The following is a 113,214-nucleotide window of genomic DNA, read 5'->3' as shown; positions in this document are numbered from 1 at the left end:
GGCCACCTTGAGCGGCAGTTCGACGTTCTGCCATACGGTCCTGGCCGACATCAGGTTGAAGTGCTGAAAGATCATGCCAATGCGGCGGCGCAGCTCCACCAGCTTGTCTTCGTTGAACTCGGCAATGTCCACCTGATCGATCAGCACCCGGCCGCTGCTGGGTTGCTCCAGACGATTGATGGTGCGGATCAGCGAGGATTTTCCCGCGCCACTGCGACCGATGATGCCGAAGATCTCTCCGCGCTGGATCGCCAGGTCGATATTGCCCAGCGCTTGCACCGGACCCTGGCGGCCTTCGTAGGTTTTGCCCAGGCTGACGAAGCGCACGTGGGCACGGTTCAGGTCCGGATGCAGTTCGGTGTGCTGTGCCTCGATGCCGCTGCTCTGCGGTTCCAGCGGCAACTGCCGTTGCGCGGACGCGTTCATTGTTTCCAGCCTGCCTGGTAGAGGGTGCCGTTGACCTTGTCCAGCGAGGCGCGGACCACCGGCGAGTGCTGGTAGATATCGACGAATCTGGCCAGGCGCGGGTCGTTTTTCTTCTCGGGCTTGATCACGAACTGAATCACGTACTCAGGGTGGTCCAGGCCGTCGAACAGGATCGCCGACTCGGCGGGGAAAGTCTTGGCCAGGCGGATATAGGCCGGGTAGCCCTGCACCAGATCGGCATCATCATAGGCGCGCACCAGTTGCACCGCTTCCACCTGGATCAGCTTGAGTTTCTTGGGGTTGGCGGTGATGTCGTCTTCGGTCGCCTTGTAGCCCACGCCGTCCTTGAGCGTGATCAGTCCGGCCTTGGCGAGCAGTTGCAGGCCGCGACCGCTGTTGATCGGGTCGTTGGCGATGGCGACTGTGGCGCCGGTGGGCAGCTCGTCGAAGCTTTTGTACTTTTTGGAGTACAGCCCGACATTGTTGATGATGCCCGGCGCGTAAGGCACCAGCCCAAAACCGGCCGCTTCGTTGGCGTTGGTCAGGAACGGGATGTGCTGGAAGTAATTCACGTCGATGTCACCGGCGGCAAGGGTGACGTTCGGCGCGATCCAGTCGGTGAACTCCACCAGTTCGACTTTCAGGCCTTGCTTGCCGGCTTCTTCCACTGCTGCTTCAAGCGGAATGGCAAACGCCGCAGTGGTGCCGACCTTCAAGGGTGCGTCGGCGGCGTGGGCGGTGAGGGTCAACAGGCCGAGGGCCAGGGCAACGAGTGATTTGGTCATGATGGCGGTCCGTTATTGTCTGGCTGATGTTTTTTCTGTAGGCGTGTGTATTCGATAACTTGCACCGGCATGCTGCGGTGGCAGACGGTCGGTGCCTTCCGGGAACAGCTTGCTGCGCAACGTGCCCGGGTCATAAGCGGTCTTGTAGGAGCCACGGCGTTGCAGCTCCGGGACCACCAGATCGACGAAATCCTCATAGCTTTCCGGCGTCACGATGCGGGTCAGGTTGAAGCCGTCCAGGCCGGTTTCCTCGACCCAGGATTCCAGTTCGTCAGCGACCTGCTCCGGCGAGCCGATAATCGTCACGTAGCGACCGCCCAACGTGTGCTGCTCCAGCAGCTTGCGCCGTGTCCAGTCGTTGTTCTTCAGGTTGCGGGTGGCCGACTGGATGGCGTTGCTCTTGACGTACTGGATCGGTTCATCCAGTTCATAGTCGGCAAAGTCGATGCCTGTGGACGCCGCAAAATGCGCCAGGCCCGCTTCGGCGCTGGCGTGGCTGCAATAGTCGGCAAATTTCTCGCGAGCCTGCTCTTCAGTGGCTGCCACCACCACGCTCAGGCCCATGAACACCTTGATGTCTTGTGGATTGCGACCTGCCCGCACCGCGCTGGCGCGCACCTTGTCGACCTGTTCCCTGGTGGCGATCTTGTTCTGGCCGCTGATGAACACGCATTCAGCGTGCCGACCGGCAAACTCCAGTCCCCGGTCCGAGCTGCCTGCCTGAAACAGCACCGGCGTGCGCTGCGGCGACGGTTCGCACAGGTGATAACCCTCGACCTTATAGAACTCACCTTCGTGACGGACCTTGTGAACCTTCTCCGGCCGGGTGTACACCCGCTGTTCGCGGTCGTTGATCACCGCGTCGTCCTCCCAGCTGCCTTCCCAGAGTTTGTACAGCACCTCCAGATATTCGTCGGCCTGGTCATAACGCCGGTCGTGCTCGACCTGTTCGTTCAGGCCCATAGCTCGCGCAGCGCTGTCCAGGTAACCGGTGACGATGTTCCAGCCCACCCGGCCACGACTCAGATGATCGAGGGTCGACATGCGCCGGGCGAACAGATACGGCGCATCGTAGGTCAGGTTGGCGGTCAGGCCGAAACCCAGGTGGCGGGTCACGCCGGCCATGGCCGACACCAGCAACAGCGGGTCATTGACTGGCAGCTGGATCGCCTCCTTGAGCGTGACGTCTACCGAGTTTTGATAGATGTCGTAAACGCCTACGATGTCGGCGATGAACATGCCGTCGAACAGCCCACGCTCCAGCAGTTTCGCCAGATCGGTCCAGTATTCGAGGTTGTTGAACTGCGTGGAGTTATCCCGCGGATGGGTCCACAAACCATGATTGATATGGCCGATGCAGTTCATGTTGAACGCGTTGAGCAGGATCTTTTTCTTGGCCATCAGAGGGTGCCTCGCAATGGGGGCTTGGTGTCGTTGAGGTAGTAATTGCCGATGGCGTGGTATTTCCAGCGAACCGGGTCGTGCAAGGTGTGTACGCGGGCGTTGCGCCAGTGACGGTCAAGGCCGTGCTCGGCCAGCGTCGATTGACTGCCGGCCAGTTCGAACAACGTGCTGCCTGCGGCCAAGGAGATTTCCGTGCTGATGGCTCGCGCTTCGGCAATCGCGATGGACGCCTCGGCAACGGTTTGGGCCGTGCTGTCGGCCTGGGCAATATCGAGCAGCTCGCCGGCGCGTTCCAGCAACGCCTCTGCGGCGTACAGGCGAACGCTCAGCTTGCCGAAACCGTACAGGGTGAGCGGGTCATCGATGGCCTTTTCCTGGCCCGAGTCGATCCAGGGCCGGGTGCGGGTGCGCACGAATGTCAGCGCATCCTCAAAGGCTGCGCGGGCAATGCCGGTGTCGATGGCAGCGTGAAGAATCTGCGCCAGCGGGCCGACCGTGGTGGGCCGTTCGAACGCGCTCTGGAAGGGGATCACATCGTCGGCGCTGACATAGACGTTATCGAACACCACCGAGCCGCTGCCGGTGGTGCGCTGACCGAAGCCGCTCCAGTCGTCGATCACGCGCAGGCCGTCGCTGTCATGCGCCACGAACGCCAGATGCTGGACACCGTGCTCATCGACCACTGAGGTCGGAATACGCTGTGCATAAAGGGCGCCGGTGGAGTAGAACTTGCGGCCGTTGATGCGCAAGCCGTCGCCGTCGCGGCTCAGGCGGGTCGTGCGCTCGTGAGCGGTCTTGGTGCCCAGCTCGGCCAGTGCGTTGCCGAAGCGTTGCCCGGCCAGTACCTCGGCGTACAGGCGCGCTTGCTGGGCCTGGCTGCCGTTCACACGCAGCACTTCCAGTGCATAGAAATGATTTTGCGGAATCTGCCCCAGCGAGGCATCGGCCTCGGCGATCAAGGCGATGACCCTGGCCAGCGTGACGTTGGAAACGCCCGCGCCGCCGAAGGCTTTCGGCACGCTGATGCCCCACAGCCCGGATTGGCTGAACTGATCCAGCTCGGTATGCGGCAGACGCCGCTCGCGGTCGCGCTGCGCGCTGTCGGTCCTGAAACGGGCGGCCAGTTCGCCGGCGATCTGCAATGCCTGGGCGTCACTGGTGATGACGGCGGCGGTTGTCCGCGCCGGTGGGGGAAAACTCATGGGGTGTTTCTCCAGTGGTCCGGTTCAGATCCAGGAATGCCGCGCGGGATGCGTGCCGTTGAGGTGCCAGGCGCCGATGGCGTGATATTTCCAGCGCACCGGGTCGTGCAGGGTGTGCACCCGTGCATTGCGCCAGTGCCGGTCCAGATTGAATTCGGCCAGGGTGGCGCGGCTGCCGGCCAGCTCGAACAGCTTTTCGCTGGCTTGAAGAGAAATTTCGGTGGTCAGCACCTTGGCCCGAGCCACGGCGATGGAGGCGCGGGCGGCCGCGTCTTCGTCGACAGGGTGAGCGTTGATGTCATCCACCACTTGCGCAGCCTTGCGCAACAGCGCTTCGGCGGCGTGCAGATCGAGCTTGAGGCGGCCGATGTCGGCGATCACATAAGGATCGTCACCGGCGCGCTCGACCTTGGCGTCGATCCAGGGTCGCGAGCGCTCACGAACGAAAGTAATGGCGTCATCGATGGCCGCGCGGGCGATACCGGCGTCGATGGCGGCCTGAATCAGTTGCGACACGGCACCCTGAATATTGGGGGTCGAAGCCAGTCGCCAGTTGGCGATCACGTTCTGCGCATCGACGTGCACGTTATCGAGCAATACGGTGCCGCTGGCAGTGGTGCGCTGGCCGAAGCCGGACCAGTCGTCGACGATTCGCAAGCCAGGCGTGCCGCGTCTGACGAACGCCATGACCTGCCGACCCTGGTCGTCCAGCGCCTTGACCGCAACCCAATGGGCAAACAGCGCACCGGTGGAGTAGAACTTTTGGCCGCTCAGCAACAGGCGGTCGCCGTCTGCCACCAGCCGGGCCTTGAGTTCCAGGGTGTTGCGGGTCCCGCGTTCCGGGCCGGCGTTCCCGATGCGCCAACCTTGCAGAACGCTTTGCAGCAGGGCGATTTTCTGCGGCTCGTCGGCAGCTTCCAGGATCAGGTTGAGGATGCCGAACTGGTTCTGCGGGATCTGTCCAAGCGCCGGATCGGCAGCGGATATGATGCGAAACACCTCGGCCACGGTCGCGAACGATACGCCCGGTCCACCGTAGGCTTTGGGAATGGAAATGCTGCCCAGGCCGCTACGGGTGAACTGCTCGATTTCCGCCCATGGCAGCTGTCTTTGCTGATCGCGCTGAGCGGCGTTAATGCGGGCCGATGCGGCCAGTTTATGGGCGGCGGCGATGGCTTGAGCGTCGTTGTGCAACACCGTGGCCGGCAGCAAGGCTGGCGCGACGTCGTGCTCCGTCGAAGCCTGTGCAGACTCAGCGTGCAACGCCCTGGTGTTATCCACAGAGGTGGTTGAGTTGCGGACCATCTGAACCTCGTAACAATGGCAACTTGGGCCGCAAGCAGCGGCGTTGATCAGTACGGTGTCCGGTGGTCCGGTTCATATACCCTAAGCTTGTATAAATATTTTTTAAACGTGCTTTTTGGAATAAGCATAGATGGCATTTGCCGCTGCCAGGCAGAGAACCGGCTGGCCTGAACGGAGGGTTCGATGGGCGGAGTGAAGTGTCCACACGGGAGTGCGGCGTGCTGGGTGCATGGGAGGAGGGGCTAGCGCCCTGTCAGGCGGAAAGTGCCGGTATCCCCGACAGACCGGTCGAGCTGTATCCGGGCTACCGACACTTTATGAACGTCGACACCTGCAGTTATTGGGTCCATTCATCCAGCGCCTGGATGTGAATCTCTCGCGGCGGCGCCCAGAGTGAGTTATTGCCGACGCGATCGATGACGCAGTAGGTCGCTTCCAGGCGTTGCTCATCGCCCGCTTCCAGGATCAACGCGGGCGGTACCACCAGATCCACCGGCATGCCCACGTCTTCGGCGGTGAGCGGCGGCAGATCCATCCGCAGGTCTCCCCAGCGCACGGTAATTTCGTCGTGGGGCGCCATGTTCAGGTACGGCTCGATGCTCAAGGGCAAGCCGCCTGCCATGTGCTTGGAGGTCAGGCCACGCCGTACCACCGAGGGCGGTACCGTCAGCGGTGCGAGCCCCTGATTCTCTTCAGCGCTGGGGCTCAACAGCTCACCCCCCGGCGCGTTCAACTTGACCCACAGCTTCCGGCAGATTGACGTCACGGGTGTACCCCCGACCTTCATGACTCGGTAGTAAGTTCTTGCTTTGCCGTTTTGTAAGAAGCTTTCCGGAAGGCGTAGGACAATTGTTTTGCCGATGTCAGATGCCTTTAAAATTTTTGACGCAACGTAACAGCCGTCCCAAAACAATTCGATAAGATCGCCGCTTTCCATTTCATCGTAGGGTTCGACATGGATCATCAGGTGCGAAGCGACCTTCAGGCCGATGCCGTGCCGGGTTGCCTGCGGGATTTTCGGGGCCGGCAGCCTCGGAAGAGGGGTGTTGCTGGGTGTCTGGCTCATGTCCGAATTCTCGTGTTTAACCAAGATTGCAAGTAATGAGTGGTTATAAATGGTCTGCATGTAAGTGCTGAATAACCCTCAAATAAGCAGTGCCGATAATTACCTTATCGGTCGGAGTAGTAGCAAACATTACAAACTGTAGGTATTTGCCACTTGCATATTGGCGGGCGTCGTAGACCCCTTACTTCAGTTGAGCTAATTGGCTTTGTGGTTTGTTGTCAACACGTGTTTGGTATGAGTGCGTGGGTTTAATGAAATTTAGAAATTTCCTACATATTACGTTTGAATCACGACTTCCAACTAATCGAAGATCCTACTCGTAACTAAAACGGCGTATCGCCCAGCGCAGCGCCAGGTGAGGGCAGGGGCTTGACCAGTCGACGCCGGGGCACGAGTGGGCACTCGGCGCCGGCCCGTCGGGGCGCTGCTGCGGTTGAAATGACTCTATTAGTCGATAGGACAGGCCAGTTAGGCGGCGGCCTTTGCGCAAAGATTTTGATCGGTCTTTTGCGCCAGAAATGTAAGACAAAGTAATTGCGACGCCAAAGTGCGTCGCAATGTTGAGCACCTTTGTAGGATCAGGCTCGGCTTCTCTCCAGAAACTGTCTGGTGCGCTCGTGCTGCGGGTTGGCGAACAGCGCCTTGGCGTCGCCTTGTTCCACGATCACGCCCTTGTCGATGAAGATCACCCGGTTGGCAACGTCCCGCGCGAAGCTCATTTCATGAGTCACGATCACCATGGTGCGGTTCTCTTCGGCCAAGGCACGAATGGCCGTCAGCACTTCCCCGACCAGCTCTGGGTCCAGCGCGGAAGTGGGTTCGTCGAACAAAATCACCTCCGGCTCCATCGCCAGTGCCCTGGCAATGGCCACGCGCTGCTGCTGGCCACCGGAGAGCCTGCGCGGGTACGCATCCTCCTTGCCCGTGAGGCCGACTTTCGCCAGCAGTTTGCGTCCCAGCGCAACGGCGCTCTCGCGGGCCATCTTCTTGACCACCACCGGGCCTTCGATGACGTTCTCCAGCGCCGTGCGATGCGGAAACAGGTTGAAGTTCTGGAACACGAACCCGACCTGCTGCCGCAGCTGGCGGATCAAGCCTTGCTGCTGGCTCAACGGTCGGCTGCCGTCTATTTCAATATCACCGACCTTGATACGGCCGCTGGTGGGTTCTTCCAGCAGATTCAAGCAGCGCAGCAGCGTAGTCTTGCCCGATCCGCTGGGGCCGATGATGGCGACGACCTCGCCGGCCTCGATCCGCAGATCGATGCCCTTGAGCACTTCCTGGCCTTTGAACTGCTTGGTGAGCTTTTCAACCACAATCATGCTTCAGGACTCCAGATCATGCCGGTTGACCCTCGCTTCCAACCGGTTCTGCAGATGCGAAAGCGCAGTGGCCAATACCCAGTAGATCAGCGCGGCGGCCAGGTACATGGTGAAGATTTCGAAAGTGCGGGCGGTGATCAGCTGGGCCTGGCGGAACAGCTCCGGAACCTGGATGGTCGCGGCCAGGGCAGTGTCCTTGACCAGCGAAATGAAACTGTTGCCCAGCGGCGGCAGGGCGGTGCGGGCCGCTTGCGGCAGGATCGCCCGGCGCATGGTTTGCCAGCGGGTCATGCCGATGCTGGCCGCCGCCTCCCACTGACCGCGATCCACGGCGCCGATGGCAGCCCGCAGGATTTCGCAGGCATAGGCGGCCATGTTCAGGGAAAAACCGATCAGCGCTGCCGGCAACGGGTCCAGCTCGATCCCCAGTTGCGGCAGGCCGTAATAAATCATGAACAACTGCACCAGCAACGGCGTGCCCCGAAAAAAGGACACGTAGATGCGGGCGATCCAGCTCAGCAACTTGAAGCGCGACAGGCGCATCAGTGCCAGGCCGAAGCCCAGCACCAATCCGAAAAACATCCCGCCCAGGCTAAGGATGACGGTGTAATACGCGCCCTTCAGCAGAAAGGGCGCGGAGTCCATCGCGAGCTGTAGGCTCTCTTCGATCATTTGGTCACATCAGCGTTGAAGTACTTTTGCGACAGTTTGGTGAGCGTACCGTCGGCGCGCAGCTTGTCGATGGCCTTGTTGACGGCGTCCAGCAGCTCTGGCTCTCCCTTGCGCAGCGTGACACCCGATTCCTGGCGCGAGAAGGGTTCGCCGGAAACGGCCAGGGTGTCCTTGGTCTTGGCGATCAGCTCCAGCGCTGCAAGGCGGTCGACCAGAATGGCATCGATACGGCCGACGCGCAGGTCCTGATACTTGGTCGGATCATCGTCGTAGGTGCGAACCACGGCGCCGGGCACGTTTTCCTTGAGCCATTGCTCGTAATTGGTGCCAAGGCCCACGCCAACCTTCTTGCCGGTCAGGTCTTGAGCGGTCTTGAAAGCGCCTTCGTTCTTCTTCTGGGTCAGCGCTTGGAGACCGGAGACGGTATAGGGCTGGGAGAAGTCGTACTTCTTCTTGCGCTCTTCGGAAATCGTGACCTGATTGATGACCACGTCCAGACGCTTGGACTCCAGTGCTGCGAGGATGCCATCCCATTTGGTCGGCTGAACCTTGGCCTTGACGCCCAGCTCTTTGGCCAGAGCTTCGGAGAATTCGACCTCGAAGCCGGTCAGCTTGCCGTTCTCGTCCACGAAGCTGAAGGGTGGATAGGTGCCTTCCAGGCCGACACTGAGCGTGCCGCTGTCCTTGATTTTCTGTAGCTGCTCGCCCGCCATGGCTTGCCCGGCAAGTCCTGTACCGAGCACGACGCTCAGAGCCGACAGAAGAAACGTACGACGAATAGCGGAAATGTTCATGCGAGCCTCTTTGTTATTCGAATACCAGGGTGGGAATGCCAGCTGCCTGAAAGACCAGGCAAGTTTCAGACCGGACCAGCGCGAGTTGGTTGGGTCGTTTTGAGCGGCGAGACTATAAAGCTGAATTCTTATGAATAAAAATAACTAAAAGCGATTTTTATATCTACTTCGAGCATAAGCCGCCCCTACGCGCTCGACTTATCCGGCAAACACACCAGGGTAGGCGAACAAGGCTGGCGCGCCGCCGGTGTGCAGGAAAATCAGCGGCCCGTCGTTGAAACGCTGGCGGCCGATGCCATCGAGCAGCCCGGCCATTGCCTTGCCGGTGTACACCGGGTCGAGCAGCACGCCTTCATGACTGGCGACCAGCTTGATCGCAGCCAGGGTTCCGGCATTCGGTTCGCCGTAGCGCGGGCCGAAATACTCGTCCCACAGCTGCACGCGGAAAGCCTGCGGCAGTGGCACTTCAAGCAGCTCGGCCGTGCGCTCGGCCAGGCCCTGAACCTTGGGCAACTGGGCGTCTTCGCTGCGCGATACCGTAACGCCGACCACCGGCAATTCCGGCAGCATATGGGCAAGCGCCAGGGCCAGGCCACTGTGCGTGCCGGCGCTACCGGATGGCAATATCACGGCGGCGAAGTCCAGGCCGGTCTGTTTGATCTGCTCGACCAATTCCAGCCCGCACCGCACGTAACCCAGGGCGCCCACCGGGCTGGAGCCGCCAATCGGCACCAGGTACGGCTTCTTGCCGCTGGCACGCAGGCGAGCGGCGAGAGCGTGCAGCTGTTCGTCGGCGTTATCGAGGTTTTCAACCAATTCGACCCTGGCGTCGAACAGGTCCAGCAACAGACGGTTGCCGTTGTGCAGGTAGTTGGGGTCTTCGGTGCCGATGGGGTTTTCCAGCAGCGCCGCGCAGCCCAGCCCCAGGCGTGCGGCCACTGCGGCGGTCTGGCGCACATGGTTGGACTGGATGGCACCGGCGGTGATCAAGGTATCGGCGCCCTGCGCGAGGGCGTCGGCGGCCAGGTACTCAAGCTTGCGGACCTTGTTGCCGCCCATCGCCAGCGCGGTGGTGTCGTCGCGCTTGATGTAGATGTCGCGGCCTGCCCAGTTCGACAGCCGTTCGAGCTTTTCCAGGGCGGTAGGCGCGCTGATCAGGTCCAGGCGATTGAAGCGGGCAAGCTGTTTTTCGATCATGGTGATAAATGAGCCGTGTAGAGAGTCCCCGGACTATAGGCAGACGATTCCTACACGGCAACCTGTGCCTGTTCATGGATCAGGCGGTATAGCCGTCAGAAAATAGTTATTTTTTCCGCAGGAATCTTTGCCGTAGAGTGGTGCAACGGTGGCCGGCAGCGTCCAGGCCGCGCTTTTTCTGACAGCAAGGAGAGTTCAGCGTGAGCGATATTCCAGAAGCTTGTGCCGAAGGTCGTTCCAGCCATTGGCAGTTGCAGCGAATCGTCAGCCAATTGCGCGATGCCCGCGACGACTGGCGCACCCGCAACCGGCGAGTGAGCGGCGAGCACGGCGGCCGAGAGCTGCCTTCCCGTGCAGCAATGAGCGAGATCCTTGAAGCGCTGAGCGGCGCACTGTTCCCGATGCGACTCGGCCCGGTCGATCTGCGTGAGGAGAGCGAAGACTTCTACGTCGGGCACACCCTGGACGTTTCGCTCAATGCACTGCTGGCTCAGGCCCGACTTGAATTGCGCTACGTCGCGCATCAGCAAGGGCAGGACCTCAAGAGCATTGATGAAAAAGCGTTGGCGCTGATCCAGGATTTCGCGACGGCGTTGCCTGGCATTCGCCGTCTGCTGGATACCGATGTGCTGGCCGCCTATCACGGCGATCCGGCGGCGCGCAGCGTCGATGAAGTCTTGCTGTGCTATCCGGGCATTCTGGCTGTGATCCATCATCGTCTGGCGCATCATCTGTACCGCGCCGGCTTGCCGCTGCTGGCGCGCATCAGTTCGGAAATCGCCCATTCGGCCACCGGCATCGACATCCACCCCGGCGCCCAGATCGGCCCGAGTTTCTTCATCGACCACGGCACAGGTGTGGTGATTGGCGAAACGGCAATCATCGGCGAGCGGGTGCGGATCTATCAGGCCGTGACACTGGGCGCCAAACGCTTTCCGGCGGATGAAGACGGGCAGTTGCAAAAAGGCCACGCGCGCCATCCTATCGTCGAGGATGACGTGGTCATCTATGCCGGCGCGACCATTCTGGGGCGCATCACCATCGGCAAGGGGTCGACCATCGGCGGCAATGTCTGGCTGACCCGCAGCGTTCCGGCCGGCTGCAACCTGACCCAGGCCAACCTGTTGCAACAGCAGGACGACGGCACGCAGAAGTGAATGACCTGCACAACGCTGCGGACGCGGCCCGGCGGGAGACAGCTGGCTGGCGACTGCAGTGTGTCAGTCATCGTTGACGGCGCGGGTCTATCGCGGTCGCGAGCAAGCTCCTCCCACCCACAATCCTCGTGTACGCCATTCCTCGCTGACTCATACAAAAAATTGCGTTTCAGTCCCTCCCCGACAAGCGGAACGAACCCCGTAGACCGTGCGTCATAGCGTGGTCCTAGCGCGCGGCCACCGGGCTGCGATTAGTCATTTCAAGACTATTCATGTTTTAATTGAACGCTCGTTCAATTAAAACCGGTGGTTCGCTGCCCGCTCACAACAGGAGGCTGACCTTTGCCACATCCGTTTTTCGCAGTGCCTTTGCCAGCAATACAGGTGCACATTTCATGAGTGCATCAAGCTCCCCATCCAGCGGCCTGGTGCGCATGAATGCGCCGGTTTTCTACTTCGCCGCCAGTTTCATCCTGATCTTCGGTGTCATCGTCATCGCCTTTCCGCAGGCCAGCGGCCAGTGGCTGCTGGCGGCGCAGAACTGGGCGGCCAATACGGTCGGCTGGTACTACATGCTGGTCATGACGCTGTATCTGGTCTTCGTGGTGGTCACCGCCGTATCCGGCTACGGCAAGATCAAGCTCGGTGCCGACCACGACGAGCCCGAATTCAGCTATCTCTCCTGGGCCGGCATGCTGTTCGCCGCGGGGATCAGCATCACGCTGTTCTTCTTCTGCGTTTCCGAGCCTTTGACCCACCTGCTGCAACCGCCGCAAGGCGAGGCCGGTAGCACCGAAGCGGCGCGGCAGGGCATGCAACTGCTTTTTCTGCACTGGGGCTTGCATGGCTGGGGCGTGTTCGCATTTGTCGGCATGGCGCTGGCGTACTTCGCCTATCGGCATAACCTGCCGCTGGCCTTGCGGTCTGCGCTGTACCCGCTGATTGGCAAGCGCATCAACGGCCCCATCGGCTATGCCGTGGATGGCTTCGGCATCATCGCGACCATCTTCGGCCTGGGTGCGGACATGGGCTTTGGGGTGCTGCACCTCAACTCCGGCCTTGATTACCTGTTCGGCGTCGCCCATACCCACTGGATTCAGGTCGGCCTGATCACATTGATGATGGGCGCGGCGATTCTGGTGGCCGTTGCGGGCGTCGACAAGGGCGTGCGGGTCATGTCCGACATCAATATGCTGTTGGCCTGTGCGCTGCTGTTGTTCGTGTTGTTCGCCGGCCCCACGCAGCACCTGCTCAACACCCTGGTACAGAACATCGGCGACTACCTCGGCGCGCTGCCGGTCAAGAGTTTCGACGTCTACGCCTACGACAAACCCAGTGACTGGCTGGGCGGCTGGACGGTGTTCTATTGGGCCTGGTGGATCGCATGGTCGCCGTTCGTGGGCCTGTTCATCGCCCGCATTTCCCGCGGCCGCACCATCCGCGAATTCGTGTTCGGCGTGCTATTGATTCCGCTGGGTTTCACCCTGGCGTGGATGTCGATCTTCGGTAACAGCGCCATCGATCAAGTGCTCAACCACGGCATGACCGCGCTGGGGCAATCGGCAATCGATGACCCGTCGATGACCCTGTACCTGCTGCTGGAGACCTATCCGTGGAGCAAGACGGTCATTGCCGTGACGGTCTTCATCAGCTTCGTGTTCTTCGTGACTTCGGCGGATTCCGGCACCGTGGTGCTTTCGACCCTGTCCGCCAAAGGCGGCAACCCGGACGAAGACGGCCCGAAATGGCTGCGCGTGTTCTGGGGCGTGGCGACCGCGCTGATCACCAGCGGCCTGCTGTTCTCCGGAAGCATCGATGCCCTCAAGTCAGCGGTGGTGCTCACTTCGCTACCGTTCTCGCTGATCCTGCTGTTGATGATGTGGGGCCTGCACAAAGCCTTCTTCATGGAATCCCAACGGCAGATCGCCCAGCTGTATTCGCTCGCTCCGGTTTCCGGCGCGCGACGCGGCGGCTGGCGCCAGCGCTTGAGTCAGGCGGTGCATTACCCGTCCCGCGACGAGGTCTATCGCTTCCTCGACCAGACCGTGCGTCCGGCCATCGAAGAAGTGACCGCGGTATTTCTTGAGAAAGGCTTGAGCGTCGACACCTTGCCCGACCCGGCCCACGACTCGGTCAGCCTGGAAATCGGCCATGGCGAGGAGCGCCCGTTCATCTATCAAGTCCAGATGAAAGGTTTCTTCACGCCGTCCTTCGCCCGCGGCGGCATGGGCTCCAAGCAACTGAACAACCGCCGCTATTACCGCGCTGAGGTTCATTTGAGCGAAGGCAGCCAGGATTACGATCTGGTGGGCTACAGCAAGGAACAGGTCATCAACGACGTGCTCGACCAGTACGAACGACACATGCAGTTTTTGCATTTGGTGCGTTGACAGGGCAGCTGCAAGCCCCAAGTTGCAAGCTACAGGTCAAAAGCTTGTAGCTTGCAGCCAGGTCTCAAGCACTTTCCCGTTCAATCAAACTGCAACCCAGCAGGTTCAGCCGCTGGATTTCCCCTTCGACCGGCAATACACCGAGGCTTTCCAGAACCCGGCGGGCGGCCAGTACGCCGATTTCCAGCGCAGGTGGTTTGATGGTGGTCAGGCTTGGCAGCAGCATGTGTGCGAAGGCGTAATCGCCGAAACCCATGATGGCGCAGTCTTGCGGAATACGCAGGCCGGCGCGTTGGCTTGCCAAAAGTCCGCCCGCTGCAAGGTTGTCATTGGCGAAGAACACCGCGTCGGGCCGTTCGGGGCTGCTCATCAGTGTTTCCATGGCCTGCTTGCCGGCTTCGAAGGGCGTGAGTCCGGCCTCGGGTACGAACACCCGCGGTTCCAGACCGATGGCTTCGAGCGTTGCGATGTAACCGTCGCGGCGTTCCAGAGCGCTCAAGTCGCCAGCCATGCTGTTCTGCACGAAGGCGATGCGGCGGTAGCCTTTGTCGTGCAGGTAACGGGTGGCAGTGATGCCCACTTCAACGTGTGAAAACCCGATCTGGATGGGCGCGCGTTCCGGCTGGTAATCCCAGGTTTCGATGATCGGGATATCGGCCTGGTGGATCATGGCTTCCGTCGCCGCGCTGTGGAAACGGCTGGTCAATACCAGTGCGGCAGGTGACCAGCCGAGAAAGGCGCGCACCGCGCTCTCTTCTTGATCGGCCGAGAAGTAACTCGACGCCAGCAACAGCTGGAAACCGTGCGCGCTCAGGGTATCGCTGAAACCTTGAATGGTATCGGCGAAGATCGGCCCGGAGATATTCGGGATCACCATCGCCACCACTCGACTGCGCGCCGACGCCAGGCCGCCAGCGACCAGGTTCGGCACATAGCCAAGCCCGCTGACTGCCGCCCCGATACGCTCGCGCAACTCTGGCGATACCTGATCAGGTTGATTGAAAAAACGCGACACGCTGATCGCCGACACGCCGGCCTGGCGGGCGACGTCATTGATGGTGACTCGCCCCGCGCCTCGACGTTTGCGGGTTGCCGGGATTTCTTCAGCCATGGGCTATCACTTCGTATAAAAGAAAAAGGAATATAAAAGTAATTTTTCAGTATTGGACGATCTAGCTGCCGGGTCCTGATACTTGTGATGTTAGCGCTAACAACAAAGGTTGTGCTACTCGCCACCGCGAATGCCTGAAGCCTCTAGCGCGCAAGCAACAAAAGGCACCAGTGCCCGGCACTGGTCGATCTGGGCATAGTCAGGCAGGCACGCAGATGCACACAACACGTGGGGATTTGGGCAAACAACATCTTCTGGCGCAGGCCGTTCAGCAGGCGGGCCAGGCGCGGGGGCGTCATTATGGCTGGCTGTTGCTGGGGCTTGCGGCAATGCCGATGGCGCACGCGCTGGCGGACACCGCTGCGGTGCAGGGAGCGGCCGCTCAGGAAACGACACTCAAATCGGTGACGGTCACCGCTACGCGCCGCGAAGAGTCGCTGCAAAAGGTGCCGGTCGCCGTCTCGGTGGTCGAAGGCGAGCAACTGGAGCGCGATAACCGCAACGGCGTGGCGAGCATCGTCCAGCAGATTCCCACTTTGAATTTCCGGACCGGCGCTTCCAACAAAGACACCTCGCTGTTCATTCGCGGCGTGGGTACCATTTCCACCTCACCGGGCGTCGAGCCGACCGTGGCCACTGTGATCGACGGCGTGGTCTACGGCCGTCCGGGCCAGGCCACCCTGGATCTGCTCGACCTGGAACGCATCGAAGTGCTGCGCGGTCCGCAAGGCACACTGTTCGGCAAGAACGCGTCGGCGGGTGTGCTCAACGTGGTTACCAAAGCGCCCACCGAGCAGACCCACGGCTATATCGACCAGTCCTATTACAGCGGCAATGAAAGCCGTACCCGTTTTGGCATCGGCGGCAGCCTGATTCCCGACAGGCTGAAAGGCTCGATCACCACCCTGTTCGGCAGCTACGACGGCAACGTCGATAACCAGCTCAACGGTCATGAGGTCAATGGTTACAACCGCAAGGGCGCACGCGGCAAGCTGGAGTTCACGCCCAGTGACGACGTAACGTTCACTCTGGCGGCGGATTACATGCAATCCCATGACGACGCGCCCAATGGCGTGGTGACCCAAGCGCTGACCCCCGCATTTGCCGGTGCGTTGGCGCCGGTGCGGGCCGACAGTGACAATCGCGACGTGAACAGCGATTTCCGCAGCCATGTGGACGACGTCAACAAGGGCTTGTCCGGGCAACTGGACTGGCAACTGGGCGATTACACCCTGACATCGATTACCGCCTGGCGCGGTTGGGACAACACCCAGTATCAGGACGGCGACCGCCTCGGCACCATTACTGCCGCGTTCCCCGGCACTGAAGACAAGGGCGAGCTGGAGTACAACCAGTATTCCCAGGAACTGCGGCTGGCCTCGCCCAAAGGCGAATTTCTCGAATACGTCGGCGGCCTGTTCTATATGCATGGCAAGAGTGACGAAACCTATCAGCGCACCCTGATCACACCGACCAGCCAGAGCCGCGGTATAGCCGACTACAGCACCACCAGCGACAGCTACTCGGTGTTCGGCGAAAGCACTTTCAACTTCACGCCGGATTTCCGTGCGATTGCCGGGCTGCGCTGGACCCACGACAGGCTGGAATACGACCACCGCCGCGTTTCGACCTCGGCCACCACCGTCAGCGGCATCCAGCCGGCCACCAGCAGTTCCGGCTCGGTGGACGAGGACGGCAAGTCTGGTCGCCTGGGTCTGCAGTACGATTTGAGCGACGACGTCACCACCTACGTCACCTACTCGCGAGGCTACAAAGGACCGGCCTACAACGTGTTCTTCAACATGCAGCCGCGGGATACCGATGCGCTCAAACCGGAAACCTCTAACACTTGGGAAGTCGGCATCAAGGCTTCTTCCTGGAACAATCGCCTGACCACCAATCTGGCGGTGTTCCATAGCGACTACGACAACTATCAGGCCAACTTCTACGACAGCGTGGCCGGCCAGGTGGTAACCCGGTTGATCAACGCCGGCAGTGTCAGCACCGAAGGCGTCGAGCTGGATTACGCCTTGCAGGCCGCCCACAACCTGAAGATTTCCGGAGCGCTGGCCTATACCAAGGCGCGCATCGACACCTTCGCTTGCCCGGCCGGTGCGGCAGCGTCCTGCAATGTCGATGGCAAGACGCTGCCCTACAGCCCGGACTGGAAAAGCTACGTTCGTGCCGACTACACCATCGCGCTGGATAACGGCCTGGATATCGAACTGGGCACCGATTACAGCTGGCAGAGCGAAGTGCAGTACGACATCAGCCAGAACCCCGACACCAGGCAGGGCGCCTACGGTCTCTGGAATGCCAGCGTCGCCCTGGCCGATTACAACGAAGGCTGGCGCGTCGCGTTGCTGGGCAAAAACCTCGCCGACAAGTCCTATGCACCGATGCTCGCCACCGGCGGCAGCTACATCTATCGCTCAGTGCCGCGTGATGATGAGCGTTACTTCGGTGTGCAATTGCGTAAGGACTTTTGAGCCGTTGCGTGCGACAACCCTCAATCAATTCCAAGGAGTCTGATATGAGCAAGTCTGCTCGTCAGTTGAAGCTGGGCGCGTTCCTGATGGCCACCGGTCACCACGTCGCGGCCTGGCGCCATCCGGAGGTACCAGCCGACGCAGGTCTGGATTTCAAGCAGTACCGGCATCTGGCGCAAGTGGCGGAGGCGGCGAAGTTCGATGCGCTGTTCGTGGCCGACAGCGTGGCGGCGGCAACCGGAGACATCGCCAGCCATATGGCGCGCTCCGATCATTTCGAGCCGCTGACCCTGCTTTCGGCCCTGAGCGCGGTGACCGATCGCATCGGGCTGATCGCTACCGCGACCACCACCTATAACGAGCCGTACCACGTGGCGCGCAAGTTTGCTTCCCTCGATCACCTGTCGGGTGGCCGCGCGGGGTGGAATCTGGTGACGTCGGACGCAGCGGCCGAAGCGCAGAACTTCGGCCGTGAGCAGCACGTCGGGCATGCCGAGCGTTACAGTCGGGCGCGAGAATTTCATCAGGTGGTGACGGGTTTGTGGGACAGCTGGGCCGATGACGCTTTCACCCGAGACAAGGCCGGCGGGCAGTATTACGACCCGGCCAGGCTGCATGTGCTGAATCACGAGGGCGAGCATTTCAAGGTCAAAGGGCCGCTGAACGTGGCGCGTTCTCCGCAAGGCCAGCCGGTGGTGGTGCAGGCCGGCTCGTCCGAAGTGGGTCGCGATCTGGCCGCGCAGACCGCTGAAGTGGTGTTCACGGCGCAGACTTCGCTGGCCAATGCCCAAGCCTTTTACGCAGACCTCAAGGGACGGCTGGCGATCTATGGACGCAGCCCGGAGTCGCTGAAGATCATGCCCGGCGTGTTCATCGTGGTAGCGGAAACCCAAGCCTTGGCGCAGGAGAAATTCGAGTCGTTTCAGGATCTGGTCGAGCCGCAGGTGGGCGTCGCGCTGCTGGGTCGCATGCTGGGCAACTTCGATCTGTCGGGCTATCCACTGGACGGCCCGCTCCCGGAACTGCCGCTGACCGACAGCGGCCAGCGCAGTCGCCAGAAATTGCTGACGGATCTGGCGGCCGACGAAAATCTCAACCTGACACAGTTGGGCAGACGCATTGCCGGTGGGCGAGGGCATTACAACCTGATTGGTACACCGACGCAGATTGCCGACGAGTTGCAGGTCTGGTTTGAACAGGGCGCAGCCGATGGCTTCAACGTGCTGGTGCCGCATCTGCCCGGCGGCCTGGAAGACGTCGCCCGACTGCTGGTTCCCGAACTGCAACGTCGCGGGCTGTTCCGCACCGAATACGAAGGCACGACCCTGCGGGAAAACCTGGGATTGCCCAGGCCGTCGAACCGGTTTGAGTGAGCCCTATGCGTTCCCACACCAGTAGACCTCAGGACAATGAACACCCCAAGGAAAGCAGTTATGAAACCACTGGCACTCTTTACCGCAGCGCTCGCATTCTGCGGGCTGATCAACAGTGTTCAGGCTGCCGAGCCGGACACGCTACGCATCGGCTACCAGAAAGGCTCGATCACGCTGGTGCTGGCCAAGGAGCATGGCCTGCTGGAGAAGCGGTTCGCGGATACACACGTCAAGTGGATCGAGTTTCCGGCCGGGCCGCAAATGCTTGAAGCCTTGAATATCGGCAGCCTGGACATCGCCTCGACGGGCGATATCCCGCCGATCTTCGCTCAGGTGGCCGGTGCCGATCTGGTCTACGTCGGCGCCGAGCCGGCCAAGCCTTCGGCGGAAAGCATTCTGGTGCGCAACGAAAGCTCGCTCAACAACGTGGCCGACCTCAAAGGCCGCAAGGTTGCGCTGCAAAAGGGTTCGAGCGCCCACAACCTGGTCTTGCGCGCCTTGAACAAAGCCGGGTTGACGTTCAAGGACATCCAGCCGATCTATCTGAGCCCGGCCGACGCGCGGGCCGCGTTCGAGAACGGTAGCGTCGATGCCTGGGCGATCTGGGACCCGTACTATTCCATCGCGCTGGTCGAGGGTCATAGCCGACTGCTGGCCGATGGCGAAGGGCTGGGCTTGTCCGGGCCGTTCTACACCGCTCGGCGCAGCTTTGCCGAGCAGTACCCGCTGTTTGTCCGGCACGTGCTCGATGAACTGACACGGGCTGATGACCTGACCCGCGACCAGCGTGCCGACAGCATTGCCACTCTGACCCGCAGCATGGGGCTGCCTGAAGCGGTGATCACGCGCTACATTGACCACCGTCCTGCGTCGCCGACGCTGCCGATCAGCCCGGAGATCATCAAGGCGCAACAGGCCACCGCCGATCTGTTCTATGAGAACCGACTGATTCCCAAGCGAGTCGATATCCAGCAGGCCGTCTGGCAAAGACAGTGATGCGCCACCTACAGCCCGCCGACATCCACAAGAGAGGCTTCAATGACTTATATCGCCGCCGAAAACCGCTATGAAGACATGCCCTACCGCCGCACCGGACGCAGTGGGCTGGTACTGCCTGCGCTGTCCTTGGGCCTGTGGCACAACTTCGGCGATAGCACGCCCATCGACACCCAGCGTGCGATGCTGCGCACGGCATTCGATCTGGGCATCAACCATTTCGACCTGGCTAACAACTACGGCCCACCGTACGGCAGTGCGGAAATCAACTTCGGCCGTCTGCTGCGGGAGGATTTTCAGGCCTACCGCGACGAGTTGATCATCTCCAGCAAGGCCGGTTGGGACATGTGGCCCGGACCATACGGCCAGGGCGGCGGATCGCGCAAATACGTGCTCGCCAGCCTGGACCAAAGCCTGCAACGCATGGGGCTGGATTATGTGGATATCTTCTATTCGCACCGTTTCGATCCCGACACTCCGCTGGAAGAGACCGCGAGCGCGCTGGCCACAGCCGTTCAGCAGGGCAAGGCGCTGTACATCGGGATCTCGTCTTATTCCGGCGCCAAGACCCGGGAAATCGCCGCGCTATTGAAAGAGTGGAAAGTGCCGCTGCTGATCCATCAGCCGGCCTACAACCTGCTCAACCGCTGGGTGGAAAAGGATCTGTTGGATGCGACCGAAGAGTTGGGCGCTGGCGTAATCGCCTTTACAGCACTCGCCCAAGGCCTGCTATCCAACAAGTACCTCAATGGTGTGCCTGACGATGCGCGGGTCAATCGTCCCGGTGGCGGTTCACTGCAGGCGGCGCACTTGTCCGAGCAGAACCTCGCTCATGTACGTGCGCTTAATGAAATCGCCCAGCGCCGTGGACAAAGCCTGGCGCAAATGGCCCTGGCCTGGACCCTGCGCGACCCGCGCGTAACCTCTGCCCTGATTGGCGCGAGCCGTCCGGAGCAGATCGTGGAAAACGTGGGTGCCTTGCAGAACCTGACCTTCAGCAGCGAAGAACTGGCCGAAATCGACCGTTTCGCTGTAGAGGGTGGAATCAATCTGTGGGAAAAGCCTTCGCTGGCTGAGTGATGTTCGTGGGGCCGGATCTGTCCGCCTTCGCCAGCAAGGCGGCGATCCGTCTTGCTGGCGAAAGCAAATCATCTATGCCGCCTAGCCTTCGTCTGTCTCGTCATCATCCCCGCCATCGACCTTCATGCCCAGCTCCTTGATCTTGCGGGTCAAGGTGTTGCGACCCCAGCCCAGCAGCACGGCGGCGTCGCGGCGGCGGCCGGCGGTGTGCTTGAGGGCGGTTTCGATCATGATTCGCTCGAAGGTCGGCACGGCGCTGTCCAACAGGCTCGACTGGCCGCGTGCCAGGGCCTGATCGGCCCACTGGCGCAAGGCCTGTTCCCAGTTGGTCACCGGTGCTGCGTCCTGCGGCAGGCTCAGCAGCTCCGGCGGCAGGTCACTGATGTGAACCTCGCGACCCGAGGCCATGACCGTGATCCAGCGGCAGGTGTTTTCCAACTGACGCACGTTCCCCGGCCATGGCAGATGCTTGAGGTATTCCTCGGTCTCGGCCTTGAGCAGTTTCGGCTCCACGGCCAGTTCCTGCGCGGCGCGGCTCAGGAAGTGCTTGGCCAGGGTCGGGATGTCTTCACGGCGGTCCGACATGCGCGGGATGTGAATCCGGATCACGTTCAAACGGTGGAACAAGTCCTCGCGGAACTTGCCGGCCTGCACCAGCGTTTCCAGATTCTGGTGGGTTGCCGCGATGATGCGTACATCGACCTTGACCGGCGTATGACCGCCAACCCGGTAGAATTCGCCGTCTGCCAGCACGCGCAGCAAGCGGGTCTGGGTGTCGGCCGGCATGTCACCGATTTCGTCGAGGAACAGCGTACCGCCGTCCGCCTGTTCGAAACGGCCGCGTCGCAGGTTGGCCGCGCCGGTGAAGGCGCCTTTTTCATGGCCGAACAGCTCCGACTCCATCAAGTCCTTGGGGATCGCCGCCATGTTCAAGGCGATGAAAGGTGATGCCGAACGCGGGCTGTGGCGATGCAGCGCATGGGCGACCAGCTCTTTACCTGTACCCGATTCGCCGTTGATCAGCACGGTGATGTTGGAGTGGCTCAGACGCCCGATGGCGCGAAACACTTCCTGCATCGCCGGTGCTTCGCCGATGATTTCCGGGGTGCGGGTCAGCGTGGGCGGCACGTCCAGGCCTTGTTGTTCCTGGGCATGCTGATTGGCGCGCTTGACCAAAGAAACGGCTTCGTCCACGTCGAACGGCTTGGGCAGGTATTCGAACGCGCCGCCCTGGTACGACGCGACGGCGCTGTCCAGGTCCGAATGAGCGGTCATGATGATCACCGGCAGGCGAGGGTGCTGTTCGCGAATCTTCGCCAGCAAGTCCAGGCCGCTGGCGCCGGGCATGCGAATGTCGGAGATGATCACGTCCGGCTGCTGACGGGCCAGGCGGCTCATGACCCCATCGGCGCTGTCGAAGCTTTGCGTGGTCATGCCTTCCTGTTGCAGGGCCTTTTCCAGTACCCAGCGGATGGAACGATCGTCATCTACGATCCAGACAGTTTCACTACGGCTCATGTCGAAGCTGCTCCTTGTTCCAGCGGCAGGAAGATCGAGAATGTGGTGTGGCCGGGATGGCTTTCACACTCGATCAAGCCCTGGTGCTGGCTAATGATGTTCTGGGTGATGGCGAGTCCCAGCCCTGTTCCGTCCGGGCGTCCGCTGACCATGGGATAAAAGATGGTTTCCTGAAGCTCGGCCGGAATACCGGGGCCGTTGTCGATAATTTCGATCTTGCTGACCAGCCGATGACGGATATGGCCAATGGTGAACTGACGCATTGCGCGGGTGCGCAAGGTGATGCGACCCAGGCGCAACCCGTTCTGGCCGCCGATGGCCTGCATTGCGTTACGCACGATATTGAGCACGGCCTGGATCATCTGTTCCCGATCGATCAGGACGTCCGGAATGCTCGGGTCGTAGTCGCGCACCAACGTGATGCAACCCTGGCTTTCTGCCTCCACCAGACTGGAAACGCGTTCCAGCACTTCGTGGACGTTGGTCATCGCCAGCGATGGCAGCTTGTTGGAGCCGAGCATGCGGTCCACCAGATTACGCAGGCGGTCGGCTTCCTCGATGATGACGTTGGTATAGTCCTTGAGACTTTCCTCCGGCAGCTCGCGGGCCAGCAGCTGTGCTGCGCCACGGATGCCGCCCAGTGGATTCTTGATTTCGTGGGCAAGGCCGCGCACCAGCATCTTGGTGGTTTCCTGCTTGGAAAGCTGGGCCTCTTCCTTGGTGATGCGCAGCAGGCGGTCGCGAGGATGAACCTCAAGCAACAGCAACGTCTCGCCTTTATTGAGGATCGGCGTCACGGCATAGTCGACTGTCAGCGTCTGCCCGGTGAGCGCGGTGAGCATGGCTTCGCGCTTGGTGAACGGGTGAGCCTGTTCCACTGCCTGGCGCAGGGAACTCAGTGCCTCGGCAGACTCGGTGAACAGTTCACTGATGAATTGCCCATGGCTGCGCTGACCGCTGATGGCCAGCAACATCTCGGCCGCCGGGTTCATGTACTCAAGGCGCAGGTCTGCGTTGAGCAGAATGGTGGCAGTGGTCAGGTTATCCAGTAACAGTCGGTGCAGCGCGTCGCTGATAGTCATGAATCGTGTCGACCTCTCTTGGCACATTGCAGGCGCGCAGTGCTGGCGCTGGCTGGTCCTCACAAGCATGGGCCAAGCCGTTTGCACGGCGTTCATCGGCATGCTGTTTCAGAGAAGTTGCAAAAACCAAACCAAGGCTCCGAAAAGAAGCGTTTTACCTAAACAAATGGACCTTTTTTTGCGCGGATGCTCGCATAAGGCGCCGCTTGCCCCACGCGTACGAACCAAATTGGGCTGTCTTGAGGCGCAATGACGCTTATCATGCACCAATACGGTGCCTGTCATGAAGGGTAATTCAGTGGCGGATTCCGGTTAGAAGAAGGGCAGGATGCTGCTCTCTTCCTCGGGCTTGTCCTTGAGAGGACATTCGGGTCGCACGCCGTACTCTTCCTTCTTGCAGGGGTTGGTCTTGCGCTTTTGCGCCAGGGTGATGCGCTGCAAGTGGAACGGCTGGTTGGGCGTCTTCTCCAGAACACGGCCCCATTTATCGAAGATTTCCACCGACACCTGATGGGTACCGCGGTCGATGTTGTGCAGCGCGAACACCGGGCTTCGGCTCGGCTCGCCGATGGGTTGGCCGTCCAGCAGCAGCCGGTAGAGGTGATCGGCTTCCAGTGCTGGTTCGCTGCTGACGGTCACGATCAGGTTGCCGCTGGGGCTGCTGAGCGTCGCGTCCGGTTCCGGTGCCAGAATCCGCAGCAGTTGGTAGTGAAATATCGGGTCGACAGCGGGTGCCACCGGCCTGGCCTGTACCGTTCGGGCAGGTGGCGCACCGTTCATACTGTTGCTGGGCTTGATGTCCAGGCGCTTGGCGTTCTTGTGCGGCTGGTCGGTGAAGACCCGGTTGCCGTTGGCGTCGATATAGGTATAGACATCCGCCAGCACCGGCAGGCTCGTCAGCGCCAGCAGGCACGCCAGCAGGCGAGCTTCAAGGCCGATTGACATGGACTCTCTGCACCGTAAGCGTCATGGTCGGGCTTTGCTGAAGAATGCCCTGAGCATCCTGCACCACGACCGCGAAGCTGTGTTCACCCCGATCGATATTCATCACCTGGAAGCGCGGGATGTTGGACGGCTGACCGTAAGGGGCGCCATCGACCAGCAATTGCATCAGGTGGCCCGACCTCAGACGCGGCTCGATCTTCACCCCGATGATGAAGGTGCCGTTGTTGGCTCGAAGCGCCTCGTCAGTGGGCAGGTCGGTCAGCTCGAGTGTGGTGTAGGCAGCTTGCGGCTGTGCGGTGTCTCCGGCTGGCGCCGGCGGCGGATCGTAACGCCGGGCCGAGGGCTCGACGCTATTGAGTGGCGGCAGCTCGACGGCTTCTGCCTTGGTGCCGTCCGGCGGCTGATTGCTGTAGGCCGTATTGCCGTTGGCGTCCGTGTACTTATAGATCTGCGCGGCCACGGGCAGGCTGATCAACAGCAACAGACAGGCAAGGGATCGACGCATGATGGCTCCGAATGCAGAGGCTGGATGCCGGCTCACTGCGACAGTGGCGTTCCGGGAGTGCCAGCATAAAACACAATCAGCTCGACCGGTTCGCTGCCGGTCACGCCGCGGTGCATGATATCGACCATTTCCGCGAGTGTATCGCCTGCCTTGAGCTGGATCTTTCGCGAGGAGCCCTTGGCCTGCACCGTGATCTGCCCGGAAACGACGTAGGCGGCATTGGGGATCGGGTGCTTGTGCCATTTCATCCTGGTGTTGGCCGGGATGTTGATTTTCAGGATCGTCAGCTCCGGTTGGCCCTTCGGATAGCTGCGGTAAGGCGTGCCATCCCAGGACGACGTGCTTTTCAGCAGGACCTGGGGCGCCACGGAAGGCCGCTTTTTGTCGGTAACGGCGCAGCCGGCCATTATCAGCAGGGTGAAGATGACAACGAGTGCTCTGGACATGCTCGAAACTCACGGGTAGTGGGACGAGCCGCAAGCATGACCGGGAGTCGGACCGCGATGGCGGTAAACATATACCGCACCACAAACGGTCTCGGGCATTGGCATCCTTGGCGCGTTATTGCCTGGCCGCACATAGATCTGCGGTGGCCAGAACCAGCGCCTGATCGTGGATCGGATCGCTCAAATGCTGCTTGAGCCCGGCGTTGAGCACGGCGCCGCACTCAGATGATTCTCGAAGTGGCTGAAAGTCGGCGTAAGCCTGAAGCAGTCGGCCTTGAAGGCGGTCGAGCCGCGGGCGAATGTCCTGCGCCAGATTCGGCCGGGCCATGTCCGGCGCCCGGCCGTCCGCCCGCCACTCGCTCAGCAATGCGTTCTGCACCCGCTTGTTGGCCTCGATCTGCGCGTGAAACAGGCGCTGGACGTCATCGGGTTCCAGCTTGAATTCCACCGCTCGTGCCCGGGCTGCGTCGATCACTTGCTGTTCGCGCGGCGCATCTTCCACCGCCTGGCCGCTGTCCCATTTGCTCAGCGCGACCTGATCGGCGATGGTCAGGCGTTCGCTGATGGCCGCAAGCAGCGGTTCCAGAGTGGTGTGTTCAGGCGGTTGTGCATGGGCAAGGGTGAATGGCAGGCAGGCGAATGTCAGCAGTGAAGCAATAGAAGAAAGGCGCACAGGCGTAATCTCGAATCGGGCTTGTGATGGCTTTGGAGTCGGGCCTGGATGTACAGCCCGGCTCGGTTGTCCTGGACCGCTGGAATGCCGAAAACATAGATGCGTCTGCGTTAATTGTCTACCGCAGCCCGTGGCGCCCTGTGCCGGGCGCAGAAACGAAAAGACCTCCCGAAGGAGGTCTTTCTTACGCCGCTAGAGCGGACGCGACTGGATTAGCAGCTGTAGTACAGCTCGTATTCCAGTGGGTGCACGAAGGTGCGCACGCGGATTTCTTCTTCGCTCTTCAGTTCGATGTAGGAATCGATGAAGTCGTCGCTGAAAACGCCGCCTTTGGTCAGGAACGCACGACCCTTGTCCAGCTCTTCCAGGGCTTCTTTCAGGCTGCCGCAAACTTGTGGGATCTCTTTGGCCTCTTCAGGCGGCAGATCGTACAGGTTCTTGTCGGCCGCATCGCCAGGGTGGATCTTGTTCTGGATGCCGTCCAGGCCAGCCATCAACAGAGCGGCGAACGCCAGGTACGGGTTGGCCGATGGGTCCGGGAAGCGCGCTTCGATACGACGGCCGCGTGGGCTGGAGACGTAAGGAATACGGATCGAGGCGGAACGGTTACGAGCCGAATAGGCCAGCATGACCGGTGCTTCGAACCCTGGGACCAGACGCTTGTAGGAGTTGGTCGACGGGTTGGTGAAGCCGTTCAGCGCCTTGCCGTGCTTGATGATGCCGCCGATGAAGTACAGGGCGGTATCGGACAGGCCGGCATAGCCTTCGCCGGCGAAGGTGTTCTTGCCATCTTTGGCGATGGACATGTGAACGTGCATACCCGAACCGTTATCGCCGTACAGAGGCTTGGGCATGAAGGTCGCGGTGCGGCCGTAAGCGTCGGCAACGTTGTGTACGCAATACTTGAGGGTCTGAACTTCGTCAGCCTTCTTGACCAGCGTGTTGAATTTCACGCCGATTTCGTTCTGGCCGGCGGTCGCCACTTCGTGGTGGTGAACTTCCACGACCTGGCCCATTTCTTCCAGAGCGTTGCACATTGCGGTGCGGATTTCGTGGTCATGGTCGAACGGCGGAACCGGGAAGTAGCCGCCTTTCACGCCTGGGCGGTGGCCTTTGTTGCCGCCTTCCACGTCCTGGTCGGACATCCAAGAGCCTTGCTCGGAGAAGATCTTGAACATGGAACCGGAGATGTCGGACTTGAACTTCACTTCGTCGAAGATGAAGAACTCAGGCTCGGGGCCTGCGAACACGGTGTCGCCGATACCGGTGGACTTCAGGTATTCCTCGGCACGGTGGGCGATGGCGCGCGGGTCGCGATCGTAGCCCTGCATGGTCGACGGTTCGATGATGTCGCAGACCAGGATCAGCGTCGGCTCTTCGGTGAACGGGTCCAAAACGGCGGTTTCGTCGTCCGGCAGCAGGATCATGTCGGAAGCTTCGATGCCTTTCCAGCCGGAGATGGAGGAGCCGTCGAACATCTTGCCGACTTCGAAGAAGTCGTCTTCCAGCGCATCGCGAGCCGGCATGGTCACGTGGTGCTGAGTACCTTTGGTGTCCGTGAAGCGCAGATCAATCCATTTAACGTCATGATCTTTGATGAGTTGAACCGACTTCGACATGGTGTCCTCCGGGTGGCTAAGAGCCCATTTGTATTTTTGGCCCTTTAAAATTTGGTGCTGCCGGCGCGAATACTCTGCCAAGGCAACCTGCCTCACAAGGGAGCAATTTGCATGCCAGTGCCCCGTGTTGGGTTTAATGCCTCAAAGGCAGGCATTTCAGGGATAAAAACGGCTTTTACGGAAAATATGCGCACCTTAATGGCGCCTTGAAATGTTTGAGTGATCCGTTTTGGTGCGCTGATGATCGGCAGTACGATAACTGGTTAAACCTTGAGCAATTTCCGCTATAATCCGCGCCCCCCTTTTTCGACCGGCACCTCACGCACTGTTTCCATGAAACTAATCGTCAAAGTTTTCCCAGAAATCACCATCAAGAGCCCGCCGGTTCGCAAGAAATTCATCCGGCAACTGGGCAAGAACATTCGTACCGTGCTCCGGGAACTGGACGCGGACATTGTCGTGGGTGGCGTGTGGGACAATCTCGAGGTGGAAACCCGGTCTGACGATCCGAAGGTGCTGCAGGGCATTACCGAGCGCCTGAGCTGCATGCCGGGCATCGCCAACTTCCTGCAGGTGGCCGAGTATCCACTGGGCGACATGGACGATATCGTCGCGAAGTGCAAGGAACACTACGGCGATCTGTTGCCGGGCAAGATGTTCGCCGTGCGTTGCAAGCGCGCGGGCAAGCACAGTTTCAGTTCGATGGACGTCGAAAAATACGTCGGCAGCCAGTTGCGCAAGCAGTGTGGCGCTGCCGGAATCGAGCTGAGAAAGCCCGAACTCGTCGTGCGCATGGAAATTCGCGACCAACGGTTGTTCGTGATTCATGACCAGCACAGAGGTCTGGGCGGTTACCCGCTCGGCGCGCTGGAACAGACGCTGGTGCTGATGTCCGGCGGTTTCGATTCCACCGTCGCGGCCTACCAGATCATGCGCCGCGGGCTGATGGCGCACTTCTGCTTCTTTAATCTGGGCGGTCGCGCCCATGAACTGGGCGTCATGGAAGTCGCGCATTTCATCTGGAAAAAGTACGGCAGCTCCCAGCGCGTGCTGTTCGTCAGCGTGCCGTTCGAGGAAGTTCTCGGAGAAATCCTGCAAAAAGTCGATAACAGTCATATGGGTGTAGTTTTGAAGCGTATGATGTTACGCGCTGCATCCGCTGTGGCCGACCGTCTGGAGATCGATGTACTGGTCACCGGCGAAGCGATCTCCCAGGTTTCCAGCCAGACGCTGCCCAACCTGTCGCTGATCGACTCGGCGACCGACAAACTGGTTCTGCGCCCTCTGGTGGCCAGCCACAAGCAGGATATCGTCGACCAGGCGACTGAAATCGGCACCGCCGACTTCGCCCGGCACATGCCTGAGTATTGCGGGGTGATCTCGGTCAACCCAAAGACCAACGCCAAGCGCGACCGCGTTGAGTACGAAGAAAAACAGTTCGACATGGCGATTCTCGAGCAAGCGCTCGAACGCGCCAGGCTGGTCCCGATCGACAAGGTGATCGAGGATCTGAGCCGCAGTGTCGAGATCGAAGAAGTCAGCCAGGCGCTGGCCGGTCAGGTCATCATCGACATCCGTCATCCGGATGCCCAGGACGACCAGCCGTTGCAAGTGCCGGGAATCGAGATACAGACCGTGCCGTTCTATGCATTGAACAGCCGTTTCAAGGAACTGGATAACACGCGCCAGTACCTGTTGTATTGCGACAAAGGCGTCATGAGCCGCCTGCATGCTCATCATTTGCTCAGTGAGGGGCATGCCAATGTGCGCGTATATCGACCGAGCTAAGTGCCCGGGGCTGTTTGCCTGTGGCCTGCGTCACCGGCCCCCCGACACCAGTCGCCAAGCCGTAGCGGCTTTCGCCGACTCTTAACTGTTAATGGCTGTCTGTTTTCAGTCAGCAGACCGAATCCTCTGATCGAGATACACAAGTGATCGAAAATCTACGCAACATCGCCATCATTGCTCACGTTGACCATGGTAAAACCACCCTGGTCGACAAACTCCTGCGTCAGTCCGGCACTCTTGAGCGCAACGAGCTCAACGACGAGCGCGTCATGGACTCCAACGACCAGGAAAAAGAGCGCGGCATTACCATTCTCGCGAAGAACACCGCGATCAACTGGAACGGCTACCACATCAACATCGTGGACACCCCGGGCCACGCCGACTTCGGTGGTGAAGTCGAGCGCGTAATGTCGATGGTCGACTCCGTTCTGCTGCTGGTCGACGCTCAAGACGGCCCAATGCCGCAAACCCGTTTCGTGACCAAGAAGGCTTTCGAAGCCGGCCTGCGTCCAATCGTGGTCATCAACAAGGTTGACCGTCCGGGCGCGCGTCCTGATTGGGTTCTGGACCAGATCTTCGATCTGTTCGACAACCTGGGCGCTACCGAAGAACAGCTGGACTTCAAAGTCGTCTACGCCTCGGCCCTGAACGGTATTGCCGGTCTGGACCACACCGAAATGGCTGAAGACATGACCCCGCTGTACCAGTCGATCGTCGACAACGTACCTGCGCCGTCGGTTGACCGTGACGGTCCGTTCCAGATGCAGATCTCCGCACTGGACTACAACAGCTTCCTGGGTGTTATCGGCGTTGGCCGTATCGCTCGTGGCCGCGTCAAGCCGAACACTCCGGTTGTGGCTATCGACGCTGATGGCAAGAAGCGCAACGGCCGTATCCTGAAGCTGATGGGCCACCACGGTCTGCACCGTGTGGACGTTGAAGAAGCAGCAGCGGGCGACATCGTCTGCATCAGCGGTTTCGAAGAGCTGTTCATCTCCGACACCCTGTGCGATCCAGCCAACGTTGAAGCGATGAAGCCGCTGACCGTTGACGAGCCGACCGTTTCCATGACCTTCCAGGTCAACGACTCGCCGTTCTGCGGTAAAGAAGGCAAGTTCGTCACCAGCCGTAACATCAAGGAACGTCTGGACAAGGAGCTGCTGTACAACGTTGCTCTGCGCGTTGAAGAAGGCGACTCGGCCGACAAGTTCAAGGTTTCCGGCCGTGGTGAGCTGCACCTCTCGGTTCTGATCGAAACCATGCGTCGCGAAGGCTTCGAAATGGCTGTAGGCCGTCCGGAAGTGATCATCCGTCGCGTAGGCGACGTGAAGCACGAACCGTACGAGAACGTGACCATCGACCTGCCGGAAGAATCGCAGGGCGCAATCATGGAACAGATGGGTCTGCGTAAAGGCGACCTGACCAACATGGTTCCGGATGGCAAGGGCCGTGTTCGCCTCGAGTACAACATCCCGGCTCGCGGCCTGATCGGTTTCCGTAACGAGTTCCTGACCCTGACCTCCGGCGCAGGCATCCTGACCTCGATCTTCGACCGTTACGATGTGATGAAGTCCGGCGACATGTCCGGCCGTCAGAACGGCGTTCTGGTTTCGGTTGAAACGGGCAAGGCGCTGACCTATTCCCTGGAAACCCTGCAGGCTCGCGGCAAGCTGTTCGTTGAGCACGGTCAGGAAATCTACGGTGGTCAGATCGTTGGTCTGAACAGCCGCGACAACGACCTGGGTGTGAACCCGACCAAAGGCAAGAAGCTCGACAACATGCGTGCTTCGGGTAAAGACGAAACCATCGCCCTGGTTCCACCTGTCAAGTTCACTCTGGAACAGGCTCTGGAATTCATCCAGGACGACGAGCTGTGCGAAGTGACTCCTAAGTCCATCCGTCTTCGCAAGAAGATCCTGGACGAAAGCGAGCGTACCCGCGCTGCCAAGAAAGCCAAGGCGTGATTTAAGCCTGGCTGAATGAAAACGCCCCCGGTCGAAAGGCCGGGGGCGTTTTTTTATGCCTGCTGAAATTGCTTTTCGTAGGAGCGGCTTTAGCCGCGAAGGCGTCGTTGAGCCTGCCGCCAACCGGCCTCTTCGCGGCTAAAGCCGCTCCCGCACGAAATTGTGGGAAGTCAGAACTTCAGCGGCACGCGGCCGGAATTGGAGTTCAGCGTGCCGCTGCTCTGGCGCTCGACGGCCTTGGGCTTGTAGGCGCAGTAACCTGGGCGCGGCCCGACTTTCGGGTGGTTGCGGCAGGTGTCCGGGCGTTTTTCGTAGATGGTGCACAGGCGACTCTTGCGATCCAGATACAGGCAGTCGTTGTTGCTCATGCGCTGCAACGTGAAGATCTCGGTCTTCTGGTTGTAACGCTCGACAATACCTTCCTTCTGCAAGCGCTTGGCGATGTTCTTTGCCGGTTCACCACGCTCGAATTCATCCACGATCCCGATACGGATCAGGTCCTTGATCTTCACTTCGACAGGCAACGTGCAGCAGCTGGAGATGCAGCCCCCGCACATGTGGCTGGAGTATTTGGCCCAGGTGTCGATGCGATCGAGTTCTGCGGCGGCGATCAGGGTGGATTTCATTTGCGTTCAGCTTCCGGGTGAATCGGGCGCGCGATCATACAGTGTAGGAGCGGACTTGTCCGCGAACCGCGTATCGGGTGGACAGGCGGAGTGCCGGCTTGAGTGGCGAGAGCCTCCACTGAAGACCGGTCCGTTCGCCGGCAAGACGGATCGCCGCCCCGGTGGCCCTACGGCTACGCGGTGATCGTAGCGGCCAGCTCATCGATCGCTTCCTGCCGCTCAGCCTGATTGAGCTTGGGATGCGGGTTGAGCGAAGACCACTGCGGATAGGCACGCGCCTTGTTCAGCGCAGGAGGAAGCTTGCCTTGGCGCCAGGTCTGGTCATCCGGCGCGCTCAATTCCAGGCTATGCACCGCCGCGTGACCACGAACGCCCAGCGCGAACAGCAGGTGCCCCTGACGCAAGGCGAGCAGGCGCAAGACGCCTTCATCCACCGTCAGCTCGCGATGGCCCTTGATCTTGCCCAGCAATCGCCCGCCGTAACTGCGAGCGGTCTGCAAGGCGCCGCCGGCGATAGCGCCAACCAAGGCGGCGGCGCCCAGCGTGACACCGCCAACCATCAGATCGACCCCGGCACCTGCGGCGGCACCTGCCGCGACGCCGCTGCCCACGCGTATGCCCAATTGCTTGAGCGTCTCGGGATTGAACAGGTCATCGCCCCAACGGCCGTCCATTAACGGCAGATCGCTGGTGGTCACGTCATCCTTGCGAAACGCGTACAGCTTGAGCAGCGCTTCCACACAGCGTTGTTCACGTTGCCGAATGGCCTGGCGCAGCGCTTCGACAGCCAGCGCTTCCTTATCGGCACTGGTTTCCACGCTGCGGCGACAGGCTGCGCAGTCGATCAGCATTTCCGCGATCAGCCGTGCCGCGCCATGCCGCCGGGCTTCGCGCTGCGCCTGCTGATCCTTGATCAGGCGCTCCATCTGCGGACGCGCGCTTTCCAGCATCAGTGCCAGGCTTTCATACAAGCGGCGGCCGCCATCCTCGGGCGGCGCGACGCTGTCGAAACGCACCAGCGCGTGCAGGCCAAGCCGCGACAATGCCTCGCGCCAGTCGGCTTCGCGGTGATCGCGGCTGCTGACGAAATTTAGCACCGGCAACAGCGGCCTGCCGCAGCTGGCCAGCACTGCCAGCTCGTCACGGTATTTGGACAGCACCGGTTCGCGGGCATCGATCACGTACAGACCGGCGTCGGAATCCAGCAACTGACGCAGGACTTTGGCTTCCTGCTCGAAGCGCTGTCGGGCTTCGCTGCTGTCCAGGAAGCGATCGAGCCGCGCCGGGCCGTCGAGACGTTCGCCGGGTCGGTCCAGGCGTTCCAGGTAATCGAGCAGGGCGATGGCGTCTTCCAGGCCAGGTGTGTCGTACAGCTCCAGCACCGGCTGGCCGTCTACCGAGAGTCTCGCGCCTTCCACATGACGGGTGGTGCTTGGTCGATGAGAAACCTCACCAAAATGCACATCGCCGGTCAGGGTGCGTAATAGCGAAGTCTTGCCCACATTGGTGTGGCCGACCACCGCCAGCTTGATTGCACGTAACTTGCCGGTGGGCTCATTCATGGCCGGTCTCCAGCCAACCCAGCTGTGCATCGCTGGACCAACTCAGATCAAGTTTTTGCAGGGCAACTTGCCAATCTTCAACGCGCTCCATGTCCAGCGATTGCCCGGCAGGCGCCGGTAGCAGCCAGATCCGGGTCGCCCCGGCGCAGCGCGACAGCTCTGCGATCAATGCCAGGCTGCCACGATCCGGCGAGCGGCGCGGGTCACAGGCGATCAGCAAGCGAGCCGGCGGGTAGAGCGTCAACTGTTCCAGCAAACGGTGGCGGGACTCACGGCTGTCGAGAATGCCTGCGTCTGCCACGCCTGACGGCAGATGCGGCGGCCATTCATGTTGGCCGTCCAGTTCGATGGCGACCAGTAACGCACCGTCGCTATTGGCCGAGCCTGAATGTGACTGGATCTGGTGCAGCTCGGCGGGCGCGGCGTCATTCACGCCCAGCCTTTCGCTACTGGGCATCAGGTGGTCACGAAGTGCCTGATAGTCCGGCAGCTCCAGATCCAGCCTCAGGCTTGCACGGCCACGTTTCCAGCGCCACAGGCAGAACAGCGCCAGAGCCAGTCGCGGCAGGATGCCGTAGATCAGCAGAACGCCGACCAGCCAGGCCGCCCAAGCCTGCCGGGCATTCTCTATGCCCAGCGCACCGTTGCCGCTGGCGCGGATCATGACTTCGTCCGGAATGCTGAAGCCGAGCAGCGCGGGCAGGGCGCCCAGCGTTTGAGTGAGGGTGACAAAGGTGTCGCTGCCCAGAATGGTGGTTTCCCAGACAAACCCATAACGCCGGGTCGCCATCAACATCAGCAGCAATACCAGTGCGCTGACTAAAGCGACCAGCCACAAGCCGTGGACCACCAGGCCCAGCAGCCAGCGATTGAGTCGCCGCCGTTGCAGCAGCAGAATCAACGCGGGTGCCAGCTGTGCTGCCTGTGCGTCGCGGGCCAGCTTTTCGCTGAGCCACAACCACAGGCGGCCCAGTCCGGTATTGCCGCGCCCGGCGAAGATCAGGCCCAACGCCCAGCTGATCAACAGGATCAGGTTCAAGCCAAGCAGACTGCCCAGCGCCCAGAACACGTTGACCGGCACTTGCCCGTCGCCCATGGCCGCAAAGGCCAGACCCGAGCCGCTGACGATGGCCAGGACCACCAAGGCGATCAAGGCCAGCCGCGCGCCCTGCTTCCAGCGGCGCAGCGCATCGAGCATGCCGTCGCGCCGGGCCAGCCACAGGGCACGGTGAGTGATGCGGGCAGTCAGGTCGCCCTCGGCGGCACGGGCGCGGCGGTTGGCTTCCTGGTCATCGAGCGAACCGGCGTGCTGTTCACGCAAGCGCACCGCTTCGGTCAACCAGAGCGTATCGAGTGGAGTCAGGGCAGTCACACAGCGTCTCTTCATCAAATTCAGCGGTGAGCATAACCGCTGTGTTGGGACTGAGCATCGCGTATCTCAGTTCAGTCTTATCCTCGCTCCGGCTCTGATATCCTTCGCGCCATGAAAAGACATCTTCCCCTCAGCCTGATTGCCGCGCTTGGTGAAAACCGGGTCATCGGCGTCGACAATTCCATGCCCTGGCACTTGCCGGGGGATTTCAAGTATTTCAAGGCCACGACACTGGGCAAGCCGATCATCATGGGTCGCAAGACCTGGGATTCATTGGGTCGTCCGCTGCCGGGCCGGTTGAATCTGGTGGTCAGTCGCCAGGTTGATCTGCAACTCGAAGGTGCCGAAGTGTTTTCGTCCCTGGGCGCCGCCGTAGAACGCGCTGAACAATGGGCGACCGAGCAAGGCGCCGATGAAGTCATGCTGATAGGTGGGGCTCAGCTTTATACCCAGGCACTGCCGCAAGCTGATCGCCTGTACCTGACCCGCGTCGCACTCAGCCCTGAAGGCGATGCGTGGTTTCCGGAGTTCGATGCGCAGCAATGGACCAAGGTGTCCGACACCGAAAATCCGGCACTCGACGGCAAGCCGGCGTACAGCTTTGAAGTCTGGGAACGTCAGCGGTAGAGCTTGCCGAAAGCGGATGCAGACTTTGTGGGATGCGTTGAGATATCAACAAAAAGCCCGGCATTTGCCGGGCTTTTGCGTATCAGTCATCAGCGATCAAGGCACCAGCTTGTCCAGCAATGCCTTATCGCGCACCGCGCCTTTGTCGGCGCTGGTGGCCAGCAGAGCGTAAGCCTTGAGGGCGGTGGTCACCTTGCGGGGACGCTTCTCGACCGGCTTCCAGCCTTTCTTGTCCTGCTCGGCACGACGTTCGGCCATTTCCCCGTCGTCGATCAACAGATTGATCGAGCGGTTCGGGATGTCGATCAGCACCTTGTCGCCATCGCGAACCAGGCCAATCGCGCCGCCAGCCGCGGCTTCAGGCGAAGCGTGGCCGATGGACAGCCCGGATGTGCCGCCCGAGAAGCGACCGTCGGTCAGCAGCGCACAGGCTTTGCCCAGCCCTTTGGATTTCAGGTAAGAGGTCGGGTAGAGCATTTCCTGCATACCCGGACCGCCTTTCGGGCCTTCGTAGCGGATGATCACGATATCGCCGGCCTTGACCTCATCTGCAAGGATGCCGCGTACCGCACTGTCCTGGCTTTCGAAGATCTTGGCGTTGCCTTCGAACACGTGGATCGACTCGTCGACGCCTGCGGTTTTCACCACGCAGCCATCCAGCGCGATGTTGCCGTACAGCACGGCCAGGCCGCCTTCCTGCGAATACGCGTGCTCGACGCTACGGATGCAACCGTTCTCACGGTCGTCATCCAGGCTCTCCCAACGGGTCGACTGGCTGAAAGCAGTCTGGGTCGGAATCCCCGCAGGGCCTGCCCTGAAGAAGGTATGCACTGCTTCATCGTCAGTCTGGGTGATGTCCCACTTGGCGATGCCTTCGGCCATGGTCTTGCTATGGACGGTCGGCAGATCGGTATGCAGCAAGCCGCCACGGGCCAGTTCGCCGAGGATGCTGAAAATGCCGCCGGCGCGATGCACGTCTTCCATGTGGTACTTCTGGATGTTCGGCGCCACTTTGCACAGCTGAGGAACCTCGCGGGACAGGCGGTCGATATCGCGCAGGTCGAAATCGATCTCGGCTTCCTGGGCAGCGGCCAGCAGGTGCAGGATGGTGTTGGTCGAACCGCCCATGGCGATGTCCAGCGTCATGGCGTTCTCGAACGCTTTGAAGTTGGCGACATTGCGCGGCAGTACCGACTCGTCGTTCTCGGTGTAGTAGCGCTTGCACAGCTCGACGATGGTACGACCGGCGGTCAGGAACAGCTGTTCGCGATCACTGTGGGTCGCCAGTGTCGAGCCATTGCCCGGAAGGGCCAGGCCCAGGGCTTCGGTCAGGCAGTTCATGGAGTTGGCGGTGAACATACCGGAACACGAACCGCAGGTCGGGCAGGCACTGCGCTCGTACTCGGCGACTTTTTCATCGCTGGCGGTGCTGTCGGCGGCGATGACCATGGCGTCCACCAGGTCCAGCCCGTGGCTGGCGAGCTTGGTCTTGCCGGCTTCCATAGGTCCGCCGGATACGAAGATCACCGGAATGTTGAGGCGCAAGGCGGCCATCAGCATGCCGGGAGTGATCTTGTCGCAGTTGGAGATGCAGACGATGGCGTCGGCGCAATGGGCGTTGACCATATATTCCACGGAGTCGGCGATGATCTCGCGGCTCGGCAGCGAATACAGCATCCCGTCGTGGCCCATGGCGATGCCGTCATCCACCGCGATGGTATTGAACTCCTTCGCCACGCCACCGGCACGCTCCACTTCACGCGCAACCAGCTGGCCCATGTCCTTGAGGTGGACGTGGCCGGGTACGAACTGGGTGAAGGAGTTGGCGATCGCGATGATCGGCTTCTTGAAGTCTTCGTCCTTCATGCCCGTGGCGCGCCACAGTGCGCGGGCGCCGGCCATGTTGCGACCGTGGGTGGACGTTTTCGAGCGGTAATCAGGCATTGGAGCACTCCGGCAAAAAAGGCTAATCAGTGAAGGGAGTGAGCTTCTATGGACGTCCCACGCCAACGGCAGTGACCGCAAGCAGCGACGAAACCGAAAACCACGGGATCACCGTGCACTCGGCCTGAGCTCATAAACCCGCCGGGGGATGACTGGCGATGAATAGGGCTGATTCTACACGCCTGCCACGTGCTTGGCATGGGGCATGGAACAGGCGGGCACCCGGCTCAGCTGACTGTAGGTTGCATAGGGAGTCTGCATTACGGTTTTGTACGTGGGACTTTTCAGGAAGCAGGAGACCGGATTTCCCGGCGTCTGTGGCCGGTAGTCTCTTGTCCCGTGCCGTGGACGAGCGTCGCGGCTGCGAGCCGCTTTGGCCAGGAAATCGGATGAGTTCTCAATTTGTTCCTGGGTGTCCGCTTCATGTGTGCTCCGGTCCGCCGGGAGTTGTTCATGCCTGGCCTTCTTCGACCGGTCGAGCTGCATGCGTAACACGTGCAAGCGCCACTGCCACACCCGATAACAAAAGGAAGGACAACCCTAATCTGAATCCCGGAGCGACGCTGGCAAGACTCAGGAGCGCGCTGAATGCTCCGCCAGCCGTGAGCGTAAGAGTATTAAGTAGCGCGGACGCGGTCCCAGCCTGTTCGGGGAAAACCTCCATAGCCGCTGACGTGGCGGCGGGTCTGGTGATCGTGGTTCCAGTGGTGGCGACTACCATTGGGATCAGAATTCCGGCAACGGAGGCACCTTCGAACAGGTTAAACACCATCAAGCCAACGCCAGCCAGCCCGATGAGCAGCAGCCCCGCCGTTATCTGTTTATGGCGGGCGAGTCTAAAGCCCAGCGCCATAGCCAAAAAACCACCTCCAAGGTAAGCGGCGCCGTAAGCCAGCAATATCAGCGAATACTCAAATTGGGAAAGCCTTAGCAAGTCAAGAAAGATGACTGGAGAAATAACAACAAACGAAAAGTGGCATGAAAATGCGATCGCCACGACAACGGAGTTACCTAGGAAACTGGAACTCTTTATCAACGCGACATAGCGTCTCGTCACGTAAGAGGTTGCTTTGCGAGAGGGAGTGAGAGGCGGGATATCTTTAGTTTGAAATAGAACGAGCAGCGCAAGTGCTGAAAATACGTAAAAACTGCCCTGCCATTCCAGGGCGCGTTGCAGAAAAGTCCCTGCCAACGGCGATAATGAAATGAACACGCCGCTCGCTGTGCCGATAATGATCCTGACACGATCTCGTTCCGCATCGTTATAAATATCCTGCACCAAGGCATTCGCCAGAACGAAGCAACCGCACCCGATCGCCTGAATGGTTCTGCAAAACAGAAATACCGCGTAATCCTGCACGATTGTGCAGGCGAGCGCTCCTGACATTGCTAGAAGGATTCCGATGACCAGCAGTGGCTTTCTTCCTATGCGATCCGACAAAGGGCCGATGATCAATTGCGACATCGCGACAGTCATGGCGAAGAGGCTCAGTGAGAAGGCAATGCTCGATTGGGAAACCTGGAAACTGGAGGAGAGATCCGGAAACGACGGCAACACCACGTCCAGTGGAAAAACCCCCAGCAAGACCATGGTCAGAAGCAAGGCGAGAATCGAAGCCTTCTTTCTGGAGTGCCAGTGTGACGCATTAAAACTCATGCAGGCCCTCTTCGACGAATACGTCGCAGTATGGGCTCTCTAGGAGCATGCCTGAGCGGCGTAGGGTGGCGAAAGTGGCCTGTGCATTGAGTCTTATGCGTTCCCTGGTGGCCGAGGCATCGTTCATCGATTGGATAATTGTGGTGGTATCAACTGCGCCGACCCTCGCCTCCTTGAGTATCCCGCTCAGCCAGAGAGAATCGATGCTGACAAAGATATCCAGGACGCTCGGAAGAATATGTGCAATGTAAGCTTTGGCCTTAGGTTTGCAACGTTTCCATACATAAATGAATGCGCTGGAAAAAAAGCGTGAGTGATTGGCTTCATCTATCAGATGCTCCCGGAACATATTGCTCACGATGCCGACGAGTTTGTGTTGTGTAAGGTCTGCCAGCTCTTTTGCAATAAGAGTCTCGGAAACGAACCCGATGACGAAATGTGTCAGGTGTACTTGGGCGCTATTGGTGTTTCGCAGCAGCTTGTAAAGCTGGGTGATCCGATGGGGAGGTTTTGTGAAACCCTGGTATCCATAGATCGACGAAACCTTTTCGGCCAGTTGGTGAGAAAACAGAGCGTGATACCCCTCGTCTGTATAAAGCTGCAGCGCGGCCGTTTTCATGCTGCCGGGTATCCTTACTCCCAAAGCGTCGTACAGGATCGTCTCTACCGAGCGATTTACGATCAGGTGCTCCAGTTTGACCGTGTAGTCTAGAAAATAGATAAGGTGCTTCGCCGTCAGTTCGATGATCGTTTCACGGCTGACATTGGAAAAATGCGGATGTGACAGGTAAGGGAGCATATTCGGCGGGTACCAATAGCAGTCGCTTAATTCAGATTGCCAGGTGTCCGGATGATTGAGGGGGTTGGGTCGCGCACGCACAGAAGCGCGCTCGTCCCAGTTTCCGATGTCGAACGATGGGTGGTCAGCCATGTTGTTGGCGCTCCGTGTCAAGTGCCCGTCTGATTGATGAGGGAATCCCATCACCTTGCGTCTGCCCGGCTCCTACGAAGAACAGAACCTGCTCATGAGGCGAATACAACACGCCCATGCTTTCCAGAAGCGTTTCAGCGAGCGCCCCTGTCGGCCAAGTACCGAAACCGCGGTCGGTGCAAACCAGCTGGAGAGACTGGGCAACATGGCCTATTTCAATGAGCGCCATTCGGTAGGCTCTGGAGTGCTTGTATTTCCACCATAGTTTGTCCAGGCGGGCTGTCAGAAATACGCCGAAGGGAAGCTCGTCAGCGAAATGCTGACCGCTTACCAGTTCACCCAGCCGTGTCTGGACACCAATAGCTCTCGGCACCAGAGAGTGGTTTTTAGGATTGTAGTAATAAATGCCGGGTTCTAGACCCTGAACGTTTTTGGCATATAGATAACCTTCGGTAGCATTTAATCCACCTCCAGACGGGCTGCTTCTGCGGTGTCTGAATCTGGTCGGAACCAAGGGGTCTACTTGATCTTCCCGCTCTTTTAGATAGCCCAGCGAGAAATATAATATTGTGCTGATATCTGTGAGCTGGATAGAATTATCTTCAAATGCACGGCAAGTCTTTCTTTTGGTCAGGCTGTTGAATAGTGATTTCATTTCCTTGTCGGGTGGTGGTAACTTCAATTCCCTACCTTCAGTGGCTCCATGGTTCTCCACCGGCGGCGTATGCTTTAGCGTGTGTTGGCAATGCTCAAGGTATAGCTGTGCCCATCCCGATACATCGGAGGGTGTTGAATCATAAGGAATGTCTTTGGTGCCAAAGTGGTAAATTCTGGAAAGAATATCCCAGCCCCAGTTTACTTCGGCATCCGGGTGATTTTCAGTGCTCTGAACCAGTCCGTTTGCATAAAGGGTTCGGTCGATGTTGTTGCCAGTATCGAAGAGTTCCGGGTTCGCAGTAAGCGCCAGGAAACGATCCAGAAATTCTCTGGACAGCTGGAATTGCAGATGGCGCATGAAGTCCCAGGCGATAGTTCCATCCGGCCGCATAAGGAAAAACAGATCATGATTGGTTTTCATGGCATGTTTACTCAATAGACAGACGGAGGGCTTTCTCCTCCGTCTGTCTTGCCGCCGGCTATCGGGACTGAATCAGACACTGCAGATTAGCGATTTCTTTCGACTCCAGGGAGATGACTTTCATCGTTCCATTCCTCTTGGTTGTTAACCACTTTTATGCGTGGCCATCCAAGAATAGTCTCGGGAAATTCCAGGTCAATATATGGTTTCGTCAGAAATTTCGCTTTGCTAAGTAGGAAATTATGAGGTTAGTTGCGGAAGTGTCTTACAGATCCTTGTGGTTTCACAATATCCAATAAGCATTAGATGCGGTCCATTATAATGGCCTGTCCAATGTATATCGGTTGGATCTGGTTGGTTTAAGCCGCTACTGCCGCTATCAATGATTCAACCCGGGTCGATCTTTGAAAGCGGCAGTAGCATGGCTGACAGGCATTAGCTATTCGGCAACAACCGGCAGGTAATGCTCTTGATGTAACGAGTTTCGGCGATAGCCGGGTGGACCGGGTGGTCCGGACCTTGGCTGCCGCGTTCCAGCAGCTGGATGTTGCGGTCAAGGTGGCGGGCGCTGGTCAGCAGGATGTTCTGCAGGTCATCTTCCGGCAGGTGCATCGAGCACGAGGCGCTGACCAGAATGCCGTCCTTGGTGAGCAGGCGCATGGCCTGTTCGTTCAGGCGGCGGTAGGCGCCTTCGCCGTTTTTCATGTCTTTCTTGCGCTTGATGAAGGCGGGCGGGTCGGCAACGATGACGTCGAAACGTTCTTCGCTGGCCTTGAGTTCCTTGAGGGCTTCGAAGACGTCGCCTTCGATGCAGGTCAGCTTTTCAGCGAAGCCGTTCAGTGCCGCGTTGCGCTCCACGCCGTCAAGGGCGAAGGAGGACGCGTCGACACAGGTCACATCACTGGCGCCGAAGGCTGCGGCCTGAATGCCCCAGCCGCCGATGTAACTGTACAAGTCCAGTACGCGCTTGCCTTTGACGTAGGGAGCGAGGCGCGCGCGGTTCATGCGGTGGTCGTAGAACCACCCGGTTTTCTGCCCGGCCATGACCGGCGCTTCGAACTTCACGCCATTCTCTTCCAGCGCGACCCATTCCGGGACGACACCGAACGCGGTCTCAACGTAGCGATTCAGGCCCTCGGCATCCCGTGCGGCCGAATCGTTCTTGAACAGAATGCCGCTTGGCTTGAGCACTTGAACCAGCGCAGCCAGAACGTCTTCCTTGTGCTTTTCCATGGTGGCCGAAGCCAGCTGGACCACCAGGATGTCGCCAAACCGGTCCACGACCAGGCCCGGCAGCAGGTCCGAATCACCGTAGACCAGGCGATAGAAGGGTTTGTCGAACAGGCGGTCACGCAGCGACAGCGCCACATTCAGGCGATGCACCAGCAGCGACTTGTCCAGCGGCAGCTTGATGTCGCGTGACAGCAGGCGGGCGCAGATCAGGTTGTTGGGGCTCATGGCCACAATGCCCAGCGGCTTGCCGCCGGCAGCTTCGAGCAGCGCTTGATCGCCCGCCGCAAAACCGTGCAATGGGGTGGCAGCTACATCGATTTCATTGCTGTAAACCCACAGGTGACCGGCGCGCAGGCGACGGTCGGCGTTGGCTTTGAGGCGCAAGCTAGGCAGGGACATGACGTCGCTCCGGAAAAAAGAGCGGGATTATAGCGCGTCATCCCGACGCGCGCCGGGATGACATGAATAAACCGCAACGATGCGGTTCAGGCGCCCAGCGCTTCGATCAGGGCTTGATTGAAGGCGGGGATGTCGTCGGGCTGGCGGCTGCTGATCAGGTTGCCGTCGATGACCACCTGTTCATCGACCCAGGTGGCGCCGGCATTGACCAGGTCGTCCTTGAGGGTCTTGTAGCTGGTCATGGTCTTGCCCTGAACCAGCCCGGCCGATACCAGCAACCAGCCGCCGTGACAGATGACCGCCACCGGCTTGCCCTGAGCATTGATTGCCCTGACGATGTGCTGGGCGTCGCTGTCCAGGCGGATGGTGTCGGAATTCTGCACGCCGCCGGGCAGCACCACACCATCGTAGTCGCTGACCTCGGCGGCCTTGAACGTCAGGTCCACCGGGAAATCGTCAGCGGGTTTGTCGTGGTTCCAGCCTTTTACCTGGCCATCCTGACTGGAAAGGATATCTACCTTCGCACCGGCTTGTTCGAGCGCTTCTTTCGGTCCGGTGAGTTCGACCTGTTCGAAACCATCGGTTACAAGAAATGCGATGCGTTTGCCATTCAGAGCGTTAGACATGGAAACCTCCAGTTGTGAGCTTTGGTTTTGGTGTGAAACACCGGTCGAGACCGTGGTTTTCAACGCCGCTATCACTTAGTCCGAAGCTTGATGGCAGTCAAAGTTCAGGAAATGTCCGGCAATGGCGATAGACCGTCCGAGGTTAACGGGTCAGAATCGATGCCTGACTTCGAGTGAATGACCAATGTCCGAAGAGCTAACTTCCGAGCAGATTCATCAAGCCCTGCAGGGCATCAGCGTTCCGCCACAGCCCCAGATCATGGTGGATCTGCAGATGGAGCAGTACATGCCCGACCCGGATCTGGGGGTCATTGCCAAGTTGATCGCCCAGGACCCTGGGTTGTCAGGCGCGTTGCTCAAGATCGTCAATTCCGCTCATTACGGGCTGACCAACAAGATCGCTTCCATTCAGCGTGCGGTGAACCTGCTGGGCAGCCGTTCGATCATCAACCTGATCAACGCGCAGTCGATCAAAGGCGAAATGAGCGACGAGACGATCGTTACGCTGAACAGGTTCTGGGACACCGCCCAGGACGTGGCGATGACCAGTCTGACTCTCGCCAAGCGAATCGGCTCACAGACTGTGGACGAATCCTACGCGCTGGGCCTGTTCCATGACTGTGGCATTCCCTTGATGCTCAAGCGCTTCCCCAACTACATGGAAGTGCTGGAGGACGCCTACGCCAGGACCGGCCCCGACTGCCGTGTCGTGGACACGGAAAACAATGCGTTCCATACCAATCATTCAGTGGTCGGTTATTACACGGCCAAATCCTGGCGTCTGCCGGGGCATGTCAGCGAAGCGATTGCCAACCATCACAATGCGCTGGCCATTTTTCAGGACGATTCGAGTCGCAATGCGGCCCTCAAGAACCTGCTGGCCCCGTTGAAAATGGCCGAGCATATCTGTGAGTCATATCGGGTGCTGGGTAACCAGGCTGAAGATCACGAATGGGATCTGGTCGGTTCGCTGGTGCTGGAGTACGTTGGCCTGTCCGAATATGACTTCGAAAACCTGAAGGAAAGTATCCGGGAACTGGGCGTGCGCTGATCCGCGCCGCCGACCTGTTCGCGTCTTGTCGAGTTACCCATGCCTGAATTACCAGAAGTTGAAACCACCCGCCGAGGGATTGCGCCTCACCTGGAAGGGCAGCGCGTCAGTCGCGTGATCGTCCGTGACCGGCGCTTGCGCTGGCCCGTGCCCGAAGACCTGGACGTGCGGCTGTCCGGTCAGCGAATCGTCGAGGTCACCCGGCGGGCCAAGTATCTGCTGATCCAGGCCGAAGCTGGCACGCTTATCAGCCACCTGGGAATGTCCGGAAACCTGCGGCTGGTCGAAGCCGGGTTGCCCGCGCTCAAGCACGAGCACCTGGATATCGAGCTGGAATCGGGTCTGGCGCTGCGCTACACCGATCCACGGCGCTTCGGTGCGATGCTCTGGAGCCTGGACCCGCACAATCATGAGTTGTTGATTCGCCTCGGACCGGAGCCGTTGACCGATCTGTTCGACGGCGAACGGTTGTTCGAGCGCTCCCGCGGCAAGTCCATTGCGGTCAAACCGTTCATCATGGACAACGCCGTGGTGGTTGGGGTGGGCAATATCTATGCGACCGAAGCGCTGTTCGCTGCCGGCATCGATCCGCGGCGCGAAGCCAAAAGCATCTCCCGTCTGCGTTACCTGAAGCTGGCGGTGGAGATCAAGCGCATTCTGGCCTATGCCATCGAGCGCGGCGGCACCACCTTGCGCGACTTCATCGGCGGTGACGGCAAGCCGGGCTATTTTCAGCAGGAGCTGTTCGTTTACGGTCGCGGCGGGCAACCGTGCAAGGTGTGCGGCACGACGTTGCGGGAGATCAAGTTGGGGCAGCGGGCGAGCGTCTATTGCCCCAAATGCCAACGCTGAATGTGCGGCCTGCCCGTCGGCGTGACCCTGGCAACACTTGAAATACCTGGCGCCTTGCTTAATGCCGAACGCTGTTTATAGTGATCGGCATCCCAACTCGCTACGCCTGAAGGACCAAGCCATGAGCCTGTTTCGTATTCTCGCTGCCACCCTGGCGTTATTCATCGGCCTGCAGGCAGTGCCCGCCATGGCCAACGACATACCTGCCGGCAGCGGCGATCCGGTCTACACCATTGAAAATCCCCCGACCTACGCGATGATCGGCGATCTTCTGATTGCGCGGCCGTTGCTGATCGTCGCCACGGTCATCAGCACCGGACTGTTCGTGGTAGCGGCGCCTTTCGCGGCGGCAGGGGGCAATTTCAAGGCGGCGGCGAAAGCGATGGTGGTCGAGCCGGGCAAGGCGGCGTTCGTCCGTTGCCTGGGCTGCACCACCTCGGGTTACGGCAAGACTGACTGAGGTGATCAGGCCTTGGTCGTGATGAGCCGGTACTTTTCCATCAGCTGTTCCTTGCTCTCGACACGATTTTCATCCAGCGGGATGCAATCGACCGGGCAAACCTGCTGGCACTGCGGTTCGTCGTAGTGCCCAACGCACTCGGTACACAGGCTCGGATTGATCACGTAGATCTCTTCGCCTTGTGAAATCGCCTCGTTCGGGCACTCGGGTTCGCAGACGTCGCAGTTGATGCAATCGTCAGTGATGATAAGGGACATGAAACACTCCTGCCGTGGGTCTGGCCAGGGCATATGAAAACCAATGCGGCGAATTGTGCCGCATTAGGCTTCGGTATGCACCTGCACGTTTGTGCAGAAATGTTCAGCGCTTGAATCGTTCGGTCAGTGCGTCGGCGACCGCCGGGTGTACGAACTTGGTGATATCCCCGCCCAAAGCCGCAATTTCGCGCACCAGTGTCGAGGAAATGAACGAATAGCGCTCCGACGGCGTGAGGAACAGACTTTCCACATCCGGCGCCAGTTGGCGGTTCATATTGGCCAGCTGGAACTCGTATTCGAAGTCGGACACTGCCCGCAGGCCGCGCAGGAACACATTGGCGTTCTGCTCCTTGGCGAACTGCGCCAGCAGGGTCGAAAACCCCACCACTTCGACGTTGGGCAGGTGTCTGGTGACCTCACGTGCCAGTTCCACGCGCTGTTCCAGGGGAAACAGCGGGTTTTTCTTGGGGCTGGCTGCGACGGCAATGACCACTTGGTCGAACAGGCGCGAGGCGCGCTCGACCAGATCTCCATGGCCCTTGGTGATAGGGTCGAAGGTGCCTGGGTACAACACTCGGTTCATCGCGTCGTCCTGGTCGGAGTCCGTTGTGGGACTCGGATGGTATCGCAGCCTTCCCGGTGGGCCAAGCCGAAGCGGCTCAGGTAAAGGTCGTATTGTGCCGATTATCGGTCATGTTTCATCCATCCCGGCCTCTGGCCCCTGTTGCCGAACGGGCCTGTAGACCCTGTATAGTCGACTCCATTGCCCCAAGGAGTCCGCCATGTCCATCGCGCAACTGATCAGTCCTCAACAATTGGCCGCCCGTCAACGAGCACCGGGTGTGGTGATTCTCGATTGTCGTTTTGATCTGGGAGATCCGGACTACGGTCAGCGTAGTTATGCACTCGGACACATAGACGGCTCGTCGTTCGCCGATCTGGAGCGCGATCTCAGTGGGCCCGTCAGCAAGGGCAAGACCGGCCGTCATCCGCTGCCCGATCCGAAGCGTCTGGTGCAACGTCTTCAGGCCTGGGGCATCGATCAGGACAGCCAGGTCATCCTGTACGACGACGGTCCGGGTGCCTACGCTGCCCGGGCCTGGTGGTTGCTGGCCTGGCTGGGCAAGCGTGAAGGCGTGTATCTGCTGGATGGCGGATTGAAGGCCTGGCATGCCGCCGGCCTGCCCTTGAGCCTCGATCCCGCCGGCATTGAACCCGGAAACTTTGCAGGCGAGCCGGACATGTCGCTGGTGCTCAGTTCCAGCCGCCTGCAAGGGCGCTTGGGCCGAGCGCAGATGACTCTGCTCGATGCGCGCGCCGAGCCGCGTTTTCGTGGGGAGGTCGAGCCCATCGACCCGGTTGCCGGTCATATTCCCGGCGCCCAATGTGCCGCGTTCACCGACAATCTCGGCCCTGACGGGCGTTTTCTGGCACCGCAACAGCTCAGGCAGCGCTTCGCCGAAAAACTGCAAGGGCGTGCGCCGGAGCAATTGGTGGCGTATTGCGGTTCGGGCGTTACGGCGTGTCACAACCTGTTTGCGCTCTGCCTGGCAGGCTTTCCACTGGGAACGCTGTACGCAGGTTCCTGGAGCGAATGGATCACCGATCCTGCACGCGAAGTAGCGACCGGCGCTTAACCTGCATCGTTGGCGTAGGGATTGTCCCGTTCATGGGCAATCCCCAGCCACAGCGGAATGCGCCGTTCCAGATAGTACCCCGGCGTCTTGAGCGAGCCATCGACGAACCCGACATGTCCGCCCTTGGCATGCAGCTCGAACTCGGTGCTCGCCGACAGTTCGCCCGCCTCCGGCAGGCTGTGCGGGAAAACGAAAGGGTCGTCTGCGGCCTGGATGATCAGCGTCGGCGTTTGTATGCGGCTGAGGAAAAACCGACTCGATGCGCGCCGATAGTAATCCTGGGCATCGACATAGCCATGCAGCGGCGCGGTGACCCGGCCGTCGAACTCCCAGAACGTGCGCATGTTTTCCAGCGAACCCAGCGCCGCAAGTTCGGCAAGCCCCTCGCTAAGTCCTTCATGCTGGAAGCGGCGCTGTTTCTCACGGATGTACGAGAGCATCTCGCGCATGAAATGCCGCTGATAGATCCGGGAAAAGCCCTGGCCCATGCGGTTGGCGCTCTCGTCCAGACGAAACGGCACCGAAACTGCGACAGCGCCCAGCAACTCGCTGTCCGCTCCGACTTCCCCCAGATGTTTGAGCAGAACATTGCCACCGAGCGAATAGCCGACTGCATAGAGCGGGGCCAAAGGCCGTAACGCGCGCAGGTGTTCGATCACTTCGGCCAGGTCTTCACTGGCGCCTGAGTGATAGCTGCGCGACAGCAGGTTCGGCTCGCCGGAACAGCCTCGCCAGTTCAGCGCGACACTGGCCCAGCCTTGTGTCGCCATCGCCTTCTGCAGCCCGGCCACGTAAGGCGAGTTGGACGACCCCGTCAGACCGTGGAGTACCAGAACCAGTGGTGCGTCCGCCTCATGCGGGCCGTGCCAGTCGAGGTCGAGAAAGTCTCCGTCCTTGAGCCACATCCGCTCCCGCGTGCGCGCCAGCAAGGTTCGCTTGCGCCATAACGGCCCCCACAAGGTCTGCAGATGTGGATTGCCCAAGCCGCGCGCGGGTACGAACGGCGTCGTGAACGATAGATGGGAAGGCGTAGTAGGCACGGTCTTGCTCATCGAAAAAGGCGGTGGCCGGTAAAAGCTACGTTGCCACTAAGCGGGGCGGGATGTAAGAGGGTGAGCCCGACAGCGCGACTGAAGGTGTTCCAGTGCAACCATCGGGCTTTTGAGGCGCAGGATCAGCCGCGCTGCCAGAGCGCGTAATACACCTGACCAGCCTTCTTCTCGCGATGCAGGCGCCAGCTCCCCGGCAGGCCGGTGGTCGATGGCGCGTTTTCGCTTTCGGTGTAGATCCAGGCGTTTTCCGCCAGCCAGCCGCGGCTTTCCAGCAGAGCGCAGGCCGAAGCCAGCAGGCCCTGGTGGAATGGCGGGTCAAGGAAGACCACGTCGAATGCAGTCACTTCGGCGGTTTCCAGGTGGCGCAAGGCATCAGCCTGTGCGACTTGCCCGCTCGTGCAGTTCAGCGCCTTCAGGTTCTGGCGCAGGCTGGCGATGGCCGCCGGATTGCTGTCCAGCGCCAGACCCGCGCTGGCGCCGCGGGAAAGCGCTTCGAAGTACAGCGCGCCGCTACCAGCGAACACGTCGAGTACTTTGGCACCTGCGATGTAAGGTGCCAGCCAGTTGAACAGGGTTTCGCGGACCCGGTCGGGGGTAGGGCGCAGGCCCGGCGCGTCGGTGAAGGTCAGCTTGCGGCTGCCCCATTCCCCGCCAATGATGCGAAGTTGGCCCAGGCCGCTATGGCCTTTTGGACGTGGATTGGCCATCAGTGCTCCGGAACTCCAGTAGGTTGCTGGACGGGATGGGCGGTAGGTGCCGGCAGTTCTTTCTGCGCCACGGTCGGGCCAACGGTCACGACCACCATTTTGTCCGCATCCAGATGTTTGTTCATCGCCGCCTTGACCTGCTCGATCGTCACGCTTTGCGCCTGGTTCAGGTAGTCCTCCAGGTAGGTCAGCGGCAGATTGTAGAAACCGATGGCGCCCAGTTGGCCGACAATCGCCGAGTTGCTGGCGGCGGACAGCGGGAAACTGCCGGTCAGCTCGCGTTTGACGTCATCGAGTTCCTTCTGGGTCGGGCCATTGGCGAGGAAGTCGCGCACGATGTCCTGGACCAGCTTGAGCGTGTTCTGGCTCATGTCGGCACGGGTTTGCAGGCCGATCAGGAATGGCCCCTGAACCTGCATCGCGGTAAATCCGGAGGACACGCCGTAGGTCAGGCCGCGCTTTTCGCGCACTTCGGTCATCAGGCGGCTACCGAAGCCACCTCCGCCGAGCACGGAATTGCCGACGGTCAGCGCTGCATAATCCGGGTCGTTGCGGTCGATACCCAGCTGCGCCAGCATCAGGTGCGTCTGATTGGACGCGAACTCGATATGCGTCACGCCAGCCTTGGGCTCCACGGGCGCGGCGACCTTGGGAAGCGCCGGCCCTTTGGGCAGCGCCGACGACACCTGCGCGGCAATGGCTTGTGCTTCGTCGCGAGAGAGGTCACCCACCAGAGCGATCACTGCATTACCGGCTGCGTATGCCTTGGCATGGAAAGCCTTCAGTTGGGCGATATCGATGGCCTTGATGCTCTCGGCAGTGCCGTCGCTTGGATGAGCGTAGGGGTGGTCGCCGTAGACCTGCTTGAACAACGCTTTGCTGGCGATGGCGCCCGGATTCTGCTTCTGGTACTCGAAGCTGGCCAGCAGCTGGTTCTTGATGCGAGCCAGCGAGTCGGCCGGGAAGGTCGGTTTGCCCAGCACTTCGCTGAACAGCTTCAGGGCAGGCTCACGCTTGTCGGCAGCACTCAGGCTACGCAGCGAAGCGACCGCCATGTCGCGATAGGCACCGTTGCCGAAGTCCGCACCCAGCCCTTCGAAGCCCTGGGCGATGGCGGTGACGTCCTTGCCCTTGATGCCTTCGTTGAGCATGGCGTTGGTCAGAGTAGCAATGCCGGGGGCCTTCTGGTCCTGGCTGCTGCCGGCGGCAAAGGTCAGGCGCAGGTCGAACATCGGCAACTCGCGGGATTCGACGAACAGTACCTTGGCGCCTTCGGCGGTGTTCCAGCTCTGGATATCCAGGGTTCGGCGAGCCGGAGCCTGGCCGTTGAGTTGCTTGAGCGATTCCAGCTTGCTGCCCAGGGCCGGCGGCGTTTCGTCAGCCATGACCGGCTGTGCGACCAGCACGCCAAGCGAGGCTGCGAAAACCAGGCCGAACAGCGCGTGACGTGACGCATTGCGCTTGATCATTTGGCTTTCTCCTCAGGCAGAACATGCGCAACGCTGAGGCGCTCGCGGGTGAAATAAGTGTTGGCGGCTTTCTGGATATCTTCCGGGGACACGCTTTGCAGCGCCTGCACCTCGTTGTCCATCAGCCTCCAGGACAGGCCCACGGTTTCCAGTTCGCCGATCATGGTCGCCTGGCTGGTGATCGAATCGCGCTCGAAGACCACGCTTGCAATGACCTGCGCCCGCACCCGCTCCAGCTCCTCGGCCGACGGAGCCTTGGTTTTCAGCTCGTCGAGCAGTTTCCAGATGCCGGCTTCCACGTCCGCCAGGGTCTTTTTCTTCTGAAGGTTCGGCGTGGCGCTGATCATGAACAGGCTGTCGCCCCGGGCGTAGCCGTCGTAGTGCGCGGCGGCGCCGGACACCAGCTCCTGCTGGCGCTCCAGGCGTGTGGAGATGCGTGCGCTGTAGCCGCCGTCGAGAAGCGCCGCGATCAGGCGCAGGGCGTTGACCGAGCGCGGGTCTTCGGCGGTCGACTGACTCGGAACGTTGAAGCCGTACATCAGGCTGGGCAGCTGGGTCTGCACATGCAGGGTAATGCGCCGCTCACCGGGCTCGGCCAGCTCAAGAGGCTGTTTCGAAGGCGGCACATCACGGCGTGGAATCGCCCCGAAGAAGCGCTGCGCCAACGCCTTGACCTCGTCAGGCTTCACGTCGCCCACCACCACCAGCGTGGCGTTGTTCGGCGCGTACCAGGATTGGTACCAATGGCGCAGTTCCTCGACCTTCATCCGGTTAAGGTCGGCCATCCAGCCAATGGTGGGTGTGTGGTAGCCGCTGGCCGGATAGGCCATGGCCTTGAAACGCTCGAATGCCTTGCTGGCCGGCTTGTCATCGGTGCGCAGGCGGCGTTCTTCCTTGATGACTTCGATCTCGCGGCTGAATTCGTCCGCCGGCAGCTTCAAGGTCGCCATGCGGTCGGCTTCCAGCTCCAGGGCAACGCTCAGGCGGTCACGCGCCAGCACCTGGTAGTACGCGGTGTAGTCGTCGCTGGTGAAGGCGTTCTCTTCGGCACCCAGGTCACGCAGGATCAGTGAGGATTCGCCGGGGCCGGTCTTGCTGCTGCCCTTGAACATCATGTGTTCCAGGGCGTGGGACAGGCCGGTCTGGCCGGGCGTTTCATAGCTGGAGCCGACCTTGTACCAGATCTGTGACACCACGACCGGGGCTCGGTGGTCTTCGCGGACAATGACTTTCAGGCCGTTATCGAGCATGAATTCATGAGTAGGTTGCGGATCGGCGGCCAATGCTGTCAGGGGCAGACAAATCGTGCTGAGCAGCAGGCCTGCGGCGCGGCGGGCTAGAGCATTCATTCGTAGTTTGAACCTGTAGGACGGCCCGCTTGAACTTAGCGTCGGCGGGCGCGGGGGTGTTAGGATACTGATCCGTTTGCGACAGAAACAGCCTTCACTGGCCAAATCCAGATGAAACCTGTGTCAGGGCGCAGTGGAATGCTGCCCGCATAGTACGGTGGTGAGTGAACAAGCGGTCGTTAATGCAGTCTGTTTTTGATGCCAGAATTTTCCGAGACGCCCTCTGGCGTTTCGCTACTTTGAGATAGCCGTCCTCCATGTTTGGTTCCAACGACGACAAGAAGAACCCAGCCGCGGCTGGCGAGAAGAAAGGCCTGTTCGGGTGGCTGCGCAAAAAGCCGCAGCAAGCCGAGCCGCAGCCCGAAGAACTCCCTGTAACCGAGCCCGAAAAGGCCGAGCAGGCCCCGTTGCTCGCCGACACTGCGCGGGTCGAGCAACCGCGGGTTGATACGCCGGCCACGCCGCAGACAACCGAGGCGCCGGTTCAGCCGGGCGAGCCTTCGGCTCGGCCGTGGTTGACGCTGCCGGTGGCCGAAGAATCGGTGGCGCTGATCGACGAACTGGAACCGCACGTCACCCCGCCGATTCCAGAGCAGGGTCACGTCCGCTCGGTGCCCGAGCCGGTTCGCCAGCCCGCGTTCGAGCCGCAGTTTCCCATCCAGCCCGAACCTGCGGCTGCGCTGGACGTGATACCTGTCAGTGTGCCGGAGCCTGTGCTGGTGGCGCCTGAGCCTGAGCCGATTGCCGCTTCGCTCGTCGAGCAGCCTGCCGCTCTGGTGCAAGAGCCGGTCATCGAGCCCGTTCCGGCAGTGCCGACGGTCATCGCGCCTGCGGCACCTGAAGCCGAGTCGGCCAAGGTCGGGTTCTTTGCACGCCTGAAACAAGGTCTGTCGAAGACCAGCGCCAGCATCGGCGAAGGCATGGCCAGTCTGTTCCTGGGCAAGAAGGCCATCGATGACGACTTGCTCGAAGAAATCGAGACCCGCCTGCTCACCGCTGACGTCGGCGTCGAAGCTACATCGGTCATCATCCAGAGCCTGACCCAGAAAGTGGCACGCAAGCAGCTGACCGATGCCCAGGCGTTGTACACGTCTCTGCAGGGTGAGCTGGCAGCCATGCTCAAGCCGGTCGAGCAACCCTTGGTCATCAAGGCCGAGAAAAAGCCGTTCGTGATCCTGGTCGTGGGTGTCAACGGTGCGGGCAAGACCACCACCATCGGCAAGCTGGCCAAGAAGCTGCAACTGGAAGGCAAGAAAGTCATGCTCGCGGCGGGCGATACGTTCCGTGCCGCTGCCGTCGAGCAGTTGCAGGTCTGGGGTGAGCGTAACCAGATTCCGGTGATCGCCCAGCATACGGGCGCCGACTCGGCTTCGGTGATCTTCGACGCCGTGCAGGCAGCCAAGGCGCGTGGCATTGATGTGCTGATCGCCGACACGGCCGGTCGCCTGCACACCAAAGACAACCTGATGGAAGAGTTGAAGAAGGTTCGCCGCGTGATCGGCAAGCTGGATGTCGAAGCTCCGCATGAAGTCCTGCTGGTGCTGGACGCTGGTACTGGTCAGAACGCCATCAATCAGGCCAAGCAATTCAACCAGACGGTCACCCTCACCGGGCTGGCCCTGACTAAACTCGATGGCACGGCCAAGGGCGGCGTGATCTTCGCGCTGGCCAAGCAGTTCGGCCTGCCGATCCGTTATATCGGCGTCGGCGAAGGCATTGACGACCTGCGCACCTTCGAAGCCGAGCCTTTCGTGCAGGCGCTATTTGCGGAGCGGGAGCGTACATGATCCGGTTCGAGCAGGTCGGCAAGCGCTACCCGAATGGCCATGTAGGGTTGCATGAACTGAGCTTTCGAGTGCGTCGTGGCGAATTCCTGTTCGTTACCGGGCACTCGGGCGCAGGCAAAAGCACGTTGTTGCGCCTGCTGCTGGCAATGGAACGTCCGACCACCGGCAAACTGATGCTGGCCGGTCAGGACCTTGGCCAGATCAGCAATGCGCAGATTCCTTTTCTGCGTCGTCAGATCGGTGTGGTTTTCCAGAATCACCAGTTGCTGTTCGACCGAACGGTGTTCAACAACATCGCGTTGCCGTTGCAGATTCTCGGATTGTCCAAGGCTGAGATCCTCAAGCGTGTGGATTCGGCGCTGGAGCGCGTGGCGTTGTCCGACAAGGCCGACCTGTACCCTGGTGACCTGTCCACCGGGCAGCAACAGCGGGTCGGTATCGCACGGGCCATCGTGCATCGCCCGGCCTTGCTCCTGGCTGACGAGCCGACCGGCAACCTCGATCCACGTCTGGCGGCGGAAATCATGGGCGTGTTTGAAGACATCAACCGGCTGGGCACCAGCGTGCTGATTGCCAGCCACGACCTGGCGCTGATCGCCCGTATGCGCCATCGCATGCTGACTCTGCAACGCGGTCGTCTGATCGGTGACGGGGAGGCCGGGGTATGAGTGCTACGCGCAGTCCCAAGGTATCCGAACGCGTCGCCCCCAAGGCGGCGGACCCGGTTCCGGCAAAGAAAAAACAGCGCCACGACCACGATGATGACGGCCCGGACTTCAAGACGCTGCTGGCGGCGTGGCTGGAAAGTCACCGTTCCAGCCTCATGGACAGCCTGCGTCGCCTGGGCAAACAGCCGATCGGCAGCTTCTTTACCTGTCTGGTAATGGCGATTGCGTTGAGCCTGCCGATGGGGCTTTCGTTGCTGCTCAGCAACGTCGAGCGCCTGGGCGGTTCGTGGCAGCGTGCCGCGCAGATCTCGATCTATCTGAACCTGGATGCCAGCAGCGCCGACGGCACGCGTCTGCGCGACGAGATCCAGGCCATGCCGGGCGTGTCGCAGGCTGAATACATCAGCAGCGAACAGGCACTTACCGAGTTCCAACAGCAGTCCGGATTGGGCGAAGCGCTCAAGGAACTGCCGGAAAACCCGCTGCCCGGTGTGGTACTGGTGACGCCCAATGAAGTCGACAAACCGGCGCTTGAAGCATTGCGTACCCGGCTGGCCGAGCTGCCCAAGGTTCAGCAGGCCCAGCTGGACCTGGTGTGGGTCGAGCGTCTGGCGGCGATTCTCAAGTTGGGTGATCGTTTCGTCTTCGGCTTGACGGTTCTGCTGGTCTCGGCTTTGCTGTTGGTCATCGGCAACACCATCCGGCTGCATATCGAGAATCGCCGAACCGAAATCGAAGTCATCAAGCTGGTGGGCGGCACGGACAGCTACGTGCGCCGCCCTTTCCTTTATATGGGGGCGCTGTATGGCTTCGGCGCGGGGGTCCTGTCCTGGGGCGTGCTGGCCTATGGCCTGAACTGGCTCAACGGTGCGGTAACCGGCCTGGCCGGGCTTTATGGCAGCGACTTCGCACTGGACGGCGTTCCGGCGGGCGATGGTTTTTCGCTCTTGCTAGGGGCGGTGTTGTTAGGGTATATCGGTGCTTGGATTGCGGTCGCCCGCCATTTGCGAGAGCTGGCGCCAAGGTAAGCTAAATTTTGTTTCACCAATTGACTTCTTTTGTTGTGGGAACTTGTCTAGCGGTTCCCCAGTCAATTTGGCAGTGCTCAACTGCACGAGTCATGTGAGTCGGAGGTTTTTTCGTATGACCACTTCTTTGCAACCTGCTTATGCCTTAGTCCCGGGTGCGAACCTCGAGGCCTACGTGCATACGGTCAACAGCATTCCATTGCTGACGCCTGAGCAGGAGCGTGAACTGGCTGAGAGTCTCTATTATGAGCAGGATCTGGGGGCGGCTCGGCAGATGGTCCTCGCCCACCTGCGTTTTGTCGTGCATATCGCACGCAGCTATTCGGGGTACGGTCTGGCGCAGGCCGACCTGATCCAGGAAGGTAATGTCGGCCTGATGAAGGCTGTGAAGCGCTTCAACCCGGAAATGGGTGTGCGCCTGGTGTCCTTTGCCGTGCACTGGATCAAGGCCGAGATTCACGAATTCATCCTGCGTAACTGGCGGATCGTGAAGGTCGCGACCACCAAGGCGCAGCGCAAGCTGTTCTTCAACCTGCGCAGCCAGAAGAAGCGTCTGGCATGGCTGAACAACGACGAAGTACATCGCGTCGCGGAAAGCCTGGGTGTCGAGCCGCGCGAAGTGCGCGAGATGGAAAGCCGCCTGACCGGGCACGATATGGCGTTCGATCCGGCTTCCGAGGCCGATGACGACAGCGCGTTCCAGTCGCCGTCCAACTACCTGGAAGACCACCGCTACGATCCGGCCCGTCAGCTGGAAGATTCGGACTGGACCGACAGCTCCACCGCCAATCTGCATCAGGCGCTGGATGTGCTGGACGAACGCAGCCGTGACATTCTCTACCAGCGCTGGCTGGCGGAAGAAAAGGCCACGCTGCACGACCTGGCGCAGAAGTACAACGTTTCGGCCGAGCGTATTCGTCAGCTGGAAAAGAGCGCGATGAACAAGCTCAAGACGTCGATTGCCGCATAACGCGATGCTGCAAGACAAAACGCCCCGATCTGATCGGGGCGTTTTTGTTTGCCAGGCACATTCCTACAAAAATGCGGCCCGTATCAAAATCTGCGGCTGTGATTCAACCCCGCCAGATAACCTTCACCGCCCAGCTGCCGCATCTGCTGGCGTATCCAGCCTGCGCGGCGTGATACGTAACTGCCGGGGCGGCCGGCGCTCCATTGGCGAGGGTTGGGCAGCACGGCCGCGAGATAGCTCGACTGCTGCGTGCTCAGTGCGCTGGCATTGACCCGGAAATGATGCTGCGCCGCTGCCTGTGCGCCAAACACGCCTTCATCCCACTCGACGCTGTTGAGGTACACCTCAAGGATGCGCTCCTTGGACCACAGCAACTCGATCAGCAGGGTAAACCACGCTTCCAGCGCCTTGCGCACATAGCTGCGGCCTGACCACAGGAACAGATTCTTCGAGACCTGCTGGCTCAGCGTGCTGGCGCCGCGAATCGAGCCGCCGCGCTCGTTGTGCAGGATCGCGGCCTGTATCGCATCGACATCGAACCCCCAATGCTCGGCAAATTTCTGGTCTTCGCCAGCGATGACCGCCACCTTGAGGCTGTCGGCGATCTTTTCCCACGGCTGCCACGTGCGTTGCAGGTCGATAGGCTGCCCGTCGATCCACGATTCGATCTTGCGCTCGACCATCAGCGCCGTACCGGGCGGCGGTACCCAGCGCAGGGCCAGGACCAGAACGAAGCTGCCCGCTGCGAACCACAGCAGGACCTTGACGACACGTCGGAATAGAAACTGCAGCATAGAGATGGCTTGGCCGAACCCGTTGAGCGGGCCATTATACAGACCGTGCGCCTTTGGACGATTTTTCACGGGAGATCCTGATGCTTCGTAGCTTTTTGATGCTGGCCGCTTTTTTCGGCTTCACCGGAGTCGGTCTGGGAGCCTTTGCCGCCCACAGCCTGAAGAACCGACTGAGTCCGGAATACCTGGCGATATTTCACACCGGCGTGCTCTATCAACTGATTCACGCGCTGGCGTTGCTGGGCGTCGCGGTACTGGCGGCGCAACTGCCGGGCAGGCTGGTGACCTGGGCCGGGTTTTCCTTCGCGCTGGGCATCGTGTTGTTTTCCGGCAGCCTTTACGTGCTGACGCTCAGCGGTTTCAGCAAGCTGGGAATCATCACGCCGTTCGGCGGGCTGGCGTTTCTGGTGGGCTGGGCTCTGCTGGGGCTGGCAGCCTGGCGCCTGGGTGGTGCCGCAGGCTGAGAGCGGCCAAGACGAATGGCGCGGCTTTGCCTTGGTCATCAAGGCCGATCGGGCTAGAATGCTGGCCCCCTAAAAATGATGGCTGCTCTCGCATGCGCATTCAGTTGAACGGTGAATCCTTTGAGTTGGCCGACGGCGAAACCGTCTCGGCGTTACTGGCCCGCCTGGACCTCGTCGGGCGCCGGGTCGCGGTCGAGCTGAACCTGGATATCGTGCCGCGCAGCCAGCATGAGTCTACGATCCTGTCCGAAGGCGACCAGGTCGAAGTGGTTCATGCCATTGGCGGCGGTTAGATTCCGGCCCTGGCCTGGCAACGACTCCCATCTTGTAGAAGAGGAATTCCGATGAGCAATGCACGCAGCGACACGCCATTCGTTCTGGCCGGTCGGACCTTTGAATCGCGCCTGCTGGTAGGCACCGGCAAGTATGCCGACATGGAACAGACCCGGCTGGCCATCGAGGCCTCGGGTGCCGAAATCGTGACCGTTGCCGTGCGCCGCACCAACCTGGGCCAGAACCCGGGTGAGCCGAACCTGCTGGATGTCCTGCCGCCGGACCGCTACACCATCCTGCCCAACACTGCCGGCTGCTTCGACGCTACCGAAGCCGTGCGCACGTGCCGCCTGTCCCGCGAACTGCTCGACGGTCGCAATCTGGTGAAGCTGGAAGTCCTGGCTGACCAGAAAACCCTGTTTCCCAACGTGATCGAAACCCTCAAGGCGGCCGAAGTGCTGGTCAAGGATGGTTTCGACGTGATGGTGTACACCAGCGATGATCCGATCATCGCCCGCCAGCTGGCCGAAATCGGCTGCATCGCGATCATGCCGTTGGCCGGTCTGATCGGCAGTGGGCTGGGCATCTGCAATCCGTACAACCTGCAGATCATCCTTGAAGAAACCAAAGTCCCGGTGCTGGTGGATGCCGGTGTCGGCACCGCTTCCGACGCCACCATCGCCATGGAGCTGGGTTGTGAAGCCGTATTGATGAACTCGGCCATCGCCCATGCCCAGCAGCCGGTCATGATGGCGCAAGCCATGAAACACGCTGTAATTGCCGGACGCCTGGCGTACCTCGCCGGGCGCATGCCTCGAAAACTCTATGCCAGCGCATCCTCGCCGCTGGATGGCCTGATCAAGTAAGAGCCCGTTGATGACTGATTCGCACGTTCCGCACCCAGAGTCGCCTGCTACCGAACAAGGCGAAGAGCGCCAGCACCGCCGCATCAAGAGTTTCGTGATGCGCGCCGGTCGCATGACCGAAGGCCAGCAGCGCGGCCTGGATCAGGGGCGGCCGAAATTCGGTCTGTCACTGACGGACACGCCGGTGGACTTCGACCAGGTGTTCGGCCGCTCGGCACCGCGTACCCTGGAAATCGGCTTTGGCATGGGCCACTCGCTGCTGGAAATGGCGGCTGCGGCGCCCGAGCAGGACTTCATCGGCGTGGAAGTGCATTACCCCGGCGTTGGCGCGCTGCTCAATGGCGTGCTGACCCAAGGTCTGACCAACGTTCGTGTCTATGACTGCGATGCCATCGAGGTCTTGAACCGCTGCATCGCCGACAACAGCCTGGATCGCCTGATGCTGTTCTTCCCGGACCCGTGGCACAAGAGCCGTCATCACAAGCGTCGCATCGTCCAGCCGGAATTCGCGGCATTGGTGCGCAGCAAGCTGAAGACGGGCGGTGTGTTCCACATGGCGACCGATTGGGGGCCGTACGCTGAGTACATGCTGGAAGTGATGAGCGTAGCGCCGGGCTATCGCAACCAGGCGCAAGACAACCAGTACGTGCCACGCCCGGCCGAACGCCCGATCACCAAGTTCGAACGCCGCGGCGAGCGGCTGGGGCACGGGGTTTGGGACTTGAAGTTCGAGAAAGTTGACTGATCACACGATGTAGGAGCTTGCTCGCGAAGAGGCCGGTACAGCCGCAGCGGATGTTTCTGCATGAATACCGCTTTGGCGAGCAGCTCGCTCCTACAGGTTTGCGGCGCATTGTTTACTTTCTGTCCGCAATCACCCCGATCAGCACCAGCACGACCAGCAGCACCGGCGCCAGGCTGTAGTTGTTGAACTGGCTCAGGCCGCGTATCACCCACGGCGTGGCGTAAATCAGCGCCACGCCGCTGCCCAAAGTGCAGAGGATGGCCAGCAGCGGGATACGGATGGCGCCGGTCATGCTGCCGATGCGCTGTTCAAGCCAGCCTTTGACGTCCGAGCCGAACAGCACCAGCAGGCAGCCTACCAACGCCAAAGCGATTTCCGACAGGTTGCTGCGACTCCAGCGCGAGATGGTGGCAAGCAGGTCGAGTACGAGATCCATTCAGGGTCCTTAGATCAGAAAATATTGCAGCAGGTCGTTGAGGAACAACTGGCCTTGCGGCGTCGCGACCAGGCGATCCGGATCGGCTTTCAGCAGCCCGCGTTGCTCGGCTTGTCGGCGTGCCTCTGCGAGCGAGTCGACGCTTAGACCGGTCCTTTGCTGAAATAATGCAGCCGCGACGCCATCGGTCAGGCGCAGCGCGTTCATCAAAAACTCGAAAGGCAGCTCTTCGATGGTCAGCCGCTTCGAACCGGCCTGAAACGGCTTGGCCGGGTTCAGATAATCCTTGGGCAGCCGGGTTTTCCAGGTGCGGACGATGCGTCCGTCAGGATGGCTCAACTTGCCGTGAGCGCCGGCGCCAATGCCGATGAAGTCGCCGAAGGCCCAATAATTGAGATTGTGCCGCGCCGCCTTGCCCGGCTGCGCGTAAGCCGACACTTCGTATTGCGCATACCCGTTGTCAGCCAGCAGTTGCTGCCCGGTTTCCTGAATATCCCAAAGGATGTCGTCTTCGGGCAGTACCGGCGGCTGGTTCCAGAACACCGTGTTGGGCTCCAGTGTCAGCTGATACCACGACAGGTGTGTCGGTGCGAGGGCGATGGCCTGGCGCAGGTCGTCGAGCGCTTCGTCCTGGGACTGGTCCGGCAAGCCGTGCATCAGGTCCAGGTTGAAGTTATCGAAGCCTGCCTGACGGGCCATGTCAGCTGCGCGGATGGCTTCGTCGCCATTGTGAATACGGCCAAGCGCCTTGAGTTTGGCTTCCTGAAAGCTCTGGATGCCGATGGACAGGCGATTGATGCCCAGACCGCGATAGGCGCTGAACTTGACCTGCTCGAAGGTGCCCGGATTGGCTTCCAGGGTGATTTCGATGTCGCTGGCGAAGCGAATCCGCTGCTCGACACCCGCCAGCAACCGGCCCAGCGACTGGGCGCTGAACAGGCTGGGCGTACCACCGCCGAAAAAGATCGAACGCAACTCCCGGCCATGAACGTGGGCCAGGTCCTGATCGAGGTCCGCCAGCAGCGCGTCGACGTATTCTTCTTCGGGAAGCACCGGGCTGGCTGTATGGGAGTTGAAGTCGCAGTACGGGCATTTGCGCACGCACCACGGAATGTGGATGTACAGCGACAAAGGCGGCAGCTGTGGCAGCGCGATTCCGGGTGTAGCAGACGAAAAACCGCTCTGGCCCGGAAACAGCAGTTGAACGGGTGTGTCGTGGGTCATTGCAGACCCAGGCGTTGCCGCAGCAGAACCATGGCGCGGGCGCGATGGCTGAGCTGGTTCTTTTCGGTGGGACTCAGTTCAGCGCTGGAGCAATCGCGCTCCGGAACCCAGAACAGCGGGTCGTAGCCAAAGCCGTGCTCGCCACTGGCCGCGTGCAGGATACGCCCGTGCCACAGCCCTTCACAAAGGATCGGCAGCGGGTCATCGGCATGGCGCACCAAGGCCAGCACGCAGACGAACTGCGCACCGCGTTGCTCCTCGGGTACGTCCTTCAATGCGTCGAGCAGCTTGGCGTTGTTCGCCGCGTCGCCTTTGCCGTCGGCATAGCGGGCCGAATAGATGCCCGGCGCACCGCCAAGAAAGTCCACCGCCAGGCCCGAATCGTCGGCCAGCGCGGGGAGATTCGACAGACGTGATGCATTGCGCGCCTTGAGGATCGCGTTTTCGACGAAGGACAGGCCGGTTTCCTCCGGCTCGATCTGGCTGAATTCGCCCACCGAGCGCAGCTGCACGCTGTCGCCGAGCATGGCCTGGAGTTCTTTGAGCTTGCCAGCGTTATGGCTGGCCAGTACGAGTTGCGAAAGGTTCATCATTGGCCTGGGAACAGTTCCTGGTTGAAGCTGAAGCGGTTAGTGGCGCCGCCCGCCTGAACGGTGATATCGAAAATCCGGGTTTCCTGTTGCGGCACGGGGAACTGGGCGAGAAAGGAGACCGCGCCGCGCTCGGTCACCTGCCTGAAACGCAACGGCACCGGCTCGCCGGTCAGGTCCCGGATGGTTCCGGTGACGTTCGCCGGATATGGCTTGCCCGCCTTGAGGACCGAGACGTTGATCACGCCCTGGTCCTTGCTGCGGATCAGCTCGTAGCCCCTGGCGATCTCGGGTTGCAGGAAGGTCGAATTGAAGGTGTTGTAGTGGACGGTGATATCACCGAACGTCGTTTGCCGGGCACTGCTGATGGCGTCCGCTGCAATGGCCGTGGACCCGAGCAGCGCACTCAGCACAAATATCGCCAGACGCCTCATGTCGACTCTCCCGATGGCACTGGTTAAACGGCCACCTGATGGTCTGTCAGGCCCGGGCTGCTGACCCGATAGATGCCGATTTCACCCAACAGATTAGGCCAAAGTTTGCTGGCCCAGCCATGCCGATGCTGTTGATCGACGGCCAGCCGGTTGATGACTTGCGCCTGGCGCCCACGGCACAGCTCTTCGAAGTCTTCGAAGGTGCAGAAGTGGATGTTCGGCGTGTTGTACCAGGTATAGGGCAGGAATTCGGAAACCGGCATGCGGCCCTTGCTCGCCAGATACCAACGGCAGCGCCAGTGGCCGAAGTTGGGGAAGGTGATGATGCACTGACGGCCGACCCGCAGCATCTCGTCAAGAATGCGGTCGGGATAATGCACCGCCTGCAAAGCCTGGGTCATGACCACGATGTCGAAGCTGTTGCTGGCGAAGTTGCCCAGGCCCTTGTCCAGGTCCTGTTCGATGACATTGATGCCCTTGGCCACGCATTCGGCGATGTTGTGCGGGTCGTTTTCCAGGCCGTAGCCGGTGACCTGCTTGTTGTCGCGCAGCCAGGTCAGCAGCTCGCCATCGCCGCAGCCCAGGTCGAGCACGCGGCTGCCGGCGGGGATCCATTCCTGGATGATTTCTAGATCGGCTCTCATGGCATGCTCACAACGAAATTCGGTTCATGTAGTTACCGAAAGCCTGCAGGTAGCGCGGAATCGGGATCAGGAAAGCATCGTGGCCCTGCGGCGCGTCGATTTCCAGGTAGCAGACGTCCTTGCGCGCCGCCATCAGCGCGTCCACCAGTTCCCGCGAGCGGGCAGGGGAGAAGCGCCAGTCGGTGGTGAACGACATCACGCAGAACTTCGCCGTTGCATTGGCGAAGGTTTTGGCAAGGTTATCGTCGAAGTTGGCCGCCGGGTCGAAGTAGTCCAGCGCCTTGGTCATCAATAGATAAGTGTTGGCATCGAAGCGCCCGGAAAACTCTTCACCCTGATAGCGCAGGTAGCTCTCGACCTGGAATTCCACGCTGTGGAAGTCGTAGTTGAGCTTTTCGCTCTTGAGACCGCGGCCGAATTTTTCGCCCATCGAGTCATCGGACAGGTACGTGATGTGCCCGACCATGCGCGCCAGCATCAGCCCGCGCTTGGGAATTACGCCTTTTTCCTGGAAGGAGCCGCCATGGAATTCCGGATCGGTGAGAATCGCCTGGCGCGCCACTTCGTTGAAGGCGATGTTCTGTGCCGACAACTTGGGGGCCGAGGCGATTGCCAGGCAATGGCGCACGCGATCCGGGTAGCTGATGGTCCACTGCAGCGCCTGCATGCCGCCCAGGCTGCCGCCGACCACCGCCGCCCATTGCTCGATGCCCAGCCGGTCCGCCAGGCGTGCCTGGCTGTTGACCCAGTCTTCGACGGTAACCACCGGGAAGTTGGCGCCGAACGGCTTGTTGGTTTCCGGATCGTAGCTGCTCGGGCCGGTAGAGCCATTGCAGCCGCCCAGATTGTTGAGGCTGACGACGAAGAATTTGTTGGTGTCAATCGGTTTGCCCGGGCCAATGCAGCTGTCCCACCAACCCGGCTTGCGGTCGTCGGTGCTGTGGTAACCGGCTGCATGGTGGTGGCCTGACAGCGCATGGCAGATCAACACCGCATTGCTGCGCGCGGCATTGAGCTGGCCGTAGGTTTCGAAGATCAGATCATAGGCAGGCAAGGACCGGCCGCATGCCAGCGCCAGCGGTTCGCTGAAGTGCGCCAGTTGCGGGGTAACCAGGCCGACAGAGTCGTGGGGAAAGGCAGTGGGCATTGACCCTGTTCTCGCTTGAATGAGGCGTAAGTCTAAAGACCGCGAGGGGGAGCGGCAACAGAGGAATATTCAAGGCTGCAGGAGCGCAGCGGGCGGCGCTCCGCTTACCTGCGAAGAGGCCGTTACAGTCACAGCCTTTGCGCCGCCTGTACGACACTCTTCGCCGGCAAGCCGGCTCCTCCAGACAGTGTCAGATCAACATGCGCAAGACTTGAGGCATGCCGGTCATGGCCGCCAGGTTGTTGATGACCAGCATGTCCAGCAGCTTGAGCACCAGGAACGCCAGGATCGGCGAGATGTCCAGGCCGCCCAGGTTGGGCAGGACGCGGCGCAGCGGTGCCAGCAGCGGTTCGCAGATCTGGTTGACCAGTTCCGCGCCGGGATTGTGGCTGGCGGGCGCGACCCAGGACAGGATCACGCTGACGATCAGGGCGAAGAAGAAGATCTTCAGGAACAACGCGGTGACGCCAATGATTGCCCACACCAGCAGGCTCAGGGGATCGCCGGTGGTGCCATAGCTGAGCAGCAGGGTCAGCGCCATCAGGATGATCTGGATGATGATTGCCAGCACCAGCGACGACATGTCCAGCCCGAACAGGCTTGGAATGATCCGGCGCAGGGGCTTGAGCAGCGGCTGGGTGGCCTTGACCGTAAACTGGCTCAGCGGGTTATAGAAGTTGGCACGCACCAGTTGCAGCACGAAGCGCAACAGAATGATCAGCAGGTAAAGGCTGCCAAGAGTTTGCAGGATGTAAATTGCAGCGGTGTTCAGTCCGATCATCGATCTGCTCCGTCAAGAACCTGAAAAATTATTTGCCCAGCTGCTCGGCCATCTCGGCCGAACGGTGGTGGGCGGCGTCGAGCGCGGTCTGCACCTGTGCTTCGAAACCGCCATCCTGGAAAGCCTTGATGGCCGCTGCCGTAGTGCCGCCGGGCGAGGTGACGCGACGGCGCAGTTCACCGGCATCCACCTCGCTGCCGGTCGCCATCAGCGCAGCGCCCAGGGCGGTCTGTAGCGTGAGCTTCCGGGCGATCTCTTCCGGCAGGCCCAGTTTCACGCCTGCGGCGGTCATCGCCTCGATCATCAGGAAAAAATACGCCGGGCCGCTGCCGGAAACCGCCGTCACGGCATCCATCTGTTGTTCCTGCTCGACCCAGACAGCAATGCCCACGGCCGACAACAATTGCTCGGCCTGCTCGCGTTGCTTGTGGCTGACCTTGTCCGACGCGTACAAGCCGCTGGCACCCTGGCGCAGCAGGGACGGCGTGTTGGGCATGCAGCGCACGACCGGCTGTTCGCCCAGCCATTGGGTCAGGCTGGCGCAGGTAATGCCGGCAGCCACCGAAACCACCAGTTGCTCGGGTTTCAGGCTGGGCTTGAGCGCCTGGCAGACGGCTTTCATCATCTGCGGCTTGACCGCCAGTACCACGACCTGTGCGCCGTCGATGGCGTCGGCATTGTCAGCGAAGACCTTGATGCCGTGTTCGGTCGCGATGCGCTCGCGGGTTTCACTGCCCGGCGCACTGGCGCGGATCAGCGATGCGTCCACGCCTTGGGCACGCAGGCCGCCGATCAGACTGGCCGCCATGTTTCCTGCGCCAACGAAGGCGATACGAGTCTTGCTCATGAGCAGGTCCTTGAAGTGAAAAAGTTAGTTCTGGCCGTAGTCACGAGCACCAAACAGGGCGGTGCCGATCCGCACCCAGGTTGCGCCTTGGGCAATCGCGGCTTCCAGGTCGTGGCTCATGCCCATGGACAGTGTGTCGAGCGGCAGATTCAGGTTTTCCTGCAGGGTGCGTACCGCCGCGAACGCGGCGTTCTGGGCGTCGTGGTCGTCGGTGGGTTCCGGAATCGCCATGAGGCCACGCAGCTTCAGGCGCGGCAGGGTGTTGATGGCAGCCGCCAGCGCTGGCAGATCCCCGGGCGTACAGCCGGACTTGCTCGCCTCGCCACTGACATTGACCTGAATGCAGATGTTGAGCGGTTCCAGGCCTTCCGGCCGTTGTTCGGACAAGCGTTGGGCGATTTTCAGGCGATCCACGGAATGTACCCAGGCGAAGTTCTCGGCGATTGCGCGCGTCTTGTTCGACTGAATGGGGCCGATGAAATGCCAGCACAAGGGCAGGTCGGCCAATTGGGCCTGTTTACCCAGTGCTTCCTGCAAATAGTTTTCGCCAAAGTCACGCAGGCCGGCGGCAAACGCTTCGCGTATGGCGTCGGCGGGTTTGGTCTTGCTCACCGCCAGCAGGCCGACGGAACCGGGTGCGCGCTGCCCGGCGAGGGCCGCCGTGCGAATTCGCGATTCGAGCGTTGAAATGTTCGCTGCTATCGTGGACATTGATTTGTGCCAGCAGGGCTAAAGTCTGCGGCATTCTATGTGATTGAGGAGCTGTATGGATATTACCGAGCTGCTGGCGTTCAGCGCCAAACAGGGCGCGTCGGACTTACACCTCTCAGCGGGCCTGCCGCCGATGATCCGGGTTGATGGCGATGTGCGGCGCATCAACCTGCCGCCGCTGTACGCCAAGGAAGTCAAGGCGCTGATCTACGACATCATGAATGACAAGCAGCGTCAGGACTTCGAGGAACATCTTGAAACGGATTTCTCGTTCGAAGTGCCGGGCGTGGCGCGCTTCCGGGTCAACGCGTTCAACCAGAACCGCGGCGCCGGTGCGGTGTTCCGGACCATTCCGTCGAAGATTCTGAGCATGGAAGACTTGGGGATGGGCAGCGTATTCCGCAAGATCACCGATGTGCCGCGCGGCCTGATCCTGGTCACCGGGCCGACCGGCTCGGGCAAGTCGACGACGCTGGCGGCGATGATCGACTACCTGAACAGCAACAAGCATCACCATATCCTGACCATCGAAGACCCGATCGAATTCGTCCATGAGTCCAAGAAGTGCCTGGTCAATCAGCGTGAGGTTCACCGCGATACCCACGGTTTCGCCGAAGCGCTGCGCTCGGCACTGCGTGAAGACCCGGATGTGATTCTGGTGGGCGAGCTGCGGGACCTGGAAACCATTCGCCTGGCGTTGACCGCTGCGGAAACCGGTCACCTGGTGTTCGGCACCCTGCACACCACCTCGGCGGCCAAGACCATCGACCGGGTTGTCGACGTGTTCCCCGCGCAGGAAAAATCCATGATCCGCTCGATGCTGTCCGAATCGCTGCACGCAGTGGTGTCGCAGTCATTGCTCAAGAAAGTAGGCGGTGGCCGGGTGGCGGCCCATGAAATCATGATGGGAACACCGGCGATCCGGAACCTGATCCGCGAGGACAAAGTGGCGCAGATGTATTCGGCCATCCAGACCGGCGGCTCGACGGGAATGCAGACGCTGGACATGTGTCTGGCCGATCTGGTGAAGAAAGGCCTGATTACCCGCGAGAGCGCTCGGGAGAAGGCCAAGACGCCGGATAACTTCTGAACATGCAGGAGCGCGCCTGGCCGCGACCGGGACATAAAAGGCCTGCCGAGTGGCAGGCCTTTGTCATTAACGCTGAACGACCCGCAACTCGCCGCTCTGCTTGGGCAGCACGCGCTTGGCGATCTTGTAATGGCTGTTCCAGTACGGCTTCTTGAGCGTGTCGACAGTCACTTTCTTGCCACGGCGCGGTGCGTGGACGAAGCGGTCGTTGCCCAGATAGATGGCCACATGATTGATCCGGCGGCTCTTGATGTTGAAGAACAGCAGGTCGCCCGGTTTCAGATCCTTGCGATCGACCTTCTGCCCCTGGGCCTGAGCCATGGCGCTGGAGGTACGCGGCAGGTCGAGTTCACGCACGTCGTTGAAGGCGTATTTCACCAGGCCACTGCAATCCAGACCTTTGCCCGGCGTAGTGCCGCCCCAGCGATAAGGCGTGCCGACCGCTTGCAGCGCACGCTTGACCACAGCGTTGCCTTGCTTGGCGCTGCTCAGGGCCGCAGCCTTGGCAGTGGCAGACTTGACGGAATTCTTGCGCGAGAAAGGCATCTGAGCATCGCGATCGATCTTGATCTGCAATGGGAGGGTGCCCATGTTCACTGGCGTGGTACGTGTGGCGACAGTCGGGGAAAAATGACTTTTCGCGGTCAGGCCGGTAAAGCTCGCGGGTAATTGTTGCTCACGATTGGTGGCGTGGGCGGCCAGTGGCATCAACAGGCAGATGGTCAGCCATGTCTTGAAAAAAGGACGCATTGGATAGGCTCATGGTGGTCAGCGCGCAACTTTATAACAGCTTTTTCGACGATCCTGACCCCTTTTGTCGACTCGATCACACTCGCATCGTTGCGTTTTATGCGACACACTCTTTCTTTTTTCGACGTAATCCTTTTGGTAACAAGGGTTTGGGGCGTCGCGAGGCGCTTAGATGCCATACGTCGGAAGAGTTCCCTGAAGTCACACTATCTTCATCTATTTTTTTCTATCGAGTTAACGAGGTGATACATGAGCGACTATCGATCCGACACCCATAGCAAAGTGCTTGGTTACCTGCTGTGGATATTCGGCTTTCTGGGTGCGCACCGTTTCTACTACGGCAAACCGGTGACCGGGACCATCTGGTTCTTCACCTTCGGCCTGTTCGGGATCGGCTGGTTGATCGACCTGTTCCTCATACCGAGCATGGATCGCCAGGCCGACCTGCGCTTTACCCAGGGTTCCACCGACTACAGCGTGGCGTGGGTACTGCTGACGTTCCTGGGTTTGTTCGGTGTGCACCGCATGTATCAGGGCAAGTGGCTGACCGGAATCATCTACCTGCTGACCGGCGGCCTGTTTCTGGTCGGCGTGCTGTACGACTTCTGGACCATGAACGACCAGATCTCCATGAAGAACGCACGGCGCGGTTGAGGCTATAGCCCTACGCTGCCCGTTCGCCAGCAAGCTGGCTCCCACAGATGACGGTGACTGTGTAGGAGTGAGCTTGCTCGCGAAAGGGCATAACGCCGCTTAGGCGCTGTGGCAGATCCTTCCATCCACCAGCGTGTAACGCACCGCTCCAGGCAGGCAATGGCCGAGGAACGGGCAGTTGTCGCCCTTGGACAGCCAGGCTTCGCCTGCCACGGTCGAGGCCTTCGGGTCGAACAGCACCAGATCGGCAGGCGAGCCTGCGCTCAGCTCGCCGGCCGGCAGACGCAGGGCCGCAGCGGGGCCGCTGCTCAGGCGGGCGATCAGCGTAGGCAGGTCCAGCAAGCCGTCTTCCACCAGCGTCATTGCCAACGGCAGCAGCAGTTCGACACTGCTGATGCCCGGCTCGGTCGCGCCGAAAGGCGCCAGCTTGGCGTCACGCTCATGGGGCTGGTGATGGCTGGAGATGGCCTGGATCACCCCGGACTTCACCGCCTCGCGCAGGCCGTCACGGTCGGCACGGGTGCGCAGCGGCGGCTGCACGTGATAAAGGCTGGAAAAGTCGATCAACGCCTCGTCCGTCAATATCAGCTGATACAGCGCCACATCGGCGGTGACCGGCAGGCCGCGAGCCTGAGCCTGGGCGATCAGAGCCGCGCCGCGAGCGCTGGTCAGTTGGCTGAAGTGCGCGCGCACGCCGGTCTGTTCCACCAGCAGCAGGTCCCGGGCAAGGGCCACGGTTTCCGCCGTCTCCGGAATACCCGCAAGACCCAGGAAACTGGCGGTCGGGCCTTCGTGGGCCAGGCCGCCTTCGGCCAGATCGCGGTCCTGGGAAGTGAAAATCACCGTCAGGTCGAAGGTCGCGGCATATTCCAGCGCCCGGCACAGCGTGCGGGTATTGTGGAAGCTGCTCAGGCCGTTGCCGAACGCCACGCAGCCGGCGTCACGCAGCGCGATCAGCTCAGCCAGTTGCTCGCCTTCCAGGCCCTTGCTCAAGGCGCCGATGGGAAACACCTTGCTGAACCCGGCTTCGCGGGCGCGATCCAGAATCAGTTCGGCGACTGCCGAGGTGTCGAGTACCGGTTTGGTGCGTGGCGGGCAGCACAGGCTGGTCACGCCGCCTGCGGTGGCGGCGCGGGTTTCACTGGCGATGGTCCCCTTGCGGCTGTAACCCGGCTCGCGCAGTGAAACATTGAGATCCACCAGGCCGGGCGCAGCCACCAGGCCGGCGGCGTCGATGGTCTGGGCTGCTTCGAAACCGGCCGGCGCCGCGCCGATTGCGAGAATCCTGCAGGCTTCGATATGCAGGTCGGTGACCTTGTCCAGCCCACTGTTAGGATCGATGACGCGAGCGCCGAGAATGCTGAGCTTCACAGGGCGTTCTCCTGCTGGAATTGACGTTGCGCGGTCTGGCCGCTCATGGCCATGGACAGAACGGCCATGCGTACAGCGATGCCGTAGGTCACCTGGTTGAGAATCACCGAATGCGCGCCGTCGGCGACGGCTGATTCGATCTCCACGCCACGGTTGATCGGACCTGGGTGCATGACGATGGCATCCGGTCTGGCGGCGGCCAGTCGCGCGGTAGTCAGGCCGAACAGCCGATAGAACTCGCCTTCGCTGGGCAGCAGGCCGCCGGTCATGCGTTCACGTTGCAGGCGCAACATGATGACCACGTCGACATCCTTCAAGCCTTCGTTCAGGTCGGTGAAAACCTTCACCCCGTATTGTTCGATGCCGACGGGCAGCAGAGTCTTGGGGCCGATGACCCGGATGTCCGGGCAACCCAATGCCTTGAGCGCCAGCATGTTGGAGCGTGCCACCCGCGAGTGCAGGATATCGCCGACGATGGCCACCGACAGGTTCTCGAAGCCGCCCTTGTGCCGCCGAATGGTCAGCATGTCGAGCATGCCCTGGGTCGGATGCGCGTGCCGGCCGTCGCCACCGTTGATGATCGCCACGTCCGGGCACACGTGCTCGGCAATGAAGTGCGCCGCGCCGGAGTCTGCGTGACGGACCACAAACATGTCCGCCGCCATCGCCTCCAGGTTGCGCAGGGTGTCGAACAGCGTCTCGCCCTTGCTGGTCGAGGATGTCGAGACGTTCAGCGTGATCACATCCGCCGACAGGCGTTGGGCCGCCAGCTCGAAGGTGGTCCGGGTTCGGGTCGAGTTCTCGAAGAACACGTTGCACACCGTCTTGCCGCGCAATAACGGGACTTTTTTCACCGCCCGTGCGCCCACCTCAAGGAAGGAGTCGGCGGTGTCGAGAATTTCGGTGAGCAGCTCGCGGGGCAAGCCGTCCAGGGACAGGAAATGGCGCAGCTGGCCTTGATGGTTGAGCTGCAGCGGGCGCTTGGCGTCGAGAGGCGTCATCGCAAGGGACTCTTATAAGGCGGTGGCGGTGGAGAGGTCTTGTATTTCCAGCGTCAGCGGCGCGGGGCCACTGAGCTTGACGCGCTCGTTGGCGGCCAGGGTCAGCGTCGCGCCCACCACGTCTGGCTGGATCGGCAGTTCACCGGCGTCCAGATCCAGCAGGCAGACCAGTGTCACGCTGGCCGGGCGACCGTAATCGAACAGCTCGTTGAGCGCTGCACGGATGGTCCGGCCACTCATCAACACGTCGTCGATCAGCACCAGGTGCTGGCCTTCGATTTCGAACGGCAGCTCGGAAGGGCGAACTTGCGGGTGCAGGCCGTTCTGGCTGAAGTCGTCGCGGTAGAAAGACACGTCCAGCGTGCCGAGCGGAGCATCGCTGCCCAGGGTTTCCAGCATCGCCTGGGCGACCCATACGCCGCCGGTGCGAATGCCGATGAACCGGGGTTCCTGAATACTCCGTCGGTCGAGGTAGGCAGTCAGGTCAGAAGCCATCTGACAGATCAGTTCGGCGGGGTTGGGCAGACTCATGGTTGCTCCTTTGAGGCTCGAACGGCGCGCGTCTGGCGCGGCTCAAGCGGAAACTTGAAATCCGGTTATCTCGAAGCACTGAGGGGGCGGCAGGTCACACGTTCAGCAGCTCGGCGTTCGCTTCCAGCCAGCCTTGCAGCAACAATGCGGCGGCGATGGCGTCGACCGGGTTGTCGCGATAACTGCCGCGCTGGCCGCCACGGGCCATGCGTTCGCCCTTGGCTTCGAAGGTGGTCAGGCGTTCATCATGGGTATAGACCGGAATGTTGAAGCGGCCATTGAGCTTGCGGGAAAACTTCTCTGCCCGGGCGCTCATCTCGCTGGGCGTGCCGTCCATGTTGAGCGGCAGGCCCACGACGATGGCATCGGGTTTCCATTCGGTGATCAGGGCCTGGACCTTGTCCCAGTCGGGAACGCCGTTCTGTGCTTTCAATGTGCAAAGCTCGCGGGCCTGGCCGGTGATGGCCTGGCCGACCGCCACGCCGATCTGTTTGGTACCCCAGTCAATGCCCAGCAGCAGGCGCAGTCCGGCCATCAGGCGTGGCCCGCCTGAGTCGAAAGAAGGCTGAGGTTGACGCCCAGGCGCGCAGCCGCTGCATCGAGGCGCATGTCGCTGTCGACATCGAACAGGATGGCCGGATCGAACGGGCAGGTCAGCCAGGCGTTGGCGGCCATTTCCGCGTCCAGCTGGCCGGCATCCCAGCCGGCATAGCCCAGGGTGATCACGTTCTGATCGGGGCCGTAGCCGTCGGCAATGGAGAAAAGTATGTCCTGGGAGGTCGACAGCGAAATCCCGCCGAGGTCGACGGTGGCCTGGAACACCTGGCCGCTGGGATGCAGGACGAAGCCGCGATCGGTCTGCACCGGACCGCCCGAGTGAATCGGGATGTGCTGACAGCGGGCCGGAGCCGGCAGCTCCGGTCGCAGTTGCTCAAGGACATCGGCCAACGTCAGACTTTGCGGGCGGTTGATGACCAGCCCCATGGCGCCATTGGCGTTATGCTCGACGACGTAGGTCAAGGTCTGGGCGAAGTTCTCGTCGTGCATATGCGGCATCGCGATCAAGAACTGATGCTTGAGATAACTCGGGGAGACTTTTTTCATGAGTCCTAGTGTGGCGCTGCGCAACAGGCCTGACAACTGTCATATGTGTCTGCGTAGCGCTTTGCGGCAGGCATCTCAGTTGCTGGACAATTTGTCGCCGCGGGCAAACTTCCAGGTGCGGATGATCTCCAGGCGATCGATGTCGGCAAGATCGCCGGTGAACGGCGCAAATGGCGCCGCCAGGCGCACGATTCGTTGCGCAGCCTGATCCAGAAGCGGTTGCCCGGATGACTCAAGGACCAGCACCTCGAACAGCGAGCCATCGCGATTGATCGACACCAGTAGGCGCAGATTGCCGTAGATCTGCTTGCGTCGCGCTTCTTCGGGGTAATTGAGGTTGCCGACCCGCTCGACCTTCTTGCGCCAGTCGTCCTTGTACCATGCACCCTTGTCGCGCATGGTCGAGGCGGCATTGAGGCGGTGGATTTTCGGGCGCTTGGCGTAAAGCTGCTGTTCGGCAGAGAGTTCGGCTTCGAGGCTGGCAATTTCATTGCTCAGGTCGGAACTGTCGAAAGTCTGGGTCTGCTTCACGGCAGGTTCGGGCTTGACCTCGTCACGCTTGGCGACGGTCTTGTTCGGCGTCGGCGCGGTGGTCGCCACGGCGGTCTTGGGGGCTTGCTGCTTTTCCACCGGCTTTTTGCTGGCCGGCGGCGGCGTCACCTTGTTGACCTTGGTGTCCTGATAGGGCGCAACCTCGGTGGTCTTGAGGGTTTCGGCCTTGTCCAGCGTGCCGCTGCCCTGTTGATCTTCCTGCGCCAGGAAATCGGCCTGCTTGGGCTTCTCGGTGCTTTTGAAAGTGGCCAGGGTGATTTCCAGGGTCTGGGACACCTGCTCGGGCTTGACGTAGGTAAAGCCGACGCCGAGGAGAATCGCCAGATGGATCAGCGCAGCGATCATCATGGTGAAACCCAGACGATCCACTGGGCGTACGCCCGGCTGGGAAAGCTCGAAGGGTAAGTCGTTTCTGGCCATCGATGTCATCAGCGGTTCAGCATCTCTTGAGCCTGCCTTTCAATATCCGGTTGCCTGCCACAGGCCGCGCATCATAACGCACAGTGAGCGTCGGGCCGCGCGCATGTCGATGAAGGGCGCCAACGCGGCGCCGCTTCACCCCCAAGCATTCAGCGCGCCTGAAGTTTCTTCTCGATGGCATCCATCAGCATGCCGCCGATGTTGGTGCCGTAGGCATTGTCGATCTCGCGGATGCAGGTCGGGCTGGTCACGTTGATTTCGGTCAGGTGCTCGCCGATCACATCCAGGCCCACGAACAGCAAGCCTTTCTCGCGTAGGGTCGGGCCGATCTGGGCTGCGATCCAGCGGTCCTTTTCGCTCAAGGGCCGTGCTTCACCGCGACCGCCGGCCGCCAGGTTGCCACGGGTTTCACCGGCAGCCGGGATACGCGCCAGGCAATAAGGCACCGGCTCACCGTCGATCATCAGGATGCGCTTGTCGCCGTCCTTGATCGCCGGCAGGTAACCCTGGGCCATGATCTGCTGGGTGCCATGAGCGGTCAGGGTTTCCAGGATCACCGACAGGTTAGGGTCGCCCTCGCGATGACGGAAAATCGAGGCGCCACCCATGCCGTCCAGCGGCTTGAGGATCACGTCGCTGTGCTGGCGAGCGAATTCACGCAGGATGTCCGGGCGACGGCTGACCAGGGTTGGCGGCGTGCACTGCGGGAACAGCGTGGCGAACAGCTTTTCATTGCAGTCGCGCAGGCTTTGCGGCTTGTTGACCACCAGCACGCCGGCGCGCTCGGCCTGTTCCAGCAGGTAGGTCGCGTAGACGAATTCCATGTCGAACGGCGGATCCTTGCGCATCAGGATCACATCCAGGTCATCCAGGCCGCTGTCGACCTCGGCTTCCAGCTCGAACCATTTGGCAGGATCGGCGAACACCTTCAGCGGCCGCATGCGCGCACGGGCCTGGCCTGCGTTCTGGTAAAGATCCTGCTGCTCCATATAGAACAGCGACCAGCCGCGTGCCTGTGCGGCAAGAAGCATGGCCAGCGAGCTGTCCTTCTTATAGGAGATGCGCTCAATGGGGTCCATGACAATCCCTAGGCGAACGCTCATGGGCAAATATCCTCTGATCGATTGGGCCGCGAAGGCCATGAAATTGGCGTCAGGGTGGCGCTCCGAAAGGCTGGGGTCAAGGGGCAGTCGGAGCGCAGGCCTCGCGCCGGAGCCGTTTATGGATTGCGTCTGGAGAGTGTGCTAAAAAGGCTCGGCATCGGGTCTTCGAGCCCCAGGGTTCGACGACGCGGTACCATCAGCCTCGCAATGCCACGCAGAACGCGCAAAAATTCGCTGCGGCGATGGAAGAGCAGACATGGAACAACACGCCACAGCTTTGAAGGTCATGGTCATCGATGATTCGAAGACCATTCGCCGCACCGCCGAAACCCTGCTCAAGAACGCAGGCTGCGAAGTCATCACCGCAATCGACGGTTTCGACGCGCTGGCCAAGATCGCCGACAATCACCCGCGAATCATCTTCGTCGATATCATGATGCCGCGCCTGGACGGCTATCAGACCTGCGCGCTGATCAAGAACAACCGAGCATTCAAATCGACCCCGGTCATCATGCTGTCGTCCAAGGACGGGCTGTTCGACAAGGCCAAGGGAAGAATTGTCGGTTCCGACCAGTTTCTGACCAAGCCTTTCAGCAAGGACGAGCTGCTCAATGCGATCAAGGCCCACGTGCCGGGCTTCGTGGCAGCAGAACAACATATTTCGTGAGGCTTGCGCCCAGGCGCCGGCCCGCACTCTGACGGGGAACACCCATGGCTCGAATACTGATCGTCGATGATTCGCCGACCGAGATGTACAAACTCACCGGTATGCTGGAAAAACACGGGCATGAGGTGCTTCAGGCGGAAAACGGCGCCGATGGCGTGGCCCTGGCCCGGCAGGAAAAACCCGACGCGGTGCTGATGGACATCGTCATGCCCGGCCTCAACGGTTTCCAGGCCACGCGCCAGCTGACCAAGGATGCCGACACCAGCATGATCCCGGTGATCATGATCACCACCAAGGATCAGGAAACCGACAAGGTCTGGGGCAAACGCCAGGGCGCGCGGGATTACCTGACCAAGCCGGTGGACGAAGAAGCCCTGATGAAAACCCTGAACGCGGTACTGGCCGGCTGATCGCCGGGACTGCCCATGGCTGAGCCACGCACCGCCTTCGAACTGCTGCTCGACATCGAGCAGCGCTGCCGCGAGCGGGCGGCAGGCTTGCCGTTGCAGGAAACCCACCAGCAAGGCTGGGGCGGCATCGGCTTTCGCCTGGGGGCGCAACGCTTCGTGGCGCCGATGAGCGAAATCGCCGAAATCCTTCATGAGCCTCGATATGCAACCATGCCCGGCGTAAAGCCGTGGATGCTCGGGGTTGCCAACCTGCGCGGGCGCTTGCTGCCGATCATGGACCTGTGCGGTTATTTTGGCCGCGAGTTGTCACCGATACGCAAGCAGAGGCGCGTGCTGGTAGTGGAACATCGAGACGTGTTCGCCGGTCTGCTGGTGGACGAAGTCTTCGGCATGCAGCATTTCAGTCAGTTGAGCCTGATGCCGGAAACCCTTGGAGAAGTCGACCGACTGATTGCGCCCTTTCTGCGCGGACAGTTTCTGCGAGAACAGGCGTGGCCGGTCTTCAGTCCGTTCGCACTGACGAGCGCTCCTGATTTCATGGACGTAGCAATCTAATTCGACTGCCCGGCCATACGGCGCGGGTTGTGTATCTCGAATCGCAGTTGGTCCAGGCGGGGGCCTGATAATGAGTAAGACAGGCAGGTCATTGGAAGGCGCGCGGAGTCGGTCGCAGATCACTCTGCTGTTCATCGCGCTCATCATCTTCATCGTGTTGCTGTTCGCCAACTTCGCTTACCTCAATACGCAGTCCAACTACGACAAACAGTACATCGGCCATGCCGGCGAGCTGCGAGTGTTGTCGCAGCGCATTGCCAAGAACGCCACCGAGGCCGCTTCCGGCAAGGCTCAGGCGTTCAAGCTGCTGGCCGAGGCGCGCAATGACTTCGACCAGCGCTGGGGCTACCTGAAGAAGGGCGACCCGGTGACCGGCTTGCCGGCGGCGCCGTCCGGCGTCCACGACCAGTTGCGCAGCGTGCAGAACGACTGGGACGCGCTGCGCCAGAGCACCAACGTGATTCTGGCCAGCGAGCAGACCGTGCTGTCTCTGCACCAGGTAGCTGCAACGCTGGCCGAGACGGTGCCGCAGTTGCAGGTGGAGTATGAAAAGGTCGTCGAGATTCTGCTGCAAAGTCGGGCGCCGGCCAGCCAGGTCGTGCTCGCCCAACGCCAGGCGCTGTTGGCCGAACGCATCCTCGGGTCGGTCAACACGGTGTTGTCCGGCGATGAAACCGCCGTGCAGGCTGCCGACGCGTTTGGCCGCGACGCCAGCCAGTTCGGGCGCGTGCTCAGCGGCATGCTCGATGGCAACGTGACCTTGCGCATTACCCAGGTCGAAGACCGCGACGCCCGGGCGCGGCTGGCGGAAATCGCCGAGCTGTTCCAGTTCGTGTCCGGCTCGGTGGACGAAATCCTCGAAACCTCGCCGGAGCTGTTTCAGGTGCGCGAGGCGTCGGGTCACATCTTCACAAGCTCGCAGACCCTGCTGGAAAAGACCTCGTTGCTCACCAACGGCCTGGAAAGCCTCGCCAGCCGGCGCACGATCAACTCGGTCGGCGGCTATGTGCTGGGTCTTCTGGCGCTGATGTCGATCATCCTCATCGGGCTGGTCATGCAGCGCGAAACCAACCGCCAGTTGCGGGAAACCGCGCAAAAGAGCGAGCGTAACCAGAATGCGATCCTGCGCCTGCTCGATGAGATCGAAAGCCTGGCCGATGGCGACCTGACCGTCACGGCAACGGTGACCGAAGACTTCACCGGAGCCATCGCCGATTCCATCAACTATTCGGTCGATCAGTTGCGCGAACTGGTGGTGACCATCAACCATACCGCCGAACAGGTGGCCGCAGCCGTGCAGGACAGCCAGACCACCGCCTTGCAACTGGCTGCGGCCTCCGAACATCAGGCGCTTCAGATCAACGCGGCATCGACGGCCATCAACGACATGGCCGCGTCCATCGATCAGGTCTCGGCCAATGCTTCCGAATCCTCGGCGGTGGCCGAGCGTTCGGTCACCATCGCCAACAAGGGCAACGAGGTGGTGCACAACACCATCCATGGCATGGACAACATCCGCGAGCAGATTCAGGACACGTCCAAGCGCATCAAGCGGCTGGGCGAGTCTTCCCAGGAAATCGGCGACATCGTCAGCCTGATCGACGACATTGCCGACCAGACCAACATTCTGGCTCTCAACGCGGCGATCCAGGCGTCCATGGCCGGGGATGCCGGGCGCGGCTTCGCCATCGTCGCCGATGAAGTGCAGCGCCTGGCCGAGCGCTCGTCGTCGGCCACCAAACAGATCGAGACCCTGGTGCGGGCGATCCAGAACGACACCAACGAGGCGGTCATCTCCATGGAGCAGACCACCAGCGAAGTGGTGCGCGGCGCGCGGCTGGCGCAGGATGCGGGCGTGGCACTCGAGGAAATCGAAGGGGTTTCCAGGGTGCTGGCCGAACTGATCGAAAGCATCACCGACGCGGCACGCCAACAGGCGGCTTCGGCCGGGCAGATCTCGCAGACCATGACCGTGATCCAGCAGACCAGTACGCAAACCACCTCCGGCACGGCGGCGACCGCCGAAAGCATCGGCAACCTGGCGAAAATGGCCAGTGAGATGCGCCGCTCGGTCTCGGGTTTCACGCTGCCGACGTCCAGGGAAGTCAGGTAATGTTCAAAGAATGAGCAGATGTGAGCGAGCACAAGGCAGGGTTCACCATGGCTGATCGTCACGACTACGTCGCCCTGGAATGGCTCAAGGGCGAGATCGCCGAAACCCTCGTGCAGGCGCGTCAGGCGCTGGCTGAGCATGTCGGGCAGCCGACCGATACGCAGACGATGGGCCGTTGCCTGGACCTGGTGCACCAGGTTCACGGCAGTTTGCAGATGATCGAGTTCTACGGCGCGGCATTGCTGGCCGAAGAGATCGAGCAACTGACGTTGGCCTTGCAGCAGAACCGTGTCGCGCACCGTACCGAGGCACTGGAACTGCTGGATCAGGCCATGGCCCAGCTGCCGGTGTACCTGGACCGGATTCTGGACGCCCGGCGCGACCTGCCGCTGGTGGTCTTGCCGTTGCTCAATGACCTGCGCAGCGCCCGCGACGAGACGCTGCTGTCGGAGACCAACCTGTTCGCCCCGCAACTGGCACCGCTGCCCGAGCTGGACGCCGAAGAACTGGCCCGGCGCAACCATCCGGAACTGCCCAACCTGCTGCGCAAGTTGCGCCAGACCCTTCAGGCCGCGCTGGCCGGGCTGATGCGCGAACAAGGCGTGCAGACTCAGCTGGGTTACATGGCCAAGGTCTTTGCCCGCCTTGAGCAACTGTGCGACGACGCACCGCTCGGCCCGCTGTGGCGCATCGCCTCGGCGCTGGTCGAGACCATGATCAACGGCAACTTCACCAACAGCCCGGCGCTGCGCAGCCTGCTCAAGGACGCCGACAAGGAACTCAAGCGTCTGGTGGAACAGGGCATCAGTGGCATCAACCAGCCGGCGCCCGAAGAGCTGCTCAAGAGCCTGTTGTTCTACATCGCCAAATCCGACAGCCAGGCACCGCGCATGCAGGACTTGAAAGACCAGTACGCGCTGGACGAAGCCTTGCCCGGCAACGAGGTGGTCGATCAGGAACGGGCGCGCATGGCCGGGCCGGACCGTGATGCGATGCGCTCGGTGATCGTGGCGCTGTGCGAAGGGCTGGTGCGGGTCAAGGAACGTCTGGATGTGTTCGTGCGCGGCAATCGCCGGCACGTCAGCGAACTCAACGCACTGTTGCCGCCGCTGCGCCAGATCGCCGATACCCTGGCGGTGCTGGGCTTCGGCCAGCCGCGCAAGGTCATCATCGACCAGCTCGGCGTGGTGCTCGGCCTGGCTCAGGGCCAGCGCGAACCCAGCGATGGCGCGCTGATGGACGTTGCCGGTGCGTTGCTGTACGTCGAATCGACCCTGGCCGGGATGCTCGGCAACAGCGAACCTGCGGACCGGGAAGAAAGCCGGCTGCCGACCACCGACCTGACCCAGATCCATCAGCTGGTGATCCGTGAAGCGCGACGGGTGCTGCAACAGGCCAAGGACGTGATCCTCGATTACATCGACGGTCAGTGGGATCGCCAGCGGCTCGACCCGCTATCGGCCTTGCTGGTTCAAGTGCGCGGCGCGCTGGCGATGATTCCGCTGGCCCGGGCGGCGAGCCTGCTGGCGGCCTGCAACGATTACATTCTGGAACACCTGCTGGTGGATGAAACGCGGCCGAGCTGGCTGCAACTCGATTCCCTGGCCGACACCCTGACCGGTATCGAGTACTACCTGGAACGCATGGGTGAAGACCCCGGCACGCCGGGCGACCAGATCCTCGACATGGCGCAGCAGAGCCTGGCGCGGCTCGGTTACGCGCCGGCTCCGGAAGACGTGCCGGTGCTCGAAGAGATCATTACCCAGGACGAGCTTCTGGAACTGGATGCCCGTCAGGCACTGGTCGCCCCTTCGCAGACCCTTGCCCAGGCACTGGCCAGCCCGGTGTCCGCCGTCAATCCGCCGGCCCGGGATTTTCCCGCCAGCCTGTTGCCGCCCCCGGTGGACGAGCCGGCAGTGGATGCCGAGTTGTGCGACGTGTTTCTCGAAGAAACCGAAGAAGTCCTGGATGCCCTGCACGAATACCTGCCGCGCTGGATCGCCTCACTGAACCCGCCCGGCACCGGCGACACCAGCGCACTGACCGAAGTGCGCCGCGCGTTTCACACCCTCAAGGGCAGCGGGCGCATGGTTCGGGCGCTGGTGCTCAGCGAACTGGCCTGGTCGGTGGAAAACCTGCTCAACCGGGTTCTGGAAGGCGACGTCGCGCCCGGCAAGCCGGTGCAGCAGTTGATGAACGAGGTGCTGGCCCTGTTGCCCGCGGTGATCGAGGATTTTGCCCGCCACAACCAGCATCAGCGGGATGACGTCGACCAGCTGGCTGCCCGCGCCCGCGCACTGGCCAGCGGGACGCCGGCAACGGTTGCCGCTGCCACATCGGACGACGGGTTCGATCCGCATCTGTTGGAGATTTTCCGCCAGGAAGCCCAAGGGCATCTGAGCGCCCTTGGCCGGTTTCTCGACGAGGCCGAAGGCCAGGAATCGCCGTCGATTACCGACGGCTTGCTGCGCGCCCTGCATACCCTCAAAGGCAGCGCGCACATGGCTGGTGTCTTGCCTGTCGCCGAGCTGGCCAGCCCGCTGGATCAGCTGGTGCGTGAATACAAAGCCAACCTGATCGCCATGGGGAGCGCCGAGATCAAACTGCTGCGCGCTGCCGAACCGCTTCTGCAAAATGGCCTCGAACAGCTGGACAGCACGCCACTGGCAAGCATTCCGGGCGCGGCCCGGCTGATCGACGCCGCCTGCACATTGCTCAACGACCGGCTGACGGCGGCCCTGCGCGATTCCGACAACGGCTTGCGCATCAAGCACAACCCCAAGCTGATCGCGACGTTCCTGGCCGAAGGCATGGACATCGTGCTCGACGCCGAAAGCCTGCTGCGGCGCTGGCGCCAGCACCCCGGTGAACGCCAGGAACTGAGCGCGCTGCTCGACGAACTGACGACATTGGGCCACGGCGCGCACCTGGCCGACCTGCCCCAGGTGGATGAGCTGTGCGAAGCCTTGCTCGACCTGTATGGCGCGGTGGAAGAAAGCAGCCTGGCGGTCAGCGAGCGGTTTTTCGATGAGGCCGAGAAGGCTCATGAAGCGCTGATCGACATGCTTGACCAACTGGCCGCCGGCCAGAATGTCGACCCGCGCCCCGAATGCGTGCGGGCGTTGCACGAACTGCTGAACGACGCGCTCGACCCGTCGCAGACCGGCCTGATCAAGCGCGATGGCGGGCTGACGACTAGCATCACCGCGCTGAACGACGTCACGCGGACGCTGGAACGTGAGGCGGGCGAGCTGGAGGCTTCGGAGCCGGACGACGGGATCGTCGAAATCTTTCTCGAAGAAGCCATGGACCTGCTCGATAGCGCAGGGCAGGCCTTGCATCGCTGGCTGGACGATCCGGAAAACCCGCTGCCGCTGTCGGCCCTGCAACGTGACCTGCATACTCTCAAAGGCGGTGCGCGGATGGCCTCGGTGACGCCGGTCGGCGATCTGGGGCATGAACTGGAAAATCTGTACGAAAGCCTGATCGACCGGCGTTGCAGCGGCTCGCCACGCCTCGGCGAGTTGCTGCTTGCCTGCCACGACCAGCTGGCGGTCATGCTCGAACAACTGCAGCGGCATGAGCCGCTGGCCGATCCTGCACCGCTGATCGACGCTCTGGTCGCCTATCGGCGTGACGGCGGTGTGCTGCCGGACAGCGAGACTGCGTCGCAGATCGCCACGTCGACCGAGGAACCTGCCGAACGCGACGCCGAGCTGCTGGAGATATTTCTTGAGGAAGGCTTCGACCTCAGCGAAAGCTCCGGCGCTGCCCTTGCACGTTGGCAGGCCGATCCGCAGAACCTGCTGGAAGTCGAGAACCTGCTGCGCGACCTGCACACCCTCAAGGGCGGCGCGCGGATGGTCGAGATCGGCCCCATCGGCGATCTGGCCCATGAACTGGAGTCGCTGTACGAAGGGTTATCGAGCGGGACCATGCACCCAACCCCGATGCTCATGAGCCTGCTGCAAAGCGGCCATGACGTACTGGCCGACATGCTCGATGCAGTGCGCTGCGACAAACCGCTGCCGGATGCCACGTTGCTGATCGACAGCATTCGCCAGCTGGCCAGTCTCGAGCAGGCACCGGCGCCGACGGTCGTTGCGCCGGTCGAGCCCGTCGCCGCCGCGCCTGCGGTCGAGCCGGAGCCCGAGCGCGTCGTGCCGGAAACCGTGAAGGTGGTGGCCGAGCAATTGGAGAATCTGGTCAATCTGGCCGGTGAAACCTCGATTTTCCGCGGGCGCATCGAGCAACAGATTCTCGACACCCAAGCCACGCTGGCGGAAATGGAAACCACCATCGAACGGATGCGCGACCAGTTGCGCCGCCTGGACATTGAAACCCAGGGGCGCATCCTCAGCCGCGAACAGGCACAGGCCGAGCGGCTGGGCTACGAAGAATTCGACCCGCTGGAGATGGACCGCCATTCCCAGCTGCAACAGTTGTCCCGAGCGTTGTTCGAGTCCGCATCCGACCTGATGGACCTCAAGGAAACCCTCGGCGCCCGCAACCAGGTCGCCGAAACGCTGCTGTCCAGGCAGGCCAAGGTCAACACCCAGTTGCAGGAAGGCCTGATGCGCACGCGCATGGTGCCTTTCGAACGCCTGGTGCCGCGCTTGCGGCGCGTGGTGCGTCAGGTTTCCCAGGAACTGGGCAAGAAGGTTCGTTTCGAAGTCGGCAATGCCGAGCGGGAAATGGACCGCAGCGTGCTGGAACACATGGTCGCGCCGCTGGAACACATGCTGCGCAACGCCGTCGATCACGGCCTTGAAAGCACGGAAAAGCGCATCGCCGCAGGCAAGCCCGAACAAGGGCTGATCATTCTGAACCTGACCCACGAAGGCGGAGACATCGTCATCGAGCTGAGTGACGACGGGCCTGGCGTGGACCTGGCCGCCGTGCGCCGCAAGGCCGTCAAGCGCGGGCTGATTCATCCCGACGCCGACCTGTCCGACCACGAGGTACTGCCGTTCATCCTCCAGGCCGGTTTTTCCACCAGCGATATCATCACCCAGATTTCCGGGCGTGGCGTCGGCATGGACGTGGTGCATGCCGAGGTCAAGCAGTTGGGCGGCTCGATGGTCATCGACTCGGTGCCCGGCAAGGGCACGCGCTTCCGGATTCGCCTGCCGTTCTCGGTGTCGGTGAACCGCGCGCTGATGGTGGTCTGCGGTGAAGAGCACTACGCAGTGCCGCTCAATACCGTGGACGGCATCGTGCGGGTCATGCCCGGTGAGCTGGAGGCTTACTACCAGACCAACCCGCCGCGCTACCAATACGGCGGGCGCAGCTACGAGTTGCGCTATCTCGGCGAACTGCTCAACCACGGCCGACCGAACCTGGTCGGGCAGTTGCAGCCGCTGCCGGTGCTGCTGGTGCATTTGCAGGATCAATGGGTTGCCGTGCAGGTCGATGCTCTGGCCGGCTCGCGGGAAATCGTGGTCAAGAACCTCGGGCCGCAGTTCTCACGGGTCCAGGGCGTAACCGGCGCGACGATTCTGGGTGACGGCCGGGTGGTGTTCATTCTCGACCTGATGGCGCAGATCCGTGTGCTGCAAGGCCGGTTGCAGGCCCAGCATGCCGCTGGTCTCATCGCCCCGACTTATAGCGAAATCGAGCACGCCCGGCCGTTGCGGGTAATAGTCGTCGACGACTCGGTAACGGTGCGCAAGGTGACCAGCCGCCTGCTGGAACGCCATGGCATGCATGTCCTCACCGCCAAGGACGGCGTCGACGCCCTGGCCCTGCTGCAGGACTTCACCCCCGATGTCATGCTGCTGGACATCGAAATGCCACGCATGGACGGCTTCGAAGTCGCGGCGCATATTCGCGACGACGAACGACTCAGGGACTTGCCGATCATCATGATCACCTCACGCTCCGGCCAGAAGCATCGCGACCGGGCCAAGAGCATCGGCGTCAACGACTACCTGAGCAAGCCCTATCAGGAATCCATGCTGCTGGACAGCATCGCCCACTGGACCCAGGTCAATGTTTGAACGCGCATTGCAGGCCACTCGCCTGACCACGCTGACCGGCCTGCTGCTGCCGCTCAGTGATCGCAGCCTGTTGCTGCCCAACGTAGCCGTTGCCGAACTGATCGACTATCAGGATTGCAGCGCCGACCCGGACGCACCCGCCTGGTACCTCGGCCCGATCACCTGGCGCGAACGGACCTTGCCGCTGCTCAGCTTCGAAGCCGCCTGCGGCGGTCGCACGCTGGTGGGCGGCCGGGCACGCATCGTGGTGCTCAACGCCCTGGGCGGGCGCGACGACCTGCGCTTCATCGCCTTGCTGGTGCAGGGCATTCCACGGTCGTGCAAGGTCGATAGCCAACTGAGCTACGTCGACGTGCCACTGGCCGAGCTGGAACTGGCGGCGGTGCAGATCGGAGAAACCGTTGCGCGCATCCCGGACCTGGTGGGGCTGGAGCAGTGGTGGGTGGATTCGGGGTTGTAACCGCACCCTGCAAGAGCGCGCTTGCCTGTGGGACCGGGCGGCGCTCCGCTTGTCCGCGAAGAGTCGCAGACCCCGTGGGAGCGGACTTGTCCGCGAAAGCATCCGGACAGGCGATGCATATGCAGTGGCTGGCCTGGCCTCTTCGCGACCGAGGTCGCTCCTACAGTAGGGTTGTGCCGTCTGAGGACCATTAACCTGAGCGTAACGATCCGGCTTGCTGCTTGATTGATGCTGCGCACCTTTCGCTCCTAAGGTGTCCCACGACAGCGAAATCGTGGAGTGAGCATGACAACTATAAATTCCCCCGACGCGCGCTGGACGCGTCGTCGCAGCGAGAAGCTGCGGCGGCTCGAACAGGTCCGGGCTCTGGCCGATGGCGTGGTGTTGCCGACCGACAAAATCGTCGCGGCGCTGGAAGCCTTGCTGGTCTCCGGCGACCGTGTGGTGCTGGAAGGCAACAACCAGAAACAGGCCGATTTTCTTTCGCGCGCCCTGGCAAAGGTTGATCCGGCCAAGGTGCATGACCTGCACATGATCATGCCCAGCGTCGGGCGGGCCGAGCATCTGGATCTGTTCGAACAAGGCATCGCGCGCAAACTGGACTTCTCCTTTGCCGGCACCCAGAGCCTGCGTATCAGCCAGCTGCTGGAAGACGGCCTGCTGGAAATCGGCGCGATCCATACCTACATCGAACTCTATTCCCGCCTGGTGGTGGACCTGATTCCCAACGTGGTGCTGGCCGCTGGCTTCATGGCCGACCGGGCCGGGAATATCTACACCGGGCCGAGCACCGAAGATACGCCGGCGCTGATCGAACCGGCCGCCTTCAGCGACGGCATCGTGATCGTTCAGGTCAACCAGCTGGTGGACGACGTCAGCGACCTGCCGCGTGTCGACATCCCGGCTTCATGGGTCGATTTCGTGGTGGTGGCCGACAAGCCGTTCTACATCGAGCCGCTGTTCACCCGCGACCCGCGCCACATCAAGCCGGTGCACGTGCTGATGGCGATGATGGCGATCCGCGGTATCTACGAAAAGCACAATGTCCAGTCGCTCAACCATGGCATCGGTTTCAATACCGCCGCCATCGAACTCATCCTGCCGACGTACGGCGAATCCCTTGGCCTGAAGGGCAAGATCTGCCGCAACTGGACGCTTAACCCGCATCCGACGCTGATTCCGGCCATCGACAGCGGCTGGGTCGAGAGCGTGCATTGTTTCGGCACTGAGTTGGGGATGGAAAACTACATCGCCGCACGCCCGGACGTGTTCTTCACCGGGCGCGACGGCTCGCTGCGCTCCAACCGGCAACTGTGCCAGTTGGCCGGGCAATACGCGGTGGACCTGTTCATTGGCGCGACCTTGCAGGTCGATGGCGACGGGCATTCGTCCACCGTCACTCGCGGGCGCCTCGCCGGCTTTGGCGGCGCGCCGAACATGGGCCACGACCCGCGCGGTCGGCGTCACGCCACGCCGGCCTGGCTTGACATGCGTCGGCTTGAGGGCGACGCGCCGGCGGCGTATCTGGAACGCGGCAAGAAACTCGTGGTGCAGATGGTCGAAACTTTCCAGGAAGGCGGCAAACCCACGTTCGTCGAGACGCTCGACGCGGTTGAAGTGGCGCGCAAAGGCGGCATGCCGCTGGCGCCGATCATGATCTACGGCGACGACGTTACGCATCTGCTTACCGAAGAAGGCATCGCCTACCTCTACAAGGCGCGCAGCCTTGAAGAGCGCCGGGCGATGATCGCCGCAGTCGCTGGTGTCACCGCCATCGGCCTGCGCCACGACCCGAAAGACACCGCACGCATGCGCCGTGAAGGCCTGATTGCCTTGCCGGAAGACCTGGGCATCCGCCGCACCGACGCCAGTCGCGAACTGCTGGCGGCCAGGAGCATTGCCGATCTGGTGCAGTGGTCCGGCGGCCTGTACAGCCCGCCCGCCAAATTCAGGAGTTGGTGATGAGTGCACTCAGGCAACACCTGCAACCGGCGTCTTTCGCCGAACAATTGGCAGACCTGGCTGTGGAAGCCTTGATCGACGAAGCGGATCTGTCGCCAAAACCTGCGCTGGTGGACCGGCGCGGCAGCGGTGCGCATAGCGATTTGCATCTGGGTTTGATGCATGCCTCGGCATTGTCGCTATGGCCTGCCTTTAAGCAGATGGCCGACGCCGCGATTCAGTCTGGAGAAATCGGCCAACCGTTACGCGAAGCCCTCGGCCGGCTCGGGCGTGAAGGCGAAGCGGCCATGCTCACCACCACGAACGGCGTGAACACGCATCGCGGCGCAATCTGGGCGCTGGGTTTGCTGGTGGCGGCAGCGGCACTGGCGCCACATGACCTGTCGCCCGCCGCATTGTGCCTGCGCGCCGCACGTCTGGCGCAGATCCAGGACCGCAAAGCCGGTACGCCGCTTAGCCATGGCCGACAGGTCGCCCGGCGCTATGGCGCTTGCGGCGCTCGCGAACAGGCGCAGCAGGGCTTTCCCGCCGTGATCGACTTCGGTTTGCCGCGCTTGAAAGCCAGCCGCAAGGCTGGCAGTGGCGAGCAGAACGCCCGGCTCGACGCGCTGTTGGCAATCATGACCCGCCTGGCGGATACCTGCGTGTTGTATCGCGCAGGTTTGCAAGGGCTGACGGCCATGCAGCAGGGCGCTCAGCGGGTTCTGGATGCCGGCGGCAGCGCCAGCTTGCCTGGCCGCCGCTGCCTGCATGAGCTGGATCAGCAACTGCTGGCGCTCAATGCGTCACCCGGTGGCGCTGCCGATTTGCTCGCCGCCTGCCTGTTCATCGATGGCCTGGAGCCTGCGCTCGGCCGTGTTGCGAGGAATGCCTGATGGAAACCCTGTCTTTTGAATTCAGCGCCGGACAACCGCCGCGCAACCGAGCGCTGGTGGGCTGCGTAGGCTCCGGCGACCTGGAAGTGCTGATCGAGCCCGGCCAGCCGGGCAAGCTGGCGATCTCGGTGGTCACGTCCGTGAACGGCGCCTCGTTGCGCTGGAAGCACTTGTTCGAGCGCATGTTCAACGAACAGACCCCACCGGCATGCAGCATCGAGATCCACGACTTCGGCGCCACTCCCGGCGTGGTGCGTCTGCGCCTGGAACAGGGCTTCGAGGAGATCGGCAATGACTGACAGCACTCGTTTGCTCAATCAACACAGTTTCATCGAACTGGGTGCTCGCCAGCGGGCCAAGGCCCTGCTGGATCACGGCAGTTTTCGTGAGCTGCTCGACCCGTTCGACCGAGTCATGTCGCCCTGGCTGGAGAAGCAGGGTGTTGTGCCGCAGGCCGACGACGGTGTGGTGGTCGCCAAAGGCACGGCAGGCGGATTGCCGGTAGTCATCGCCGCCATTGAAGGTGCCTTTCAGGGCGGCAGCATGGGCGAGGTCGGCGGCGCCAAGATGGCGGGCGCGCTGGAACTGGCGGCCGAGGACAACCGCAACGGCATTCCGACGGCCGCGATCCTGTTGCTGGAAACCGGCGGTGTGCGTTTGCAGGAAGCCAACCTGGGCTTGGCGGCAATCGCCGAGATTCATGCGGCTATTGTCGATTTGCGCCAGTACCAGCCAGTGATCGGCGTGGTGGCGGGCAGTGTCGGCTGCTTTGGCGGCATGTCCATCGCCGCCGGGTTGTGCAGCTATTTGCTGGTGACTCAAGAAGCGCGGCTGGGTCTCAACGGCCCGCAGGTCATCGAGCAGGAAGCCGGCATCGACGAATACGACTCCCGCGACCGGCCGTTCATCTGGAGCCTGACCGGCGGTGAACAGCGTTTTGCCACCGGCCTGGTGGACGGTTTCGCCGCTGACGACGTCGAGGCGATTCAGGTCCAGGTGGCAGGCTGGCTGAAACAGGGCGTGCCCGCCGAACATCGCAGCGGTCAGTACGACCTGTTCCTGCAACGCCTGGCGCGCTTGGACACTGAGCCGCAGATCGAACCCCAGACGGTTCGCAGCCTTTATCGAGGAGCCCGGTCATGAGTGACAGCCAACGTGGTTTGAACTGGTTCAAGGCATTGAGCGCCGCAGCCACGGAAGTGGTCGGGCTGCCGGCGTCGCTCAAGGTTGCCGACGGTGCGTTGGGCACGGTGCCTGCGCGTTTTCTGGCAGTGGTTGCCGACCCCAGCAACCGCTTCCCTCGCGCGCAACAAGGCGAAGTCGGCCTGCTGGAAGGCTGGGGGCTGGCCAAGGCGGTGGATGACGCCGTCGAGCTGGACCGCGCAAATGAACAAAAGCGTGCGCTGGTCGCCATCGTCGATGTACCGAGCCAGGCCTATGGCCGTCGCGAAGAGGCACTGGGCATTCATCAGGCCCTGGCGGGTGCGGTAGACAGCTACGCTCGTGCCCGGCTGGCGGGGCATCCAGTGATCGGGCTGTTGGTAGGTAAAGCCATGTCCGGTGCATTCCTGGCCCACGGTTACCAGGCCAACCGGCTGATCGCACTGCGCGACCCCGGCGTGATGGTTCATGCGATGGGCAAGGCGTCCGCCGCGCGTGTCACGCAACGTAGCGTCGAGGATCTGGAACGCTTCGCCGCCAGTATCCCGCCCATGGCTTATGACATCGACAGCTATGCCAGCCTGGGTTTGCTGTGGGAAACCCTGTCGGTCAGCCGGATCGATCAGCCAGACGCCGACGATGTGACGCAAGTGCGCGCCGTGCTGGAGAGTGCCATCCGCGATATTCAGGCTGGCAGTACGGATCTGAGCGGCCGTCTAGGCGCCGGTCATCGTGCGGCGTCGGCCAAGGTTCGCCAGATGCTGCGGGCGCAGTGGTCGTGAACAGTGTGCTGGCGCTCATGCCCCATGACTTGCTCTGGGGCCTGACGTCGAGCGCCTTGCCGGAAGACGCCCCCGACTGGGCGCGGCAAGCGCTGGACCTCGACCAGCCGGTGGTGGTGCGTCGCGAATCTTCGGCGCCGGGCCGTGTAGCGGTCGGCGTGCGTGGTCCGGCGCGGGAACAGCGGTACGCGACCAGCATGGCGGTTGCGCATATCCGCCGTCGCGTATCGCCCGAGCAATTGGTCGGCGCGTCGATTGATCCGGCTCATTGGCCGGCTCTGCGAGCACTGCAACAGGTCAAACCGGCGATGACTGCGCTGGGGCTGATCTGGGGTGTCGCCGGCAGCGCAGGGTATGAACTTGCCAGTGGTGTTGCCGCTTTGCATCAGGGCAGCGATCTGGACCTGATCGTGCGTACGCCCGAATCTGTAGATCGGGCATGGGCGGCGGAGCTGGTCAGCTCGCTGGAAACCGCTGCGTGCCGGATCGATATACAGCTGCAATTACCCGCCGGTGCGATTGCACTGCGTGAATGGGCGAGACCTGCCGGGCAGGTACTGCTGAAAACTTCGCAAGGCGCACGGTTGGTGCGTGACCCTTGGCAGCCGCAAGAGGCTTGCGCATGAGCAGCCTGTGGGCGTTTCCCGGCCAAGGGGCGCAGCAGGCCGGCATGTTGCACGCGCTGCCGGACGAAGCCGTCGTCCGTGAATGCCTGGAGCAGGCGGCCACGGCGCTGGGCGATGATGTTCTGAAGCTTGATGGCGCCGAAGCTTTGCAGTCGACTCGCGCGGTCCAGTTATGCCTGCTGATCGCCGGGGTGGCCGGTGCGCGTTTGCTTCAGTCGCATGGCTGCCAGCCGGATTACGTCGCCGGACTGTCTATTGGCGCTTATCCGGCTGCGGTGATTGCCGACTCTCTGGACTTCGATGACGCCGTGCGTCTGGTGGCGCTTCGCGGCGAACTGATGCAGAACGCCTATCCGCAAGGCTATGGCATGACCGCCATTCTCGGTCTGGATCAGGCCTTGGTCGAAAGCCTGATTGCCAGGGTGCACAGCCAGCAGATGCCGGTTTACCTGGCCAATATCAACGCCGACAGCCAGTTGGTGATCGCCGGCAGCACTGCGGCGATGGCCGAAGTGGCTCGGCATGCCAAGGCGCAAGGCGCGGCGAGCTGCAAGCGCCTGGCGGTCAGTGTTCCGTCGCACTGCGAGCTGCTGCAGTCCCCAGCGCGGGATCTGGCTGACGCCTTCACCCGCGTCCACATCGCGGCGCCGAAGGTTCGCTACCTCAGCGGCAGCACCGCCCGGCCGCTGGTCAAACCCTATCAGGTGCGCGCTGACCTGGCGTTCAACATGTGCCGGGTCATCGACTGGCGCAGTACGGTGCAGACCGCTTACGAGCGCGGTGTGCGCCTGCAGATCGAATTTGCCCCCGGCACGGTGCTCACCGGCCTGGCGCGCAGGGTGTTCGAACAAGGTACGGCGCTCGCCTTTCAGGGCGCGCGTCTGGACAGTCTGGTCGCGCTGTCGCGCGAGGAGGAAGCCCGCACTCTATAGAGCACGTGCTGGTACGAAGGACAAAAACAACAACTTCGGCAACGCAATCGAGGAATAACAACAATGATTATCTACGGTGTGGCTCTACTGGCGATCTGTACCCTTGCGGGGGTGATTCTCGGCGACATGCTCGGCGTGCTGCTGGGCGTCAAATCCAATGTTGGCGGGGTCGGCATCGCCATGATCCTGTTGATCTGTGCGCGACTGTGGATGCAGAAGCGCGGCGGCATGACCAAGGAATGCGAGATGGGCGTCGGCTTCTGGGGCGCGCTGTACATCCCGGTCGTGGTCGCCATGGCCGCGCAGCAGAATGTCGTCACCGCACTCAAAGGCGGCCCGGTCGCGGTATTGGCGGCCATCGGTTCGGTGGTGATCTGCGCGTTCACCATTACCCTGATCAGCCGCACCAACCGTGGAGCGCCGTTGCCGCCGCTGGAAGCCGAGCCGCTCGAAGTGCCGATTGCCGCACCGGCGGGAGGGCGCTGATATGGGCTCGCTTATCGAGAAAGGCCTGGAACATAACGGCTTGATCACGGCATTCGCGTTTGTCGGCGTCATCATGTGGATTTCCGTGGTGCTGTCCAAACGCCTCACATTCGGGCGGGTACATGGCTCGGCCATCGCCATCGTCATTGGTCTGGTTCTGGCCTGGGTCGGCGGTACGCTGACCGGCGGGCAGAAAGGCCTCGCAGATCTGGCGCTGTTCTCCGGCATCGGGTTGATGGGCGGCGCCATGCTCAGGGATTTCGCCATCGTCGCCACGGCGTTCGAAGTGCAGGCCACCGAAGCGCGCAAGGCCGGGATGATCGGCGCAGTGGCGTTGTTGCTCGGGACGGTGCTGCCGTTCATCGTCGGCGCCAGCGTGGCCTGGATGTTCGGCTATCGCGATGCGATCAGCATGACCACCATCGGCGCGGGCGCGGTGACTTATATCGTCGGTCCGGTGACGGGCGCGGCATTGGGCGCGACCTCGGACGTGATGGCGTTGTCCATCGCCACCGGGTTGATCAAGGCGATTCTGGTGATGGTGGGAACGCCGATGGCTGCGCGCTGGATGGGGTTGGACAACCCTCGCTCGGCGATGGTGTTCGGCGGCCTGGCCGGCACCGTGAGCGGTGTGACGGCAGGGCTGGCGGCAACGGATCGGCGGTTGGTGCCTTACGGCGCTTTGACCGCAACCTTCCACACCGGGTTGGGCTGTCTGCTGGGGCCTTCGGTGTTGTATTTCATTGTGCGTGGGATTGTTGGTTAGATAGTTGTCTGTAGGAGCGAGCTTGCTCGCGAAGACGTATTTCCAGGCGATGCATCTACTGCGGATGCACCCGCCCTTTCGCGAGCAAGACGGATCGCCGCCTGCTGGCTACAGCTGCCTCAACCTTGACGCATACATCCTGCATTCCGCGACCAGCGCCAGCAGGTTCGGGTCGCGTTCGCGGGATTTGAGGAAGACCATGCCAATGTGCTGCTGCATCCGGTAACGCGGTTTCAGGGCGATCAGGCGAACGCGGTTTTCATAGACGGCCGCGATACGCCCCGGCAGCAGCGCATAGCCCACGCCGGAGCTGACCATGCTCAGCAGGGTGAAGATGTCGTTGACCTGCATCGCCACCTTGGGCTCGAAACCCGCTTGCTGGAACACGCGCACGCCGTCCCGGTGAGTGGCAAAACCCTGGGTCAGGGTGATGAAAGTGGCTTCGCGAAGATCTGCCAGATCGACTTCCTCATGCTCGGCGAACGGCGAGTCGGTGGGCACGGCCAGAAAGATATCGTCGGAAAACAGCGGCAGATGATCGCAATCCGGATCGTTGGTGTTCTCGTCCAGAGACACCAGCATCGCGTCTACTTCCATGTTCTTGAGCTTGTAGAGCAAGTCCATGTTCGAGCCCAGGATCAGGTCGATATTCAGTTCGCTGCGGCGGATCTTCAGGCCCATGATCAGCTGCGGCACGGTCTTGACCGTCAGCGAGTACAAGGCGCCCAGCTTGAAGCGCGCGGCGGAGAAACCCGCCGCCTGGCGGGTCTGCTCCACGGTGGTGACCACGTCCTGAACCAGCTTGCGCGCGTGGTCCTCCAGCACATAGGCACTCTTGAGCGGCGTCAGGTTGCGCCCTTCGTGCTTGAACAGCGGGCAGCGCAGCGCACTTTCCAGCGAGTGAATGGCGCGGTGCACGCTGACGTTGCTGGTCTGCAGTTCCGTGGCGGCCCGGCTCAGGTTGCCGGTGCGCATGAAGGCGAGGAAAATTTCCAGTTTCTTGAGGGTCAGCTCGTCGTCGATCTGCATGGCGTCGCGCTTGTTGTTGGCGTGGGTCTGATTGTGCCCAACTCGCGGCGCGCTGCGTGTTATTTCTGGCCTGCGGGTGACGGATGCATTGCGCCGAGCATCAATACGCGGGAGCCTTTGCGGTTCGTGTCTTGGTAGAAACGGGTAACGCACGGATGTATTACGGAGAAAAATTCAACGCTTGGTCGCATCTGATCGGCGCCTTGCTGGCCACGGTGGGCGCCATCTTTCTGCTGATCAAGGCCAGCCTGCAGGGTGACGTCTGGAAAGTGGTGAGCACCGCGATCTACGGCGTGTGCCTGATCGCGCTGTATAGCGTGTCCACGGTTTATCACAGCGTGCGCGGGCGGGCGAAGGTGATCATGCAGAAGGTTGATCATTTTTCGATCTACCTGATGATCGCCGGCAGCTATACGCCTTTCTGTCTGGTAACCCTGCGCGGTGCGTGGGGCTGGACGCTGTTCGGAATTGTCTGGGGGCTGGCGCTGATCGGCATTCTCCAGGAGATCAAACCCCGCTCCGAAGCGCGGGTGCTGTCGATCGTGATCTACGCGGTAATGGGCTGGATCGTGCTGGTGGCGGTCAAACCCCTGCTGGCGGCACTGGGCCTGAGCGGCTTCATATGGCTGGCCGGTGGCGGGATTCTGTACACGGTCGGCATTCTGTTCTTCGCCTTCGACCATATCCGCCACTGGCACGGCATCTGGCACCTGTTCGTGATCGGCGGCAGCCTGATGCATTTCGTGGCGATCTGGTTTTATGTGTTGGGGTGATACGACTGTTGGAGCCAGCGGGCGGCGATCCGTCTTGCTGGCGAAGAGGCTGCTACATCATCGCTCTTGCGTCAGTCTTCGCCAGCAAGCTGGCTCCTACAGATAACTGAATCAAAGGATTTAAAAATCCCCCCACAACTGCTGCGCGACGCTGAGCGCCACCACTGGCGCGGTTTCGGTGCGCAGCACGCGGGGGCCGAGGCGGGCGGCGTGGAAGCCGGCGGCTTTGGCCTGTTCGACTTCGGCATCGTTCAACCCGCCTTCCGGACCAATCAGAAACGCCAGAGTGCCAGGCTTGTCATGGCTGGTCAGCGGCTCGGCCACCGGATGCAGCACCAGCTTGAGATCCGCTTCGGTGCCCTTGAGCCATTCCGCCAACGGCACGGGCGAGTGGATGGTCGGCACCACCGAGCGCCCGCATTGCTCGCAGGCACTGATCGCGACCTGCTGCCAGTGAGCCTGGCGCTTCTCCGCACGCTCATCCTTCAAGCGCACTTCACAGCGCTCGCTGACGATGGGCGTGATCTCGCTGACACCCAGTTCGGTGGCTTTCTGGATCGCCCAGTCCATCCGCTCGCCACGGGACAGGCCCTGGCCCAGATGCACACGCAGCGGCGATTCGGTCTGGCCGGCAAAGCTTTCATTGAGCTGGACGCGGACCCGCTTCTTGCCGACCTCCAGCAATGTGCCGCGAAACTCTGTGCCCGAGCCGTCGAACACTTGCAGCGCGTCGCCCTCGGCCATGCGCAACACGCGCCCGATGTAGTGCGCCTGCGCCTCGGGCAGTTCGTGTTCGCCGAGGGATAGCGGGGCGTCGATGAAGAAACGGGACAGTCTCATGGTTTTCTCTGAGTAAGCGAATTTCGGTGTGGGGTTCGATGGCGCTGTCGCGAGCTGGCGCTCCCTCCCACAGGTCGCAACAGCCAATTGGGGAGGAGCGTCAGCTCGCGAAACGTTCTAGCCCGGATCGCGGAAATCGGGATGGAAATTTTCCGGCACGGCGACCTGAATGCTGCTGCGTGTCGCGATGTCGATGCCTTCGCTGGCGACCTCGGCGAGGAAATCGATCTGCTCCGGCGTGATCACGTAAGGCGGCAGGAAGTACACCACGCTGCCCAATGGGCGCAGCAACGCGCCGCGCTCCAGTGCATGCTGGAAAACCTTCAGGCCACGACGTTCCTGCCACGGATAGGCCGTCTTGCTGGCCTTGTCCTGGACCATCTCGATGGCGAGTGCCATGCCGGTCTGGCGCACTTCGGCCACGTTGGGGTGGTCGACAAGATGAGCGGTGGCGGTGGTCATGCGCTGTGCCAGCGCCTTGTTGTTTTCGATGACGTTGTCCTGCTCGAAGATATTCAGGGTTGCCAGCGCAGCCGCACAGGCCAGCGGGTTGCCGGTATAGCTGTGGGAGTGCAGGAAAGCCCGCAGCGTCGGATAGTCGTCGTAGAACGCGTCGTATACCTCATCGGTGGTCAGGCACGCCGCCAGCGGCAGGTAGCCACCGGTCAGCGCCTTGGACAGACACAGGAAGTCCGGGCGAATACCGGCCTGCTCACAGGCAAACATGGTCCCGGTGCGGCCAAAGCCGACGGCGATTTCGTCGTGAATCAGGTGCACGCCGTAGCGGTCGCACGCTTCGCGCAGCAGCTTGAGATAGATCGGGTGATACATGCGCATGCCGCCCGCGCCCTGAATCAGCGGCTCGACGATCACCGCAGCGACCGTGGCGTGATGCTCGGCCAGCGTCTGTTCCATGGCGGCGAACATGTTGCGCGAATGCTCTTCCCAGCTCATGCCGTCGGGCCGGTGGTAGCAATCGGGGCTCGGCACCTTGAGGGTGTCCAGCAGCAACGCCTTGTAGGTCTCGGTGAACAGCGGCACGTCGCCCACCGACATCGCGGCCATGGTCTCGCCGTGGTAGCTGTTGGTCAGGGTGACGAAGCGCTTCTTGTCCGGCTGGCCGCGGTTGAGCCAGTAGTGAAAACTCATTTTCAGCGCAACTTCGATGCACGACGAACCGTTGTCGGCATAGAAGCAGCGGGTCAGGCCGTCAGGCGTCAGCTTGACCAGCCGCTCGGACAGCTCGATGACCGGTTGATGGCTGAAGCCGGCCAGGATCACGTGTTCCAGCTGATCGACCTGATCCTTGATGCGCTGGTTGATGCGCGGATTGGCGTGACCGAAGACATTGACCCACCAGGAGCTGACGGCATCGAGATAGCGCTTGCCCTCGAAGTCTTCCAGCCAGACGCCTTCGCCGCGCCTGATCGGGATCAGCGGCAGGCTCTCGTGGTCTTTCATCTGGGTGCAGGGGTGCCACAGGACCTTGAGGTCACGTTGCATCCACTGGTCATTCAGGCCCATTGGCAATCTCCGGCTGGCGACTCGCATGACGCGAGGACGAACAATCGCGCAAGCCTATGCAATGCCCGGCTGCGGGACAACCCATTGTGTCGTTCGCGTGCCTTTATCTCGTTGAGCGAGATGGCTGGCGGCCATCTTTGGCGTGGCGTATCCTTCGCCGCTTGTCGTTGTCCCGGGCGTCTGTTTGCCCAACCTTCCCTGTGTTTTTTCGGAGTTCGCAGAATGCTTTCTGGGTGGCTGCGCGCGTGTGCGCTGGTGGTAATCGGGCTGGTCAGCGTTACGACGCTCGCTGACGAGAAGAACAAGACGGCCATTGTCGTCGGCGCGGGGCTTGCGGGCCTGACTGCCGCCTACGAACTGCAGGCCAAAGGCTGGCAGGTCACCGTACTGGAAGCGCGGCCCAGCCTCGGCGGGCGCTCGGGGCTGGCGACCAGCGAGTGGATCGGTAACACCAAGACCCAGCCGATGCTGAACCGTTACCTGGACAGCTTCAAGATCCAGAGCGTACCGGCGCCCGAGTTCGTTCGCACGCCGAGCTACCTGATCGATGGCGCGTATTTCACCCAGGCCGAACTGGCCCTCAAGCAGCCGGCCACCGCCGAGGCGATCAAACGCTACAACGAAACCCTCGATAACCTGGCGCGCTCCATCGAAAACCCGGAAAACCCGGCTGCCAACAGCACGTTGTTCGCGCTGGATCAGATCAACGTCGCCAACTGGCTGGACCGCCTGAACCTACCGCCCACTGCGCGCCAGTTGATCAACCAGGAAATCCGTACTCGCTACGACGAACCTTCGCGCCTGTCGCTGCTGTACTTCGCACAGCAATCGCGAGTGTATCGTTCGGCAGACGAGCGTGATCGTCGTGCCGCACGCCTGCCGGGCGGCAGTATCGTCCTGGCTCAGGCGTTCGCCAATCAGCTCAAGACCATCAAGACCAACGCGCCGGTCTCGGCCATCGTTCAGGACAAGACCAGCGTTACCGTCAAGGCCGGTGCCACGAGTTACACCGCCGATTACGTGGTGGTGGCTGTGCCGCTGCGCTCACTGAGCAAGATCCAGATGACGCCGGCGCTGGATGCCCAGCACCTGGCGGCATTGAAGAGCACCAACTACGGCTGGCGCGACCAGATCATGCTCAAGTTCAAGACTCCGGTCTGGGACAGCAAGGCGCGTCTGTCCGGCGAGATTTTCAGCAACACCGGCCTTGGCATGCTATGGATCGAGCCGGCCTTGAAGGGCGGCGCCAACGTGGTCATCAACCTGTCCGGCGATAACGCGCGAATCATGCAAGCGTTCGGCGACAAGCAGCTGGTCGATCAGGTGCTGATCCGCCTGCACGCCTTCTACCCCCAGGCACGCGGTGCCTACACCGGCTATGAAATCCGTCGCTACAGCGTCGACCCGTCCACGGGCGGTTCTTACCTGGCGTTTGGGCCAGGCCAGATCAGCAAGTTCTGGCGCATGTGGGAAAAGCCGATTCAGCGTGTAGCGTTCGCGGGCGAACACACTGACACGTTGTACCCAGGCTCGTTGGAAGGCGCTTTGCGCAGCGGTCAGCGCGCGGCGGGTCAGGTCGTCGATCTGGCGGCAGGCAAGTCGTTCGAACCGGTCAAGGTAATCCCGCCTGCGGCACCAGGGGCAGCGAAACCCAAGTCGGAAGGCAATTTCTTCAGCAACCTGTTTGGCGGCTCTGCCGACAAGTCTGAAGACAAGCAGCCGGAACCGGCCAAGGCTGTCGAGGAGTCCAGGCCGCAAGCGAAAAAGGGCTTCTTCTCGAACCTGTTCGGTTCAGACGAACCCGAAGCCAAGCCGGTCGAGAAAGCACCTGAACCCGCGCCGGTCGTGGCGCCTGTGCCGGTGGCGCCGGTGGTTGCTCCGGTGGTCGAACCTGCCAAGGCGGCACCCGCGAAAGTCGAGCCGGTCAAGAAGACTCCGCCCGCGAAACCATCGGTGAAAAAGGAAGCGGCCAAGAAAGAACCGGTGAAGAAGGCTCCTGCCAAACCCGCCGAGGCTAAAAAGCCGCCGGCCAAGCCCGAAGCTGCCAAGAAAGCGCCGGTCAAAGCCAAGACGGAAACAGCGCCTGCCACGTCGGTGGAGCCCAAGAACTGATCACCTGAAAAGCAGCAGTCAAAGAAGCGCGGTTCGAGACCGCGCTTTTTTTATGTCAGCGTTCAGCGCTTGGTGTCGTTGGTGACAACCGCTTCATGGCCGTCAGCACGACGCAGCTCGACCAACTCGGCTCTGGGCGCCTTGCGGCACTTGTACTTGATGCCTTTCTGCGCAGGCATGGCGCTTATCGTTTCCATGCATTCATCTCTTGATGCGTAGGCCGTGGGCTTGCGCTCATCCACGCATCCTTCCATACCGCTGCACATCGTCATAACGACAAAATAGACAGTCATCATCCCGGCGCTGCTCCTTCATCAGTGCGATTCAAATGTCCTGCGCCGGTTCTCGTTAACTGTCTGAAGGACTGGTAGCAGTGGGCTTGCGGCCATGAGGAGGGTGGTGACAGAACCTAAACCCTTCGGTTGCCGCCCAGTCATGCTGAGGCTTGTTCAGTGGCTCAACAATGGCTCAAGGCTGCCATCTGTCGGAATAATGTCGCTTGCTACCATTTTGCTGGGTGCGTCATTTTAACGCTGCCAAAAAAGGTCATTATTTTGGCGTTTTGCTGCGTGAACGTTGATCAGGCGTGCAGTGGCCAAGAACGGTCGGAACGGCAGAACAAGCAGGATTTCGCCGTTCATCGCCAGCTTCAGGCCGACGGTCATGCGGTAGTTCTACCGCGGCGTGTTTATCTGGATGCTGCGTTCTGTAACAAGCTGGACACAGCTTGTAACGCAATTGAGGACGGCATTAAAACGCTTCGATGGGCAATCGGAGGCGTTTGAATCGGATTTTTCGATCAGTCAGAGCGAATTTTTGCGCTATCAATCGATAAATAAAAAGCTAGTCTGTAAACACTTCTATCAGGGTAATGGCAATGCAGCTACGTAACTCATCCTCTCGCTACGGCCTGGTCAGCATGGTTCTACACTGGGGCGTGGCCGTTACAGTGTTTGGCTTGTTCGCGCTGGGGCTCTGGATGGTCGGGCTGGATTACTACGATACGTGGCGCAAGGCCGGGCCGGATCTGCACAAGAGCATTGGCCTGACGCTGTTCGCCGTCATGCTGGTCCGTGTGGTGTGGCGTTTGCTCAGCCCGCCACCGCCGCCATTGGCGAGCTACAGCAAGATGACGCGTATCGGTGCCGCCTTTGGCCACCTGTTTTTGTATGTCGCGCTGTTCGCCGTGATGGTCGCCGGTTACCTGATCTCTACCGCAGACGGCGTCGGTATCCCGGTGTTCGGTCTGTTCGAGGTGCCCGCGCTGGTCAGCGGGCTGCCGGATCAGGCGGATACGGCGGGCACGATTCATCTTTACCTGGCCTGGGCCATCGTAGTGTTCGCGGTGCTCCATGGTCTCGCTGCACTGAAACACCACTTTATCGACCGCGACGTGACACTCAAGCGCATGTTGGGTCGTAACTGATCGTTCAACCACAAAGGGAATAAAGCATGTTGAAGAAGTCTCTCGCCGCTCTGGCTCTGGGTACCGCTCTATTGTCCGCCGGCCAGGCAATGGCTGCCGACTACGTTGTCGACAAGGAAGGCCAGCACGCTTTCGTTGACTTCAAGATCAGCCACCTGGGTTACAGCTTCATCCACGGTACTTTCAAGGACTGGGACGGTTCGTTCAGCTTTGACGCCGCCAAGCCTGAGGCCAGCAAGATTTCGGTTGAACTGAAAACTGCCAGCCTGTTCACCAACCACGCCGAGCGCGACAAGCACATCAGCAGCAAGGACTTCCTGGACGTTGCCAAGTATCCGGAAGCCAGGTTCGTATCGACCAGCGTGAAATCCACTGGCGAGAAAACCGCTGACGTGACCGGCGACCTGACCCTGCACGGCGTCACCAAGCCTATCGTTATCAAGGCGACCTTCAACGGTGAAGGCAAGGACCCATGGGGCGGCTACCGTGCCGGCTTCAACGGCACCTCGACCCTGAACCTGAACGACTTCGGCATCAAAGGCCCAGGCCCGACTTCCCAGACGCTGGACCTGGACATCAGTCTGGAAGGCGTGCAGAAGAAGTAAGCCTGTAGCGCACAGCAAAACGCCGACCTCAGGGTCGGCGTTTTTGTTTGTGACGTAGGCTATTGCTGTGGGAGCGGACCGGGCGGCGCTCCGCTCCCACCGGGTAGTGCGGCCTGTCAGCTGTCCCGATTGCGGGTCAGCAGAGCTGGCTTTTCGCCGCGTGGTCGACTTGGCAACTGGTCCAGCTGCTCGGCAGACGGGAAGCGGTCAATCTTCGACTCTTTGTGCACGATCTTCGGTTGCGGCTGGCTGTCACGCGAGCTGCGCACTGCGGGTTCCTGAAGCGGAGCCTGATCGTCGCGGGCCGGGCGGCGGTTGCGTGGCTGACCGTCGCGCGGTGCGCCGTTGCGCGGCGCCGATCCGTTACGCTTTGGAGCGCCGGAACCGGTACCCGTGCGAGCAGCGCCGCCACCGGTGCGACCCGGATTGGCTGGACGTGCAGCGCCACCGGCAGCCGGAGCTGCAGCGGGTGCGCCTGGACGACGGCCACGGGCCTGATTCTTGCCCTGGTACGGGCTCACGTAGTCGACGCGGTTGCCGAAGTTATCGACTTCGTCATCGCGGAACTCGTCCGGAGCGCGGTCCTGGGCCGGACGTGGCGGCGCAGCCTGGGCCGAGCGCTCACCGCGTGGCGTGCCTTCACGTGGCTTTCTTTCGCGTGGTTGCCGGGCAGGGCGTTCCCCATTGGCCGCAGCGGCCGCCGGTTTTTCCTTGCCCTTATCTTTTCCCTTGTCGCGGCGACCGCCGTTGTTCTTGTCGCCTTCACCGCGTGGAGCGCGTGCTCCACGTGGGTTGCGAACATCAGGGCGCTCGCGCACTTCGGGCTTCTCGGCTTCGACTGCCGTCATGTCGAAGCCCATCAGATCGCCGTCCGCGATTTTCTGACGAGTCATGCGCTCGATGCTCTTGAGCAGCTTCTCTTCGTCCGGGGCAACCAGCGAGATCGCTTCACCGGTACGCCCGGCGCGGCCGGTACGGCCGATACGGTGGACGTAGTCTTCGTCGACGTTGGGCAGCTCGAAGTTGACGACGTGTGGCAGCTGATCGATATCCAGGCCGCGTGCGGCGATGTCGGTGGCGACCATGATGCGCACTTCGCCGGCCTTGAAGTCGGCCAGAGCCTTGGTGCGCGCGTTCTGGCTCTTGTTACCGTGGATCGCCACGGCGCTCAGGCCATGCTTGTCCAGGTATTCGGCCAGACGGTTGGCACCGTGCTTGGTACGAGTGAACACCAGCACCTGCTCCCATGCACCTTGGGTGATCAGGTGCGCCAGCAGCGAACGCTTGTGGTTGGCCGGCAGGCGGAATACGCGCTGTTCGATACGCTCCACCGTGGTATTGGGCGGGGTGACTTCGATGCGCTCGGGGTTATGCAGCAGCTTGCCCGCCAAGGACGTGATGTCGTTGGAGAACGTGGCCGAGAACAGCAGGTTCTGACGCTTGGCCGGCAGACGAGCGAGCACTTTCTTCACGTCATGCACGAAGCCCATGTCGAGCATGCGGTCGGCTTCGTCGAGCACCAGGATTTCGACGTGGGACAGATCGACGCTGCCCTGGCCGCACAGGTCGAGCAGGCGGCCGGGGCAGGCCACCAGGACATCGACGCCACGGGCCATGGCCTGAACCTGCGGGTTCATGCCGACACCGCCGAAGATGCAGGCGCTGACGAACTTCAGGTCGCGGGCGTACAGCTTGAAGCTGTCATGCACCTGGGCGGCCAGTTCGCGAGTGGGCGTCAGGACCAGTACGCGCGGTTGGCGCGGGCCGTGACGCTGGGATTTGTCCGGATGACCATTGGGAAACAGCCGCTCCAGGATCGGGAGGGCGAAACCGCCGGTTTTACCAGTACCTGTCTGTGCCGCGACCATCAGGTCGCGACCTTGCAACACGGCGGGGATGGCCCGCTGTTGCACCGGAGTAGGCTGGGTGTAGCCCGCTGCCTCGATGGCGCGGACTAAAGCCTCGGAGAGACCGAGGGAAGCAAAGGACATGAGTAATCCTGTTCTGTTGGAGCTTTAGCTCAAGGGATGTCTTGCCTGGCGTGAATGGCGTGTAAAGACAACGCGATCCCGTCCGGTCCTGCGGGGTCTTTAGTTCATCTCGTGACGTTTGCGCGGGGTGGAAATTGCGCTGTTGACGTGAGCGAGGTGACTTCTGCAAGACCGAGCGTCCGGGCGTAAGCCTGGCGGGAAGGCTGGAGTATAACAGAGCAAACGTGCTGCGCTGCTTTCCTGCTGCCCAATGGTTGTTCGGCGAAAATGCTCCCGGCGCGCGGCCGGGAGCGGGTGGTCGGTTTTCCGTCAGCGTGGCAGCTTCAGGTTGTTCCAGACCGCCAGGCTCGGTTCAGCCTGGTTCAGGGTGTAGAAGTGCAGGCCGGGCGCGCCGCCGTCGAGCAGGCGGTCGCACATGTCGGTGATGACCTGCTCGCCGAACTGCTGGATGCTCGACGTATCGTCACCGTAGGCTTCCAGCTGCTTGCGGATCCAGCGCGGGATTTCCGCACCGCAGGCATCGGAGAAGCGCGCCAGCTTGGTGTAGTTGGTGATCGGCATGATGCCCGGCACGATCGGGATGTTCACACCCATCTTCTGCACGCGCTCGACGAAGTAGAAGTAGCTGTCGGCGTTGAAGAAGTACTGGGTGATCGCACTGTCGGCGCCGGCGTTGGCCTTGTTGACGAAGTGCTTGAGGTCGTCCTCGAAATTGCGTGCCTGGGGGTGCATTTCCGGGTAGGCGGCGACTTCGATGTCGAAGTGGCTGCCGGTTTCTTCACGAATGAAGCTCACCAGATCGTTGGCGTGACGCAGCTCGCCACTGGCCATGCCCATGCCGGACGGCAGGTCGCCGCGCAAGGCAACGATGCGCTTGATGCCGGCGTCGCGATACTGGTTCAGCAGGCTGCGCAGGTCTTCCTTGCTGTCACCGACGCACGACAAGTGAGGTGCGGCCGGGACTTTCACTTCGTTCTCCAGCTGCAGCACGGTGTTCATCGTGCGGTCGCGGGTCGAACCACCGGCACCGTAGGTGCAGGAGAAGAAATCGGGGTTGTAGCCTGCCAGCTGACGGGCAACGTTCAGCAGCTTTTCATGGCCAGCATCGGTCTTCGTCGGGAAGAACTCGAAGCTGAAGCGACGGTCTTGGCTCATGGTCAATAACCTTGGAAATCGGGAACATATGCTGTTCCTGTGGGAGCGAGCTTGCTCGCGATAAGGTCGCAACGACCTTCAGATACTCAGCGACATGCGAGCGCTGGGCGCACGATTGCGGACAAGTCCGCTCCTACAGGAGAAGCGGACGTGTCCTGATCAATCAGTAGCGGTAAGCGTCTGGCTTGAACGGACCTTCGACGGTCACGCCGATGTAGTCGGCCTGGGTCTTGGTCAGCTTGGTGACGACGCCGCCGAAGCCGCGAACCATTTCCAGGGCCACTTCTTCGTCCAGCTTTTTGGGCAGCACTTCGACGGTCAGGCGCTGAGCCTTGTGCTCGGTCGACAGGTCGGCGTACTTCTGCTCGAACAGGAAGATCTGGGCCAGGACCTGGTTGGCGAACGAACCGTCCATGATGCGGCTTGGGTGGCCGGTGGCGTTGCCCAGGTTCACCAGACGGCCTTCGGCCAGCAGGATCAGGTAGTCATCGTTCTGCGGGTCGAACGAACCGGCGCCGGTGCGGTGGATCTTGTGCACCTGTGGCTTCACTTCTTCCCATGCCCAGTTCTTGCGCATGAAAGCGGTGTCGATTTCGTTGTCGAAGTGACCGATGTTGCAGACCACGGCGCGCTTTTTCAGAGCCTTGAGCATGTTGGCGTCGCAGACGTTCACGTTACCGGTGGTGGTGACGATCAGGTCGATCTTGCCCAGCAGCGCCTTGTCGATGCTCGCTTCGGTACCGTCGTTCTCACCGTTGATGAACGGCGAAACCACTTCGAAACCGTCCATGCAGGCCTGCATGGCACAGATCGGGTCGACTTCGGTCACTTTGACGATCATGCCTTCCTGACGCAGGGACTGCGCAGAGCCCTTGCCCACGTCACCGTAGCCGATCACCAGAGCCTGCTTGCCGGACAGCAAGTGGTCGGTGCCGCGCTTGATGGCGTCGTTGAGGCTGTGACGGCAGCCGTACTTGTTGTCGTTCTTGCTCTTGGTCACCGAGTCATTGACGTTGATGGCCGGGATCTTCAGCTCGCCCTTGGCCAGCATGTCCAGCAGGCGGTGCACGCCGGTGGTGGTTTCTTCGGTCACGCCGTGGATCTTTTCCAGCATGGCCGGGTATTTCTTGTGCAGGATCTCGGTCAGGTCGCCGCCGTCGTCGAGGATCATGTTGGCATCCCACGGCTGGCCATCCTTGAGGATGGTCTGCTCGATGCACCACTCGTATTCTTCTTCGGTCTCGCCTTTCCAGGCGAATACAGGAATACCGGCAGCGGCGATGGCGGCAGCGGCCTGGTCCTGGGTGGAGAAGATGTTGCAGGACGACCAGCGAACTTCGGCACCCAGGGCAACCAGGGTTTCGATCAGCACGGCGGTCTGGATGGTCATGTGAATGCAGCCGAGAATCTTCGCGCCCTTGAGCGGTTGTTCACCGGCGTATTTGCGGCGCAGACCCATCAGGGCGGGCATTTCGGATTCGGCGATGAAGGTTTCGCGACGGCCCCAGGCGGCCAGGGAAATGTCGGCGACCTTGAAATCGTTAAAACCTGCGGGCGTGATTACAGCGCTCATTGAGAGTCTCCATTCCAAAAAAATGCGAATGGGCGCCGTTGTGCGTTTAAGGCTTGCCGGCCAGAGAGTGGCCAGGCAAACAACGCCCCATCCGAGCCTGACAGGAAACCTGCTGCAGCGCCCCTCGGACAGGTGGCGGGAACGGTATCGAGAGAAGATGACCGTTTTGAAACGACCGGCAGTATAGCTTCGCTGGGGATTCTACCCAAGGCTTTCTATCGGTTCCTTGTTATCGGCAGCTTGTCCGGCGGCTGTATCAAAAAAATATATTTGTACCGCACGGCACCATGACGCCCCTCCTAACCTCGGCCCCGATCTCAAAGGAAAGCGGGTGTCTGCCGCTTTCCGCAGACAGCGCCCAGGTGCGCAAGGAGCTACAACGTGAACATCATCTCGAACGGACTCGAGGCGACATCGACCCCGGCCGGGCAGGGGCAAGGCACGGTGCTGGCAGAAAATGCCGGGGATCGCCGGATCACGCTTACCCGATACCCCGACGGCGCTTGCCGCCTCGAACTTGCCGGCCCGCCGATCCGCAAACTGATCCTCAGTGGCGGCGGCGCCAAGGGTGTTGCCTACTCGGGCGCAGTGACGGCGCTGGACAGTCTCGGTGTTCTGCCGGGGATCGTCTCGCTCCATGGTTCTTCGGCGGGCGCGATCATGGCCGCCATGGTCGCGTCAGGCATGAGCGCTGCACAGTTCGATGACCTGAGCGACAACACCGATCTGCTGTCCCTGCTCGACAGCCCCAATGAAAATGTCAGCTGGGTGCAAAGGGGGTTTGCTCGACTGGGCGAAACCGCCGAGAAAGCATTGCCCGGTACCGTTGGCGGATTCACACGCCTGCTGTTGAACGTGTTGCCGCGCGTGCAATCCCAGGCGTTGCCGCTGCAGACGCTGATTCGTGACAGGTCCCGTGCGGCAGTGCTCGCCCACATCACCGACAGCCGGATCGCGGAAGTCGTCGCGGTCCGCGAACGCCTGCTGGCCGGCGGCGTGGTGACCTTTGCCGATCTGGCTTTGCTCAACCGCTACTATCCGCAGATCAAGATGCTCTACATCACCGGCACGGCCATGCTCGGCGAGCTGCCGCAACTGGTGGTGTTCAGTGCCGACCTGACGCCGGACCTGGACATCGCGCTGGCCGCGCATGTGTCGGCCTCGCTGCCGGTGGTTTTCAGCCAGCCGGGTCGCAACGGTCTGGATTTTCAGGAACTCGATGAGTTGACCTTCTTCCAGGATGGCGGTGTTCTGCTCAATACGCCGGTGCCGCAACTGGTCGATCCGGGGCACACCACCGACCTGCTTTCCGGCTCGGACATGTTGATCCTCAAGTTCGAGAAAAAGCAGTCTTCGTCCGGGCGCGGAGGGCTGAAGAAGTTTCTCGCCGATGTGGTGGCCGGCGCTCCTGTCTCGGCTGGGCGGGAGTACCAGAACCTGAGCCTGAAAGCGTTTGCCGCGCAGACCGTCATTGTTCCATTGCGCACGGAAAAGGGCGACTTCACCAGCGCCTTGAGCGGCACGCTGAATTTCACCATGAGCCTGGAGATCAAGAACCACTTGCAGGCTCGGCTCGAAGAAGCGGTCAGGGCGCACCTGGTGGAGCGCTCGGCCCGTCGGGAGAGCTACTCGTTCGGTTCGCTGATCGAGGCCTTGCTCAGCCTGGACGAGGAGATGCTGGCGACTGTCGCGCAAGCGTCCGGCGCGCCGGTCGTCAGCGACGTTCAGGCGTGGTGCACCTCGACGCGGCAAGTCCTGGACGACCTCGATATGGCGGTCCAGGCGCTCGACCCTAGCGTGTCGGTACCGATGGCGGCCACCGTGCGCGCCGTCGTCGAACGGCTCGATACGCTGGCGAGTGACGAGGCGCGCAAGGCACGGCTTGCCCTGGAACTCAACCGCTACGAGCGGCCCGGCGCTGCCCGGCTGTTGGAAAGCCTGCGCGGGCAGAGCGTTACCTCTGCGGTGTTGAACGCCGCACTGGTGGAAAGGCGTACTCGGGAGATCCGTGTGATTGCGGGCAATATTCGCAAGGCGGTGATCTATCCATCGTTGCACATGCTTTTGCAGACATCCGCCAACACCCGCCTGCTGCTGCGGGCGGATCAGATGCTGCTGCAGGCCACGCAAGCCAGCGAGGTCAATCGGGCACTGGACGAGATCATCCGCGGGTATCGCTCGCGTAACCGCCTGCCGGGCAGGTTCTGGACATCGAAGACGGTTGAGCTGGCGAAAGCCTGGCGGGTCAATGCATAGCGGCGATACAGGTAAATCATGGGCGTAGGCGGTTTGCTCTGCCATGATGTTGGGCATCTTTATGGCAGACGGTCAGGAGTGCATATGAATTTCCACACCCGCAAATGGGTAAAACCCGAAGACCTCAACCCGAACGGAACGTTGTTCGGCGGCAGCCTGTTGCGCTGGATCGACGAAGAAGCGGCCATCTACGCCATCGTTCAGTTGGGCAATCAACGGGTGGTGACCAAGTACATTTCCGAGATCAACTTCGTCAGTGCTTCGCGGCAGGGCGACATCATCGAGTTGGGAATTACCGCGACGGAGTTTGGCCGCACTTCGATCACCCTGACCTGCCAGGTGCGCAACAAGATCACCCGCAAGAGCATCCTGACGGTGGAAAAGATGGTCTTCGTTAACCTGGGTGAAGACGGCCTGCCCGCGCCACATGGCCGGACCGAGATCCGCTACATCAAGGATCAGTTTGACATGCCCGCGTGATGCCAATTTTCTGTAGGAGCGAGCTTGCTCGCGAAGGCTCAGGCATGGTCGATGCAAATCCATCGGCTGTCCCCGGCCTTTCGCGGACAAGACCGCTCAGAACCGGAGTTCGCAGGTCTATTGTGGGAGGGCGCTTGCTCGCGACTACGACATACCTGCCGTTGCAGCGCTAACTGACACGCTGCTGTCGCCAGCAAGCTGCCTCGCTCCGGTCATCGCAAGACAGATGCGCCAGGACCGGACGTGTCGCCCGCCAGCGATCAACGCCCGCGTGGGGTCTGGCTCGGTGGCTTCTCGTAAAACACAGTCTCACCCGGTGTGCGATCCATGACGCCGATCAGCTTCAGCCAGGTATCCAGGTCGTCGGTGCTGATCTTGGTGTCGTCCTTGCCTTTCTTCCAGAGGTTGTCGAGCAGGCCGAAGAAGTTGGTGTCGTCGAGGATGAAGCGCGCGGCGGCTTTTTCCTTTTCGTCGCCGTCATTGAGGATCTTCTCGAAGTCCTTCTTGCTGACAATATCGTCCTTGCCGTTCCAGCCGTCCCACTTCTCGCGAATGGTCTCGATTTCTTCCTTGTGTTCGTCGTAGAACGCCTTGTTGTACACATCCATCGGCAGGCCGTTGGTGTTCTCGCCGGCGATGCCGTTCTTGTCCTTGTGCAGGCTCTCGTCCAGGCGAATCATCGATGAACCCTGGTCCTGCGGCGTTTCCTGGAAGTGTTTCCACTCCTCGGTCTGGTAGTCGAAGATGCTCTGGTCGCTCGGCGCGTCCCGGCCTTCGTACTCGTAGAAGCTGTAGCGAGCGTATTCCAGCTTGTCGCCCCAGTCGTCCTGCGCGAAACCGATTTCGGCCTGGTCCTTGAACCATTGGCCTTCCTTGTCGGTGGCCTTCTGCTTTTTCTGGTGGTCGACGAAGATGCTGATGATGCCGGTAATGATGCCCAAGCCCGCAGTGATGAGGAACAGCGGTGCCGTGGCGCCTGCGATGGCGCCGATGGCAGGAGTGATCAGCCCTGCGATGCCGATCCCCGCCGCCGCAGTCCCCGCAACACCGGAGACGATCTGCAGGCTGCCGTTGGCAATCGCCAGGTCGCTGCCGGACTTGATCCCGTCCTTGATGGCGATGCCGCCCATGACGATATCGGCGATGCTCATGATGTCCGGCGCAACGCCCAACACCTTGACCACGGAACCGGCGATGCGCGCCGAAACGCCCGGCACCACTTTCGCGGCGCCCTCCGGTGCCGCGCCCTCGATGCTTTGCGCGACACTTCTCGCGTCCACCAGGCTGCCGGCACCGGCGTTGCCTGCCACGGCCTGGCTGACCGATGCACGCATGTTGTCGACCACATCGTCCGCAGGGAGCGGCTGGTTGTCGGCTTCGAGCATGACGTTGATCGACTCGCGGTCGATCTCGCCATTGCCGAGCATGTCTGCCAGGTTCACGCGCTCGTTATCCGCGGGTACTGCCTGCCCGTTGCGCTCCAGCTGCTCTTCGATCCCCGCGGCGAACGCCTCGCGCGAAGGCGGAGGAAGATCGCGTGCAGTGAAGTAGCTCACCGAGTCCGAATACAGCGAGGACACCGCGTCGGCATAGCTGGAATAGCCAGAGCTGCTCACCGACTCCGGCGCCGCGGTGTTGGCGGCCCGCTCCAGCTCGGTGGCGATATTGTTCGCGTCATCCACCTCCAGCGGCGGCAGCTCGGCAGCGGCACGCTGAGCATTGATGCTCTGCACGACCGAGTCCTGAGTGATGTTCAGGTTCAGATCCGTGGCCAGTTCGTTCAGGTTGCCGTATTTCGAATAGTCCGCAGGCGGCACGCCGCCGGAACGGGTAACGATATCGTCCAGCAGCTCGCGGCTGACATCCTGAGAAAGCGTGCCCCCCTCATTGATTTCGTTGACCAGACCGATCTGATCGACAACGTCGCCGGCGCCATTGCCTGCGTTGATGCTTTGCAACTCATAAACACTGCCCAGACGGTTTTCCAGACCTTCGTCCACAGCGGGTACGTTATTGGCAGCCTGAGCTTCATCGATTTTCTTGGTCCACGGCGCTTCCTTGCCCCAGATTTCCGGCAGGGATTTGCTCAAGCCCAGCAGCTCGGCGGTGTTGGTTCTGGTGAACAGGTCGAATACGCCGGTTTTCTCGAACTGCGCGCCCGAGCCGAGGAAGGTGATGAAGTCCTTGGCGATAGCCAGGCGCTCCAGCGGGTCGTCGCTGAGCTGGCCGTTCTTGGCCGACAGCATGTAGATGGCGCCGCCCAGCGAGGTGAAGCCGGCCGCCGTGCCGAATACGCCGCTCTGGTTGAGTTTGCCGATGGCCTTCTTGAAGCCTTCCTTGTCCTCGGCGCCGACGTACTTGCCCGCCAGGTTTTCTTCGAACTGGGCCTGGGTGATTTCGCCGGACTTGAGCTTGTCCATCTGCGCCGAAAAGTCGCCGAGCTTGGTCTCATCCTTGAGCAACTCGTTGATGAACTTCTCGATGGTGTCCTGGGTGCGCCGCGGGATGTCCAGCATGCCCTTGATGCCCTGCTTGAGCGCCGAGAAGATGTCCTTGAGCGCCAGTTGCTTGAACTCGTCAGGAATACCGCCCGGGTCGGCCATCAGCTTGTCGACTTCGGCCATCACGCTGTTTTTCTTCAGCTCGCTCTGGGCATCCTTGGCCAGCTCAGGGTCAAGCAGCTCCAGGCTGGACAACAGGCGTGCCACGTCGGACTGGCCTTCGGAATTCTTGCCGGCTTTTTCCAGGTCGTTGAGGTATTCGACGAATTCCAGGCTGGTCAGCTTTTCGTGCAGTTCCTTGGCCAGGGCTTCCTTGTCGCCGCCGCTGACCTTCTCGATGGCGGCGTCCATCTCGGCCTGGTATTCCTTGCCGATCTTGTCCTTTTCGCCGTTGCCGTTGGCGAACAGCTCGGCCAACGCCTTGTCGATGTTGTCGCCGTTGAGAATATCTTGCATGTCGGCATCGGTGAGGGTTTCACCTTCGTCATCGAACTTGCGCCACGACTCGGCGCCTCGCGGGTCTTCGACGTAAGGCGTGATGGTGCGACCGCTTTCCATGGCGGCCTTGGCCTCGATTGCCATCACCAGCTTGTAGATATCGCTGTTCTTGTCGACTTTCTTGTCGTCGACCAGCTTCTGGTACTTGTCCATCAGGTTCTTGGTGGCCAGCTCAACCACCGTCAGGTCGGCGGAATCCTTGTCCTTTTCATCCGACTTCACGCCGGTCGGCTTGCTGAGAATGTCCAGATCGTCGAGGTTGCCCATGCCGTTCTCGTCACGGATCTTCTGCACGTCGTCCTGCACATTGCTGCTGTTGATCTCCGCAACCCGGTCGTACAGCTCTTTGTTCTGGAATTCGGAGACCACGTATTTCTTGCCGTCGCGGGTTTCGAACTGAATGACACCACTGCCGAATTCGTCCCTGTTGCCGGTCAGCACAATGTCGTGCTCGGCGATGTAAAGATCCTCGCCTGCAACTTCACGTCCGTTGTTTTCGGCCCGGTCTTCCACAATCACGCGCGACAGGCCCATCTGTTGCGCGGAGGTAAACAGCTCCGGCGTCAGCGCCTTGGATACCGTGATTTTTTCGCCGTCGTGGGTCACGAGCGTCACGACCTCGGCGGTTTCCAGCTGGCCTTGCCACTCGAAGTTCTTGATGTCGCCCCAGGCCGGCAGCTCGGTATTGCGGTCGGCGATGGTGTTGCCGCCGTCAATGGCCTTGTCGACCTGGGCCTTCTGGCTGGGCGACTGATTCAGGCTGTTGAGCTGGGTGAGGAATTTGAACAGTTGCGGATTGGTCGAGGCAGCGACGACAACGCCTTGACCGTCGCGCTCGTAATGCATGTCGCCGTTTTCCATGACCGAAACCTTGGTGCCCTGAATGGGCGGCCAGGTTTCGTTATCGGTGGCCGTGCGATCCGGTTTCTTCGAGTCATTGGCCTTGGCAACGAAAAGGCTGCGTTTGATCCGGGACTCGAAATCGGTACTGCCATCACGTGGGGTATCGGTGGTCGGACGAACGTTCATCAGCAAGCGCCTCGCAAGGTAAGGCTGACCTCACCAGGCAAGGCAGCGAAAGAAGAGTGCGAAAAGGACTTCGCCGATTCTCTCTGTGATCGCCTGTAAATTGCTGTGAAACGTTGTGATTAACGGCTAACTGATGGCTTTATAATGGCGCTTGCCATGCCGCTGTTCAGCGGGCCTGCCACTGCCGCAGCCACTCAAGGCCTTGCGAGGTATCACCCTTGGGGCGGTACTCGCAGCCGATCCAGCCGGTGTACCCCAAGCGGTCGATTTCCTCGAACAACGAGTTGTAGTTCAACTCGCCCAGGTTCGGCTCGTGGCGATCCGGAACGCCGGCGATCTGGATGTGGCCGATGCCCGCGAAGTCGCGACGCAGCTTGCTGATCAGGTCGCCTTCGACGATCTGGCAGTGGTAGCAATCGAACTGCACCTTCAGGTTGTCGGCACC

General features: G+C 61.3%; 105 protein-coding genes and 1 riboswitch (2 of these 106 running past the window's edge). Of the genes, 44 read left to right on the top strand and 61 right to left on the bottom strand.

The window, feature by feature from the left end:
• From EGJ27_RS21080 to EGJ27_RS21035, 10 genes are all read right to left on the bottom strand, one after another.
• Positions 1-426, bottom strand: the 5' portion of a protein-coding gene (locus EGJ27_RS21080) for a methionine ABC transporter ATP-binding protein (RefSeq protein ID WP_125832682.1). It extends 705 nt beyond the left edge of the window; 426 of the gene's 1,131 nt are visible here — the first part of the coding sequence; it begins with the start codon at positions 424-426; its stop codon lies off the left edge, out of view.
• Positions 423-1,211, bottom strand: coding sequence for a MetQ/NlpA family ABC transporter substrate-binding protein (locus EGJ27_RS21075; RefSeq protein WP_125832681.1), 789 nt, complete (start codon positions 1,209-1,211; stop codon positions 423-425). Before EGJ27_RS21075 ends, EGJ27_RS21080 begins: the two co-directional genes overlap by 4 nt.
• A gap of 12 nt (positions 1,212-1,223) precedes the next feature.
• On the bottom strand, positions 1,224-2,612 hold the full coding sequence (locus tag EGJ27_RS21070; protein WP_125832680.1) for an LLM class flavin-dependent oxidoreductase: 1,389 nt from the start codon (positions 2,610-2,612) through the stop codon (positions 1,224-1,226).
• Complete coding sequence (locus EGJ27_RS21065; protein ID WP_125832679.1) at positions 2,612-3,817, bottom strand: SfnB family sulfur acquisition oxidoreductase; 1,206 nt, start codon at positions 3,815-3,817, stop codon at positions 2,612-2,614. Before EGJ27_RS21065 ends, EGJ27_RS21070 begins: the two co-directional genes overlap by 1 nt.
• Positions 3,818-3,841: 24 nt before the next feature.
• Complete coding sequence (locus EGJ27_RS21060) at positions 3,842-5,014, bottom strand: SfnB family sulfur acquisition oxidoreductase (protein ID WP_256672894.1); 1,173 nt, start codon at positions 5,012-5,014, stop codon at positions 3,842-3,844.
• 445 nt (positions 5,015-5,459) lie between these two features.
• Positions 5,460-6,188 (bottom strand): hypothetical protein, encoded by a 729-nt coding sequence (locus tag EGJ27_RS21055; RefSeq protein ID WP_125832677.1) that lies wholly within the window; start codon positions 6,186-6,188, stop codon positions 5,460-5,462.
• 578 nt (positions 6,189-6,766) lie between these two features.
• Positions 6,767-7,510 (bottom strand): L-cystine ABC transporter ATP-binding protein TcyN, encoded by a 744-nt coding sequence (gene tcyN, locus EGJ27_RS21050; protein WP_125832676.1) that lies wholly within the window; start codon positions 7,508-7,510, stop codon positions 6,767-6,769.
• A gap of 3 nt (positions 7,511-7,513) precedes the next feature.
• Positions 7,514-8,182, bottom strand: a complete 669-nt coding sequence (gene tcyL, locus EGJ27_RS21045; RefSeq protein WP_125832675.1) for a cystine ABC transporter permease — start codon at positions 8,180-8,182, stop codon at positions 7,514-7,516.
• On the bottom strand, positions 8,179-8,976 hold the full coding sequence (tcyJ, locus tag EGJ27_RS21040; protein WP_125832674.1) for a cystine ABC transporter substrate-binding protein: 798 nt from the start codon (positions 8,974-8,976) through the stop codon (positions 8,179-8,181). Before tcyJ ends, tcyL begins: the two co-directional genes overlap by 4 nt.
• A 198-nt stretch (positions 8,977-9,174) precedes the next feature.
• Entirely contained in the window at positions 9,175-10,173 is a 999-nt protein-coding gene (locus tag EGJ27_RS21035; RefSeq protein ID WP_125832673.1) for a D-cysteine desulfhydrase, read from the bottom strand.
• A 200-nt stretch (positions 10,174-10,373) separates the two neighbouring features.
• On the opposite strand from EGJ27_RS21035, the gene epsC reads away from it, so the two are divergent.
• Positions 10,374-11,330, top strand: a complete 957-nt coding sequence (gene epsC / locus EGJ27_RS21030) for a serine O-acetyltransferase EpsC (protein ID WP_125832672.1) — start codon at positions 10,374-10,376, stop codon at positions 11,328-11,330.
• Between the two features lie 434 nt (positions 11,331-11,764).
• A complete protein-coding gene (gene betT, locus EGJ27_RS21025) occupies positions 11,765-13,720 on the top strand; it encodes a choline transporter BetT (protein ID WP_177523074.1) in 1,956 nt (651 codons plus the stop codon).
• Between the two features lie 64 nt (positions 13,721-13,784).
• Here the strand turns inward: betT and EGJ27_RS21020 are convergent, their stop codons facing one another.
• Positions 13,785-14,831 carry a LacI family DNA-binding transcriptional regulator gene (locus tag EGJ27_RS21020; RefSeq protein ID WP_125832670.1) on the bottom strand — a complete coding sequence of 349 codons (1,047 nt, stop codon included), beginning with the start codon at positions 14,829-14,831 and terminating at the stop codon, positions 13,785-13,787.
• 215 nt (positions 14,832-15,046) lie between these two features.
• On the opposite strand from EGJ27_RS21020, the gene EGJ27_RS21015 reads away from it, so the two are divergent.
• Genes EGJ27_RS21015 through mgrA form a run of 4 tightly spaced genes read left to right on the top strand, consistent with a single transcriptional unit; the run spans position 15,047 to position 20,769 of the window.
• Positions 15,047-17,320: a TonB-dependent receptor gene (locus tag EGJ27_RS21015; RefSeq protein WP_125832669.1), complete on the top strand. Its 2,274-nt coding sequence runs from the start codon at positions 15,047-15,049 to the stop codon at positions 17,318-17,320.
• Positions 17,321-17,364: 44 nt separating this feature from the next.
• Positions 17,365-18,693, top strand: a complete 1,329-nt coding sequence (locus EGJ27_RS21010; protein WP_125832668.1) for an LLM class flavin-dependent oxidoreductase — start codon at positions 17,365-17,367, stop codon at positions 18,691-18,693.
• Between the two features lie 60 nt (positions 18,694-18,753).
• Positions 18,754-19,689, top strand: coding sequence for a sulfonate ABC transporter substrate-binding protein (locus tag EGJ27_RS21005; protein WP_125832667.1), 936 nt, complete (start codon positions 18,754-18,756; stop codon positions 19,687-19,689).
• A 42-nt stretch (positions 19,690-19,731) separates the two neighbouring features.
• Positions 19,732-20,769: an L-glyceraldehyde 3-phosphate reductase gene (mgrA, locus tag EGJ27_RS21000; RefSeq protein WP_125832666.1), complete on the top strand. Its 1,038-nt coding sequence runs from the start codon at positions 19,732-19,734 to the stop codon at positions 20,767-20,769.
• Between the two features lie 81 nt (positions 20,770-20,850).
• On the opposite strand, the gene ntrC is transcribed toward mgrA, so the two are convergent.
• The 7 genes from ntrC to glnA form a co-directional block, all read right to left on the bottom strand.
• The gene (gene ntrC / locus EGJ27_RS20995) at positions 20,851-22,287 is read right to left on the bottom strand and encodes a nitrogen regulation protein NR(I) (protein WP_125832665.1); all 1,437 of its coding nucleotides are present in this window, start codon (positions 22,285-22,287) and stop codon (positions 20,851-20,853) included.
• The gene (glnL, locus tag EGJ27_RS20990; protein WP_125832664.1) at positions 22,284-23,369 is read right to left on the bottom strand and encodes a nitrogen regulation protein NR(II); all 1,086 of its coding nucleotides are present in this window, start codon (positions 23,367-23,369) and stop codon (positions 22,284-22,286) included. Before glnL ends, ntrC begins: the two co-directional genes overlap by 4 nt.
• Before the next feature lie 312 nt (positions 23,370-23,681).
• Positions 23,682-24,314 (bottom strand): DUF4124 domain-containing protein, encoded by a 633-nt coding sequence (locus EGJ27_RS20985; protein ID WP_125832663.1) that lies wholly within the window; start codon positions 24,312-24,314, stop codon positions 23,682-23,684.
• A complete protein-coding gene (locus EGJ27_RS20980; RefSeq protein ID WP_125832662.1) occupies positions 24,298-24,819 on the bottom strand; it encodes a DUF4124 domain-containing protein in 522 nt (173 codons plus the stop codon). Before EGJ27_RS20980 ends, EGJ27_RS20985 begins: the two co-directional genes overlap by 17 nt.
• 32 nt (positions 24,820-24,851) lie before the next feature.
• Positions 24,852-25,226, bottom strand: coding sequence for a cupin domain-containing protein (locus tag EGJ27_RS20975; protein ID WP_371920875.1), 375 nt, complete (start codon positions 25,224-25,226; stop codon positions 24,852-24,854).
• 154 nt (positions 25,227-25,380) lie between these two features.
• On the bottom strand, positions 25,381-25,938 hold the full coding sequence (locus tag EGJ27_RS20970; RefSeq protein ID WP_125832660.1) for a chorismate mutase: 558 nt from the start codon (positions 25,936-25,938) through the stop codon (positions 25,381-25,383).
• Between the two features lie 212 nt (positions 25,939-26,150).
• Complete coding sequence (gene glnA / locus EGJ27_RS20965; protein WP_125832659.1) at positions 26,151-27,557, bottom strand: glutamate--ammonia ligase; 1,407 nt, start codon at positions 27,555-27,557, stop codon at positions 26,151-26,153.
• 333 nt (positions 27,558-27,890) lie between these two features.
• On the opposite strand from glnA, the gene thiI reads away from it, so the two are divergent.
• Together thiI and typA are read left to right on the top strand one after the other, a co-directional pair.
• Positions 27,891-29,345 carry a tRNA uracil 4-sulfurtransferase ThiI gene (gene thiI, locus EGJ27_RS20955; protein WP_125832658.1) on the top strand — a complete coding sequence of 485 codons (1,455 nt, stop codon included), beginning with the start codon at positions 27,891-27,893 and terminating at the stop codon, positions 29,343-29,345.
• A gap of 143 nt (positions 29,346-29,488) precedes the next feature.
• Positions 29,489-31,309, top strand: a complete 1,821-nt coding sequence (typA, locus tag EGJ27_RS20950; protein WP_125832657.1) for a translational GTPase TypA — start codon at positions 29,489-29,491, stop codon at positions 31,307-31,309.
• 170 nt (positions 31,310-31,479) lie between these two features.
• On the opposite strand, the gene EGJ27_RS20945 is transcribed toward typA, so the two are convergent.
• The 3 genes from EGJ27_RS20945 to EGJ27_RS20935 all read right to left on the bottom strand — a co-directional run bounded on the left by EGJ27_RS20945 (position 31,480) and on the right by EGJ27_RS20935 (position 34,869).
• Positions 31,480-31,935, bottom strand: a complete 456-nt coding sequence (locus tag EGJ27_RS20945; RefSeq protein ID WP_125832656.1) for a YkgJ family cysteine cluster protein — start codon at positions 31,933-31,935, stop codon at positions 31,480-31,482.
• 173 nt (positions 31,936-32,108) lie between these two features.
• Positions 32,109-33,497: a DUF3482 domain-containing protein gene (locus tag EGJ27_RS20940; protein ID WP_125832655.1), complete on the bottom strand. Its 1,389-nt coding sequence runs from the start codon at positions 33,495-33,497 to the stop codon at positions 32,109-32,111.
• A complete protein-coding gene (locus EGJ27_RS20935) occupies positions 33,490-34,869 on the bottom strand; it encodes a DUF2868 domain-containing protein (RefSeq protein ID WP_125832654.1) in 1,380 nt (459 codons plus the stop codon). Before EGJ27_RS20935 ends, EGJ27_RS20940 begins: the two co-directional genes overlap by 8 nt.
• 111 nt (positions 34,870-34,980) lie before the next feature.
• Here EGJ27_RS20935 and EGJ27_RS20930 point away from each other — a divergent pair, with 111 nt between their 5' ends.
• Positions 34,981-35,496 carry a dihydrofolate reductase gene (locus tag EGJ27_RS20930; RefSeq protein WP_125832653.1) on the top strand — a complete coding sequence of 172 codons (516 nt, stop codon included), beginning with the start codon at positions 34,981-34,983 and terminating at the stop codon, positions 35,494-35,496.
• 96 nt (positions 35,497-35,592) lie between these two features.
• Here EGJ27_RS20930 and ilvD read toward each other — a convergent pair whose 3' ends face one another.
• The 6 genes from ilvD to EGJ27_RS20900 form a co-directional block, all read right to left on the bottom strand.
• Positions 35,593-37,440 carry a dihydroxy-acid dehydratase gene (gene ilvD, locus EGJ27_RS20925; RefSeq protein ID WP_125832652.1) on the bottom strand — a complete coding sequence of 616 codons (1,848 nt, stop codon included), beginning with the start codon at positions 37,438-37,440 and terminating at the stop codon, positions 35,593-35,595.
• 451 nt (positions 37,441-37,891) lie between these two features.
• On the bottom strand, positions 37,892-39,097 hold the full coding sequence (locus EGJ27_RS20920) for an MFS transporter (protein WP_125832651.1): 1,206 nt from the start codon (positions 39,095-39,097) through the stop codon (positions 37,892-37,894).
• The gene (locus tag EGJ27_RS20915; RefSeq protein ID WP_158619374.1) at positions 39,087-40,028 is read right to left on the bottom strand and encodes a diiron oxygenase; all 942 of its coding nucleotides are present in this window, start codon (positions 40,026-40,028) and stop codon (positions 39,087-39,089) included. Before EGJ27_RS20915 ends, EGJ27_RS20920 begins: the two co-directional genes overlap by 11 nt.
• Entirely contained in the window at positions 40,021-41,106 is a 1,086-nt protein-coding gene (locus EGJ27_RS20910; protein ID WP_125832649.1) for a SagB/ThcOx family dehydrogenase, read from the bottom strand. The genes EGJ27_RS20915 and EGJ27_RS20910 overlap by 8 nt, the downstream gene beginning before the upstream one ends.
• A 435-nt stretch (positions 41,107-41,541) precedes the next feature.
• A complete protein-coding gene (locus EGJ27_RS20905) occupies positions 41,542-42,738 on the bottom strand; it encodes a class I SAM-dependent rRNA methyltransferase (RefSeq protein ID WP_125832648.1) in 1,197 nt (398 codons plus the stop codon).
• A gap of 86 nt (positions 42,739-42,824) precedes the next feature.
• Positions 42,825-43,364: a type 1 glutamine amidotransferase domain-containing protein gene (locus EGJ27_RS20900; protein WP_125832647.1), complete on the bottom strand. Its 540-nt coding sequence runs from the start codon at positions 43,362-43,364 to the stop codon at positions 42,825-42,827.
• A 184-nt stretch (positions 43,365-43,548) separates the two neighbouring features.
• Between EGJ27_RS20900 and EGJ27_RS20895 the strand changes: the two genes are divergently transcribed.
• The 3 genes from EGJ27_RS20895 to EGJ27_RS20885 all read left to right on the top strand — a co-directional run bounded on the left by EGJ27_RS20895 (position 43,549) and on the right by EGJ27_RS20885 (position 45,727).
• Positions 43,549-44,415, top strand: coding sequence for an HDOD domain-containing protein (locus EGJ27_RS20895; RefSeq protein WP_125832646.1), 867 nt, complete (start codon positions 43,549-43,551; stop codon positions 44,413-44,415).
• A gap of 39 nt (positions 44,416-44,454) precedes the next feature.
• A complete protein-coding gene (mutM, locus tag EGJ27_RS20890; protein WP_125832645.1) occupies positions 44,455-45,267 on the top strand; it encodes a bifunctional DNA-formamidopyrimidine glycosylase/DNA-(apurinic or apyrimidinic site) lyase in 813 nt (270 codons plus the stop codon).
• Positions 45,268-45,388: 121 nt separating this feature from the next.
• Positions 45,389-45,727 carry a multidrug transporter gene (locus EGJ27_RS20885; protein ID WP_125832644.1) on the top strand — a complete coding sequence of 113 codons (339 nt, stop codon included), beginning with the start codon at positions 45,389-45,391 and terminating at the stop codon, positions 45,725-45,727.
• A gap of 5 nt (positions 45,728-45,732) precedes the next feature.
• Here EGJ27_RS20885 and EGJ27_RS20880 read toward each other — a convergent pair whose 3' ends face one another.
• Complete coding sequence (locus EGJ27_RS20880; protein ID WP_125832643.1) at positions 45,733-45,984, bottom strand: YfhL family 4Fe-4S dicluster ferredoxin; 252 nt, start codon at positions 45,982-45,984, stop codon at positions 45,733-45,735.
• A gap of 103 nt (positions 45,985-46,087) precedes the next feature.
• The gene (gene coaD / locus EGJ27_RS20875; protein WP_125832642.1) at positions 46,088-46,567 is read right to left on the bottom strand and encodes a pantetheine-phosphate adenylyltransferase; all 480 of its coding nucleotides are present in this window, start codon (positions 46,565-46,567) and stop codon (positions 46,088-46,090) included.
• 199 nt (positions 46,568-46,766) lie between these two features.
• On the opposite strand from coaD, the gene EGJ27_RS20870 reads away from it, so the two are divergent.
• Positions 46,767-47,621 (top strand): sulfurtransferase, encoded by an 855-nt coding sequence (locus tag EGJ27_RS20870; protein ID WP_125832641.1) that lies wholly within the window; start codon positions 46,767-46,769, stop codon positions 47,619-47,621.
• Here EGJ27_RS20870 and EGJ27_RS20865 read toward each other — a convergent pair.
• The 4 genes from EGJ27_RS20865 to EGJ27_RS20850 form a co-directional block, all read right to left on the bottom strand.
• Positions 47,618-48,673 carry a hydrolase gene (locus tag EGJ27_RS20865; RefSeq protein ID WP_125832640.1) on the bottom strand — a complete coding sequence of 352 codons (1,056 nt, stop codon included), beginning with the start codon at positions 48,671-48,673 and terminating at the stop codon, positions 47,618-47,620. The genes EGJ27_RS20870 and EGJ27_RS20865 overlap by 4 nt on opposite strands.
• Before the next feature lie 122 nt (positions 48,674-48,795).
• Positions 48,796-49,380: a 16S rRNA (guanine(966)-N(2))-methyltransferase RsmD gene (gene rsmD, locus EGJ27_RS20860; RefSeq protein WP_125832639.1), complete on the bottom strand. Its 585-nt coding sequence runs from the start codon at positions 49,378-49,380 to the stop codon at positions 48,796-48,798.
• Complete coding sequence (locus EGJ27_RS20855; RefSeq protein WP_125832638.1) at positions 49,380-50,849, bottom strand: pitrilysin family protein; 1,470 nt, start codon at positions 50,847-50,849, stop codon at positions 49,380-49,382. Before EGJ27_RS20855 ends, rsmD begins: the two co-directional genes overlap by 1 nt.
• The gene (locus tag EGJ27_RS20850) at positions 50,846-52,198 is read right to left on the bottom strand and encodes a pitrilysin family protein (protein ID WP_125832637.1); all 1,353 of its coding nucleotides are present in this window, start codon (positions 52,196-52,198) and stop codon (positions 50,846-50,848) included. Before EGJ27_RS20850 ends, EGJ27_RS20855 begins: the two co-directional genes overlap by 4 nt.
• A 257-nt stretch (positions 52,199-52,455) precedes the next feature.
• On the opposite strand from EGJ27_RS20850, the gene ftsY reads away from it, so the two are divergent.
• The 4 genes from ftsY (at position 52,456) to rpoH (ending at position 56,651) form a co-directional block, all read left to right on the top strand.
• The gene (gene ftsY / locus EGJ27_RS20845; RefSeq protein WP_125832636.1) at positions 52,456-53,985 is read left to right on the top strand and encodes a signal recognition particle-docking protein FtsY; all 1,530 of its coding nucleotides are present in this window, start codon (positions 52,456-52,458) and stop codon (positions 53,983-53,985) included.
• Positions 53,982-54,653 carry a cell division ATP-binding protein FtsE gene (ftsE, locus tag EGJ27_RS20840; protein ID WP_125832635.1) on the top strand — a complete coding sequence of 224 codons (672 nt, stop codon included), beginning with the start codon at positions 53,982-53,984 and terminating at the stop codon, positions 54,651-54,653. Before ftsY ends, ftsE begins: the two co-directional genes overlap by 4 nt.
• Complete coding sequence (gene ftsX / locus EGJ27_RS20835; RefSeq protein ID WP_125832634.1) at positions 54,650-55,681, top strand: permease-like cell division protein FtsX; 1,032 nt, start codon at positions 54,650-54,652, stop codon at positions 55,679-55,681. The genes ftsE and ftsX overlap by 4 nt, the downstream gene beginning before the upstream one ends.
• A gap of 115 nt (positions 55,682-55,796) precedes the next feature.
• Positions 55,797-56,651 (top strand): RNA polymerase sigma factor RpoH, encoded by an 855-nt coding sequence (gene rpoH, locus EGJ27_RS20830; RefSeq protein ID WP_125832633.1) that lies wholly within the window; start codon positions 55,797-55,799, stop codon positions 56,649-56,651.
• A gap of 83 nt (positions 56,652-56,734) precedes the next feature.
• On the opposite strand, the gene mtgA is transcribed toward rpoH, so the two are convergent.
• On the bottom strand, positions 56,735-57,445 hold the full coding sequence (gene mtgA / locus EGJ27_RS20825) for a monofunctional biosynthetic peptidoglycan transglycosylase (protein ID WP_125832712.1): 711 nt from the start codon (positions 57,443-57,445) through the stop codon (positions 56,735-56,737).
• 80 nt (positions 57,446-57,525) lie between these two features.
• On the opposite strand from mtgA, the gene EGJ27_RS20820 reads away from it, so the two are divergent.
• The 4 genes from EGJ27_RS20820 (at position 57,526) to trmB (ending at position 59,793) form a co-directional block, all read left to right on the top strand.
• A complete protein-coding gene (locus EGJ27_RS20820) occupies positions 57,526-57,909 on the top strand; it encodes a DUF423 domain-containing protein (protein WP_125832632.1) in 384 nt (127 codons plus the stop codon).
• Positions 57,910-58,001: 92 nt separating this feature from the next.
• Complete coding sequence (thiS, locus tag EGJ27_RS20815) at positions 58,002-58,202, top strand: sulfur carrier protein ThiS (RefSeq protein WP_125832631.1); 201 nt, start codon at positions 58,002-58,004, stop codon at positions 58,200-58,202.
• Between the two features lie 51 nt (positions 58,203-58,253).
• Complete coding sequence (locus EGJ27_RS20810; protein ID WP_125832630.1) at positions 58,254-59,048, top strand: thiazole synthase; 795 nt, start codon at positions 58,254-58,256, stop codon at positions 59,046-59,048.
• Positions 59,049-59,145: 97 nt separating this feature from the next.
• Positions 59,146-59,793 (top strand): tRNA (guanosine(46)-N7)-methyltransferase TrmB, encoded by a 648-nt coding sequence (gene trmB, locus EGJ27_RS20805; protein ID WP_218568061.1) that lies wholly within the window; start codon positions 59,146-59,148, stop codon positions 59,791-59,793.
• Positions 59,794-59,905: 112 nt separating this feature from the next.
• Here the strand turns inward: trmB and EGJ27_RS20800 are convergent, their stop codons facing one another.
• The 9 genes from EGJ27_RS20800 to EGJ27_RS20760 all read right to left on the bottom strand — a co-directional run bounded on the left by EGJ27_RS20800 (position 59,906) and on the right by EGJ27_RS20760 (position 66,607).
• Complete coding sequence (locus EGJ27_RS20800) at positions 59,906-60,229, bottom strand: DUF3392 domain-containing protein (RefSeq protein WP_125832628.1); 324 nt, start codon at positions 60,227-60,229, stop codon at positions 59,906-59,908.
• A 9-nt stretch (positions 60,230-60,238) separates the two neighbouring features.
• Positions 60,239-61,453: a radical SAM family heme chaperone HemW gene (gene hemW, locus EGJ27_RS20795; protein WP_125832627.1), complete on the bottom strand. Its 1,215-nt coding sequence runs from the start codon at positions 61,451-61,453 to the stop codon at positions 60,239-60,241.
• Complete coding sequence (rdgB, locus tag EGJ27_RS20790; RefSeq protein WP_177523070.1) at positions 61,450-62,046, bottom strand: RdgB/HAM1 family non-canonical purine NTP pyrophosphatase; 597 nt, start codon at positions 62,044-62,046, stop codon at positions 61,450-61,452. Before rdgB ends, hemW begins: the two co-directional genes overlap by 4 nt.
• A complete protein-coding gene (locus tag EGJ27_RS20785) occupies positions 62,043-62,477 on the bottom strand; it encodes a DUF4426 domain-containing protein (RefSeq protein ID WP_125832626.1) in 435 nt (144 codons plus the stop codon). The genes rdgB and EGJ27_RS20785 overlap by 4 nt, the downstream gene beginning before the upstream one ends.
• Before the next feature lie 23 nt (positions 62,478-62,500).
• Entirely contained in the window at positions 62,501-63,121 is a 621-nt protein-coding gene (gene metW / locus EGJ27_RS20780; RefSeq protein ID WP_125832625.1) for a methionine biosynthesis protein MetW, read from the bottom strand.
• Positions 63,122-63,128: 7 nt separating this feature from the next.
• On the bottom strand, positions 63,129-64,268 hold the full coding sequence (locus tag EGJ27_RS20775; RefSeq protein WP_125832624.1) for a homoserine O-acetyltransferase: 1,140 nt from the start codon (positions 64,266-64,268) through the stop codon (positions 63,129-63,131).
• Positions 64,269-64,458: 190 nt separating this feature from the next.
• Complete coding sequence (locus EGJ27_RS20770) at positions 64,459-65,049, bottom strand: YggT family protein (RefSeq protein WP_125832623.1); 591 nt, start codon at positions 65,047-65,049, stop codon at positions 64,459-64,461.
• Between the two features lie 28 nt (positions 65,050-65,077).
• The gene (gene proC / locus EGJ27_RS20765; protein WP_125832622.1) at positions 65,078-65,896 is read right to left on the bottom strand and encodes a pyrroline-5-carboxylate reductase; all 819 of its coding nucleotides are present in this window, start codon (positions 65,894-65,896) and stop codon (positions 65,078-65,080) included.
• Between the two features lie 24 nt (positions 65,897-65,920).
• Positions 65,921-66,607 (bottom strand): YggS family pyridoxal phosphate-dependent enzyme, encoded by a 687-nt coding sequence (locus EGJ27_RS20760; RefSeq protein WP_125832621.1) that lies wholly within the window; start codon positions 66,605-66,607, stop codon positions 65,921-65,923.
• A gap of 55 nt (positions 66,608-66,662) precedes the next feature.
• Here EGJ27_RS20760 and EGJ27_RS20755 point away from each other — a divergent pair, with 55 nt between their 5' ends.
• Entirely contained in the window at positions 66,663-67,697 is a 1,035-nt protein-coding gene (locus tag EGJ27_RS20755; protein WP_125832620.1) for a type IV pilus twitching motility protein PilT, read from the top strand.
• 66 nt (positions 67,698-67,763) lie between these two features.
• Here EGJ27_RS20755 and EGJ27_RS20750 read toward each other — a convergent pair whose 3' ends face one another.
• Positions 67,764-68,447: a C40 family peptidase gene (locus EGJ27_RS20750; protein WP_125832619.1), complete on the bottom strand. Its 684-nt coding sequence runs from the start codon at positions 68,445-68,447 to the stop codon at positions 67,764-67,766.
• A 249-nt stretch (positions 68,448-68,696) separates the two neighbouring features.
• Between EGJ27_RS20750 and EGJ27_RS20745 the strand changes: the two genes are divergently transcribed.
• Positions 68,697-69,101 carry a TM2 domain-containing protein gene (locus EGJ27_RS20745; protein ID WP_125832618.1) on the top strand — a complete coding sequence of 135 codons (405 nt, stop codon included), beginning with the start codon at positions 68,697-68,699 and terminating at the stop codon, positions 69,099-69,101.
• A gap of 99 nt (positions 69,102-69,200) precedes the next feature.
• Here the strand turns inward: EGJ27_RS20745 and EGJ27_RS20740 are convergent, their stop codons facing one another.
• The 7 genes from EGJ27_RS20740 to gshB form a co-directional block, all read right to left on the bottom strand.
• On the bottom strand, positions 69,201-70,472 hold the full coding sequence (locus EGJ27_RS20740; RefSeq protein WP_125832617.1) for a dihydroorotase: 1,272 nt from the start codon (positions 70,470-70,472) through the stop codon (positions 69,201-69,203).
• Positions 70,469-71,473, bottom strand: coding sequence for an aspartate carbamoyltransferase catalytic subunit (locus tag EGJ27_RS20735; RefSeq protein WP_125832616.1), 1,005 nt, complete (start codon positions 71,471-71,473; stop codon positions 70,469-70,471). The genes EGJ27_RS20740 and EGJ27_RS20735 overlap by 4 nt, the downstream gene beginning before the upstream one ends.
• 12 nt (positions 71,474-71,485) lie before the next feature.
• Positions 71,486-72,004, bottom strand: a complete 519-nt coding sequence (pyrR, locus tag EGJ27_RS20730; RefSeq protein WP_125832615.1) for a bifunctional pyr operon transcriptional regulator/uracil phosphoribosyltransferase PyrR — start codon at positions 72,002-72,004, stop codon at positions 71,486-71,488.
• 94 nt (positions 72,005-72,098) lie between these two features.
• Positions 72,099-72,539 carry a Holliday junction resolvase RuvX gene (gene ruvX, locus EGJ27_RS20725; RefSeq protein WP_125832614.1) on the bottom strand — a complete coding sequence of 147 codons (441 nt, stop codon included), beginning with the start codon at positions 72,537-72,539 and terminating at the stop codon, positions 72,099-72,101.
• Positions 72,539-73,108: a YqgE/AlgH family protein gene (locus tag EGJ27_RS20720; RefSeq protein ID WP_125832613.1), complete on the bottom strand. Its 570-nt coding sequence runs from the start codon at positions 73,106-73,108 to the stop codon at positions 72,539-72,541. The genes ruvX and EGJ27_RS20720 overlap by 1 nt, the downstream gene beginning before the upstream one ends.
• Positions 73,109-73,183: 75 nt before the next feature.
• Entirely contained in the window at positions 73,184-74,089 is a 906-nt protein-coding gene (locus EGJ27_RS20715; RefSeq protein WP_125832612.1) for an energy transducer TonB, read from the bottom strand.
• 140 nt (positions 74,090-74,229) lie between these two features.
• A complete protein-coding gene (gshB, locus tag EGJ27_RS20710) occupies positions 74,230-75,183 on the bottom strand; it encodes a glutathione synthase (RefSeq protein WP_125832611.1) in 954 nt (317 codons plus the stop codon).
• Between the two features lie 256 nt (positions 75,184-75,439).
• Here gshB and pilG point away from each other — a divergent pair, with 256 nt between their 5' ends.
• The 15 genes from pilG to madM all read left to right on the top strand — a co-directional run bounded on the left by pilG (position 75,440) and on the right by madM (position 92,977).
• Positions 75,440-75,850 carry a twitching motility response regulator PilG gene (gene pilG / locus EGJ27_RS20705; protein WP_125832610.1) on the top strand — a complete coding sequence of 137 codons (411 nt, stop codon included), beginning with the start codon at positions 75,440-75,442 and terminating at the stop codon, positions 75,848-75,850.
• Positions 75,851-75,894: 44 nt separating this feature from the next.
• Positions 75,895-76,260, top strand: a complete 366-nt coding sequence (gene pilH / locus EGJ27_RS20700) for a twitching motility response regulator PilH (protein ID WP_125832609.1) — start codon at positions 75,895-75,897, stop codon at positions 76,258-76,260.
• Positions 76,261-76,275: 15 nt separating this feature from the next.
• On the top strand, positions 76,276-76,815 hold the full coding sequence (locus EGJ27_RS20695) for a chemotaxis protein CheW (protein ID WP_125832608.1): 540 nt from the start codon (positions 76,276-76,278) through the stop codon (positions 76,813-76,815).
• A gap of 70 nt (positions 76,816-76,885) precedes the next feature.
• Positions 76,886-78,928 carry a methyl-accepting chemotaxis protein gene (locus EGJ27_RS20690; RefSeq protein ID WP_125832607.1) on the top strand — a complete coding sequence of 681 codons (2,043 nt, stop codon included), beginning with the start codon at positions 76,886-76,888 and terminating at the stop codon, positions 78,926-78,928.
• A 47-nt stretch (positions 78,929-78,975) separates the two neighbouring features.
• Positions 78,976-84,927: an Hpt domain-containing protein gene (locus EGJ27_RS20685; RefSeq protein ID WP_125832710.1), complete on the top strand. Its 5,952-nt coding sequence runs from the start codon at positions 78,976-78,978 to the stop codon at positions 84,925-84,927.
• Complete coding sequence (locus EGJ27_RS20680; protein ID WP_125832606.1) at positions 84,920-85,387, top strand: chemotaxis protein CheW; 468 nt, start codon at positions 84,920-84,922, stop codon at positions 85,385-85,387. Before EGJ27_RS20685 ends, EGJ27_RS20680 begins: the two co-directional genes overlap by 8 nt.
• A 285-nt stretch (positions 85,388-85,672) precedes the next feature.
• Entirely contained in the window at positions 85,673-87,349 is a 1,677-nt protein-coding gene (mdcA, locus tag EGJ27_RS20675; protein ID WP_125832605.1) for a malonate decarboxylase subunit alpha, read from the top strand.
• Entirely contained in the window at positions 87,349-88,224 is an 876-nt protein-coding gene (locus EGJ27_RS20670) for a triphosphoribosyl-dephospho-CoA synthase (protein WP_125832604.1), read from the top strand. Before mdcA ends, EGJ27_RS20670 begins: the two co-directional genes overlap by 1 nt.
• On the top strand, positions 88,224-88,523 hold the full coding sequence (locus EGJ27_RS20665; protein WP_125832603.1) for a malonate decarboxylase subunit delta: 300 nt from the start codon (positions 88,224-88,226) through the stop codon (positions 88,521-88,523). The genes EGJ27_RS20670 and EGJ27_RS20665 overlap by 1 nt, the downstream gene beginning before the upstream one ends.
• Complete coding sequence (locus EGJ27_RS20660) at positions 88,516-89,367, top strand: biotin-independent malonate decarboxylase subunit beta (RefSeq protein WP_125832602.1); 852 nt, start codon at positions 88,516-88,518, stop codon at positions 89,365-89,367. Before EGJ27_RS20665 ends, EGJ27_RS20660 begins: the two co-directional genes overlap by 8 nt.
• On the top strand, positions 89,364-90,167 hold the full coding sequence (mdcE, locus tag EGJ27_RS20655; protein WP_125832601.1) for a biotin-independent malonate decarboxylase subunit gamma: 804 nt from the start codon (positions 89,364-89,366) through the stop codon (positions 90,165-90,167). Before EGJ27_RS20660 ends, mdcE begins: the two co-directional genes overlap by 4 nt.
• On the top strand, positions 90,158-90,793 hold the full coding sequence (locus EGJ27_RS20650; protein WP_125832600.1) for a malonate decarboxylase holo-ACP synthase: 636 nt from the start codon (positions 90,158-90,160) through the stop codon (positions 90,791-90,793). Before mdcE ends, EGJ27_RS20650 begins: the two co-directional genes overlap by 10 nt.
• A complete protein-coding gene (gene mdcH, locus EGJ27_RS20645) occupies positions 90,790-91,725 on the top strand; it encodes a malonate decarboxylase subunit epsilon (protein ID WP_125832599.1) in 936 nt (311 codons plus the stop codon). Before EGJ27_RS20650 ends, mdcH begins: the two co-directional genes overlap by 4 nt.
• Positions 91,726-91,788: 63 nt before the next feature.
• Positions 91,789-92,211 carry a malonate transporter subunit MadL gene (madL, locus tag EGJ27_RS20640; protein ID WP_125832598.1) on the top strand — a complete coding sequence of 141 codons (423 nt, stop codon included), beginning with the start codon at positions 91,789-91,791 and terminating at the stop codon, positions 92,209-92,211.
• A gap of 1 nt (position 92,212) precedes the next feature.
• On the top strand, positions 92,213-92,977 hold the full coding sequence (gene madM / locus EGJ27_RS20635; RefSeq protein ID WP_125832597.1) for a malonate transporter subunit MadM: 765 nt from the start codon (positions 92,213-92,215) through the stop codon (positions 92,975-92,977).
• Between the two features lie 108 nt (positions 92,978-93,085).
• Here madM and EGJ27_RS20630 read toward each other — a convergent pair whose 3' ends face one another.
• Positions 93,086-94,006, bottom strand: coding sequence for a LysR substrate-binding domain-containing protein (locus tag EGJ27_RS20630; RefSeq protein WP_125832596.1), 921 nt, complete (start codon positions 94,004-94,006; stop codon positions 93,086-93,088).
• 155 nt (positions 94,007-94,161) lie between these two features.
• Between EGJ27_RS20630 and EGJ27_RS20625 the strand changes: the two genes are divergently transcribed.
• The gene (locus EGJ27_RS20625; protein WP_125832595.1) at positions 94,162-94,779 is read left to right on the top strand and encodes a hemolysin III family protein; all 618 of its coding nucleotides are present in this window, start codon (positions 94,162-94,164) and stop codon (positions 94,777-94,779) included.
• A gap of 120 nt (positions 94,780-94,899) precedes the next feature.
• On the opposite strand, the gene EGJ27_RS20620 is transcribed toward EGJ27_RS20625, so the two are convergent.
• Together EGJ27_RS20620 and EGJ27_RS20615 are read right to left on the bottom strand one after the other, a co-directional pair.
• Positions 94,900-95,619 (bottom strand): 16S rRNA (uracil(1498)-N(3))-methyltransferase, encoded by a 720-nt coding sequence (locus tag EGJ27_RS20620; RefSeq protein ID WP_125832594.1) that lies wholly within the window; start codon positions 95,617-95,619, stop codon positions 94,900-94,902.
• A 117-nt stretch (positions 95,620-95,736) separates the two neighbouring features.
• Positions 95,737-97,143 (bottom strand): adenosylmethionine--8-amino-7-oxononanoate transaminase, encoded by a 1,407-nt coding sequence (locus tag EGJ27_RS20615; protein ID WP_125832593.1) that lies wholly within the window; start codon positions 97,141-97,143, stop codon positions 95,737-95,739.
• A gap of 222 nt (positions 97,144-97,365) precedes the next feature.
• Here EGJ27_RS20615 and EGJ27_RS20610 point away from each other — a divergent pair, with 222 nt between their 5' ends.
• Positions 97,366-99,255, top strand: coding sequence for a flavin monoamine oxidase family protein (locus EGJ27_RS20610; protein WP_125832592.1), 1,890 nt, complete (start codon positions 97,366-97,368; stop codon positions 99,253-99,255).
• A 62-nt stretch (positions 99,256-99,317) separates the two neighbouring features.
• Here EGJ27_RS20610 and EGJ27_RS25110 read toward each other — a convergent pair whose 3' ends face one another.
• Positions 99,318-99,452 (bottom strand): hypothetical protein, encoded by a 135-nt coding sequence (locus EGJ27_RS25110; protein WP_256672891.1) that lies wholly within the window; start codon positions 99,450-99,452, stop codon positions 99,318-99,320.
• A gap of 330 nt (positions 99,453-99,782) precedes the next feature.
• On the bottom strand, positions 99,783-99,920 hold the full coding sequence (locus tag EGJ27_RS24800) for a hypothetical protein (protein WP_158619372.1): 138 nt from the start codon (positions 99,918-99,920) through the stop codon (positions 99,783-99,785).
• Positions 99,921-100,132: 212 nt separating this feature from the next.
• Between EGJ27_RS24800 and EGJ27_RS20605 the strand changes: the two genes are divergently transcribed.
• Both EGJ27_RS20605 and EGJ27_RS20600 read left to right on the top strand, forming a co-directional pair.
• The gene (locus EGJ27_RS20605) at positions 100,133-100,681 is read left to right on the top strand and encodes a cytochrome b (RefSeq protein ID WP_125832591.1); all 549 of its coding nucleotides are present in this window, start codon (positions 100,133-100,135) and stop codon (positions 100,679-100,681) included.
• Positions 100,682-100,707: 26 nt separating this feature from the next.
• Positions 100,708-101,286: a YceI family protein gene (locus tag EGJ27_RS20600; RefSeq protein WP_125832590.1), complete on the top strand. Its 579-nt coding sequence runs from the start codon at positions 100,708-100,710 to the stop codon at positions 101,284-101,286.
• 116 nt (positions 101,287-101,402) lie between these two features.
• Here EGJ27_RS20600 and EGJ27_RS20595 read toward each other — a convergent pair whose 3' ends face one another.
• The 3 genes from EGJ27_RS20595 to ahcY all read right to left on the bottom strand — a co-directional run bounded on the left by EGJ27_RS20595 (position 101,403) and on the right by ahcY (position 106,005).
• Positions 101,403-103,277, bottom strand: a complete 1,875-nt coding sequence (locus tag EGJ27_RS20595) for a DEAD/DEAH box helicase (protein WP_125832589.1) — start codon at positions 103,275-103,277, stop codon at positions 101,403-101,405.
• 309 nt (positions 103,278-103,586) lie between these two features.
• Positions 103,587-104,432, bottom strand: coding sequence for a methylenetetrahydrofolate reductase [NAD(P)H] (gene metF / locus EGJ27_RS20590; protein WP_125832588.1), 846 nt, complete (start codon positions 104,430-104,432; stop codon positions 103,587-103,589).
• A gap of 163 nt (positions 104,433-104,595) precedes the next feature.
• A complete protein-coding gene (gene ahcY, locus EGJ27_RS20585) occupies positions 104,596-106,005 on the bottom strand; it encodes an adenosylhomocysteinase (protein ID WP_125832587.1) in 1,410 nt (469 codons plus the stop codon).
• A 23-nt stretch (positions 106,006-106,028) separates the two neighbouring features.
• Positions 106,029-106,137, bottom strand: a riboswitch (S-adenosyl-L-homocysteine riboswitch).
• Between the two features lie 249 nt (positions 106,138-106,386).
• On the opposite strand from ahcY, the gene EGJ27_RS20580 reads away from it, so the two are divergent.
• Positions 106,387-108,261: a patatin-like phospholipase family protein gene (locus EGJ27_RS20580; protein WP_256672890.1), complete on the top strand. Its 1,875-nt coding sequence runs from the start codon at positions 106,387-106,389 to the stop codon at positions 108,259-108,261.
• Positions 108,262-108,345: 84 nt separating this feature from the next.
• Positions 108,346-108,741, top strand: coding sequence for an acyl-CoA thioesterase (locus EGJ27_RS20575; protein ID WP_125832586.1), 396 nt, complete (start codon positions 108,346-108,348; stop codon positions 108,739-108,741).
• Positions 108,742-109,001: 260 nt separating this feature from the next.
• On the opposite strand, the gene EGJ27_RS20570 is transcribed toward EGJ27_RS20575, so the two are convergent.
• Positions 109,002-112,769, bottom strand: a complete 3,768-nt coding sequence (locus tag EGJ27_RS20570; protein WP_125832585.1) for a hypothetical protein — start codon at positions 112,767-112,769, stop codon at positions 109,002-109,004.
• 166 nt (positions 112,770-112,935) lie between these two features.
• On the bottom strand, positions 112,936-113,214 hold the end of the coding sequence (gene otnI, locus EGJ27_RS20565; protein WP_125832584.1) for a 2-oxo-tetronate isomerase. The gene runs 504 nt beyond the window's last position; the window shows 279 of its 783 coding nt (coding positions 505-783); its start codon lies off the right edge, out of view; its stop codon occupies positions 112,936-112,938.

Origin of the sequence: Pseudomonas sp. v388, from assembly GCF_003935425.1 — a bacterium.
Lineage (GTDB): Bacteria > Pseudomonadota > Gammaproteobacteria > Pseudomonadales > Pseudomonadaceae > Aquipseudomonas.
The sequence above is the reverse complement of the archived record's forward strand: the minus strand, read 5'-3'. Positions and strand labels throughout refer to the sequence as shown.

Bases quoted from the DNA above. Each gene is read 5' to 3' on its own strand.
- EGJ27_RS21075 (WP_125832681.1), bottom strand. From the start codon at position 1,211: ATGACCAAATCACTCGTTGCCCTGGCCCTCGGCCTGTTGACCCTCACC.
- EGJ27_RS21070 (WP_125832680.1), bottom strand. From the start codon at position 2,612: ATGGCCAAGAAAAAGATCCTGCTCAACGCGTTCAACATGAACTGCATC.
- EGJ27_RS21065 (WP_125832679.1), bottom strand. From the start codon at position 3,817: ATGAGTTTTCCCCCACCGGCGCGGACAACCGCCGCCGTCATCACCAGT.
- EGJ27_RS21055 (WP_125832677.1), bottom strand. From the start codon at position 6,188: ATGAGCCAGACACCCAGCAACACCCCTCTTCCGAGGCTGCCGGCCCCG.
- tcyN (WP_125832676.1), bottom strand. From the start codon at position 7,510: ATGATTGTGGTTGAAAAGCTCACCAAGCAGTTCAAAGGCCAGGAAGTG.
- tcyL (WP_125832675.1), bottom strand. From the start codon at position 8,182: ATGATCGAAGAGAGCCTACAGCTCGCGATGGACTCCGCGCCCTTTCTG.
- tcyJ (WP_125832674.1), bottom strand. From the start codon at position 8,976: ATGAACATTTCCGCTATTCGTCGTACGTTTCTTCTGTCGGCTCTGAGC.
- EGJ27_RS21035 (WP_125832673.1), bottom strand. From the start codon at position 10,173: ATGATCGAAAAACAGCTTGCCCGCTTCAATCGCCTGGACCTGATCAGC.
- betT (WP_177523074.1), top strand. From the start codon at position 11,765: ATGAATGCGCCGGTTTTCTACTTCGCCGCCAGTTTCATCCTGATCTTC.
- EGJ27_RS21020 (WP_125832670.1), bottom strand. From the start codon at position 14,831: ATGGCTGAAGAAATCCCGGCAACCCGCAAACGTCGAGGCGCGGGGCGA.
- EGJ27_RS21015 (WP_125832669.1), top strand. From the start codon at position 15,047: ATGCACACAACACGTGGGGATTTGGGCAAACAACATCTTCTGGCGCAG.
- EGJ27_RS21010 (WP_125832668.1), top strand. From the start codon at position 17,365: ATGAGCAAGTCTGCTCGTCAGTTGAAGCTGGGCGCGTTCCTGATGGCC.
- EGJ27_RS21005 (WP_125832667.1), top strand. From the start codon at position 18,754: ATGAAACCACTGGCACTCTTTACCGCAGCGCTCGCATTCTGCGGGCTG.
- mgrA (WP_125832666.1), top strand. From the start codon at position 19,732: ATGACTTATATCGCCGCCGAAAACCGCTATGAAGACATGCCCTACCGC.
- ntrC (WP_125832665.1), bottom strand. From the start codon at position 22,287: ATGAGCCGTAGTGAAACTGTCTGGATCGTAGATGACGATCGTTCCATC.
- glnL (WP_125832664.1), bottom strand. From the start codon at position 23,369: ATGACTATCAGCGACGCGCTGCACCGACTGTTACTGGATAACCTGACC.
- EGJ27_RS20985 (WP_125832663.1), bottom strand. From the start codon at position 24,314: ATGTCAATCGGCCTTGAAGCTCGCCTGCTGGCGTGCCTGCTGGCGCTG.
- EGJ27_RS20980 (WP_125832662.1), bottom strand. From the start codon at position 24,819: ATGCGTCGATCCCTTGCCTGTCTGTTGCTGTTGATCAGCCTGCCCGTG.
- EGJ27_RS20975 (WP_371920875.1), bottom strand. From the start codon at position 25,226: ATGGCCGGCTGCGCCGTTACCGACAAAAAGCGGCCTTCCGTGGCGCCC.
- glnA (WP_125832659.1), bottom strand. From the start codon at position 27,557: ATGTCGAAGTCGGTTCAACTCATCAAAGATCATGACGTTAAATGGATT.
- thiI (WP_125832658.1), top strand. From the start codon at position 27,891: ATGAAACTAATCGTCAAAGTTTTCCCAGAAATCACCATCAAGAGCCCG.
- EGJ27_RS20945 (WP_125832656.1), bottom strand. From the start codon at position 31,935: ATGAAATCCACCCTGATCGCCGCCGCAGAACTCGATCGCATCGACACC.
- EGJ27_RS20940 (WP_125832655.1), bottom strand. From the start codon at position 33,497: ATGAATGAGCCCACCGGCAAGTTACGTGCAATCAAGCTGGCGGTGGTC.
- EGJ27_RS20930 (WP_125832653.1), top strand. From the start codon at position 34,981: ATGAAAAGACATCTTCCCCTCAGCCTGATTGCCGCGCTTGGTGAAAAC.
- ilvD (WP_125832652.1), bottom strand. From the start codon at position 37,440: ATGCCTGATTACCGCTCGAAAACGTCCACCCACGGTCGCAACATGGCC.
- EGJ27_RS20920 (WP_125832651.1), bottom strand. From the start codon at position 39,097: ATGAGTTTTAATGCGTCACACTGGCACTCCAGAAAGAAGGCTTCGATT.
- EGJ27_RS20915 (WP_158619374.1), bottom strand. From the start codon at position 40,028: ATGGCTGACCACCCATCGTTCGACATCGGAAACTGGGACGAGCGCGCT.
- EGJ27_RS20910 (WP_125832649.1), bottom strand. From the start codon at position 41,106: ATGAAAACCAATCATGATCTGTTTTTCCTTATGCGGCCGGATGGAACT.
- EGJ27_RS20905 (WP_125832648.1), bottom strand. From the start codon at position 42,738: ATGTCCCTGCCTAGCTTGCGCCTCAAAGCCAACGCCGACCGTCGCCTG.
- EGJ27_RS20900 (WP_125832647.1), bottom strand. From the start codon at position 43,364: ATGTCTAACGCTCTGAATGGCAAACGCATCGCATTTCTTGTAACCGAT.
- EGJ27_RS20895 (WP_125832646.1), top strand. From the start codon at position 43,549: ATGTCCGAAGAGCTAACTTCCGAGCAGATTCATCAAGCCCTGCAGGGC.
- mutM (WP_125832645.1), top strand. From the start codon at position 44,455: ATGCCTGAATTACCAGAAGTTGAAACCACCCGCCGAGGGATTGCGCCT.
- EGJ27_RS20885 (WP_125832644.1), top strand. From the start codon at position 45,389: ATGAGCCTGTTTCGTATTCTCGCTGCCACCCTGGCGTTATTCATCGGC.
- EGJ27_RS20880 (WP_125832643.1), bottom strand. From the start codon at position 45,984: ATGTCCCTTATCATCACTGACGATTGCATCAACTGCGACGTCTGCGAA.
- coaD (WP_125832642.1), bottom strand. From the start codon at position 46,567: ATGAACCGAGTGTTGTACCCAGGCACCTTCGACCCTATCACCAAGGGC.
- EGJ27_RS20870 (WP_125832641.1), top strand. From the start codon at position 46,767: ATGTCCATCGCGCAACTGATCAGTCCTCAACAATTGGCCGCCCGTCAA.
- EGJ27_RS20865 (WP_125832640.1), bottom strand. From the start codon at position 48,673: ATGAGCAAGACCGTGCCTACTACGCCTTCCCATCTATCGTTCACGACG.
- rsmD (WP_125832639.1), bottom strand. From the start codon at position 49,380: ATGGCCAATCCACGTCCAAAAGGCCATAGCGGCCTGGGCCAACTTCGC.
- EGJ27_RS20855 (WP_125832638.1), bottom strand. From the start codon at position 50,849: ATGATCAAGCGCAATGCGTCACGTCACGCGCTGTTCGGCCTGGTTTTC.
- EGJ27_RS20850 (WP_125832637.1), bottom strand. From the start codon at position 52,198: ATGAATGCTCTAGCCCGCCGCGCCGCAGGCCTGCTGCTCAGCACGATT.
- ftsY (WP_125832636.1), top strand. From the start codon at position 52,456: ATGTTTGGTTCCAACGACGACAAGAAGAACCCAGCCGCGGCTGGCGAG.
- ftsE (WP_125832635.1), top strand. From the start codon at position 53,982: ATGATCCGGTTCGAGCAGGTCGGCAAGCGCTACCCGAATGGCCATGTA.
- ftsX (WP_125832634.1), top strand. From the start codon at position 54,650: ATGAGTGCTACGCGCAGTCCCAAGGTATCCGAACGCGTCGCCCCCAAG.
- rpoH (WP_125832633.1), top strand. From the start codon at position 55,797: ATGACCACTTCTTTGCAACCTGCTTATGCCTTAGTCCCGGGTGCGAAC.
- mtgA (WP_125832712.1), bottom strand. From the start codon at position 57,445: ATGCTGCAGTTTCTATTCCGACGTGTCGTCAAGGTCCTGCTGTGGTTC.
- EGJ27_RS20820 (WP_125832632.1), top strand. From the start codon at position 57,526: ATGCTTCGTAGCTTTTTGATGCTGGCCGCTTTTTTCGGCTTCACCGGA.
- thiS (WP_125832631.1), top strand. From the start codon at position 58,002: ATGCGCATTCAGTTGAACGGTGAATCCTTTGAGTTGGCCGACGGCGAA.
- EGJ27_RS20810 (WP_125832630.1), top strand. From the start codon at position 58,254: ATGAGCAATGCACGCAGCGACACGCCATTCGTTCTGGCCGGTCGGACC.
- trmB (WP_218568061.1), top strand. From the start codon at position 59,146: ATGCGCGCCGGTCGCATGACCGAAGGCCAGCAGCGCGGCCTGGATCAG.
- EGJ27_RS20800 (WP_125832628.1), bottom strand. From the start codon at position 60,229: ATGGATCTCGTACTCGACCTGCTTGCCACCATCTCGCGCTGGAGTCGC.
- hemW (WP_125832627.1), bottom strand. From the start codon at position 61,453: ATGACCCACGACACACCCGTTCAACTGCTGTTTCCGGGCCAGAGCGGT.
- rdgB (WP_177523070.1), bottom strand. From the start codon at position 62,046: ATGATGAACCTTTCGCAACTCGTACTGGCCAGCCATAACGCTGGCAAG.
- EGJ27_RS20785 (WP_125832626.1), bottom strand. From the start codon at position 62,477: ATGAGGCGTCTGGCGATATTTGTGCTGAGTGCGCTGCTCGGGTCCACG.
- metW (WP_125832625.1), bottom strand. From the start codon at position 63,121: ATGAGAGCCGATCTAGAAATCATCCAGGAATGGATCCCCGCCGGCAGC.
- EGJ27_RS20775 (WP_125832624.1), bottom strand. From the start codon at position 64,268: ATGCCCACTGCCTTTCCCCACGACTCTGTCGGCCTGGTTACCCCGCAA.
- EGJ27_RS20770 (WP_125832623.1), bottom strand. From the start codon at position 65,049: ATGATCGGACTGAACACCGCTGCAATTTACATCCTGCAAACTCTTGGC.
- proC (WP_125832622.1), bottom strand. From the start codon at position 65,896: ATGAGCAAGACTCGTATCGCCTTCGTTGGCGCAGGAAACATGGCGGCC.
- EGJ27_RS20760 (WP_125832621.1), bottom strand. From the start codon at position 66,607: ATGTCCACGATAGCAGCGAACATTTCAACGCTCGAATCGCGAATTCGC.
- EGJ27_RS20755 (WP_125832620.1), top strand. From the start codon at position 66,663: ATGGATATTACCGAGCTGCTGGCGTTCAGCGCCAAACAGGGCGCGTCG.
- EGJ27_RS20750 (WP_125832619.1), bottom strand. From the start codon at position 68,447: ATGCGTCCTTTTTTCAAGACATGGCTGACCATCTGCCTGTTGATGCCA.
- EGJ27_RS20745 (WP_125832618.1), top strand. From the start codon at position 68,697: ATGAGCGACTATCGATCCGACACCCATAGCAAAGTGCTTGGTTACCTG.
- EGJ27_RS20735 (WP_125832616.1), bottom strand. From the start codon at position 71,473: ATGACGCCTCTCGACGCCAAGCGCCCGCTGCAGCTCAACCATCAAGGC.
- pyrR (WP_125832615.1), bottom strand. From the start codon at position 72,004: ATGAGTCTGCCCAACCCCGCCGAACTGATCTGTCAGATGGCTTCTGAC.
- ruvX (WP_125832614.1), bottom strand. From the start codon at position 72,539: ATGGCCGGACTGCGCCTGCTGCTGGGCATTGACTGGGGTACCAAACAG.
- EGJ27_RS20720 (WP_125832613.1), bottom strand. From the start codon at position 73,108: ATGAAAAAAGTCTCCCCGAGTTATCTCAAGCATCAGTTCTTGATCGCG.
- EGJ27_RS20715 (WP_125832612.1), bottom strand. From the start codon at position 74,089: ATGACATCGATGGCCAGAAACGACTTACCCTTCGAGCTTTCCCAGCCG.
- gshB (WP_125832611.1), bottom strand. From the start codon at position 75,183: ATGAGCGTTCGCCTAGGGATTGTCATGGACCCCATTGAGCGCATCTCC.
- pilG (WP_125832610.1), top strand. From the start codon at position 75,440: ATGGAACAACACGCCACAGCTTTGAAGGTCATGGTCATCGATGATTCG.
- pilH (WP_125832609.1), top strand. From the start codon at position 75,895: ATGGCTCGAATACTGATCGTCGATGATTCGCCGACCGAGATGTACAAA.
- EGJ27_RS20695 (WP_125832608.1), top strand. From the start codon at position 76,276: ATGGCTGAGCCACGCACCGCCTTCGAACTGCTGCTCGACATCGAGCAG.
- EGJ27_RS20690 (WP_125832607.1), top strand. From the start codon at position 76,886: ATGAGTAAGACAGGCAGGTCATTGGAAGGCGCGCGGAGTCGGTCGCAG.
- EGJ27_RS20685 (WP_125832710.1), top strand. From the start codon at position 78,976: ATGGCTGATCGTCACGACTACGTCGCCCTGGAATGGCTCAAGGGCGAG.
- EGJ27_RS20680 (WP_125832606.1), top strand. From the start codon at position 84,920: ATGTTTGAACGCGCATTGCAGGCCACTCGCCTGACCACGCTGACCGGC.
- mdcA (WP_125832605.1), top strand. From the start codon at position 85,673: ATGACAACTATAAATTCCCCCGACGCGCGCTGGACGCGTCGTCGCAGC.
- EGJ27_RS20670 (WP_125832604.1), top strand. From the start codon at position 87,349: ATGAGTGCACTCAGGCAACACCTGCAACCGGCGTCTTTCGCCGAACAA.
- EGJ27_RS20665 (WP_125832603.1), top strand. From the start codon at position 88,224: ATGGAAACCCTGTCTTTTGAATTCAGCGCCGGACAACCGCCGCGCAAC.
- EGJ27_RS20660 (WP_125832602.1), top strand. From the start codon at position 88,516: ATGACTGACAGCACTCGTTTGCTCAATCAACACAGTTTCATCGAACTG.
- mdcE (WP_125832601.1), top strand. From the start codon at position 89,364: ATGAGTGACAGCCAACGTGGTTTGAACTGGTTCAAGGCATTGAGCGCC.
- mdcH (WP_125832599.1), top strand. From the start codon at position 90,790: ATGAGCAGCCTGTGGGCGTTTCCCGGCCAAGGGGCGCAGCAGGCCGGC.
- madL (WP_125832598.1), top strand. From the start codon at position 91,789: ATGATTATCTACGGTGTGGCTCTACTGGCGATCTGTACCCTTGCGGGG.
- madM (WP_125832597.1), top strand. From the start codon at position 92,213: ATGGGCTCGCTTATCGAGAAAGGCCTGGAACATAACGGCTTGATCACG.
- EGJ27_RS20630 (WP_125832596.1), bottom strand. From the start codon at position 94,006: ATGCAGATCGACGACGAGCTGACCCTCAAGAAACTGGAAATTTTCCTC.
- EGJ27_RS20625 (WP_125832595.1), top strand. From the start codon at position 94,162: ATGTATTACGGAGAAAAATTCAACGCTTGGTCGCATCTGATCGGCGCC.
- EGJ27_RS20620 (WP_125832594.1), bottom strand. From the start codon at position 95,619: ATGAGACTGTCCCGTTTCTTCATCGACGCCCCGCTATCCCTCGGCGAA.
- EGJ27_RS20615 (WP_125832593.1), bottom strand. From the start codon at position 97,143: ATGGGCCTGAATGACCAGTGGATGCAACGTGACCTCAAGGTCCTGTGG.
- EGJ27_RS20610 (WP_125832592.1), top strand. From the start codon at position 97,366: ATGCTTTCTGGGTGGCTGCGCGCGTGTGCGCTGGTGGTAATCGGGCTG.
- EGJ27_RS25110 (WP_256672891.1), bottom strand. From the start codon at position 99,452: ATGGAAACGATAAGCGCCATGCCTGCGCAGAAAGGCATCAAGTACAAG.
- EGJ27_RS24800 (WP_158619372.1), bottom strand. From the start codon at position 99,920: ATGACCGTCGGCCTGAAGCTGGCGATGAACGGCGAAATCCTGCTTGTT.
- EGJ27_RS20605 (WP_125832591.1), top strand. From the start codon at position 100,133: ATGCAGCTACGTAACTCATCCTCTCGCTACGGCCTGGTCAGCATGGTT.
- EGJ27_RS20600 (WP_125832590.1), top strand. From the start codon at position 100,708: ATGTTGAAGAAGTCTCTCGCCGCTCTGGCTCTGGGTACCGCTCTATTG.
- EGJ27_RS20595 (WP_125832589.1), bottom strand. From the start codon at position 103,277: ATGTCCTTTGCTTCCCTCGGTCTCTCCGAGGCTTTAGTCCGCGCCATC.
- metF (WP_125832588.1), bottom strand. From the start codon at position 104,432: ATGAGCCAAGACCGTCGCTTCAGCTTCGAGTTCTTCCCGACGAAGACC.
- ahcY (WP_125832587.1), bottom strand. From the start codon at position 106,005: ATGAGCGCTGTAATCACGCCCGCAGGTTTTAACGATTTCAAGGTCGCC.
- EGJ27_RS20575 (WP_125832586.1), top strand. From the start codon at position 108,346: ATGAATTTCCACACCCGCAAATGGGTAAAACCCGAAGACCTCAACCCG.
- EGJ27_RS20570 (WP_125832585.1), bottom strand. From the start codon at position 112,769: ATGAACGTTCGTCCGACCACCGATACCCCACGTGATGGCAGTACCGAT.